Here is a 115,343-nt window from a genome sequence, read left to right on the forward strand (position 1 = left end):
ACATCCCCATTTTGCCCATCTGGTAATCGCGCATGGCCTGCATCACTTCGGTTTGGGTGTTCATCACAAAAGGCCCGTGCATTGCCAGGGGTTCATTCAGCGGCTGCCCGGAAAGGAACAGGAGGCGTGTGTTTTGACGGGCAGTTAGCGTACAGGTGTCGCCGTCTCGCTTTAAAAGTGCCAGGTGCAATCCTTCTATCAAACCATAACCTTCTAGCATGATTTCACCGTCAAGCAGGTAGAGCATGGCGTTGTGGTCGGCAGGTATAGGAATGGAGCATTGCCCTCCGGTTTGCAGCGTGAGTCGGAGCGCCATAACAGGGCTTGGGGTTTGTACTGGTCCGCGGGTATGCTTGTATGCACCTGCCACCACGGCAATCTGCACACGCTCATCATCTTCCGTGCCGGTGGGAGTTTCATGGGCCTGCAGGGGAAAATAGGCCGGCTGATCCATTTTGTTCGCCTTCAGTGTGTTTATCCAAAGCTGCACGATCTCCTGTACACCTCCCTTTTCCTGCATTTCGCGGGGTGGGCGCTCGCTGTGTACAATCCCCCTGCCGGCCTGCATCCACTGCGTACCGCCTGCCCAAACCACACTGTCGTTGCCGCGGGAGTCGCGGTGATGCACGCCGCCCTGGTACACAAACGTGACCGGCGAAAGGCCGCGGTGCGGGTGCGGATCGACGCCTGACTTGTAAGGGTAGTCTGACTGCGGGATGCTGGTGTTAAGGTGGTGGAGCAGCAGAAAAGGATCGTGCTGCTCTACCTGACTGGTGGGCAGTGGCTGCCGGAGCGGCAGTCCACCCATGTCTGTTTCTTCAGCATAAAGGAGTTGTGCGACACTGCGGTTTTGTGGCATGGGCGGTAGGGCTTTAATTTATCCGAAGATACGAAAATACCGCAGCCAGGTAAAGCATCAACCAGTAACCCGGCAAACCTTAGCCGCCAGCCTGTACCTATACACTTAAACTGTAGCGTCGGAGAAATCAGGAGATAAGGCCGCGTTGCAAGGCGTATTTGACAAGTGCTGCCGTGTTGCGCGCTTTGGTTTTGTCGAGCAGGTTCTGGCGGTGTGTTTCAACTGTACGTTTGCTGGTGAACAGTCTGTCGGCAATTTCGGCGTTCGTGTAGCCCTCCCCGATCAGGGACAGTACCTCCAGTTCACGCTTCGAAAGCTCGCGGTGCTCTTCCCCGTTTCCGCTTGGCGAAGGCATTTCGGATGGGAACTGCTTCACCTTGCGCAGTAGCTCCAGTGTCACATCCGGACTGATGTAGCGACAGCCCTGTGCGATGAGTTGCAGGGCGCAATGCAGTTCGTCTTTGCCTGCATTTTTGAGGATATAACCCGAAGCACCCAGCTCCATCATGCGGCTCACATATTTTTCGTGACTCAGCATCGAAAGGACCACCACTTTGAGTTCGGGATAATGCTTGAAGATATGAGCGGCCGTATCAAAACCATCCATCCCAGGCATGCTGATGTCCATTAGTACAATATCTGCTTCCACTTGCGGCAGTAATTCGAGCAATTCGCTACCGCTTGCGGCCTCACCTACCACACGCACAGCGCTGTGGTCCTGCAGCAGAGCTTTCAGGCCATCACGCACTATTTTATGATCATCAGTGATTATTAAGTTTATCATTTTTTAAGTTTGTGTCAAAGGTTGTAAAGAACCTTTAAGTCCGACAACTTCAAATTTTAGGGCTGAAGCACAAAGCCAGATATGATGAAAAGAAGAAAACAGGCTAAAAGTGGCAGAGAACTGTCCCTCTCAGCGCCATAATTTGACAATTTTCATCATAAATAACTGAATGTACAATCGCACCTGTCGTACATTTAACTTAAATTTGATGCATTGGTAAAAATTCAGTATTTACTACAGAGTAGTGTACGTATTTACTACGGTGTTATCTGGAAATAAATAACAGGCAGGTACAGGCAAGTACGTATACCGCCAAATTTGAGGTGTTTCTTATATTTTGAAATACCTAATACCTTAAGGCAGGACAGCCTGAATTGCATTTTTGCGTATGATAGGCAATAGCATAAACCGATCAACTCCTGGCAACGAACAGCCTGCCCGAAAACCGGAGAAATCGGCCTAAAGACTGAAAAACATACATGAAAACTTTTAGCGCTACGACAGATACGATTGGCAAAGGAGCATTGCTTCGATTTAAAGGAGAACTTGACGCCAGTTCATCTGTGTACGCCGATAATGCACTGGAGGAAGCAATCAATGCCGCGTCGGGCTTTGTGCTGATTGACTGCAGTGAACTGACTTACATTTCCTCAGCCGGATTAGGCGTGCTGCTGGCTGCCTTCCAGGCCTGCAAACTAAAAGAGATGGAAATGGTGATGGTGAATATGCCGCCCAAGATCCGGAACGTGTTCGAGATCCTCGGCCTCGACCGCCTGATCAAATCGGCTGACACAGTGGAGAGCGCCAGACAGATGATTGCCAAATAAAAAAGAGGGACCGCATAAAACGGTCCCTCTCTCTTTTTGCTAGCGTTGGTTTATCTGCCCCACTCGTTGCCATAGTCCTGGTCTTGCTGGCCCCGGTGCATCTGCTCCCGCCGCGAGTAATCATAATCAGAGCTGCTGTAACCGCTGTCAAAGTCACGATGCTGCGAGCCGCCTGCCCTGTACCCCGCGCTGCCGGTATTGCTGTAGGGGCCACCGCTCCAGGGCCCTGCCCCACTGCCGAAGTAACCGCCTCCCATTGAGCCGGAACCGCCCCTGCCGTAGTCGGAACCGCGCGGAAAGCCCATGGAACTGCGCCCATAACCCGAAGAATCGCCGTAGCCGGAGGAGCTGCCGTAGTCTGGCTGGGAGCTGCCGTAGCCTGAGCGCTCCGATGCGCCATACTCGCTTTTGCTGGAGCCTGCCCCGTACAATGAGCCACTGCGGCCATAGCTACTGCCCTGCGAAGCGTTACCGTAGTCCTGTGATCCGCCATAGCCCTCCTGCGACTGCCCCCTCTGCTGCGAGAAATTACCATAATCAGACATACGGCCACTGTAACCGCCGGCGCTTCCACCTTGTCCGGACTGGCTCATACCGGTGTAGTTGCTTCCCTCCGAACGTTGTGGACTGTACCTGCCCAGCTGCGATTGTCCGTAACGGCTACCCTGGCTGCCCGAATTATCCGGACTATAAGAAGAGGTGCGGTATCCACCGCGGTCGTGCTCCCCTGAATAAGGGTAATGCCCGCTTCCCCTCTGGCTGTATTCGTCCTCTCCTCCGGTCATTCGCTCCCAGGTATTGCTGATCTTCTCGCCGATGCGGCCAAAGAATCCGCCTTCCTCCTGGTGCGAGCGGTCACGGTCATGAGAGCGATAGTCTCCCCTTCTGTAGTTATCCTGATAATCTCTTGCCATTTCTGTATGGTTAATATATTATATAACTTATTAAATACACGCTTAGACAAAACACGCACTAGTTAAACGATTTACACGAGGCGGGGTTCTCGATTTGGCTATCCTGGAAGTGCTATCAACTGAAAACTCGTACTTATACGGATAAAAGCCGGTAATAACCTCAGGTGACGCCGGCCTGCATGTTCAAACTACTCATTTTTAGGCGCTTTCCACTTTATTTGCAAAGCCCCAGCCCTCCCAAATTTTGCCTTATCCGTAATTATCTTAGGCACAGCCCCTGTGCCTCACACCTGTCGGGCACAGGTTTGTACACGAAGCTAGAAAGCAAATGAAAATACTTGAACTGAGGATCATGCGTGGACCGAATTACTGGTCTATCAAGCATCCTAAAATAATTGTCCTGAAGATAGACCTTGAAAACCTGCAGGATGTCCTCACCAATGAAGTGCCCCAATTTCCGGAGCGCCTCGAAAAACTGTTCCCGGGTATGTACGAGCACCGCTCCTCCAAAGGCACACCAGGCGGGTTTTTCAGGCTTGTGCGTGAGGGTACCACCTTCAGCAAAGTAGTGCAGCACATTGCGCTCGAGCTACAGACGCTGGCCGGTATGGACAGCGGCTACGGGAGGCGCTATGCCGGCCCCACCGCCGGTGTGGACTACGTCGTGTTCTCATACCAGCAGGAGCGCGCCGGTGAGTATGCCGCCCACGCTGCCATTCGTATTGCCGAGCAGATGGCCAGAGGCAAAAAGCCCAGCATTGTGCAGGATATCGCCAGGCTGCACCAGATCCGGGAGGACGAGTATTTCGGGCCGAGCACGGAGGCCATTGTGTCGGAGGCGGTGAGCAGAGGCATACCCTATATCAACAACCACAGGAGCGGACTTATCCAGTTGGGCTACGGCATTCATCAGAAACACATACAGGCTGCCATGACCAGCCGAACCTCTTTTTTTGCGGTGGAGAATGCCGGCAACAAAAACGCCACCAAGCTCATCCTCGACGAAGCAGGTATACCAGTGCCGCGTGGTAGCATTGTCACCGACGCCGACGAACTGGACGAGGCAATTGCTGAGTTGGACTACCCCGTGGTGGTGAAACCGCTGGACGGCAACCAGGGAAAGGGTGCCACAGTCAACATCCATACCTGGAAAGATGCGCAGCGGGCCATGGTCGAGGCCCAGCGCTACTCTAAAAAGGTAATGGTGGAGCAGTTTATTACAGGCGATGATTACCGCCTGCTTGTCATCAACGGCAAGTTTACCGCCGCCGCCAAACGCACCCCGGCCATGGTCACCGGTAACGGCATTTCCACCATACAGCAACTCGTGAAAGAGGTGAACAAGGACCCCAGAAGAGGTATAGGACACGAAAAGGCGCTCACACACATCAAAATAGACAAGCATACCCGCAGCATACTCAAAGACAAGGGCCTGACACTTCAGTCGGTGTTGCCTGCGGGCGAGGTGCTCTTCCTGAAAAGCACGGCTAACCTGAGCACCGGCGGCACGGCCACTGATGTGACCGACCTGGTGGATCCGTACAATGTGCTGATGGCCGAGCGCATTGCCGGCATCATCGGGCTCGACGTATGTGGCATTGATGTGATGACGACCGACATTGCCATCCCGCTGCCCGAAACACGCGGCGCTGTGATAGAGGTCAACGCGGCTCCGGGCCTGCGCATGCACATCTCCCCTACCGAAGGCTTGCCGCGCAACGTGGCCGAACCGATCATCAATATGCTGTTCCCGCACGGTACCCCTACCCGTATACCGATCGTGGCTATTACGGGCACTAACGGCAAAACCACCACTTCGCGGCTGGTGGCGCACATGCTCAAGTTCAAAGGGTACCAGGTAGGCTTTACCACCACCGACGGTATTTACATACAGGACAAGAAGATCATCAAAGGCGATACCACCGGGGCCTACAGCAGCGAGTTCGTGCTCAAGGACCCCACCGTAAACTATGCCGTGCTGGAATGCGCCAGGGGCGGCATGTTGCGCTCAGGGCTGGCTTTCCGGCAGTGCGACATCGGCATTGTCACCAACGTATCGGCTGACCACCTGGGGCTGGGCGACATCAACACCGTAGAGGAAATGGCCGAAGTGAAAGCCGTGATTCCGCGAACCGTGTGCCAGAACGGGTATGCCGTGCTTAACGCTGACGACGATCTGGTATACGAAATGGCAACCGGGCTAAACTGCAAGGTGGCTTTCTTCAGTCTCGACGAAAACAACCCGCGCATCCTGCAGCACATCCACAAAGGGGGGCTGGCGGCCGTGCACGAAAACGGGTACATCTCTATCTTTAAGAACACCTACAAGATCAGGGTTGACCGCGTGGCCGACATTCCGCTTACCTTCGGGGGGCGTGCCCGCTTTAACATACAGAATGTACTGGCGGCTACCCTGGCAGGCTATATCAATCACTTCGAGATCGCGGAGATCCGGACTGCGCTGCGAACCTTTATCCCTTCCGCTGAGACCACGCCGGGCCGCATGAACCTGTTTAAGCTTCCGCGCTACGAAGTGCTCATCGACTATGCCCACAACATTGCCAGCATGGAGGCCATCGCCGACTTTATCGACAACGTGCATGCCACCTACAAGATCGGTATTGTGGCAGGTATAGGCGACCGCCTGGAAGCGGACACGATCGAGATCGGGCGCATCGCAGCCGAAACTTTTGACGAGATCATCATCCGGCAGGACAAGGACCTGCGTGGCAAAGCTGGGGAAGAAATAAACAGTCTGCTCAAACAGGGCATCATGTCGGTGAAGCCGAACCTCAAGGTAACGGAGATAAATCAGGAAAGCAGCGCCCTGGCCCACGCCATGGAGTATGCGCCGGAGGGCTCCTTTATTGCCCTGTTTTCGGAAGATATTCCGGAGTCCGTTAAAATGGTCGAGAGTTTCCGCATTATCGAACACCGGCGCATCTCCTCACTTGAACAGGATTCATTCTAATACCTATACACCTTCTGCAGCGGCCGCTTATACCTGGCAGGCTGCTGCAGAAACGGTAATCTTCTCTTGAAACTCAAGGGAAGATCGCCTGGCTTATCTTAACCCGAATAACTGTAAACAAACTACTATGAAGAAATTTGCGATTGCGATTCACGGAGGGGCAGAAACAACCAAGCCCAGCGAACTTGACAACAAAAAAGAAGAAGCCTACAAAGACGGCCTGGCAGATGCTTTGAAGGCCGGGTATGATGTGCTGGAGAAAGGCGGCAGCGCACTCGATGCGGTGGAGGCGGCCGTTAACAGCATGGAGCGCAACCCGCTGTTCAATGCCGGCCGCGGCGCCAGCCTGACAGAGCGCGGTGAAAATGAATTCGATGCTGCCATTATGGACGGCAATACCCTGCGGGTAGGCGCTGTGGGAGCTGTGCGCTATGTGCAGCACCCCATTAGTCTGGCAAAGGTTATTCTGCAAAAGTGCGACTACTGCCTGCTGGTGGGAACAGGCGCCGAAGAATTTGCCCTGGCCAACAACCTGTCTCTGAAAGGTCCGGAATACTTTGTGACACCTGAGAAAAAAGAGGCCTGGCTCGACAAGCAGCAGAACAAAGTGGAGAAGAAACGGATGCCCGGCTCCATGACCGACACGGTGGGCGCCGTGGCCCTGGACATAAACGGTAACCTGGCAGCTGCTACCTCCACTGGTGGCCTCACAGACCAACTGAAGGGCCGCGTCGGGGATACGCCCATTATAGGTGGCGGCACCTTTGCCAACAACGAGGTATGCGCCGTGAGCTGCACCGGCGAGGGTGAGGTGATCATGCGCGGAGCACTGGCCCACGAGGTATACGCCATGATGAAATACGCCGGACACTCACTGCAGGCAGCCACCGAAAAGGCCATTCAGTTACATGCCGATAAGTTACAGGGGGACCGGGGCATTCTGTCGATGGATAGCAGTGGAAAAGTAGCCTTTGGCTTTAATACGGGCTTTATGAAGCGCGGCTATTGGGCTGCCGACGAAGAACCCTTTGTAGCCCTGTGGGAATCTGAAAAACTAAAGAAACCGGTGAAGCAAAAGGAAATGGAAAAATAACGTGCAACGAAGCACTGGCTATACCTGCGAGGCATTGGCTGTATACCTTAGTGTATGGCCAATGCCTTTTAGTTACGTAACAGCTATAGTAGGTCTTAGGTAGGTATAGCTGTTTAAGTCCGCTTTAAAATCTTTAAATTTATTTAGCCCCACAGCTTGACTTTACGTAAACCCGTATTAACTTTGAAACTCAAAGTACTTTACTATGAATCAGCAGCAAGACCAGTTAGAAGCCCTGCACGAGATCCGTAACATCATGGATCGCTCTTCCCGCTTTATTTCCCTGAGCGGCTTGTCCGGCGTATTTGCGGGCTTGTCGGCGCTGGTGGGGGCTGCGGTGGTAAAGTGGTATTTCAGTCAGCAAAACATCAATTACTACAGCGATCAGGCCCGCAACTTTAGCCAGGAAGATGTTTTGTTCTTGCTGGCCGTGGCGCTTGGGGTGCTGGCGCTGGCCTTTGGTACGGCCACTTACTTTACGGCCCGCAATGCCCGCAAAAAGAACCAGCGTACCTGGGACAACCAGTCGAAGCGACTGCTGACGAACCTGGCTATACCTTTGGCGACGGGCGGTGTGTTCTGCGCTATCCTGCTCTACCACGGCATTCTATACCTGGTGGCACCCGCCATGCTGGTTTTTTACGGCCTGGCCCTGCTCAACGGCAGCAAATATACCTTGGGCGATATCCGTTACCTGGGCATCATCGAGATTGTGATCGGGCTGGTGGCCTGCGTGTTTGTGGGTTATGGCCTGATGCTGTGGACCTTGGGGTTTGGGGTGCTGCATATTGTGTATGGCGCGCTGGTGTACTTTAAATACGAACGCTAGCAAACCGGTGAAAGAGTATCTTGAAAATATAAACAAGGCCTTCGAGAGCAAGGCGCGGCTGGGCATTATGTCGGTGCTGCTGGTGGACGACCGGGTGGATTTTAACACGCTGAAAGAAACCCTGCAACTGACGGACGGCAACCTGGCCAGTCACCTGCGGGCGCTGGAAGAGGCCAAATACCTGCAGGTGGAGAAGCAGTTTGTAGGCCGCAAACCCAACACCACCTACCAGGCAACAGAGGCAGGCCGCGAGGCTTTCAAGAGCCACCTGGATGCCCTGGAGCAGCTGATTTTAAACAACAGGCAAAGTGATTAATTTTTTTTGGCTTTACACTTTGAACTTCAAAGTACTTTAAACACGAAAACAGGTATACACACAAACCCAAGATTGACATGGTACAGCAAAACGACTTTCAAAATCAAAATGTGCTAACCGCCGCGGCAGGCCGTCGCACACTCACAGGCGCTGCCTTCGCACTGGCCCTGATGGCCCTCTTTCTGGCTGGGGTGCAAAATCCTGATCCGGCCTGGGGCAAACTTTGGGTGTTAAGGCCACTCATCGTTGTGACCATGGCCGGTGCGCTGGGTGGCTTTATCAACTACATGCTGCTTCATTATCACCGCAGACTCGGCATTCACAAGGGCATCGCGGTGGTACTCAGTGCACTGATCTACCTGGTGGGGCTGTGGCTGGGTTCTGTGCTGGGTTTGGCCGGTACGCTGTGGGACTAAGCGATAAATGCTATAAAGATCATTTTCAAAAATAACCAAACAGGTATAGCCACATGAAAGAGCAGATACTAGCGCAACTGGACAACCCCAGGCAGTTAGAGAAACTGTACCGGTCCGACAAGGCCAGCTTTAAACAGGCCTTCAGCAGCCTATACCCGCAGCTGAGCGGCGAGCCTTTGGCTTCGTTCTGGCAAGCGAGGCTCCACTATGAAACAGAGGAGGTTTTCTGGCGCTTCAACCGGGAGTTTGGGTTTGTGGTGATCCTCGCGCTGGTGGCAGGTGTACTGGTGAAGCTGCCGGCCATCTTCCCGATCAGCGAGGACTTCTACTACCCGCGCAACCTCGGTTTCTTTGTGCTCCCGCCCCTGATGGTCTACTTCGCCTGGCGAAACAAGCTGCCGGCAAACCGGGTTGCTCTTATCGCTGCCATCACGGCCGTTTGCGCGCTATACATCAACTTGCTGCCCAACAGCCAAAGCGACACCCTGGTACTGGCCTGCATCCACCTGCCTTTGTTGCTGTGGGTGCTGCTCGGGGTGTCGTATTCCGGCAAGGACCTGCACCTGTCGCAAAAGCGCCTCAGCTTCCTGCGCTTCAACGGCGACCTGGCCGTAATGTCGGCGATGCTGGTAATAGCGGGCGGCATGATGACAGGTATAACGATCGGCCTTTTTGCGCTGATCGGGCTTCGGATCGAGGCGTTTTATTTTGAGTACATCGTCGCCTTTGGCTTGCCGGCTGTGCCCATCGTGGCCGCCTACCTCACGCAAAACAACCCGCAGCTGGTCGACAAAGTGTCACCGGTTATAGCCCGCATCTTCAGTCCGTTGGTGCTCGTCATGCTGGTGATTTACCTGGGAGCCATCATCTACTCCGGCAAGGACCCCTACAACGACCGCGAGTTTCTGCTGCTCTTCAACGTGCTCCTGATCGGGGTGATGGCGCTGATCTTTTTCTCGGTAGCGGAGAGCTCCGGCAAGTCAAGTGAACGCTCAGCAGTATGGGTGCTGCTTCTGCTTTCGCTCGTAACAGTAATCGTGAACGGCATTGCGCTGTCTGCCATTTCGTTCCGGATTTCGGAGTGGGGCCTTACGCCGAACCGGGTGGCGGTGATGGGAGGCAACGTGCTCATACTGGTGCACCTGCTCATCGTGACGGTTATGCTGTGGAAGGCAGCTACCCGTAAGGCCGCCATCACCGAAGTCGGGCGCGCTATCGTGCTCTACATTCCGGTATACTTTGCCTGGACCATCGTAGTCGTGTTTCTCTTTCCACTGCTATTCGGCTTCAACTAATCGCTTACACAATATCAAAATACACGGCATGGAAAAATCATTGCAAATCGGGAATGTAGTCAGTTGGCTCGCGGGTTTTCTCTTTCTGGCGATCGGGTTCATCAATACGTTTTGGGGAAACGATGGCGGCTACGGCCTGTTGGTGATCATACTGGCGCATGTGTACTTCCCTCCTATGGCGACTGTTCTACAAGAGGCAACAGGCTACACCATTCCACTGCCAGTCCGGATCATACTGGCGCTCTTCATCCTGTGGTCGGCGCTGGGTGTGGCCGAATTGGATGACAAGATCGAGCTGATGCTACTGGATTTTTAACATCTGAATACTTTCAAAATCAATTCATCATAAACAAAAACAGATATGGTAACGCAAAACAAAAGACTTATCGGCATTGTGCTCGCAGTGGCTTTCCTGCTGCTTATTCCGCTTATCGCCATGCAGTTCACCAGCGAAGTAGACTGGGGACTGTTTGATTTCGTGATCATGGGCATTCTGCTGCTCGGCACTGGGCTCGCGGCAGAGTTCGTGCTCCGCAAAGTGAAGAACACCGAGTCCAGACTGGTTGTCATAGGCCTCATTTTGCTGGTCTTCTTCCTGATCTGGGCAGAGCTGGCAGTGGGCATTTTCGGAACTCCTTTTGCAGGCAGTTAAGCAGCAGCACTATGAAAGCTTATACCTTAACCTATCCCCTGCTCGGCTGGTTTTTCGGACTGGTGGTGGCAGCTGTGGGCGTCCTGAACCTGGTGCTGGTACACCCTGTGCCTGGTATAGCCTACCTCTTGCTCTCGCTCGTGTACCTCCCGCCGGCCAACGCCTACCTGAAGCGGCATCTGAACATCTCTATACCTGTGGTGGTTAAAATTATACTGGCCATCGTGTTGTTTATGTTCACACTAGGCGTGAGCGACCTGGGCGATATGCTGGACAAAGCGCTAATTTAATCTCATCCGGCACGGCATAAACGGGGCGGTTTGCGGCGAAAGCTGTGAGCCGCCCCGTTTTATAACAGAATTTGCTATGGAAGCTTAACACATGGCCGTATCTTTACGGGAGAAAATTGATCGATCAAAAGCAATTTTAAATGGACAGAATAACAACCGATATATGCATTGTGGGCGCAGGTCCTGTGGGACTGTTCGCAGTGTTTGAGGCAGGTTTGCTGAAAATGCGCTGCCACGTAGTAGATGCCCTGCCGGTGGTGGGTGGCCAGCTGGCCGAGATCTACCCTAAAAAACCAATCTACGACATACCTGGCTTCCCGTCGATTCTGGCTGGTGAGCTGGTGGATAACCTGATGAAGCAGATCGAGCCTTTCCACCCGACCTTTACCCTGGGTGAGCGCGTGGAAGAACTCGACAGGCAGGAGGACGGCTCGTTCATTGTACGCACTTCCGAAGGCACTGAGATTGCCTGTAAGGTGGTGGCCATTGCCGGTGGACTGGGTTCTTTTGAGCCGCGCAAACCGGCCATCGAAAGCCTCGAAAACTTTGAAGGCAAAGGCGTGACCTACATGGTGCGCGACCCGGAGCTGTTCCGCAGCAAGAAAGTGGTGCTGGCCGGCGGCGGCGACTCTGCCCTGGACTGGGCCATTTACCTGGCCGGTGTAGCCGAAGAGCTTACCCTTGTGCACCGCGGCTCTACCTTTAGGGGAGCGCCCGAGTCGGCGGAGAAAGTGCTGACCATGGCCGAGGAAGGACAGATCAAACTGCTGCTGAAGTCGAACGTGACCGATGTGCATGGCAACGGTAAGATAGACTCCGTGACTGTGCTCATCGACAACAAGGATGAGTACAAGATCGAGACCGATTACTTCATCCCACTGTTCGGTCTGGTGCCAAAGCTGGGCCCGCTCGAGAACTGGGGACTGGAACTGGAGAAGGGCGCCATCGTGGTGAACACCTTCGACTACTCCACCAACATTCCGGGCGTATACGCCATCGGCGACATTAACACTTATCCGGGCAAGCTGAAGCTGATCCTGTGTGGCTTCCACGAGTCGGCTTTGATGGCTCAGAGTGCTTACAACATCATTTACCCGGACAAGAAGTTTGTGTTGAAGTACACCACCGTAAACGGTATACAGGAGCTGAGCTAATGGAGGAGCTGATCAACATACATGTGGAGCTGCCAGATGGTAGCCGCGTGACGCTGGAGGCACCGACCGACATGGGCCTTTCGGTGATGGAAGTGATGAAGGCGAATGAGCTGGACGTGCCGGCGATCTGTGGTGGTATGGCCATCTGCGCCACCTGCCACGTGGAGGTGCTCGAAAGCGGCGAACTGCCAGAGCCCGGCGACGACGAAGCCTACATGCTCGAAACGCTGCCTCACGCCACGGCCACCAGCCGCCTTTCGTGCCAGCTGCGCGTCAACCCCGAGCTCGACGGACTGGTAGTGCGCCTGATGCCGGAAGCATAAGTCGCTATACTTTATACCTGAAAAACCGGAAAGCCATACCTGCACAGGGTATGGCTTTTTGTTTGGCTATACCTGAGCGTTTGTAGTTTAATGCCTTATATTGAGAACCTCTTCCTGTTTAACTATTCTCTCTATACCATACGCACTTACCACGCCCTGCTACTGCGCCTGCAAAGGGGCGGCACAGGCAAAATGGACCGCTCCAGATGCTTCTCGGGCCCAGAAACAGCAAGACAACCGAGACCTGTACGCATGTGACTACCCACGCGCCAGACAAAATCATGAGCCCGCTTGACAATCTGTAGAAAAGAACTATATTAGTGTAGCGCTATGGAAGTGATGGAAATAAAAGGCCCTCAAATTAAAAAACCATGTAGAAAAGAGCCAAACAGTACTCCGCACATAGTGCAGATAGCAGGAGTAGGCACTCCTGCTAGCAAATAGTTAGCTAGCACTCTCAAAAAATGAAATATATTTTACCTGCAGTAATATTCTTGCTTCTAAGTTGTACTGAGCAGAAATTTTCAGATTCAAAAACCACTGAATCCTATACAACTGCACTTTCTGAGGCAGACAAAGCCTACAATAGTGACAACTTCAAGCTTGCTATTGAAAAATACACTACTGTTTTAGAAATTGATTCACTCAATGCTGAAGCTTTCTACAAAAGGGCTTTTTCAAGTGCGAAATTAGATGATTTTGAAAGTGCAGCAAGAGATTATCATAGAGCAGCAGAGCTTGGCTATAGAATTGCCGACTGTTATCATAACTTGGGGCTAACTTACATGATTGCATTTCAGGATTATGAAAAAGCTCACTACTATCTAAAAAAGGGGTATGAACTGAATCCGACTACAAACAATAGAGAACTTATGGAATTGGCAGAAGAAGAGCTTTTAAAGGCTCAAAAAAAGAGTGATAGCTAACCTAACCTATAGTGCATGAACGCACCATAGCAAAACCGTTAACCTATAACCAATCAACCACCTCAACCAATCACTCGGAACCGATATGCATCCTATCCTTCGCAACACCCTGGCTGTGCTGGCAGGCATTATTGTTGGCAGCATAGTCAATATGGCGCTGATCTCGGTCAGTGGCTCTGTTATTCCACCTCCGAGCGGGGCCGACGTGACCACTACCGAAGGGCTTCAGGCAAGCATGCATTTGTTTGAGCCGAAGCATTTTATTTTTCCATTTCTGGCCCATGCGCTGGGTACTTTAACGGGCGCCTTTTTGGCAGCTACCTTGGCCGCTGCGCACAAGTTTAAATTTGCGATGGCGATTGGTGTCTTTTTCCTGGCCGGGGGTATAGCGAGTGTATTCATGCTTCCCTCTCCTGCCTGGTTCACCATACTGGACCTGACTTTTGCCTACCTGCCCATGGCCTTTGCCGGCTACGCCATTTCCAGGCGCACCATTATGGCCTGAGCCCATGGGCAGGCTGTGGCCTTTGACAGCTATACCTGGCCGGGGCTTCAGAAATTTCGTAAGTTGCACCTATGAATCAAAGATCACCGGAGATCCGGACCATAAACGTTATCCGCTACATTACCCCTTTGCGCGAAGGCGGGTCCCTGCCCGCCATTGTCGAGGCGGACGACGAGTTTCTGTACGTCCTCAAGTTCAGGGGCGCGGGGCAGGGCATTAAAGTGCTGATTGCCGAACTGATCGTGGGTGAAATCGCCCGAACACTGGGCTTTCGGATTCCGGAGATTGTGTTTATGCACCTCGACGAAGCCTTTGGCCGCACCGAGCCCGACGAGGAGATACAGGACCTGCTGCGCGCCAGCGAAGGACTCAACCTGGGCTCGCACTACCTGTCCGGCGCCATCACCTTCGACCCGGTGGTGACCACCATCGACGCCGATCTGGCTTCGCGCATCGTGTGGCTCGATGCCCTGGTGACCAACGTAGACCGCACCGCCCGCAACACCAACATGCTTATGTGGAAGAAGGAGCTCTGGCTCATCGACCATGGCGCTTCCCTTTTCTTCCACCACTCCTGGGACAACTGGGAAGAGCAGGCCAACCGCCCGTTTGCCATGATCAAAGACCACGTGCTGTTGCCGCAGGCCAGCGAGTTGGAAACGGCAGACAAAGCGGGCCGTGAAGCGCTCACCCCTGCCCGCATTCAGGAAATCCTGGCCCTTATACCTGACGAGTGGCTAACTGGTGTGGAGTCGCCGTTTGCCACAGCCGCGGAGCACCGGCAGGCCTATGCCCGCTTCTTCGAGATCAGGTTAGCCCATTCAGATATTTTTGTGAAAGCCGCCCAAGATGCAAGAAAGACACTTATTTGAGTACGCCGTGATTCGGGTGGTGCCGCGGGTGGAGCGCGAAGAGTTTTTGAATGTAGGCGTTATCCTGCTCTGCAGTTCCCGTGGCTTTTTGCAGATGCGCTATACCTTGAACGAGGCCCGGCTACAGGCTGCGTTCGGGGAGTTGGACATAGAAGAGCTGCGGGCACGCCTGCTGGCTATTGAGAAGGTATGCGACGGCCGCCGCGAAGGCGGGCCGATTGGTCAGTTGGGCACGGCCTCCCGTTTCCGGTGGCTCACAGCCAACCGCAGCACCATTGTGCAGACCTCTGCCGTGCACCCGGGCCTCTGCCTCGACCCCGCCCAAACCCTGGAAAAGTTGCACCGCGACCTGGTGCTGTAGCCTGTGTCGTGCAACTCAATCTGACTGGCTTTTTGTTATATTCGCATCACCCAGACTTTCCTCTATGAACATCTCCCGCATCATCACCATTGTTCTGACCATTGGCGCAATCGTATTCCTGGTTCTGATGCTCTCAGACCCCTACTTTTTCGCGAGCACCAAAAAGATGCGCAAGAATGCAGAGGCGAAGCTGGAGGAAGGCATCATGGGAAATCCGAACGCGTTTAAAGAGGCAAGCTATTTCTTCGATGCCCTGATTGAGCAGGGGCACGGCGACCGCCAAACGCACGACCTGCTGTACTGGAGCTACCGCTACGACAAGAACTATGCGCAGGCCGAAGCAGCCCTGAGCGAGGCCCTGGCGCTATACCCGGATGACCTGAACTTTCGATACCACCGCGCCGAAATGCGGCTGGAGCTGGGCAAGTACGAGGCGGCGCTGGAAGATTACAACGCGGTTATACCTGCCGCCAGGAGCGAAAGCTTTTACTACGATGCCCTCTACGGACGCGGCGCAGCCAGGTATATGCTAGGCCAGAAGGCAGAAGCAGAGGCCGATCGCGTAAAAGCCCAGGAACTGACACAAGATACCTTACAGACCTATACCGTGTATTTCGAAGAGTAGGCTATACCTGAGGCGTTGCCGTGCAAATGTCCTGCCTGGTGCACGCAAAACCCGCTAAGGTTCTTTTCTTTCCAGCGCTGGTTTTCCCCTTCTCAGATACTTTTTGATACAATGCAGCGCGCCTGATTTTTCGGCAAATGGATTGAAATCCTCCAGCTGAACGACCCTGAAACCGAGCTCTTCCCATACCTGCTTGTTGGCTTCGTCGGTTTTGCGAAGGTATTCCCAATTGCCGTGGCCGTAGGTGGGTAGCCAAACAGTTTTATCGGTTTCGCTTTTAATCTCCACTACCGCGTTGTTGGAGGTGGCGTAGTACCATTTGCGCTTTTTCTCTTACGGATCATCGACATAGGTAACAGGCAGGGGGTTCCGGACTACCTCAAAGCCTTGCCGCTCCAGTAGGGCCGCCACATCATCAAACACATCGGGTATACCGTAATTTCCCAGCTCCTCTCCCAGCACTTCAGCCGCCAGGCGTGTGTCGCCCACCAGCACCGTGTATTTGCCCGATTTGCCACGCCCGGCCAGGGTCAGGAACATATCGATGTGAAAGAGCGGTTGCACGGTGCCCTCTATGTTTTTGTTGTGCAGGGTCTCGGTCCAGGTTTCGCCATTGAGCTCAAACTTCTGGTCTTCCTCCTGCGGCACGTACAGCAGACTACCCACCTGAAAGAAGGTACGCTCGTGGTCGAGGTAGCGCCTGTACAGCTGCGCCAGTTGCTCGGTGGCCAGGGTGCCCTTTTCTGGAAAGAGCACACCGCCCAGGTCGAGCATGGAATCCACGATGTAGTCGGCGCCCATCAAAAAGAAATCGTCGCCGACAAGCAGGTTGCCGCCCTCAAAATAGATCGGGGCTTTTACGCGGTTAATACCCAGCGATTTGCTCAGGAAATAGCCCGTGTAATCGTCGGCAGCCCGGCGATGTGAGTGCGGCTGCAACAGGCAATAGCTACCGTTTGCCTTGTCGTGCACCACTTCGTAGTCATCTTCGGCCCATACCAGTATTTTGATGGCCTCCGGCACTTCGTGAAAGTGGCATCGCTGCAGCAAATCATGCTCTCTCAGCCAGTTTTCCAATTGTGGTCGGGTCTTGCCGTCGTCGGGTACCAGCAAGTGGAGCTCCGTATAGGCGGGCAGTTTCCGGAACATGTCGCTGTATACCTTCCAGAGGGGGTTGTCGCGGTGCCTGAGCACATAGGCCGGCACAGTAAAGACCATCGCCTCCAGCGCGCCGTCAGCGCTCGACACCAGGCTGGGCCGCTCTGGTAACGGGCTGTACTGCTGCAGCAAGGTCATGGCAATGGCGCGGCGCCGCATCCCTGACTCCGGCAGGTCCTGCCGCGATTCGCTGGCAAGTTCTTCGATGTGGCGGTAGTGTCTGGTGCGGATGGGACGTGTGGAGCGGTGTACAGGATTAGTCATGTGGGGTGTGTTGGTTGCTTCTAGAGGTTTTCAAGCCCTGTCGCCCGGCCCAAAGCCAGAGCAGTATCAGGGCCAATTCTCCTACGGCATCCAGCAAATAGACGTTCCGGATTATATCATTCAGGCTGTAGTACACATCAATAAAACCAAGGCCGGCCGCTCCGCCTATACCTAGCCACTTGATCTCGGCTGTTACGTTTTTCCTGATCCCGGCCGTTAGCAACACCAGGCCGATCACCAGGATCAGGATACTGACGGTGCGCACCAGCCAGAGGTCTTCCTTCGGCCCCGTCACCCACAGAAAGCTGGGCATATGCAGCAGTGGCCAGATGCCAGTGGCTGCCCAGTAAGTTCCCTGCAGTATAGCCACCAGTGCAAGTCGGTTTTGCATGCTCTGTTTTTATTGTTTGTATGGCCTCGTTTTCCTGTGTTTTTAAAACTGCAAGTGTCGCATCCCCTCCCGCTATATGTGGAGCATCTCGTAGAAGGGGATGTCAAATGTTTCTGTGTCTGCCGCCAGATGCACCTTCAGGTCGCAGACGGTAAAGGGCTGTCCTGTTTTGATCTCGTGGATGGTCGATTTAGAGATGCCTGTGCCGTCCACTACCGTCACCAGACCGCTTCCCACCACCTCCACACGGTTTCCATCTGTCACCAGTATGGCCGTGTCTTCCTCAATGCCGATGCCGATGCAGCCCGGATTGGTGGCAATGGCCTGGGCCATGCGTACGATGCGCCCGCGGGCAATGAAGTGCGTGTCGATGGCGACGTTCTTTAAAAACTCAAGTCCGGTGGTGATGCGCACATCGCCTTTGAGCATGCCGCCCTGGGTTTCCCCTTCGTAGATCATCGGCGTGGACAGTGCTGTGGCCCCGGCGCTGGTGCCGGCTATGATGATATCGTCGTAGGTATAGCGCTGCTTCATCAGTTGCAGGAGTGGTGTGCCGCCCAGTATAGCGGTCAGGCGCAGCTGGTCTCCTCCTGTGAAGATGATGCCAGCGGCCCGCTCCACCAGTTTGAGATTCTCCGCATCAAAGGCATCTGTTCTTACTTTGATGTTGAGCACTTCGATGTTTTTCTGTTCCAGCTGGCGAAACAGCTTCACGTAGTCCTTCGCTGCTTCCTCTGGCTCTGTGGAGGCCGTGGGAACCACCAGTATAAGCGGGTTGGAGCCTTTGAGCTCATCCACGAAGCGCTGCAGAATCTGCTCTGCGATAAAGTCAATGTTGTTCTCCTGCGTTTCCGTCTCTTTATCAGTGCTTTTGCTCTCCTTCCCGCCTATTGCCAAAAGCTTTCCTTTGGGCACAGGCAGCGCCTTCCCATGAGCGCGTTTTTTCATCTCGAGCTTTTCTAGCACCAGGTCCTTCTGCTCCTGCATTGCCGTCTGCTCCGTCACCGGATTGCCATGATCACTTTCTTTTTTCTTTGCCATAAGTCACGTCAGGATTAGTTTACAGAATCACTTTTAATATTATTTATGGCCGCTTGTAGCTCACTACCCTTGCCGCAAGCGAGTCAGTCTGCCTTATGTTTTCTCTAAAGATCACCCAGCCCTCCCGCTTCGACTCTTTCGGGGAGAAAGCAATACTCAGTTCGGCCTGCTCTACCTCTTCTCCGTCCCGTTGAAGGGTGAGTTCCACCTGCACCTCTTCCGCGGTTTCGCCGCCTTTGTTTTCCACCACTACCCGGTAGCGCTGCGGGGCATGGGGAGCGGGGTCGTGAAAGTACTCTACTGTAAGGTCGGGGGTTGACGGTTTGCTGGTATAGGCCATGTAACCCAGATAGGCCAGTATGGCCAGCACCAGCACCAGGCTAATGGCAAACACCGTCCACTCCAGGGCATTTTTATCGTCGTCATCGCCGGCCCTATCCGAGCGCTGCGCCTTCTTTACTTCGTGTTGTTCTTCCATTCAATTGGTTACTTAATCAGGAGCCTGCCGGCCGAGGCACCCAGGCTTGCCAACACACCCAGCACAATGCACTGGGCAAAAGCTATCTCAAAATCGACACCCTCAAAGCGACCGAAAAACCAGAGCAGAAAGGCCGAGGCCGCCAGCGCCGTAAGGTAACTCAGGCAGGTGTCGAGTGTAATGGCGAAAGCCAGGTTTTTTTTTTGGTGATGCCCTGTGCCTTTGAAATCGCTGAAGTACACGACCACCACACTCATAGCCAGCGAGAGCACGGCCATCAGCAGGATGTGCAGGGGCTCGGCCCCAACGGCCAGCACAATGACCTCTTCGGTAGGGGCTACGTTGCCACCCACGATGACGCTGCCGCAAAGCGCCAGCACCACCAGACTTACCTTGCTCCTCAGCCCGGTGCGCCAGCCGGCTTCCTTTGCTTCCGTCTTCACCTCGTCCTCCTCTTCCGGCTCATCCTCCGGGCTGCCAAGCTGTGCCGTCCCCACAGAAACACCAATCGAAACGGCCATTGCCTCTACGATCACTTTTCCCATGATCTCTTCTATCGACATGCCCCCGAACTCGATGCGGTTGAGCACGAACAGCACCGCAAAGGCCAGCACGATGCCAAGGCCCATTTCCTCTACCGAATCGATGAAGACACTGCGCCACGAGGCTCCGGGCCGCATACCTGCGTAGCGGTTGTACCCCAGCAGAAGCAGGTACGTAACGAGCACCATGAGCAGCAACTGCACCGGCGACGCCGTAAAGCCAGCCCACCATACCTCCATGGTATAGAGCAACGGGAAGCTGAACAACAGGCCTCCGGCTATACCCCGGGCATACTCTTGCAGCGATTTCCGGACAGGTCTTATCTTCTTGTCGTTTGCCATACCTGCTGCACGTTAACGAGGGAACCGAAATGCCAGACCAGTCGTGACGAAGCGGCGCGGGGCTGCTTTGTTAAGCCGCCTCCCAGCCGCCAGATCGAACTGCAGATTGGGCAACAGCAGGAATAAAAGTCCCAGGTCGGCCTGGTGCTCGGCGGGCTCGCCCCTTCCCTTATCTCCAAACACCTCCAGGTATAGCGACAGTCTATCTATGAATTGCCGGGTAATGTTGGCACCGTACGAAAACTCGGGGTTGCCACCTGTCCAGCCGTAGCCCAGGTTGTAAGTCAGGTCCAGCTTCTCGGAAATAGCATTGCTGAAACCAAGGCTAAACTGGGGCTCCGCATTATCCGGTTTGAAAACATCGCTCCCCAGGGGCAGGGCCAGCATCGCACTCAAAGCAGCCTCCGGTCGCCAGCCGCTTTCCTTCCATAGCTTCACTTTGGTACCAACACTCAATGGCCCCCACCCTTTGATCCTGCGCGACGTGCCGTTCTCAATGACCGAGTCCTTGATAGCACCCTGCAGGCGCAGCTCCACACCCTCTAGCAGGCCGATGCGCAGCAGGGCCGTAGGGTATGCATGTGTTCGGATCGCATCGTTCAGCTTCTGGTAGTTGTAACCGGCCTCTAACTGCACAAATCCACGCGACACAATACCAGGCCCCTGCGACCGGTCGGGTCTGTCGGCATTGATATCTTCCCGTTCCTGTTGCGCATGTGCTGGTAGCATCGCAGCGCTGACCAAAAAACTGAGCAGCAACAGCACGCGCGTTTTATTTCCTATCATGACCTTGTGTGTGCATCTGTTGCGCTGTATACGCTTATGTATCCAACAGGTAGGGTGCAAGCCACACAAATACCGATTTGCACGTAGCAGGGTCGTATTTTTCCACCCGTTACCGGCAAATGCCGCAAAGCCGCAAAATACATTCAGGAAGACCAGCAGAACAGGGAAGCTGCTTACAAAGACTGCTCTCTTAAGAGCGGAAGAAAAAGGGAGTTCATCGAGGGAGAGAAAAAAAGGGAGCCGGTTCCAACCGCCTGCATTATAAAATAACAGATACCGACTCCCTCTGTAAACATGTACAAACCACTAAACGCACCCCAGATAGCGGCAAGTACATGGTCATTCAAAACAGCACTCTGTTTGGCAGTCTACCTGCTAAGGGCAGGCGCACCTGGTTCAACCAACCTAAAACCAAAGCACTTCGCAGCCTGAATGCTGTTATGTGTTCTTATACGGCGAAGGCCGCTGCAGGTAAGCCCAGAAGCCCCTAATCCGTTCTTAATCAAGTATTTTCAGTATATAAACTGCTCCCCTACGTGTTTCTACGCAGCCAAAAAAGGCCGGACGTTTTTAGCGCCCGGCCTTTCATTTTATACCTATGCGTGTGCTTTACCAACCACTGGCCAGCACATCGGCAATATGCATGGTCTTGATCGGTTTTTTGTTTTTCTGGATATAACCGTTCAGGTGCATCAGGCAGCTACTGTCGGTGGAAATGATGTAGTTGGCGCCAGTGGCCAGTGCATTTTCTACTTTCTGCTCGGCCATGGCTACCGAAATAGCTTCGAACTTAACGGCAAAGGTACCGCCAAAGCCGCAGCAGGTTTCGGTGTCTTCCATCTCAACCAGCTCGAGGCCATGAACGCCCTGCAGCAGTGCGCGCGGTCCTTCTTTGATGTGGCATTCGCGGAGGGCGCTGCAGGAGTCGTGGTAGGTGGCTTTCCCGTCGAGGCGGGCACCGGGCACCTGCGATACCTTGAGCACATCCGTCAGGAACTCGGTCAGCTCAAACACTTTCTTCTGCATGGCGCGGTACTTCACCAACTTCGAGGACTTCACAAAAATATCCTGGTAGGCATTGCGCACCATGCCCACGCAACTCGCCGAGGGTGCTACAATGTAGTGCGAGGTCTCGTTTGAGAAATCGTCCAGAAACTTATTGGCAACTTCGCGTGCCTCGTCGAAAAAGCCGGCATTGAAGGCAGGCTGCCCGCAGCAGGTCTGATTGGGGTTATAGTTCACTTCGCAGCCTAAGCCCTCGAGTACCTTCACCATACTCAAGCCTGTTTCGGGATGCAGCTGATCTACGAAGCAGGGAATGAAAATATCTACAATGGTTCTTCTTGCCATAATCAGGAGAAAACAGAGCCTGAAGCCGCCAGCGCGGCAGCAAAGGCCTCTTTGTCAAGCCCCAAATTTAAGGCATTATTTTCGAAGTAGCTGACCAAATTTTCGGTGGCCATATTGCCCACGAGTTCGTCTTTGGCCATGGGGCAGCCCCCGTACCCGCGCATGGCCCCATCAAACCGACGGCAACCGGCCTGGTAGGCGGCCTCTACTTTTTCGTGCCAGGTGGTGGGGGTGGTATGCAGGTGCGCTCCAAACTCGATGTGTGGGAAAGCAGGTATAAGCTCCTTGAACAGGTAGCTGATGTTCTCCGGGTTGGATACGCCAATGGTATCGGATAGCGAGATGATCCTGACGCCCAGTTTATCCAGCTCCTCCACAAACCGGATCACGGTAGCCGCATCCCAGGGGTCGTTATAAGGGTTTCCGAAGCCCATGCTGATGTAGGTCACGAGGGATTTACCCTGGCGCTGGCAAATGTCCTGTATCTGGGCCAGTTGGTCCATGGCCTCGGCGATGCTCTTGTTGGTGTTACGCTGCTGAAACGTTTCGGACACCGAAAGCGGAAAGCCCAGGTAATCGATGGCCGCATGGGTGGCCGCTTCCTCTGCCCCGCGCACATTGGCTATGATGGCCAGCAGTTTGGAGCGGGTACTGCCCAGTTCGAGCCCGGCCAGCACCTCGGTGGTGTCGGCCAGCTGCGGAATAGCTTTGGGCGATACGAAGCTCCCAAAGTCGATCGTGTCGAAGCCCACCTGTAGCAGCTTATTGATATAGTCGATCTTGGTCTGTGTAGGTATAAAATCGTGCAGGCCCTGCATGGCATCGCGCGGGCACTCGATCAGTTTAATGGTATCGTCTGTCATAGAAAAGCGATTTTGGTCGTTTTGTCAAAGATACAAATAAGCGCCTGCTTGGGTTGGTGTGTAGGTGATAATTTGCATACGCCAGGTATAGCAACGCAAGGCTGGGCTTATCCAGGGCATCTAAAGAAGGATAACGGTATAATAATTTTTATATATGCCGCCAATCTCCTATATTTTGCTTGCGAAATACAGAGGTTACTTACCAAGAGCAGGATGACCCACATCAGGAAGAGCACAGTACTCATAACAGGAGGAGTTTCGGGAATAGGCAAGTTGATGGGCAGCAAATGCCTGCATCGAGGCGCCACCCGTTTGCTGGTGTGGGACATAAACCCGGATGGCCTGCAACAGATGCGCCTGGAGTTGAGCGAGGCAGGCCATGAAGTGCATACCTGGCAGCTGAACATTGGCGATGCGGCACAGGTGCAACAGGCTGCAGACGCTGTAAAAGACTGTTTTGGCGCGCCTGATATATTGATCAACAATGCGGGCATTGTAGTGGGCAAGCCTTTCGTGGAGCACAGCATAACCGAGATAGAGCGTACCCTGCAGGTAAATGTGCTGGGCGCCATGCTGGTGACACAGGCTTTTTTGCCGGCCATGGTGGCCCGTGGCAAGGGCCATATCGTAAACATCGCCTCGGCGGCAGGCCTGCTTCCCAATCCGCGTATGAGCGTGTATGCGGCCAGCAAATGGGCGTTGCTCGGCTGGTCAGAAAGTCTGCGGCTGGAGTTGGAGCAGACCGGCCCGCAGTTGAAAGTGACCACCGTTACCCCAAGTTACATTGATACCGGCATGTTTGCCGGCGTGAAGGCGCCGTTCCTAACACCCATCCTGCAACCCGATACCATTGCCGAAGCCATTCTGCAGGCTGTGGAGCAGAACAAGATCCTGTTGCGCAAGCCTTTTATTGTCAACCTTCTCCCCTTGCTGCGAGGCCTTCTTCCTACCCGCGTGTTCGACGTGGTGGCAGGCCAGTGGTTTGGGGTCTATACCTCCATGAATGCCTTTACCGGGCGGCCGGCTGCCGACACAAAGCCGACACACGCAACCTAACCCTTTACCCGCTATGAACGCAACAAACACCTTTGTAAACAGGGTCAGCCCCGCCAAGGAAGCAGACCCGCAGGCCGTGCTGGACCTGCTCGAGCAGCAACGCTCCTTTTTTGCCGGAGGCCATACCCTGGATATCGCTTTCCGCAAAGCACAACTCCAGCGCCTGCTGGAAGCTATACGCAGTCACGAGCAGGAGCTGATCGATGCTATGTATGCTGACTTCCGGAAACCGGCCTTTGAAACTTACACCACCGAAATTGGCTTTGTCGAGAAGGAGCTGCAGCTCGCCCTGAAGCACATGGAACGGTGGGCCAAACCACAGCCCGTCAGCGAGACGCTACTCAACTTCCCGGCCCGCAGCTATATTTATTCACAGCCTTATGGCGTAGCACTTATCATCGGCCCCTGGAACTACCCACTGCAATTGGTGCTTAACCCCCTGATCGGCGCGCTGGCGGCAGGCAATTGCACCATCATCAAGCCCTCTGAGCTCACGCCTGCTACTTCGGCAGTCATCGCAAGGCTTATTGCCGTAACGTTTGACCCGCGCCTGGTCGCTGTAGTGCAAGGTGGTGTGTCAACCACGCAACACCTGCTAGCCCAGCGGTTCGACTTTATTTTCTTCACAGGAAGCACTCAGGTGGGGCGCGTGGTAATGAAAGCAGCCGCAGAGCACCTGACGCCGGTTACGCTGGAGCTCGGCGGCAAAAGCCCTGTGATTGTGGCCGAAGACGCTGACCTTGGGCTGGCAGCGCGGCGCATCGCCTGGGGTAAGTTCATGAATGCCGGCCAGACCTGCGTAGCCCCCGACTACCTATTGGTGCAAGAACAGGTAAAGGACGAACTGATCGAGCGGCTGCGCATCGCCATCCACGAGTTTTACGGCGACTCACCACGGCACAGCCCGGACTTTGCCCGCATCATCAACGACCGGCATTACCAGCGCCTGAGCAATTACCTGCAGGACGGCAAAGTGCGGATAGGCGGGCAGCACGACGCCGAAAGCCGTTTCATCGCCCCCACCGTGCTGGACCAGGTAACCTGGCAGCACCCCGTCATGCAGGAGGAGATTTTCGGCCCGATTCTGCCTGTGCTCACCTATTCCCAGCTGGATGAGGCCATCCGGCAGGTAAATGCCCGAGAGAAGCCACTTGCCCTGTACTTCTTCTCATCGGACAAGTGGCAGCAGCAACAGGTGCTGGAGCAGGCCCACTTCGGGGGAGGCTGCATCAATGATACCATATCCCATCTCATCAACCCTAACCTTCCTTTTGGAGGCGTGGGCGAAAGCGGCGTGGGGAGCTACCACGGGCAGGCAAGTTTTGAGCTGTTCTCTAACCAGAAAAGTGTCGTGCACCGCGGCACCTGGATCGACCTTCCGCTTCGCTATCCGCCTTACGGCAACCGGCTTGCTTTTATCAGAAAGATATTCAAGTGGCTGTAAGCTAAGGTATAGGTATACCAGCGGAAGGTATGTAGCCGAGCCCTAGTACTTCACGTATGCAAATAAATGAGGGCGGATGCCGTATAGCAGCTGTACACCCTCTTATACCTGATAAAACTATGGAAAACCTGATTGAATACCTGGACGAATCGCTGGTACCCCTGGAGGAAAAGGTGAAGGAGTACCTGCACGTGGAGCGCGACATCCGGCTGCTGGAGGTAGAACTGCTGTCGCTGCAGAGCATGAAACCTGACTTTGACCCGGAGCAGAACCTGGAGCAGCACCTCACCAACCAGCAACCCCAGAACACCCTGAACGACAAAGAACAGAAGCTGAAGGAACTGCTCGAAAAATATGGTAGCCTGCAGCAGGAAGTGATCCGCATGCTGCCCGAGCAAAACAAATTTGTGGAACTGAATCTGGGGTATGGGCCAAGTATGGTGGGCTATTTTACGGTAGACCCTGAGACCCGCACACCGCTCGAAGAACCAGTGCTTCGCGTGGTACACTAAATTTGTTACCTTTGGCCGACAGCCAAAGGCTACTGTCACCATATACTTCCTTCATGGGCTTACTTTTCTTTTACCTGATCATTTCGCTTCTATTCTCCTTTCTGTGTTCGCTGCTCGAGGCAGCTTTGCTCAGTATAACGCCCTCGCATGTAGGCATCACTGCACAAGAAAACCCTACACTGGGCAAGCATTTACAGGAATTTAAGGATAACATAGACCGCCCCTTAGCGGCCATTCTGACGGTGAACACGTTTGCACACACCATCGGCGCGGCTGGCGTGGGAGCGCAGGCGCAGATCATCTGGGGGGAGGAATACCTTTCGCTTGTTTCGGCCATACTCACCATCATTATCCTCATTCTTTCCGAGATCATACCTAAAACCCTGGGCGCCAACTATTGGAGGCAGTTAACGCCGTTTACGGTAGCAACGCTGCGCATCATGATCTATTCACCATTGTATCCGCTCATCATCCTGTCCCAGTTCATCACCAAGCGCCTGAAGCGCGAAAAAGACAAGAGTGTGCTGAGCCGGGCCGACTTTACGGCCATGGCCGAAATAGGTATAAAAGAAGGTATTTTTAAGCGGGGTGAGTCTCAGATATTGCGCAACGTGCTGCGTTTCAACCAGATTCTGGTGCGCCACGTTATGACGCCCCGCACCGTGGTCTATGGGGCGCAGGAAGATATGTCAATCGTCGATTTTTTCAAACAGGCCAAGACGCTCCGCTTTTCCCGCATACCGCTATACCAGAATAACCTGGACGACATCAACGGCTATGTGCTCAAAGACGAGGTGCTGGCCAAACTGATCGATAACCAGGGCAACCAGCCACTGAAAAGCATCAAACGCGACATTGAAGTTGTGACGGAGTACATGCCTATACCTGAGCTGTTCAGCCGACTGTTGAAAGACCAGAACCACATTGCGCTGGTGGTGGATGAATATGGTGGCACCGCCGGTATTGTCACCATGGAGGACATCATCGAAACGCTGCTGGGAATGGAGATCATGGACGAGATGGACAACGTGGAGGACATGCAAAAGTGGGCCCGTGAGAACTGGGCGAAAAGAGCCAAAAGCATCGGACTCAAGACAGAGTAGACAGCCTGTTACAGAATATCTACAACCAACTGAAACTAGAAACACCCCGCCGTGTGATGGACGGCGGGGTGTTTCGTTATACCTGCAACTTTGTCTTAATGAAACTGCTCTTCTTCGGTAGAGCCTACCAGGGCGGCTGTAGAGGCGGTGCCTGACGTAACCGTGTTTTGAATGGCGTCGAAGTAGGCAGTGCCCACAAAAGACTGGTGTTTCACTGCTTTGAATCCGTCTTTCACCAAGCCAAACTCCCGCTCCTGCAGTTCAGAGTAGCCTGCCATGCCACGGGCCTTGTAGGCCTTGGCCAGCTCGAACATGCTGGTATTGAGCGCATGGAAACCGGCCAGTGTGATAAACTGGAATTTGTAGCCCATCGCCGCAAGCTCTTCCCGGAACGTCTCCATTTCCTCTACGCTCAGTTTGGCAGCCCAGTTGAAGGACGGAGAGCAGTTATAAGCCAGCAGTTTGCCCGGATACTCGGCATGAATTGCCTCCGCAAAGCGGCGTGCCTGTGCAAGGTCCGGCGTAGAGGTTTCCATCCAGATCAGGTCGGCATAGGGGGCATAGGCCAGGCCGCGGGCTATACCTTGCTCAATGCCGCAGTTCACACGGTAGAAGCCCTCACTCGTGCGCTCGCCAGGTATGATGAACTCGTGGTCGCGTGGATCAATGTCGCTGGTGATCAGGTTGGCAGCGTCGGCATCGGTGCGGGCCACTAGCAAAGTCGGTACGCCCATGACATCGGCAGCCAGTCGCGCCGCCACCAATTTGTTGATGGCCTCCTGTGTCGGCACCAGCACCTTGCCACCCAGGTGGCCACACTTCTTGGCGCTCGATAATTGATCCTCGAAGTGCACCCCAGCGGCACCCGCCTCGATCATCATTTTCATCAGTTCAAAGGCATTCAGATTGCCCCCGAAACCAGCCTCCGCATCGGCTACAATCGGCACCATCCAATCAATTTCGCCCTCACCCGTCACGCTCTGTATCTGGTCGGCACGCAGCAGGGCGTTGTTGATTTTCTTGATGACATTTGGAACACTGTCAGCTGGGTATAAGCTCTGGTCGGGGTACATGTGCCCGGCCAGGTTGGCATCGGCCGCCACCTGCCAGCCGCTCAGGTAGATGGCGTTGAGACCTGCCTGCACTTCCTGCACAGCCTGGTTGCCCGTCATGGCGCCCAGTCCGGCCACATACGCTTCGGTGTGCAGCTTGTGCCACAGCTTCTCTGCCCCATTACGGGCCAAAGTGTACTCGATCTTTACGGAGCCCTGCAGTTTTACAACTTCGTCGGCAGTGTACGGTCTTCTTATACCTGCCCAGCGTGGGTTCACCAACCAGTCCTGCTGGATCACCTGAATTCTTTCGGTCTTGTTCATATGAGTTTAGAAGTTAGAGAGTTTAAAAGTTTAGGAGTTAGAATTAAAAAGTTTGGAAGTTGAGAAGTGAGAATTAGAGAGTGTGGAAGTTTCAGTTGTGAGTGATTATAGAATTGAGAGGAGGATCAGTTTTCATGAATCTTCTCCTGTTATTTCCTAAACTCTTACATCTTCAACTCCTAAACTCTCAAACTCCCCAACTCTCAAACTTTAATCGATGTACTTGTATGCCGGGAGGGTCAGAAAATCGACGAAACAGGTGGAGAGCACGAGTTCCGAGAAGAGCTGGGAGGCGCGTTCGAAGTGGCAGTTCTTGAACATGGCCAGGCCGACCTCCTCTTTGATGTGCTCCGTCTCTTCTTTGATGAGCTGCAGCACCCGCGCTTCAGTAATGGGCTCATCCTCGGCGGTGTGGGTGCCCGCGTGGTGCAGCCACTGCCATACCTGCGCCCGCGAGATCTCGGCGGTGGCGGCATCTTCCATCAGGTTGTGGATGGCAGCCGCGCCGGTGCCACAGAGCCAGTTGCCGATGTAGAGGATGCCCACGTTGATGTTGAGTCGCAGTCCGGCCTCTGTGATCTTTCCCTCTTCGATGTTGAAGTTGAGGAGGTCATCAGCGGTAACGCTCACCTCTGCGCGCAGCACCTCTTTTTGGTGCGGTTTATCGCCGAGCACTTTGTCGAAAGCCTCTCGTGCCACTGGAATCAGGTCCGGATGCGCCACCCAGGTGCCATCGAAACCGTTTCGGGCCTCGAAGTCCTTGTCGGCTTGCACTTTCTCGAAAGCGGTCTTGTTCACAGCCGGGTCGTGGCGGTTCGGGATAAAGGCCGCCATACCGCCCATGGCATGGGCTCCGCGCTTGTGGCAGGTCTGCACCAGCAAGTCGGTGTAGGCTTTCATAAAGGGCACCTGCATGGTGATGGCCGTGCGGTCCGGGAAGATGACATCCGGCTGGTTGCGGAACTTCTTGATGGCGCTGAAAATGTAGTCCCAGCGACCGGCGTTCAAGCCCACCATGTGCTCACGCAGCTCGTACAGGATCTCGTCCATCTCGAAAGCGGCCAGTATCGTCTCGATCAGCACGGTCGCTTTGATCGTGCCCACAGGCAGGTCCAACGCCTCCTGCGCCGCCACAAACACATCGTTCCACAGCCGGGCCTCCAGGTGACTCTCCAGTTTGGGCAGGTAGAAGTAAGGGCCCGTGCCACGGGCGATGAGCTCCTTGGCATTATGAAAGAAGAACAGCCCGAAGTCAAACAAAGCCGCAGAGATGGGTTTGTCCCCGATGACCAAGTGCTTTTCGGTCAGGTGCCAGCCTCTGGGGCGCACTTTCAGCAAAGCCACTTCGTCTTTCAGCTGGTATACCTTGCCGTTCTGGTAGGTGATGGTGCGGCGCACGGCATCGTAGAGGTTGAGCTGCCCCTGCACCACGTTTTCCCAGGTGGGTGAGTTGGCGTCCTCAAAGTCAGCCATAAACACATCGGCACCGGAGTTGAGCGCGTTGATCACCATCTTGCGGTCCACCGGCCCTGTTATCTCGACGCGACGCAGTTGCAGGTCGGCAGGTATAGCACCCACTTTCCAGTCTCCCTCCCGAACCACTCTGGTCTCCTGCAGAAAATCGGGACGCTCACCGGCATCAATACGCTGTTGCCGCTCCGCTCTTGCTCTCAGGAGTTCTTCTCTACGGCTGTCGAAATGCTCATGCAGCATAACCAAAAACTCAAGGGCTTCAGGCGTTAAAACTTGCTCTACACCTTTAACAGGTACTCCTTTTACTTGGGCTGTGCTTTCTACTAACATATATATAAACTTAAGGTGATGGATTGTCATTTTACCATCTATACGCGAACATTTTAATTTTGGCGAATTTTCGCTAAATAAATTTTTTACGTTTTTAGGAAAAAATTGCAGAATCGCGTTTATTTAGCATATAGACCAAAAAAAAAATTTTCCATGCGGCTACAGGAAGATGTTATCCGGCTTATACTCGGGCTGAAAATCAAACAGTTAAGAACAGAAAAGAACATCTCACTGACGGACCTGGCCACGAGTACAGGCATATCGGTGTCGTACCTCAATGAGATAGAGAAGGGAAAGAAACACCCCAAGCCGAGCAAGATTGCCGTGATTGCCGACGAACTGGGCGTGACCTACGATTACCTGGTGTCGCTGCAGCTGAGCAAGCGCCTGCAACCGGTGGGCGAACTTTTGCAATCCAACATTTTATCGGAGTTACCGCTCGAGCATTTTGGCCTAGATGTGAGCCGCTTGCTGGATTTGTTTGCCACGGCCCCGGCCAAACTGAGTGCCTTTGTGAACACTTTGCTGGAAATCTCCCGTGCATTCGATTTGCGTGTAGAACAATTCTACTTCTCTGCCCTGCGCTCCTATCAGGAACTGCATGATAATTACTTCGAGGACCTGGAACTTGAAGTGGAGCGTTTCATGGAGGTACAAGGCATAAGCGCTGAGACCACCCCTACTTTTGAGCAACTGGCAGGTATACTACAAGAATCATTTAACATAAAAATTGAAACGGAGACAATACAAAGCCATGCTGAGCTGATCTCGCTTCGGTCTGTTTTTATTCCGGGTGCGACACCGTCCCTGTCGCTCAACCCCAACCTGACAGCGCAACAGCGTGCCTTTGCAGTGGCCCGGGAGCTTGGTTTTCAGGTGTTGCAATTGCAGCCACGTCCCTATACCTCTACTTGGGTGCGGGTGGGGTCTTTTGAGGAAGTGCTTAACAACTTCAAAGCCTCTTACTTTGCCGGCGCCCTCCTACTCAACCGTGACCGTTTGGTGCAGGACCTGCAGACATTCTTTGCGCAGCCTACCTGGCAGCCGGCCATGCTGGTGCAACTAATGGAGGGCTACCGCACCTCTCCGGAAACACTCCTGCATCGGCTCACCTCGCTTTTACCCCGCTTCTTCAGCATCAAACAGTTGTTTTTCCTGCGCTTCCATCACGACGCGGCCCTCAACAGCTTTTCCCTGACCAAAGAACTGCACCTCTCCGGCCTGCACAACCCGCACGCCTCGTTCCTGAACGAGCACTACTGCCGCCGCTGGATCTCGCTCACGCTGTTTGAGGAAATGGAAGAGCACAAACGGGCCGGCAACCTGGAACAGCCGCTGGTAGGTATACAACGCTCCTCCTACATCAATTCTACGAACGAGTACCTGGTACTGGCCCTGGCCCAGCCAACCGAGAGTCTGACCGGCACCATCAGCATCGGCATGCTGCTCAACGAGAACCTGCGCAGAAAGGTCCGCTTTCTGGACGACCCTGCCATTGTGCACCGCTACGTCAACGAAACCTGCGAACGCTGCCCTGCCCTGGATTGCCTCGAGCGTGCGGCGGCGCCCGTAGTGCTGGAAAAACAGCTGTGGCAGGAGAAGGTGATGCAGACGCTGGAAGGGTTGAAAGGGTAAAATCCCTTAACACCTTACAAAATTCCCCTAAAACCCCTATCTTCGGGATTAGATTCTTCACCCGCTCCATGGCCCAGTTCTATTTCCGGCAAACCACCGTCACCCAGGGGTTCAACGCTCCGCTTTCGCTCTTCGAACTGCACCAGCAGATACGGGAAGAGCTGGAAATGGCGTTTCCGGAGAGCTACTGGGTGGTGGCCGAGATCTCTCAGGTAACACCCGATCGCCGTAAAGGGCATTGTTACCTCAACCTGATCGATAAAGGCGATGACCCGCGCGGGGCGATACAGGCGCAGGCCCGGGCTACGATCTGGAGTAGCCGCTTTCAGATGCTGGGGCGCTATTTTGAGGAGAAGACAGGACAGCCGCTCAAGGCCGGCCTTAAGATCCTGTTTCAGGCGCAAGTGCGTTTTCACGAACTCTATGGCCTGAGCCTCGACATTGTCAACATCGACGCCAATTACACCATCGGCGACCTGGCCCGGCAGCGACAGGAAACCCTGAAGCGCTTGGAGGCAGAAGGCTTGCTCACGGCTAACAAAGAGCTGGAAATGCCACTGGTACCGCAGCGACTGGCGATTGTATCGTCGGCCTCGGCGGCGGGCTATCAGGATTTCATTCACCAGCTCGAACACAACAGCTACGGCTATACCTTCGATACGCGTCTTTTTCCGGCCACCGTGCAGGGCAATGAAGCACCAGCCTCCATTGTGAAGGCCATGGATCTGATTGCCAGGTATAGCCACTTGTTCGACGCCATTGTGATCATTCGTGGGGGCGGTTCGCAGACGGATCTGGGTTGCTTCGACGATTATAAAGTAGCCGCTGCCATTGGCAACGCTCCCCTGCCTGTAATAACAGGTATAGGGCACGAGCGCGATGAAAGCATTTCCGATCTGGTAGCGCATACCCGCCAAAAAACCCCAACCGCCGTGGCGAATTACCTGTTGGAGAAAGCGCTTGCTTTTGAATCGGAGGTGGAAGGGCTTTTTGACAGCATCTACATGTTTGCCGCACAGCAACTGCGCCTGTCCGCCGATAAACTGGAGCGCCAGAGCCTGAAGATTTCGAACCTGACCAATGCTTACCTGCAGGAAAACCGGGAACAGCTGGAGCATTTCTCGAAGAGCCTGCTGCTCAGACCGAAAAACTTCCTTCACAACCTGAAACTGCTCCTCAGCGACAAAGAACAGCTCATCCGGGCCAACACAAAAGACCTGCTGCACCTGCGCGGGAAGGAACTAAGCGAACTGAGCGTATGTGTGGAAGGTATGGGCCAGCGTTGGCTGCACATGAAAGAGCAGGACCTGAACAAACTGGTGCACTGCATCGAGACAGAGGCCAAGGACAAGCACAAGCGGAGCCAACTGAGTTTTGTGAAGTGCAGCGACCGCCTGCAGTACAGCGCCCAGAAAAAACTGAGCACCGACAGCCACAAGCTCGAACTCCTGGAGATGCGCATTCAGGCCAATGACCCGGAAAAGCTGTTGCTGCGCGGCTATACCTTGACCCTGCTCAACGGCAGGATCATCAAGCATATGGGACAGGTGAAAGAGGGAGATGTGATCGAAACGCGCCTGCAGGATGGCAGGGTACACAGTTTAGTTGTAAACAAAGACGAAAATGAATAACAAAGACATAAGCAAAATGACGTACCGCGAAGCCACCCAAGAGCTGGAGGAAATTCTGCGGGCTATTGAAAGCGACTCCGTGGATGTGGACGAACTTACCCAGAAAGTGCAGCGCTCATCGTTGCTCATCAAATTCTGCAAGGACAAGCTGCGCCATGCCGAGAACGCCATTAACCAGGTATTTAACGAAGAAAACTGCGAAGATCCTGCTTCGAAGGCGGAGAAAGGCAGTAGCGGCAATGGCACCTTGTTCCAATAGGCAGAAGTGATCATCGCATGAAAAAATTCGCTCTTATCCTGATCGTCCTGCTAATAGGCCTGATCGTGTACAATGCGACTAACATTGACTTTTCGGATTCACTGGCTTCTGTGCCTAACCAGCATGTATACATGCGACTGGTGACCAATGTGCTGGTGCTTATTTCATTGATATACAGTTATCGCAGGTATAGCAGGAAGGTGGACAATCAGTCACAGGAATAGGTATAGCTTATCTTTCTATCACACACAAAAAGCCCCGAACTGTCTTTTGCAGTCGGGGCTTTTGCGTTTCACTATAACCTCTCTAAAGTAATTCTTTCGGTAGTTTTTTCTGCTTTAAACCGATCAGGCGGGAAAGTAATTTACGGGCCTCTTCACAGCTGTCGAGGTGGTACTTGGCCACAGAGTGCGAGTTTCCGATCTTGACGGTATAGGCCTCGCGCGGCATGGCTTTGAAAATGTCTTCGTCGCCCCAATCGTCGCCGATAGCCAGCACAAAGTCGTGCGGGTACATGTTGAGCCAGTAACCGGTTGCCTTGCCCTTGCTCACTTCCTGCGCCTTGATCTCGACAGCCATTTGTCCGTCGAGCACCTGCAAATTGCTGTTGGTGGCCAGGAAGTTGAGGTGACTCACGAGCTCACGGGCACGCAGCTCGCCCAAACCGGTTTCTACGCGGCGGTAGTGCCAAACCAGCGAGTACTCTTTCTCTTCAATAAACGAGCCAGGCGTGCGGTCCACGTACAGGTCCAGGATCAGGCGGATGTCGCTTTTCCAGTCGTCGATGAGGCTGGTCATGGTCTGCCAACCGGTGCCGCGCTGCTTTATCCAGACGCCATGCTCGGCAATCAGGTCGATGTTCAGGTGGCCCAGCCAGCGCTGCATGTTGTCCTTCTCGCGGCTGCTGATCACCACCACCCGGTTCTTTGGATTGCTGCTCAGCATCTGCAAAAGCTCCAGCAGGTCCTCGTCGGGCGCGGCCATGAGCGGACGGTTGTGGTAGTCGACCAGGGCGCCGTCGTACTCCAGGAAGAACAGACGTGAACTAGCTTCTTCGTAAGAGTTGCTGAGTTCCTGGTAGGTCGCTTCATCGAGGTAGGTAGTGGCCATGGACAGCTGCTTGATCTTCACATAAGAAAGCCGGTCCATGAACATGCTCACCCAGTGGTGGATGTTATACCTGCGCAGCGACTCCTGCATGTGCTGCATGTGCTGCTTCTGAATATCTTCGGGCATGGTGAGGGCCGTGTGCAGGGTCTCCACCATCTGGTTGATGTCGTTCGGGTTGATCAGCAGCGCCTCCGAGAGCTCTTTGGAAGCCCCCGCCATTTCGCTCAGGATCAGTACACCGGTCTGGTCGAGCTTGCTGGCCACATACTCCTTGCACACCAGGTTCATGCCGTCGCGCATCGGGGTTACGAGTGCTACATCCGCCATGCGGTAAAAGGCAGACAGGGTTTCGAGCGGGTATGAGCGGTAGAAGTACTGGATCGGGTTCCAGTTCATGTGGCTGTACTTGCCATTGATGCGGCCCACCAGTTCGTCCACCTCGTTTTTGAGCTCTTTGTACTTCTCCACCGCATCGCGCGAAGGCACCACCAGCATCACCAGGGTCACTTTTTCATGAAACTCGGGGTAGCGCTCCAAAAACAGCTCAAAGGCCTGCAGGCGCTGCGGTATACCTTTGGAATAATCCAGGCGGTCGATGGAGAGCACGATCTTCTTGGAGTGCAGGTTGTTTCGGAAAATCTTCTCCCGCTTTTTCACATCCTCGCTGTCCGCTGTCTGCTCATATTTCTCGTAGTCGATCCCCATCGGGAAAGAGTCGACAAGCAGGGAGCGGTTGCCGGTGTTGATCCAGCCGTGTGTGCTGCCGTGGCCCACCAGGCGGTTGACCGAACTGAGGAAGTGGCGCATGTCGTCGTAGGTATGGAAACCGATCAGGTCGGATCCCAGCATCCCTTCCAGCAGCTCTTTGCGCCAGGGCAGCAGGCGGAACACTTCATAAGATGGAAACGGAATGTGCTGGAAGAAGCCGATAGTGCTCTCGGGTAATTTCTCGCGCAGCATAGAAGGCAACAGCAAAAGCTGGTAATCGTGCACCCAGATCGTGTCGTCGGGCTCGGCCACTTTCACCAACTCGTCGCAGTACTTCTGGTTCACCTCCACGTAGGTTTCCCAAAGTTGCTGCTCATAAATGGCGTACTGACTGAAGTAGTGAAAAGTAGGCCACAGGGTTTCGTTGCTGAAGCCTTCGTAAAATTCTTTAATTTCCTTTTCGGTGAGAAAGACCGGGTGCATGTTCTGACCGTTCAGGTTCTCGACGATCTGCTGTTGCTGCGCTTCCTCCTCTACCACCATGCCGGGCCAGCCAATCCAAAGGTTGTTCTTTTTCTTGTAGATAGAGCCCAAACCCGTCGCGAGGCCGCCCTCGCTCGGTTTAAAATCAAGCCGGCCCTCATGTTCCTGTAGCTTGACAGGGAGCCGGTTTGAAACAATAATCAATTTCGCCATGTGATTATACCTAATGTCAGGCTGCTGCAGCTGCTTGCCCAGGGTGTGGGTCCACAACGTTCAGTGTCCGGATTCAAAAAAATTCTCTGCCTATTTTTATGGCATAGGCAGTCTTTATAGCATACGGATATACTTGTGCGCACGTTTTAGCTATATAGTAAAAAATATATGAAATAAAATCCGGGGACTGACTGTAAGGTATTTATCCCACAGCGCTTCAGGCGCCTGATACCTGTCTGGTCAGTGTATACCTGGGTTTGGGTTACCAAATCCGCAAAAAACTTACTATCTTTAGACAAGAGCTTCATCCCGAAAGATTGGCGTCAGGTTCGGGATGCTCCAGATCAGGAAACCATTTCCGATCGTTCGCAGTAACAGCTTACACATTAGCCAAAGAACAAACCACTCCATGGATTACTTCAAAGGAATTGACCCTGCTATTGTCAGTTGGGTCATTATACCTGCTCTTATTTTTCTTGCCCGTATTATGGACGTTACACTGGGCACGCTCCGCATTGTTTTTATCTCGAAAGGCGACAAGATCATTGCTCCGCTGCTGGGTTTTGTGGAGGTGCTCGTCTGGCTCGTGGCCATCACGCAGGTGATGCAGAACCTGAGTAACATCGCGTCTTACTTTGCCTGGGCGGCGGGCTTTGCAACCGGCAACTTCTTGGGTCTGCGCATCGAACAAAAACTGGCGCTGGGCCAGGTGGTGGTGCGCGTCATCACCGTCGACTCAGGCGACGAGCTCATCAGCCGCCTGACCAATCGCGGCTACCGCCTCACGGCTCTGGACGCTAAAGGCTCTCGGGGCAAAGTGAACCTGCTTTTCATGATCTTAAAGCGTAAAAAACTACAAGAGGTCATCCAGATCATCCGCGACTACAACCCAAACGCCTTTTATTCCATCGAAGACGTGCGCTCTGTGTCCGAGACTGACATGCCAGAAGAAGAGAGCAATCGCCGACTCAACATCTGGAAACACTTCCCGCTGCGGAAGGGAAAATAGGGCTTTAATGAGGGTATAGACTAACGGGAAAAGGGCTTTTGTATTTGCTTTCTGCCTGCAGAGAAGACGGATAGACAGCGGATTTTGGTCTTTAGGAATAAGTGCAGATACTACAGTATACCTGTGCATAAATAACATCCCCCTGCCCCCTTCTTTGTCGAGGGCCTCTACCCCCAAGGGGGACTTTTCTACTACTACACTTCGAAAGGTATAAGCACTGTAGCACATGAACACTGGCAGGTATAGCAAGGCTAACTTGCCCCTTGCGCTATGCAACAAACAGCCTTAGCCAGGTGCACCTAAATGATTACCCACTGTTTGAGCGTTCAGCGAGTGGGGGTAGGGGCCCTCGATTTGGGGAATCTTGACTTTTTTGCCTACTTTGGGGGTAGGGGCCCTCGATTTGTGTCAAGACAAAAAGTAGGGCCCGCCCGGCCAGGGCAAGCTATAAAACAAAACAGTTTAAGGTATAGAAAAGCAGCTACGCCAGGTATAGGTATAGGTATAGGTATAGCTATGCTACCAGCTACACCTGGGCCAGCGTCTCTACGATACCAGACACGAACGAGGACGCTCGCCCCAATACCGCTATACCTCCTAAGCATAAAAGATGAGTGTCTGCCTAAACCAGACAGACACTCATCTTTAAAACTTACTTTAAAAGTAACTCTAGGGCTGGTACTTAAAATACACCACCGCCATAGGCGGCAACCGCAACACAAGCGAATAAGCATGCCCATGGAAAGAATCAGGTACAGCCTGCAGCACCCCATGGTTGTGGAAATTACTACCTCCAAAGTGACTGTCGTCGCTGTTGAACACCTCTACCCAGTTACCTCCGGTAGGTACCCCCAAGCGATAATGCTCGTGCACACCCGGCGTGAAGTTGCAGACCACCAATAGCTGGTCCTCTGCCCTGTTGCCTTTGCGCAGGAAACTGATCACGCTGTTGTGCGCATCGTTAAAGTCGATCCATTCGAAGCCCTGTGGGTCGAAACCTTTGTCATAGAGAGCCGGCTCGTTGCGGTAGAGGCGGTTGAGCGAACGGACCAGTTCCTGCACGCCTGCATGGTAGCCGTAAGCCAGCAGGTGCCAATCCAGGCTGCTGTCGTGGTTCCACTCTGTGCTTTGGGCCATTTCGCCGCCCATGAACAAAAGCTTGGCACCCGGGTGGGCATACATATAGGCATAGAGTGCCCGCAGGTTGGCAAAAGCCTGCCATTCGTCTCCCGGCATCTTCCGGATAAGAGAACCTTTGCCGTGTACCACCTCATCATGCGAGAGCGGTAGCATGAAACGTTCACTAAAGGCGTAGATGATGCTGAAGGTAATGTCTCCCTGGTGATGCCTGCGGTAAATCGGATCCTTCGAAAAATAGGTGAGCGTGTCGTGCATCCAGCCCATCATCCATTTCATGTCGAAGCCGAGCCCTCCGTCTGCTACTTTGCCCGTCACCTGCGGCCAGGCTGTAGATTCCTCTGCAATGGTCAGGGTGTCGGGGAACTGCGTGTGCACAGCTTCATTAAAGTCTTTCAGGAAGGAAATCGCCTCCAGGTTTTCGCGGCCACCATACTCATTCGGGATCCACTCGTCGTGCTTGCGGCTGTAGTCCAGGTATAGCATGGAGGCTACGGCATCTACCCGCAAGCCATCCACGTGGTATTTGTCGAGCCAGAAGAGCGCGTTGCTGATCAGGAAAGAGCGTACCTCGTTGCGACCGTAGTTGAAAATGTAGCTGTTCCAGTCGGGGTGGTAGCCTTTGCGCGGGTCGGCGTGCTCGAACAGGTGCGTACCGTCGAAATAAGCCAGCCCGTGCTCGTCGGATGGAAAGTGCGAGGGTACCCAGTCCATGATCACGCCAATGCCCTCGCGGTGCAGGGCGTCTATCAGGCACATGAGGTCCTCCGGCGAACCGTAAAGACTAGCCGCAGCAAAATAGCCTGTGATTTGATAACCCCATGAGCCGCTGAAAGGATGGAACATCACCGGCATGAATTCCACGTGCGTAAAACCGAGATCTTTGACGTAAGCCGGCAGTTCCTCGGCCAGTTCGCGGTAGGTCAGCGGACGGTTGTTGTCTTCGGGTTTGCGGCGCCAGGAACCTACGTGCAGTTCGTAAACAGAGTAAGGCTGTGGCTGGCCATTTTTCGCTTTCCGTTGCTGTAGCCAGCTGTCGTCCTGCCAGGTATGGTGCAGCTCGTGCACCACCGAAGCGGTTTGGGGCGGCTTTTCACGACGCAGGGCAAAGGGGTCGCTCTTCTCCACATGGTACATGTGGTAGCGCGACCGGATATGATATTTGTACAGCATACCGGCCTGCACATCCGGAATAAAACCCTCCCATATTCCGGAGCCATCTGCTCTGGCCTGCAACTGGTGGCTTTCGCGGTTCCAGGAGTTGAAATCACCCATCACCGAAACCTGTTCGGCATTCGGAGCCCATACCGCAAAGTAGGCGCCCTTGGTACCCTGCCGCTCCATCAGGTGTGAGCCAAGTTTTTCGTACAGGTTGAAATGGCGACCTTCGCGGAACAGGTAGATGTCGAACTCGGACAACCGACTGATATCGTAGTAGACAGGACCGGTTTGTTCCTGCTGGGGCTGCTCCATGGCAGGTGCGGGAGTGGTCGAAAATGCTACCTCCTGTGCCTGCTGTTGCGCAACCGACCTGGGCGTTCTCCTCTCCTTCGGCTTGGGTTCACTTTGTCCTGCGGCTGTTTCGGCTGAAGTGAGCTGCGCCGCACGTCCCCGGGTTGGTTTCACCATCACTTCCTGGGCTGCAGCTCCCGGTTCGGATGTGTCCGTTTTGCGCGGCCTGCCCCTTTTAGCGGGCGACGCAGCAGCTCCGGACTGTACTTCTACTGTAGCTATACCTTCGGCCTTTCTGCTTTTTTTACCTCTCCCCTTTTGGTCTGGCACTGCGCCTTCGTTCATGGCTGCGCCGGTTCCGGTTTCCATACCTGTCAGTGGGTTCTGCTGTGTGTTCTCCTGTTCCTTTTTCTTAGCCATTCTGATATTTCCTCATGATGTACTTTATGCCTCTGATCGGGATGAGCACCCAATCCGGACGGTTATTCAGTTCGTAGCCCAACTCGTAAATCGCTTTCTCGAGCAGGAACGTTTCCATCAACACCTGGATGTCCTCTTCGTTGCCTGGTACTATACCGGAGCCCTGCGTTTTGTCCAGGTAGCTGTGCATGAAGAAGCCGCTGGCGTAGTGGTACCATTGCTCGGCCCATTGCTCCAGGTAGGCGCTGTCTTCTTTGCGGAAGCTGTCTTGCTGGAACAGCGCATTGTAGGCCGCGTAATGGAACGAGCGAATCATGCCCGCCACGTCGCGCAGCGGAGAGCGTTTGAGTCGGCGCTCGCTGAACGAACGGGCAGGCTCACCCTCAAAATCGATGATGATGAAGTCGCGGCCCGTGAAGAGCACCTGCCCCAGGTGGTAGTCGCCGTGGGTGCGTATTTTCAGGGTGTCTATCTTTCGGCGGAAAATCATCTTGAAGCGCTCGAGTATCTCCTGGCGCATCTGCAGCACTTCCTCAGCCTCGGCCCGCACGTTGTCCGGCAAGTTGGGCAAGTGCTTTTTCAGACTGTCGAAGTTGCTTCGCACCAATGAGGTGAGCGACGAGTACAGCGAACGCTGGTAGTGCAGCGAGAATGCCTCTGGCGCAAAGTCCTTAGATTCGGCCATATCGGCCAGCGCCAGGTGCATTTCGGCGGTGCGCTGCCCCAGCAGTTCGATGCGCTCCACAGATGCTCCTCCTAACTGTAATTGCATATGCTCCGGCGATTCAGAAAATGGCACTGGTCTGGACAGCGTACCTGTTGTATCGGTCAAAGGCTCGTGGTCTTTGTGGGTCTGTAGTCGCTCGAAGAAGCGCTTAAGCGAGTCCTCCATGTACACCCAGGCATCGCCCTGGTTTGGCACCAGTTCCTGCAGCATGACAAGCACCATCGGTGGTTTGCCATCCTCTTCGTGTTCTATCGAGCCCAGGTATAGCGGCACGTTCGGGAAGTCCCTGTCCGTGAGCGCCTGCACAATCTCAACATCGGGGTTTTTGGTGCGGTCGAGCTTACGGTATACTTTCAGGAAGAACTGGTTGTCGTACAGCACCGACGTATTGCTTTGCTCGGCGCCCAGAATCTTGGACGAAAGCGCATGCCCCACTTCCTTTATTTTGGAAGCGATGGAACGCGTGCCTGTACCTACCAACTCGGCGCCATCCACCTTTATGCTCTTGCGCTTGGCCATCAGGTTGAGCAGCAACTGGCGGTAATCCTCCGAGTACACGGCGTCGTAGAGTACTCCCTCTTTGCCGTCCATGGTCACACGGGCAATCACACTGTTCGGCTGACTGGCTATCAGCTCCTGTTCCTGTTCGCCGCTGGCAAAGGCAACTGGCAACTGGTAGAGTTCGGGCAGTCCCTCGTTGTAGCTCACCTCAATGAACAGCAAGGATGCGGCAAAGCGACCCGCCGTCATGGGCGTGTTACTCACCACCTGCATGCGCTGTATCGTGCGGGCCTTGCCCCCGAACCAGCGGCGGTTCATCACGTACGGCTGCAGCACCTTGTTCTCTAAAGTTTTAAGTGCCCGTGCAGGTATAGCCTGGTTCAGCGGCGGCAACTGCATGGCTGGTTTCTTCATGTCGAGCCCCTCGCGGCCGCTTACTTCCTGCGGCTGCAGCTCGAACCAATAGTAGCCATGCGCCCCCATCGTGAGCACGTAGTTCTCGTCTTTTATCTGCGGGAATTTGTTTTTGCTGAACACCTCCACAGGCACATAGGCACGGAACTCTGGCAGGTCCAGTTCCACCGCCTCGGGGAAGCGCGACAGGTTGGCAATCACCAGGATATTCTCGTCTTGGTACGAGCGCACAAAAGCCAGCACCTTGGCGTTCGACGGGTTCAGGAAACGGATAGAGCCACGGCCAAAGGCCTTGTAGCGCTTGCGCATGTTGATGACGCGGCGCATCCACCAAAGCAGCGAGTTGGCGTTGTGCTGTTGCGTCTCCACGTTCACCGACTCGTACTTGTACTCGGGGTCGATAATCACGGGCAGGTATAGCTTCTGCGGGTTGGCCGTGGAGAAGCCTGCATTGCGGTTGTCGTTCCACTGCATGGGCGTACGCACGCCGTCGCGGTCACCCAGGTAGTAGTTGTCGCCCATGCCAATCTCGTCGCCATAGTACACCACAGGTGTGCCTTTCATCGAGAAAAGCAGCACGTTCATGAGCTCTATTTTGGCGCGGTCGTTGCCCAATAGCGGGGCCAGACGGTGGCGTATACCCAGGTTGATTTTGGCGAGCGGGTCACGCGTGTATACCTTGTACATGTAGTCGCGCTCCTCGTCGGTCACCATCTCGAGCGTGAGTTCGTCGTGGTTGCGCAGGAACATGGCCCACTGGCAAGTCTCCGGTATTGCGGGCGTCTGGTCGAAGATGTCGATAATCGGGAAGCGGTCCTCCATCTTCACCGACATGAACAGGCGCGGCATAATCGGGAAGTGGTAGTTCATGTGGCACTCGTCGCCGTTGCCGAAGTACGAAGCCGAATCCTCGGGCCACATGTTCGCCTCGGCCAACAGGAGCTTGCCCTCGTATTTCTGGTCCACGTGCGCCCGCAGCTTTTTCAGGAAGTCATGCGTTTCGGGCAGGTTCTCGCCATTGGTGCCCTCCCGCTCAAACAAATATGGCACGGCATCCAGACGGAAGCCATCCACGCCCAGGTCGAACCAGTAGTCGAGCGTCTTGAACACTTCTTGCTGCACATCGGGGTTGTCGAAGTTCAGGTCGGGCTGGTGGTGGAAGAAGCGGTGCCAGTAGTATTGGCCCGCCACGGGGTCCCAGGTCCAGTTGCTGGGCTCGTAGTCGGTGAAGATGATGCGCACGTCCTTGTACTTAGACGGGTCGTCGGACCACACGTAGTAGTTGCGGTGCTTCGAGCCCTTTTTGGCGCGACGCGCCCGCTGGAACCAAGGGTGCTGGTCGGAGCTGTGGTTGATAACGAGCTCGGTGATGACCTTGAGCCCGCGACGGTGCGCCTCTTTCACGAACAGCTTGAAATCCTGCATGGTGCCATAGCTCGGGTTGATGCTGTAGTAGTCGGCGATGTCGTAGCCGTCGTCCTTGAGCGGCGACGGGTAGAACGGCAGGAGCCAGATGGCCGTCACGCCCAGCTCTTCGAGGTAGTCGAGCTTTTGCATGAGGCCTTTAAAGTCGCCGATACCATCGCCGTTGCCGTCCATAAAGGCCTTGATGTGCAACTCGTAGATGATGGCGTCTTTGTACCAGTGAATGTTGTCGTCGAGAAGGGTGTTGTCCTCTGCCATATATTTTTTTCTGTTTTATTCGTGTTTGCCGTGGTCTTCAGGTAACCAGGTATCGTCCAGGTTGTCGTGGCCCATGCCTGGGGTGGCCGTTTCGATGCGGAATACGTGCACGGGCATTTCGTGCGGACGAAGCTCCACGTAGTTCCACTCGCTGTTCCAGGTATACTTGTGCTCGGTCATCAGGTCGTGCACCAGGTATTGCTGCGTGCCATCCATCTTGAGCGCATGCAATGGCACCTGCACCCAGCCCGCCTGCGTATTGTGGTAATCCATGTTCACGACCACCAGCATCTTGTTCTGGCGGCTGTCGTCCCACTTGGCGTAGCACAGCAACTGCGGGTTGTCGGTGTCGCCAAAGGCGATGTTCCAGGTGGTTTGCAGCGCGGGGTTCACCTGCCGTATTCTGTTTATCTTAGTGATGACCTCCCGTATTTTGGTAAGCTTGCCCCAGTCCCAGTGGTAGATTTCGTATTTCTCCGAGTCCCAGTACTCCTCCTTGCCCTGCACGGGCGTGTTGATGCCGAACTCGTACACAGGCCCGTACAAGCCGTAGTTCGACGAGAGCGTGGCCGCCATCACCACACGGGCGATGTGCGCGGGTTCGCCGCCTGTCTGCAAGTCGTGCGGCAGAATGTCGGGCGTGTTCGGCCAGAAGTTCGGGCGGTAGAAATCGCGCATCTCGGTCTGGGTGAGTTCGCGCATGTACTCCTTTATCTCAGCGGGGTTGTTTCGCCACGTGAAGTAGGTATAGGACTGCGTGAAGCCAATCTTGCCGAGCCGCTCCATCACCCGCGGACGGGTAAATGCCTCGGCCAGGAAAATCACCTGCGGGTATTGTTGGCGCACTTCCCGAATCATCCACTCCCAGAAGCCGAATGTTTTGGTGTGTGGGTTATCGACCCTGAAAATGTACACGCCCTGTTCTATCCAGTGCACCACAATGCTCTTGAGCTCGCGCCACAGGTTCTGCCAGTCCTCGGTTTCGAAATTGACAGGCAGCACGTCCTGATATTTCTTGGGTGGGTTCTCGGCATACTGCACCGTGCCGTCGGGGCGCCACTTAAACCATTGCGGGTGCTCTTTCACGTACGGGTGGTCGGGCGAGCACTGAATGGCAAAGTCCAGCGCGACCTCGATGCCATGCTCGCGGGCGGCCTGCACAAAATGGCGGAAGTCGTCCAGCGTACCCAATTCGGGAAGTATGGCCTTGTGTCCGCCTGATTCAGCGCCAATGGCCCAGGGCGAACCTGGCTCTCCTGGCTGCGATGTCACGGAGTTATTCTTGCCTTTGCGGAATGCGTGCCCAATCGGGTGAATAGGGGGCAGGTATATCGTGTCGAAGCCCATTTCGGCGATGCGAGGCAGTAGGCGCTCACAGTCCTGGAAAGTGCCGTGGCGACCAGCCTCGTGCGCGGCGGAGCGGGGGAAGAACTCGTACCAGGTGCTGAACAGCGCTTTCTGGCGCTCCACTTCCACGGGCAGAATTTTGTGGTAGGTCGTTACGTTCTTTCGGTCGCAGCAAGCGTGCATCAGTTCCGACACATCATCGCCCGTCGCCAGGGCAACGGCATCGGCCACGGAGCTAGGTCTGTTCAATTGCTCGGCCCATTTGCGCAGGCGCTTTTGCTGGCCAGGCTTGGCAGTGGCGGCTGATGCCTCCATGAGTTGTGCGCCAATCTGCAGTTCCACCGTAACATCCTGGTTCGCCTCGAATTTCTTTTTGAGTCCTTTCTGCCAGGTATAGAAATGGTCCACCCAACCCTGCAGGGTATACTCGAAAGTACCCATGCTGTCGGGTCTGAAGCTTACTTGCCAGCGGTCGTTGCCCAGAAATTGCATGGGCACTTCGCTCCATTTTTTCTTTTTGGCGTGGCGGTAAAGCAACACGGCCTTTACCTCGTCATGACCGTCTCCGAACACATCCGCCGTCACCACGACCTCCTCTCCCACGATGCGTTTGATTGGATACTGCCCACAGTTTACCTGCGGCTTCACGTTCTCGATGACAACCCGTTTGGTTCCTTCCAGTGCTTCCATGTATGCTTTTTTTCCTGATTTGCTTAAAAGTAGCTAATAGGTACTCCTTGCGCGCGCAATAGGTTTCGGGTGGAGATGGGGTGCTATCCTGCAGCCTGTGTTAAGTGGCTCATAGCGCAGCTTTGCAAGCTGAAAAGATTGAATTGGCTAAAAAAGAACAACCTAATCCTGCATAAGGCAGTTAAAAATCAGGCGAAAACAAACACAAAATGAGCATAACACGAGAGATTGGTGCACATTACACCCCCGACAAAGGCACCCTGTTTACCGTATGGGCACCTGCTGCCGCACAAGTGGATGTGGTGTTAAAAGATAACGATAAGATAATACCCCTGCAGCGCGAAGCCTTTGGCTACTGGACCGCCCTGAGCGAAGAGACTGCCCCAGGCACCCGCTATACCTACCGCATCGACGAAGAGATAGAGCGCCCCGACCCCGCCTCCCAGCACCAGCCCGACGGCGTGCACGAGCCCTCTGACGTGGTGAGTCACCACGACTTCAACTGGACCGACAAAAAGTGGAAAGCACTGCCGCTGGAGCAATTCATCATCTACGAACTGCACGTGGGCACTTTCTCCGAAGACGGCACCTTTCAAGGCGTAATCGATAAGCTGCCCGAACTGGTGGACTTAGGTATAACAGCCATTGAGTTGATGCCCGTGGCGCAATTTGCTGGCAGTCGCAACTGGGGTTATGATGGCGTGTATCCCTCGGCGGTGCAGGAAAGCTACGGCGGTCCCGAAGGGCTCAAGAAACTGGTGGACGCCTGCCATGCCACCGGTATAGCTGTGGTGCTCGATGTAGTGTACAACCACCTCGGTCCTGAGGGCAATTACCTCAACGACTTCGGTCCCTACTTCACCAATAAGTATAATACACCGTGGGGCAAGGCGCTCAATTTCGATGACGCCCACAGCGACCATGTGCGCAACTTCTTTATCCAAAACGCGCTCATGTGGTTCCGCGACTACCACATCGACGCCCTGCGCCTCGACGCCGTCCACGCCATTCTCGACACAGGCGCCAAGCACTTTCTGCAGGACCTGCAGGAACAGGTGCACCATCTGGAAAAACAGCTCGGCCATACCTATTTGCTTATCGCGGAGAGCGACCTGAATGACGTGCGCCTCATCAACCCGATGGAGAAAGGCGGCTATGGATTGGCAGCACAGTGGAGCGATGATTTTCACCATGCCGTACACGCCTTGCTCACAGGCGAAAACTCCGGCTACTACAGCGATTTTGGAAAACTGGAGCAACTGCAAAAGGTGCTGCAGCACGGCTTTGTGTACGACGGCCTGTACTCCGAGCACCGCAAGCGCACTTTTGGCAGCGATGCCACCGCCAACCCTGCCCGGCAGTTTGTGGTATGCGCCCAGAACCACGACCAGATAGGCAACCGCATGCTCGGCGAAAGATTGAGCAAACTGGTTTCTTACGATATGCTCAAAGTAGCGGCCGGCCTGGTCTTGCTTTCCCCGTTCACCCCGATGCTTTATATGGGCGAAGAGTATGGCGAGGAGAACCCGTTCCTGTACTTTGTGAGCCACTCTGACAAAGACCTGGTGGAGGCGGTGCGCAAAGGGCGCAAAGAAGAGTTCTCGGCTTTTGCCTGGCAGGGCGAAGCACCCGATCCGCAGTCCGAAGACACGTTCCGCCAATCGAAACTGCAGCGCAGCTACGAGCACAGCGAACCGCACCGCCAACTGCGCGATTTCTATAAGGCGCTCATCAAGCTCCGCAAGTCAGCCCCCGCCCTGGCACGTCCCGACAAAACCCGCCTGCATGTTTCGGCTGATAGTCCTACCCAGGTGTTGCATATGATCCATTCAGGTGAAAGTCCCTACCTGTATATCTTATTTAACATAAGTAATCAACCACAAAAAGCAAAAGTGGTAAAAGAAGTCGGTGCGGATTGGAAATTGGTGCTGAGCTCTGACGAGCACCGATATGGCGGCGCAGGTAAGGCTCTAATGCAGGAAATAAATGCGGGTCAGGAAATAGAGCTACCTGCCGCCTCGGTTACCGTATTTCAAAGCAACATTATATTGTAATAGGGTGCAGCTATAGATTTTAAGTGAGGTGTCAGGGCAGTTGAGCGCTGCCGAAAATTATCCCCTTGAGGACAAGTGAGAACAAGAGTTCGAAACTTGCGACCATAGGTCAATAGGGGTATAAATTAGGGGCTGAAGCCAATTGTTAGCCGATTTGTAATTCCCTTGAATACGCTAACACCCCTCTGAGAGCTACGCTCGCTATCTTCGAACTCGCGTTCTCGATAGCCCTCAAGCCAAGAGTTGCGATAAGCTAGCGCCTCCGATAAAGTTTTATCGGAATCTAGGTATAGCACTTCACCCATAAGTAGCCGAGCACAAGTATACCTAACAGTTCTATTTCAAACAGTCATTTGCCCAAAGTAAACCCATGAACAAATACATCTGCATTCACGGTCACTTTTACCAGCCGCCCCGCGAAAACCCCTGGCTCAACGAGGTAGAGTTGCAGGAGTCGGCGCACCCATTTCATGACTGGAACGAGCGCATTACGGCTGAATGCTACGCACGCAATTCGGCCTCGCGCATCCAAAACGACAAAGGCCAGATCGTGGACATCCTAAACAACTACGCCCGCATGAGCTTCAACTTTGGGCCGACCCTGCTGGAGTGGATGGAGAAAAAGGCGCCGGACATCTATGAGGCAATTCTCGAGGCCGACAAGGAGAGCCAGAAGCGCTTTTCGGGGCACGGAGCTGCCATCGGACAGGTATACAACCACATGATCATGCCTTTGGCCAACGCCCGCGACCAGCACACGCAGGTGATCTGGGGCATTTATGACTTCCGGAAACGATTCGGCCGCGACCCTGAGGGCATGTGGCTGGGCGAAACCGCCGCCAACACCGAAACCCTCGAAGTGCTGGCTGAGCACGGTATCAAATTCACCATTTTATCGCCTTATCAGGCTAAACGCTACCGTAAGATCGATGAGAAAGAATGGCATGATGCCACAGGGGCTAAGATTGACCCGAAACGCCCTTACCGCTGTACTTTGCCTTCAGGCCGTACCATGGCGCTGTTTTTTTATGACGCGCCCGTGTCGCAGGCCATTGCATTTGAAGGTTTGCTGGAGAGCGGCGAGAAATTTGCGCACCGCCTGACCGGTACCTTTGACGAACACAGCAAAGACCCGCAGCTCATGCACATCGCCACCGACGGTGAAACGTATGGGCACCACCACCGCTTCGGCGAGATGGCCCTCTCCTACGCCCTGCACCACATCGAACAGGAGCAGCTGGCTAAAATCACGATCTACGGCGAGTACCTGGAGCTTTACCCGCCCAAGTATGAAGCGGAGATCATCGAAAACACCTCATGGAGTTGCATGCATGGCATAGAGCGCTGGCGCAGCGACTGCGGTTGCCACACCGGCGGGCACGACGATTGGAGCCAGGCCTGGCGGGCCCCTGTACGCGAAGCATTTGACTGGGTGCGCGACCAGTTGGAGCCCCTGTATGAGCAGGAGATGCGGCAGCTGGGCGCTGACCCCTGGCAGACACGCAACAATTACATCCAGGTAATCATGGACCGCAACGAGGAGCATGTGCTCGACTTCATACGAGCCCACACCGACCGCGACCTGAGCAAAGGAGAGCAAATCAAGTTCCTCAAACTGCTTGAGATGCAGTACCACGCCATGCTCATGTACACAAGCTGCGGTTGGTTCTTTGACGAGGTGACAGGCATCGAAACCATGCAGGACATCCTCTACGCCACCCGCGCCCTGCAACTGGCCAAAGACCTGAGCGGCAACGACTATGAAACGACCTTTGTAGATTTCCTGAAGCGGGCCAAGAGCAACAATAAGGAGTATGGCGATGCCTCCAAAGCTTATTACAAAATCGTGCAGCCTACCCAACTGGACCTGCTCCGCGTCGGTGCCCACTATGCGGTTTCGTCTCTCTTCACCGATTCGCCCGAGGAACTGCCACTGTATAGTTACAAGGCCACTTCGGAATATTACGAGATGCTGGAGGCCGGCCGGCAGCGTCTGGCCATTGGCAAGGCGTTCATCCGCTCGACGATCACCTGGGAGGAAGCGGACATTTCATTCGGGGTGCTGCACATAGGCGACCATCAATTGTTTGGGGGCGTGCGCAAATATGTGGGGCCCGACGCCTTCGCTACCTTACACCACGAGCTCAGCACTGCCTTCGACAAGGGCAACATCACGGAGGTGATCATGCTGCTCGACAAGCATTTCGAATCGCACAATTACTCGTTCTGGCACCTGTTCCGCGACGACCAGAAAAAGATCCTCGATCAGGTACTGGAGCAAACCATGCGGGCACTCGAGCACGATTTTCAGCAGGTATACGACAATAACTACCCGCTCATGGCTGCCATCAAAAACGTAGACATGAAACTGCCGCGCCCCCTTCAGATCACGGTAGACTATATTGTGACTGGCCGTTTGCTCGAAGCCCTGATGGCCGAACGAGTGGACGTGGACACGGTACTCAAACTGCTGAAGGAGGTGGAACGCATGGGGGTGAAACTGGACGAAGACGCTGTGAACTATGCCGCGACCATCCATGTGGAAGAGGCGATGCACTACCTCGAGGACAATCCCGACGATACCGACCACATGCTATACCTGACCGAACTGCTGACGGTGATCAACGGCTCCAGTCTGCAGCCGGAGTACTGGCAGTCGCAGAACATTGCCTTCAAACTGCGGCAGGGCACCTACGAGACCTATTGCAATAAACAGGAAGAACATAACGAAAAAGCCGCGGCCTGGTGCAGGCAGTTTAAAAACCTGTATGAGAGCCTCAACCTGAAGCTTTAGCCCGCCGGCGAACTGACCTTTCTCTCTACAGCTAAAAAGAAATCAACATGGTATACATACCTTCCTCTACCTACCGAGTACAGCTCTCGCATCGGTTTACGCTGCGCGACCTGAAAAACATAGTCCCTTACCTCCATAATCTGGGCATCAGCACCGTTTACGCGGCGCCTTTCTTCACGGCCCGGCCTGGCAGCGAGCACGGCTACGACGTAACAGACCCGCACCAGCTCAACCCCGAGGTGGGCACCCTGGAGGAACTGCAGGAAATTGCCGAAGAACTGAAAGCGCACGGTATGGGCTGGCTGCAGGACATCGTGCCGAACCACATGGCTTTTCACCCGAATAATGCCTGGCTGATGGATGTGCTCGAAAAAGGCCAGAAATCGCGCTACTATACCTTCTTCGACGTTAACTTCAGCCACCCGGATTTCAAAGGCCAGCTCATGGTGCCTTTCTTAGGGGAACCGCTGCAGAATGTGCTCAGGCAGGGACAGATCAAGATCACGTTCGATGAACAGGGATTTCGGGTGAATTACTTCGATAACGTTTACCCGGTCAGTATCGACAGCTATACCTGGCTGCTGGAAAAAGTCGCTACTGGAATCACCTCAGACCAGGCCAAATCCCGACTCACAGAGCAGGTGCAAAAACTGGAGGCACTGATGGCGCAGGACAGGCTGGACCCCAACGACTGGCTGCAGGCAAAGAAAGTCCTTTTTGAAGCCGTGCAGGAACAGCCCGACCTGAAACAAGGTATAGCCGATGCACTGCAAGGTATAAACGACGACAGAAGTACCTTGCAGGAGTTGCTGGCGCAGCAGTACTACATCCTGAGCCATTGGCAGGAGACGGAGCACAAGATCAATTACCGTCGCTTCTTCACCGTCAACGACCTGATCTGCACGGCCATGGAGCGGCAGGAGGTATTTGACCATTACCACCAGTTCATTAAGGAGCTGTGCATGCGGCAGTTGGTGCAGGGCCTGCGGGTAGACCACGTCGACGGCCTTTTCGACCCGGACACTTATCTGGAGCGACTGCGGGAGCTGGCAGGTGAGCAGGTATACCTGGTGGTCGAGAAAATTCTGGAAGGCGAGGAAAACATGCCCGACTACTGGCCCATACAGGGCAACAGCGGCTACGATTTCCTGGCCTGGGTGAGCAACCTCTATACCGATGCAGAGGGAGAAAAGAAACTGACGGAGATTTACCGTCGCCTTGTTCCCAACGCTGCCCTCGACTATGAAGAACTGGTTTACGAAAAGAAACTGCTGATACTCGAAAATTACATGCAGGGTGAGTTGCAGAACCTGCTCCGGCTGCTGCGCGATTGTGCGCTTATACCTGCGGATGATAACAACTGGCACCATGCGCTGGCGACCCTGCTCGCCTCTTTTCCGGTATACCGCATTTACGGCCATACCTTCCCGCTTCCTGCCGCCGCCATGGAGGTGGTAGACCAGGCCTTTGCCATCGCCTATGAAAAAGCCCCTGAAGCAAAAGCTGAACTGGAGCATCTGCGCACCCTGTTCGAATCTGATGCACAGGACAGCGAGGAGAAAAAGCGCGAGAAGCTCTACTTTGTGATGCGCAGTCAGCAGTTCACAGGCCCGCTTGCCGCAAAAGGCGTGGAAGACACGACTTTCTATAACTACAACCGCCTGCTGGCGCTCAACGAAGTGGGCAACAGCCCGGATGTGTTCCACCTCGACCGTCGCGATTTTCACGAGCGCATGCAATACCGCATCCAGACCTACCCGCACTCCATTAATGCCACCGCCACCCACGACACCAAACGCGGTGAAGGCTCCCGCATGCGCCTGCAGGTGCTGAGCGAGCTGCCTGAAGAGTGGGAGAAGAACGCCGGAGAGTGGTTGCGACGGGCACAGCAATACAGCCAGGAGAACAGCCCGACGCCGAACGACCTCTACTTCTTGCTGCAGACCTTGCTGGGTGTGATGCCGATCGACGGGAAAGTAGACGACACGCTGGTGGAACGAGTGCAGGAGTACCTGGTGAAAGCATTCCGGGAGGCAAAGGTCAATACCAACTGGTCAGAGCCAAACGAGCGCTACGAATCAGCCACGAAAGACCTGGTAAAAAAACTGCTGCAGGAAGACGAGCAGTTTATGGCCTCTTTCCGACCGTTCTTCCAAAAAGCGGCGCACTTCGGTTGGATCTACTCGCTCTGCCAGACGCTTCTTAAGACGACTTGCCCGGGAGTACCCGACGTATACCAAGGCTGCGAACTCTGGGACTTCAGTCTGGTAGACCCCGACAACCGCCGCCCCGTGGACTATGAACAGCGGCAGCAATTTCTGCAGGAAATAAAAGTAAATGAGCAACCCGCCGAACTACTACAACAACTCCTTTCCTCACCTACCGATGCACGGGTCAAGCTATACCTGCTGCACCAGGTGCTTGGGCTACGCAAAGGCCTAAAAGCGCTCTTCGATAAAGGCAGCTACATTCCATTGCAACTAACAGGAGCGCACAGCAACAATGCCATGGCTTTTGCTCGGCACCACGAACAGGATTGGTGCCTGGTGGTAGTACCGCGTTTGCTCACGAACCTGATCTCTGAAAACGAGCTGCCGCTGGGCGAGCAGGTATGGGGCGATACCGCACTACAGCTGCCCGCCGATGCTCCGAAGGTATGGCAGCACCTGTTTGGCGGCCAGATAGTGGAGGCGAAGCAAACAATACCACTGGCTGACATTTTCAAGACTTTCCCGGTTGCACTTTTAACTTCACCAACACGATGATCATACCTAAACGAAGTAGCGGCATCCTGCTCCACATCACCTCGCTCCCATCGGCCTACGGCATTGGCGACCTGGGACCCGAGGCCTACAAATTTGCCGACCTGCTGGCCGAGGCCGGACAGCGCTACTGGCAAATACTGCCCCTTAACCCTACCGAAATCGGGTCAGGCAATTCGCCCTACAGCAGTCACTCGGCCTTTGCCGGGAACCCCTTGCTTATCAGTCCGGAGAGACTGGTGGACGACGGCTTGCTGGACAGGAAAGACCTGCGGGCGGGCGGTGGTTTCAACAAAACAAAGGTAGACTTCCCGAAAGTGGCGGCCTATAAGGTGAAGCTGCTGCATCAGGCCTACGACAATTTTAAAGACGGGCAGGCCGGCAAGCTCAAAGGGGAGTTTATCCGCTTTCAGGAAGCGCACAAAGCCTGGCTGCCAGACTTTACCTGGTTTGTGGCTTTTAAGCATTACTACGACCGGAAGCCCTGGACTGAGTGGCCTGAAAAATTAAAGAACCGACAGGGGCACGCCATGGAGGCCCTCACCGCTGAGTTGGCCGGCGAAATTGAACGGGAGGCTTTTTTCCAGTTTCTGTTCTACCGCCAATGGGAGGCCCTCAAAGCTTACTGCACATCCAGGGAGATCACGTTTATTGGCGATATGCCCTTTTACGTGAGCCACGACAGCGCCGACGTATGGGCACACCCGCACATTTTCAAACTCGACCGAGCCGGCATGCCAACGGCCGTGTCAGGGGTGCCCCCCGATTATTTCAGCGAGTCAGGTCAGCTTTGGGGCACGCCGGTATTCGACTGGAAGGCCCTGCAGGAACAGGGCTTTGACTGGTGGCTGCAGCGCATTGCCCACAACCTGGAGCTGTTCGGCTTGCTGCGACTCGACCACTTCCGGGCTTTCTCGGCATACTGGGAAGTGCCTGCCGATGAGAAAACCGCCATCAACGGCAAGTGGGTGAAAACACCGGGAGCCCCGCTCCTGGACCTGGTGCGCAAGCGCTTCCCGGCCATGCCCATCATTGCCGAGGACCTGGGTGAGATCGACCAGCCGGTGCGCGACCTGATGGCAGCTTTTGACCTGCCCGGGATGCGTGTGCTGCTTTTTGCCTTTGGCGAGGATCTGCCCCAAAGCCTGTATGCGCCGCACCACCATGTGCTGAATTCGATTGTGTATACCGGCACGCACGACAACAGCACCGTGCGGGCCTGGTACGAGCACGATGCCAGCCGGGATGACAAGAAGCGCCTTTCAGACTACAGCGGGCAGCAGCTCTCGAAAGAAAATGCACACCAGGTGATGGGAAGACTGGCCTATATGTCGGTGGCGCAACTGGTGGTATTGCCCCTGCAGGATGTGCTGGGCCTGGGCAAGGAGGCGATCATGAACAAACCCTCCACCGCCAATGGCAACTGGCTATGGCGCCTGCAGCCTGGTCTTTTCACAAAGGTCATCGCTAAAAAGCTCCGCCAGCAAGTGGAGTTGTACGGAAGGTAGCGCCTCTCTCCGACTCACCAACTAGGTATAGCGCTATTTCAAAACCTAAAAAGAGAATCTGCAGCGACAAAGCTCCTGGGATTCTCTTTTTTTATTCGCTTTAAAATCTTACATTGATTCAGCTTTCAGGTATAGCCTGAAAGATTTTCTCACCTAATCTACAGCACTATGCCATTAGCTTCCACAGCATTACCCCTGGGCACTGTAGCACCCAACTTTGCCCTGCTCGACACGGTCTCCGACAAGCTTGTTTCGCTACAGGACGTCGTTTCCACCAAAGCCACCGTGATCATGTTCCTCTGCAACCATTGCCCCTATGTGCAGCACATACTGGACGAACTGGTGCAGGTAGCCAGGGAGTATCAGCAAAGAGGAGTACATTTTGTGGGCATCAGTGCCAACGACGTCACGCATTCCCCGCAGGACGGACCGCAACAGATGCGTGAGCTGGCCAGGGAGAAAGGTTTTCCCTTTCCATACCTCTACGACCAGACCCAACAGGTAGCGCGTACTTACCAGGCCGTTTGCACACCGGAGTTCTATGTGTTTGACCGTAACATGCGCTTGGCCTACCATGGGCAGTTTGACGATGCCCGGCCTAAAAACGAAACGCCCGTAACAGGCCGAGACCTGCGACAGGCGCTGGATACCTTGCTGGCGGGCGGCCAGGTGAATGCTGACCAGAAGCCAGGTATAGGCTGCGGCATTAAATGGAAAACGCAGCAGGAGGCAGTGGATTAGGCTGCGTGCTGGCCATGTAACCCGCCAGGGCATTGGCCTGGTCCAGGTAGTGGGAAGTGTACTGGGCATCTCCCGAATGAATGTAGAGGGCTGTCTTTCCCATGATAGCATCGATGATGCTCTCGTGCTCGCCCAGCGGCACAGCCGGACAACCCAGGCTGCGGCCCAGTCTTCCGTACTTGTTCATGAAGTCCTCGGTGGCATACTCGGCTCCGTGCATCACCACGGCACGGTCGCGGGCATTGGTGTTATACCCTTCGTCCAGGCCGTCGAGCCGCAGCGACTTTCCGTGCTTGCCGTGGTAGATGTCATCGGTTACATAAAAGCCCACACTGCTCATAAACGACTTGTGCTCGTTTGAAAATTCCTGCGCCTGCACTTCGCCGGAGTTGCGCCCATGCGCGACATAAGTGTTGTACAGCACCTCCCGGTTTTCCAGGTCGAGTACCCAGAGCCGCTTTTCGTTCGAAGGTTTCGTAAAATCCACCACTGTCAGGATACCCTTGTCGGAGAGGCGGCCTTCGTTGTACATGCCGTAATAACCCATCAGCGCACTGTTGAACACATCGTAGCTCAGGTCTGCCGCACTCAGGTTCATCTGCGTATAGAGGTCAAACGATACCTGCTCAAAGCGCATAACAGAGAGGGCCGTCACACGCGGTTTCACTTTCTCGACAGAGACATACTTGCCCGCGCCAATGGAGGCCGAGGGAGATAGTATCAGTGGTGCAAAGAGAGGCAGCAGGCGTTTGCCCATTTTCTTTTTGCGGTTGCGCCACCGTTGTTTTATGCTTTTCTTTCTGACGTTCGTTCTCACAATCCAATCCTGTTGGTACATCTGGTTTTACGCGTCTGGCCAGGCTCTGTTTAAATTCGCTCCAAGGTCCAATCGTACTTTTAAATCATTCTATATCAGACGAAAGGAATCAAAGCGGGTATCATATTTGTATAGAAAGGAGTACGTACCCCAAAACCGGAAACGATAACAAGCATGAACCCGAAGCCGATCCGCTATTCTTCTTTCTTATACCTCTTACTTTTTGCTCTTATCCTCACAGGCTGCGGAAGCCGGGAAACCCTGCGGGGTGTGTTCAAGAAAGAGACGCCTTATGAAGCCTACGCTACTTCCCTGAAAACCGCTAAACTCGACGAAACCGCCATCGGACAGGATTGGCTTGCCGCCGGGCAGTTGGCCTTGCAGCGCCCCATACCTGTGACGCTCCCTTTCAAGGAAACCGGTTATTTTCCGGCGGACAATCCGCGGGCGCTGGGATACAGGCTAGAGGCCAAACGAGGGGAGCAACTGGTGGTGAGCCTGGAGATGAAGGCCCGCCAGACCATACAAGTGTTTATTGATTTGTTTGAAGCCGGCACCGATCCGGCAACTCCTAAACGCGTAGCCTCTGCCGACACAGCCGCCACAACACTGACTTATGTAGTGGACGAAGACATGGCCCACCTGCTGCGCATACAGCCCGAGCTTTTGCGGGGCGGCACTTATACCATTACCATAGAGGCACAACCCACGCTGGCATTTCCTATACCTGGCAAATCGAGCCGGCACATTGCCAGCATCTGGGGCGACCCGCGCGATGCCGGTGCCCGCAGCCACGAAGGCATTGACATCTTCGCCCCTCGCGGCACACCTGTGGTTGCGTCGGCAGACGGCGTGGTATCGCGGGTTAGCGAGACGCCGCGCGGCGGAAAAGTGATTTGGCTTTCGGATCTGAACCGCGGCCATAACCTGTACTATGCCCACCTGGACCAGCAATTAGTGACGGCCGGGCAACGCGTTAGCCTGGGCGATACACTGGGGCTGGTAGGCAATACCGGAAACGCCAAAGGGACGGGACCACACCTGCATTTCGGCATTTACCGCTACGGCCGCGGCGCCACCAACCCCTACCCTTACGTGCATCAATCCGCAGCACCTATACCTGCCATAAAAGTCGATGCCTCGCACATTGGTAACTGGGTGCGGGTCTCGTCGAAAATGGCCAACGTTCGCATGGCGCCTTCGGCTAAAGCAGCGCTGTATACCTCGCTCCCCAAAAACACACCACTGCAGGTAACGGGCGCCGCCAACAACTGGTACCGCGTGCGCCTGGCCGATCAAACTGAGGCTTACATCATCAGCTCGCTTGTGGAAGGTATAGCCAAACCCATCGCGGTAAAGAAATTGACTCTGGGGCGCCCGTTGCTGGACGAGGCGCACCCGGAGGCTGGCCAAATAGACAGCCTACGGGCAGGCGCTGCTATACTTGTAGTGGCCGTTAACGGTAATTTTGAGCTGGTGCGACAGCCAGACGGCAGGCTCGGCTGGGTGCAAAGTGCTGATTAAAATTCTGTTCCCCGCTGCCATATTTTGGTGATTCGGGAGTTTTCTGCGTACAGCTTTTATACTTATATTTGAGTTGGGAAAGCATGTTGAACGCACTTAAACAGATTCTATTTGAAGTTAGCTGCTATTGATATCGGTTCGAACGCTGTGAGATGCCAGATTTCCAGTGTCCTGAACCAGAATGGGAATGTCATTTTTAAGCGAGTAGAATACATCCGCTACGCCATCCGGTTTGGCGAGGATGTGTTCAGCAACGGTTTTATCAGCGAGCAAAAAATTCAAAAATTCATCAAGCTTCTCCACGCCTTTCAACTCTTGCTCGATGTACACGATGTGGACCACTACATGGTATGCGCTACTTCGGCCATGCGTACCTCCGAAAATGCGCCCGAAATTCTAGACCGTGTGCAGCAGGCGATCGGCATGGGTATACAGGTGATTGACGGAGTAGCGGAGGCGGATCTGATCAACAAAGTCATCGTCAATTTCCTGGATGAGCGCAACTACCTGCACATCGATGTAGGCGGCGGCAGCACCGAGTTCAACATTTATGTGAACCGCGAAAAGATGGCTTCGCAGTCTTTTGAGCAGGGCTCCATCCGCCACATGCACGGCGTGGACTCGCAGGAGCTTTGGAACAGCATGCGCGCCTGGATCGAGGACAATGCCCGCAAGTACCACCTCACCCGCGCCATCGGTACAGGCGGTAACATCAACAAGATTTTTGACCTCTCAGGCAAGGCACTCGGCAAGGCGATCTTCCGCAAGCAGATCGAGGAGATCACGCAGCGTATCGCGTCTCTGACCATGGAGCAACGCATCACCGAACTCCTCCTCAACCCCGACCGTGCCGATGTTATTCTCCCCGCCGCTGAGATCTACCTTTCAGCTATGAAATGGGCGAAACTGGAGAGTATGCTCGTGCCGGCTGTTGGTTTGAAGGATGGGATGATTCATGCGCTTTATGAGCAGCACCATCAGGAGCGTTTTGTGATTAGTCAGATTAGTCGGTAGTTTTCGCCTTGCCGGTGGGGCTGAATTTTAGGTATAGCTTAATAGCGTACGACTGCTGGTCATTCATGGCGCGAGTGTTTGGTATGGTGGGGCCTCTGACCCAGGTATAGGCATACCTGGTGTGGCTGCGGTTGTCTACACCTTAAGCTGATTTATTCTATAGCTTCGCCTGCGCGGCGAGCACTCACTTTTTGTCTTGACACAAAAAGTAAGCAAAAAAGTCAAGACGCTCCAAACTCGCTGAACGCTCAAACAGTGGAGCGCCGAAAAGTGCCCCGTGCGCCGCTTTCTGCTTTGTAGCCCAAGTGCAAGGTAGCCTTGCTATACCTGCCAGTGGTCTATGACAGTAACTACAGCGCTTATACCTGTAACGTAGTAGGTATAGATTCCCCGCCTTGGACAATCGAGAACGTGAGTTCGAAGATTGCGAGCGTAGCTCTGAGGGCTAGGGGTGGTTGGACCCGATATAGCTAAACAGTAAACACGAAGCTTATACCTCTAAATTGGCAATGCCGGGAAATTCCCCTCTGGGGGTAGGGGCCCTCGATAAAGGGAGGGGCAGGGGTGGATATAATCGTGCAAGAGAATCCTGTTAATCCTTAAATCCTGTAAATCCTGATCCAGACAAACAAAACCCCCCTCCTGTTTTTAGGAGGGGGCTAGGGGGAGGTTACACCAGTTCTACCTCCTGTGCGGCATCCTCGAACACCTTTTTGTAGAATAGCTTATGCACGTCAATAACATCTTCCGTTGCGGCTGGTTTTTTGCGGGCGTAGGTGCCGTCTTCGCGCATGATGTAGGAGTTCTGGTTGTCGAGCAGGTTGTAGTAGAGGATGTTGATGGCTTCTTTCTTTAACTCCTCGTTCACGATCAGGAACAGCGCCTCGATGCGGCGGTCGAAGCTGCGCACCATGATGTCGGCGCTGCCGCCGTATACCTTGGAGTCGCCGTTGTTGTGGAAGTAGAAGATGCGGCTGTGCTCCAGGTACTCGCCCACAATCGACTTCACCGTTATATTCTCACTCAAATCCTCGCGCCCAGGGCGCAAACAGCAGATGCCCCGCACGATCAGCTTGATCGGCACGCCAGCCTTGGAGGCTTTGTAAAACTCATCGATTACCTCCTTGTCTTCCAGTGAGTTGATCTTGATCACGATCCCACTCTTCAGGCCCTTTTTGGCATTGCGCGCCTCATTCCGGATCAGCTCGATCAGCTGCTGGCGCATGGCTTTAGGTGAGGTAAGCAGGTACTTGTACTCGTTCGGCCGCGAGTGACCGGTAATAACATTGAAAAACTCTGATACGTCGTGCGCATATACCTCGTTGGTGGTGAGCAGGCTCACGTCGGTGTAGAGGCGGGCGGTCTGCTCGTTGTAGTTGCCACTGCCGATGTGCACGTAGCGGGTCACCTTCTCCCCTTCCTTGCGGATGATCATGAGCATTTTGGTGTGCGTCTTGTACTTGCTGATGCCGTAGATCACAAAGCAACCGGCTTTCTCCAGGCGCTCGCCTTCGCGCAGGTTGCGCTCTTCGTCGAAGCGGGCCTTTACCTCGAACAGTACCGACACGTGCTTGCCGTTTTCAGCCGCTTTCAGCAACGCAGCCGTCACCCGCGACTGGTCAGCCAGGCGGTAAATCGTCTGCTTGATGCCCAACACGTAAGGGTCTTCGGCGGCACGCTCCAGCAGTTGCACCACGGGCTCCATGTTGTTGTAAGGGTGGTGCAGCAGCACGTCGTGCTCCTTCAGGTACTCAAACATGTCAACCGACTCGGCTGGCAGACTGAGCGGTGTTACGGGGGCGGGCTGCTTAAAGCCTTTGTCCTTGAACTGCCGGTGGTTGATGATCTGCCACAGACCGCGCAAATCGATCATGCTCGTGATGGTGAACACGTTGGCATTGTCGATGGTCCAGCGCTCCTTCAGGATCTTCATCATGAACTGAGACGGATTGCGCTCGATTTCCAGGCGCACCACACGGCCTTTCTTGCGCGTCTTCAGTTTCGATTTGATCTCCTGCACAAAGTCCGCTTCAATGTCATCCGATTCCTCCAGCGTGAAGTCGCCATTGCGGGTGATTCGGAACAGGTTCACCGACACGATCTCCACGTTGCGGAAAAGCTTTTTGATCTTCCAGCGAATGATCTCCTCGATGGGCACGAACACGATCTTGTCTTTGCGGTTGATCTCGTAAAAGCGGGCCAGGTTCTGCGGTATCTGCACAAAAGTCACGCGGTCCTGCGCTTTCTGCTCCTCGGTGGTGCGGGTTACCACACCAAAAGTCAGCAGCTGGTTCATAAGCAGCGGGAAGCCATGGTAATTGTCGAACACCATGGGCGTGAGCAGCGGGTAGATCGTGTTTTTGAAGTAGCTGTCCACCTTTTTCTGCTCCACCTCGGTCAAATCGCCCACTTTCAGGATATCGAACCCGCTCTTATCGAACAGCTCAGCCAGTTCGTTGTTGAACGTGAGGTACTGGTCGTTGACGAAGCGGTGGGCGTAGTCGAGCAGCTTTTTACGGAAAGGCAGCTCGCGCAGTCCAGAATAGTCCAGTCGCTCCTTGCCGTAGTCGATGTAATTGTACAAGCTGCCTACACGGATCATGAAAAACTCGTCGAGGTTGGAAGCCGTGATGGCCATGAACTTGAGCCGGTCGAAAATGGTGCGGCTGGTATCGCGGGCCTGGTCGAGCACACGATAATTGAAGCGCAGCCAGCTCAGGTCGCGGCTGATGTATTTACTGCGTTTTATCTGGTCAGAAACCTTATTGATCAGCATGTTTTCAGATGTTAAAAAACCCCGTGTCGGTTTGCCAAACCAGCACTTCCGGACAGAGGCAGGTATACGGACATTGCCTTAAGAACGCCCAACTGCTAATATAATTTTTGTATATGAATTTGTCATGCCTTTTGCCGAAAGCTTGCACAAATGTTTTACAAAAGCACTTTTTAAACCTAAAAAAACCGCTATACCTGTCGCGTAACCAAGATAACAAAACCAATCGGGGTGCACAGGGTATAAAAGTAAGCCAAGCACAGAAACCGTACAGGCGCATGCTATACCTGCAAAAGGTGGTTATATGCGTGCCCCCTCCTCCTGACAAACTGGATTTGAATCGAAGTGCATGTTGCTGATGTTGCATGATAAGTAACGAAGATGAAGCCTTGTGGGAAAAGCTTACATAATAGCCTTTTAGTATCCTTAGCTCTGGTCCTGACCTGTTTATGGCAGCCTGTAGTAGCCGGGGCTTTCTGGCAAAGCGACTCCTCCAGATCCGCCATCAACATCGGTCTGACCGGGCATACGGGCTTCATCATCCCCCACTCGCGCGACATCCGGGATGTTTCCGGCTCCAACCCATGGGGTATAGAGGCAGACGTGAGCCTGCACTTTAGTAACGAACGTGCCTGGCAGTACCTGCAAGGTTACCCGAGGCTAGGCGCTGCACTGGCCTACTACAACTTCGACAACCCGGATGTGCTGGGCAGCGCCTATACCCTGCTGCTTTATGTGGAGCCTTTCCTTTCGGCGCACCGCCGCTTCAGTCTCTCTTTCCGCTTCGGTGCCGGGCTGTCTTACATGGATAACATTTATCACCCGGAAACAAACCCGGACAACCTTTTCTACAGCACGCGCATCAGTTTCCCGCTCGAGATCAACCTGCTGGGCAATTACCGGTTGAGCGAGCGCTGGATGCTGCGGGCAGGGGGCACCTACAAGCACATTTCGAATGGAGGTTTGCGACAGCCAAACAAAGGAATTAATTTTCCGTCTGCTACACTGGGCCTTAACTATACCCTGCGGCCAGCCGATTTTCCGGAAAGGCAGCTGGCTGCCAGCATGCTGGAGCAACAAGAGCGCTCCCTTCTGGTGGCTGCTTTCGGCACTGGCAAAGACACCCGCGATGCTGCCTCGCGCAAGCTGCCGCTACTGGGCATAGTCGCTTATGTGAGCCAGCCCATCGGCCGCATCAGTGCGCTGACCGGTGGCGCAGAATGGATTGCGGACTACTCCTTGCGGAAGCAACTGCAGGACAAGGAAGATGGCCGTGATTTTCAGCGGGGTGCTTTGCTGGTGGGGCACGAGCTGCGCATCGGGCGCTTCCGGTTCAATCAGCAGTTGGGGGTGTACGTATACGCTCCTTACAAAGCCCGCGACCCCGTGTACCAGCGCTGGGGACTGGAGTACCACACCCAAAGGAATATGTTTTATGGCATCAACCTAAAGGCCCACCGCCATGTCGCTGATTTTCTGGATGCCCGTGTCGGGGTTAGATTTTAATATCATGAAACATCTCACATTAGCTCTTTGCCTGTTCCTTTGCACCGCCTGTGCAGGTATAGCCCTGTCTGAGCAGTCAGATCAACTGGTCACAAAAACCAGCCGCTACGGTATGGAAGAAACACTGACCAGACTGCGAACAGCCCTGCAAGGTATGGGCATCAACCTGGTAGCGGAAGTGGACCATGCCAAAGCTGCCACAGGCAATGGGCTGACGCTCCGCCCTACCCATGTGCTTATTTTTGGCAACCCACTGGTGGGCACCCGCCTGATGCAGGCCGACCAGCGGACTGGTCTGGACCTACCCTTAAAGTTACTGGTATGGGAAAATGAAAATGGCCAGGTATACCTGAGCTACCGTACGCCCCATGCGCTGCAACAGGACTACAAACTGCAGAATGAGAAAGCTGTACTGGATAAAATGGACAAGGTGTTTGAGAAACTAAGTACCGCTGTTCAAGAGTAGCTACCGATTTTCAAGCTCCTGAAAACAACCGCTTAGCCTTTATCGGGACAAGGCAAGCGAGCAGACCACAGGCTAAAAATTAGCTCTCACACCCATTGTAAGTGCCTATATTTTAAATTATTATTGCGGATTAAGGGACACCTAACAGCTTCCTGATCCTACTATGCCAAACTATCGTCCACTCGCTTTTGGGGGAGGCTTTCTGCTCCTGTTCGCCATCTACCATTTTCCGGAGTTTTTTGATTCCTTCTGGCTAATGGCTTTGTTTAAGATCGGGTTTCTGGTGGTTGCTTTTGTGTTGGCCAGAGCCCAGGGAAGGCGTGGGCTGGGAGGCTACGGTTTGGGACTGACATCTAACTGGCTGGGGCAACTAACGGTAGGACTAGTCCTCGGACTGGCATTTTTTGTGCTGTCATTTTATCTCACGGTTTTACTGGGCTACGAAAGCATTACGGCTAACGCCACTATTGGGGCTTTTGCCAAACAACTGCCCATGCTCCTACTCATGACTGCGGTTCCTTCTGTAGCGGAGGACATCTTAACACGGGGTTATCTCTACGCCCATCTGCAGCACATAAAACCTGTTTATTGGGTGCTGCTTTCAGCCCTGGTCTATGTTTTGAACCATATCTGGCGCTTGGATGATGGCGCTGCGGTCTTGTCCTATCTAGCGTTGCTGGGCCTGGTGCTTGCCTATGCGGTCATCATCACCAAGTCACTCTGGCTTGCCTTTGGCATACACTGGGGGGCTAACATTGCCTACGAATCAACCAAAACACTTTTCAGCACTGCTTCGACTTCAAGTGATGCCAGCACGTGGATATTGGCAGGCTGCTGGGGTGTAGTGTTGTTACTGTTGATCTTATGGCGGTCCTACAGAAAGCCCCGTGCACTCAGGTATAGCACTAGCGTCTGATGTTTATTTCAGCAAACACAAAGGTGTTAGAATAGTAGCAACTGCCTTATTCCAGAAGCAGCCGTTGCTGTTCTCACATTTCGTTCGTCTATCATCTGCTGGTAACGTGCTCGTGCAGCCGAAGCCCGTAGCGTAGCAAGGGTTAAAGCTGCACCTTGTTGGGCTGTCGTTGTTTTTAGTTATATACAGCGAAATGGTAGAAGTCTTCTTCAATATTCTCAAACAGGTCAAATCGGGTCGAGTCTTTTGGAATCTTTCGACTGCTGTAGAGAATACCTTCTTCGCCATACATGGCTGATACTTTCCATCTATAAGAGATTCCTTCTTTACGTATGCCTACATCACTTATTCCAGCGTCCTTCATTCCTTTAATAACAGCCATAGCTTTTACACTATCAATTTTAATACTATGAGCATTTAGAAGGCTGTCTAGAGAAGTATAAGGTGTTCGGTCTCCTTCTTCGTAGTAGCTATTGTAGAAGCCTAGCTCTGGTGAATATCCAAAAGTCTGTTTAGCTAAATTGATTACTGTTCCATTTATAACAATATAGTTCTTGTCAGGCAAGACTGCGATATTTTCTATGTTATCGAGAGAGACGACTGATTGATGTAAGCTTCTGAATTCACTACTCTTCAGCAACACACTGCTGTCAACCGCTTTTTCATTGGAGCCAAACATAAAATGAGCAACTACAACCAGCCCAATAAAAAGAACTACCAAAGCGAAGGCTGTTATTCCAATTAGCTTAAATATGATTTTAAAAAACTTCATTACTTATCTATGTAGCCCAACTATCTGCTAGCAGGAGCACTAACTCCCACTATCTGCATTATGTCAGGAATGCTAGCGCTTCACCAGAAGCACACTCCTAACACAGCGCTTATCCATTCAATATACAAATTCTCCTATACCTTTCATAGGCACTTAAAAAAAGCGGCTGCTTCTTTTCAGAAACAGCCGCCATCAGGTATAGCTAAATCAATTCAAATTTACACGTCTACGCGGGCATATTTGGCATTGCGCTCAATGAAATCGCGGCGAGGACCTACCTCGTCGCCCATCAGCATCGAGAACAGGTGGTCGGCCTCAGCGGCTGACTCAATTGTCACCTGCTTCAGGCTGCGGGTTTCAGGGTCCATGGTGGTACTCCAGAGCTGCTCCGGGTTCATCTCACCAAGACCTTTGTAGCGCTGCACGCCTACGCTCTCGTCTTTGCCCTTGCCCAACTCGGCAATGGCGTCAATGCGGTCCTGCTCACTCCAGCAGTAACGTTCTTCTTTGCCCTTCTTCACCAGGTAAAGCGGCGGCAAGGCTATGTAGATATAACCTTTCTCGATCAGCTCGCGCATGTAGCGGAAGAAGAAGGTCAGGATCAGCGTCCGGATGTGCGATCCGTCCACGTCGGCGTCCGTCATGATGATGATGCGGTGGTAACGCAACCTCTCCATGTTCAGGGCCTTCTCACCATCGGCTGTACCGAAGCTCACGCCCAGCGCCGTGATCATGTTCTTGATCTCATCGCTTTCGTAAATGCGGTGCTCCTGCGCTTTCTCCACGTTCAGGATCTTACCGCGAAGCGGCAGGATGGCCTGGAACATACGGTTACGGCCCTGCTTGGCAGACCCGCCGGCTGAGTCACCCTCTACCAGGTATATCTCGCAGTTTTCCGGGTTGTTGTCAGAGCAGTCGGCCAGTTTACCCGGCAGGCTGGTACTGGAGAGTACGTTCTTGCGCTGCACCATTTCGCGGGCCTTGCGGGCGGCGTTACGGGCCTGAGCTGCCAGTATCACCTTCTGCACAATGGTACGCGCCTCTTTCGGGTTTTCCTCCAGGTAGGTGCTCAGCATCTCGCCAACGGCCACATCCACAGCGCCCGACACATCGGAGTTACCAAGTTTGGTTTTGGTCTGCCCCTCAAACTGCGGCTCGGCCACTTTTACGGATATAACCGCAGTCAGGCCTTCGCGGAAGTCGTCACCGGCAATCTCGATCTTCACCTTGTCCAGCATACCCGACTTGTCGGCGTAGGCTTTGAGGGTACGGGTAAGGGCGCGGCGGAAACCGGCTACGTGCGTACCACCCTCAATGGTGTTGATGTTGTTCACGTAAGAGAAGATGTTCTCGGTATAGGACGTGTTGTACTGCAGGGCAATCTCCACAGGTATACCGTTCTTTTCGCTCTCCACATGGATCGGTTCCGGAATCAGGTTCTCACGCGTCTCGTCCAGGTAGGCCACAAACTCTTTCAGACCACCCTCCGAGAAGAAGGTGTTGGAAAGCGGCTGTCCGTCTTCGCCTGTCTCGCGCAAATCCGTCAGGTTGATGCGGATGCCTTTGTTCAGGAAAGAAAGCTCGCGCAGGCGACTGGCGATGGTGTCGTACTTATACTCTGTGGTGGTAAAGATCGAAGCATCTGGCTGGAACGTTACCTCAGTGCCTGTTCTGTCTGTAGTGCCGATCTCGCGCACCGGATAGGCAGGTATACCGATGTTGTAGTGCTGCTCAAACACCTTTCCGTTGCGGTGCACGGTTACGTGCAGGTCCGTCGACAGGGCGTTCACGCAGGATACACCCACCCCGTGCAGACCACCGGAAACTTTGTAAGTGTCTTTGTCGAACTTACCGCCGGCGTGCAACACGGTCATTACTACTTCCAGCGCCGAGCGGCCCTCTTTCTGGTGAAAGTCAGTAGGTATGCCGCGGCCATTGTCCGACACGGTAATAGAGTTGTTGGGGTTGATGGTCACATTGATCGTGTCGCAATGACCGGCCAGGGCCTCGTCAATGGAGTTGTCCACTACCTCCCACACCAGGTGGTGCAGGCCTTTGATGCCAATGTCGCCGATGTACATGGCAGGACGCTTGCGCACGGCCTCGAGCCCTTCCAGTACCTGAATACTATCTGCTGAATAATTATTGTGCAATTGTTTTTCTTCTACTTCACTCATGTGTGTATCTGGGTAGATTGAATAGGTAAAATTACCAATTTATTTCGTTTTATCTATGCTTTGGCGCCGAGTTATTATGCGGGCGACCGGCTGCTGCTTTGCAGACCGAACCCGGCTTGCCGCCACACTTTATTTAAAACAAAACCACAAGCTCTTTAGTGCCTGTTTATCAGACTTATATGCCTAAAAATACAAAAAGACCGCCCTGTAATAAGGCGGTCTCCCTGCTTTTTCGAATGCAAAGTATATCGGCAAAATGAGGCAACCTGTAAACAGGTATAAGCGCGCGCTCTTTTTGCCTAATGGAGTGACTACTGAAGCCGCTCCGTTTTTTTCATAGCTCAGTCAGGCATTGCATCGTGTACAAAACGAGTTTACTGTATTCGAATTGTTAAGGTTGCTGAAAATTTCTGTCGCTGTATGGGCGTCTTATGTTAAATTTCGGCCATGAAAACGATCCTTCTTCTCCTTATTTCCAACATCTTCATGACCTTCGCCTGGTATGGGCACCTCAAGTTTAAAGAAACAGTGCTCTGGAAGGTCATACTGGTCAGCTGGTTCATTGCCTTCTTCGAGTATCTGTTTCAGGTGCCGGCCAACCGGATCGGCCACGGGCAGTTCACCGCCTTTCAGCTCAAAACCATTCAGGAGGTGATCACGCTTGTGGTGTTCGTGGCTTTCTCGGTGCTATACCTGAAAGAAGAAGTGAAATGGAATTACATCGTCGGCTTCGTCTTCATCCTGCTCGCCGTGTTCTTCGTGTTTAAGAAGTGGTGATTTTTGATTGTTGGATTGTTAAATTGTTGATGGCTGAAATGTTGGAAGGTTCACGGGCGAAGGGCGGCCCTTCTAACTTTGGCTGCAGCCAGAATTAATGCCCACCTTTGGCACTATACCTGTATCTTTGCAGTTGACAGCTGCCTGTTTCAGAAACAGCAGTTGTATTGTCTAACCCAAACTTATACCCGACAGATGAAAAAGTGGCTGCTATACCTGAGCCTGCCTTTCTCCCTGATCGCATGCCAGGGGGGTGCCTCTGAAGCGGAAGACCCGCAGCAGGCACTGCAGACTGCGGTAATGGACCTGCACGACGAAGCCATGGCCGATATGGGCAAGATCTACCGCCTGCGCCGCAACCTGACCAGCCTCCGCGACAGCCTGCAGGCACACTCCTCCGACACCACCACCATCAGCCTGCTCACGCGCCGTATACATGAGCTAAACCAGGCCGATGAAGCCATGATGGACTGGATGCGCCACTACAAAGCGCCCGACTCGCTGGCCCACGAGCAGGCCATGCTATACCTGAACGAAGAGCACCGGAAAATGGAGCGCGTCAAATCCCTGATGGACAGCACCATTGCCAACGCAAAAGAAACCTACGCGACTTATGAAAAGAAATAAACGAGGCACCTTTCTCCCGGCCCTGCTGCTCGGCCTCGCGGCACTCAGCTGGCAAGCCTGCTCGCAGGAGCAGTCCACTGGCACGGGCACACTACCCTACCTGGGTGAGCGCCAGTTGGTGCAGCGCGAAGTCGATGGCCAGCAGGTAACCGACACGGTCTACCACCGCATCCCAGACTTCGCCTTTATCGACCAGGACAGCCAGGTAGTCACCAGCCTCACGGTGCAGGACAAGGTATACGTCACCGACTTTTTCTTTACCACCTGTCCTACCATCTGCCCCAAAATGAAGAGCCAGATGATCCGTATTTACGAAGCTTTTGCAGATGACCCGCGCGTGATGCTCCTCTCCCACACCATCGACCCGAAACACGACACCGTGGCCGTGCTGCGCGACTACGCCGACCGCCTGCAGGTGGACAGCAACAAGTGGCGCTTTGTAACCGGCGAAAAGGACAGCATTTACAGCATTGCGATGCAGTACATGGTGTCGGCGATGGAGGATGAGGAAGAGCCCGGCGGCTTTGTGCATAGCGGCGCCTTTGTGCTCGTAGACCAGAACCGCCACGTGCGCGGCATTTACGACGGTACCGACCCTGCCCAGGTCGACCGGCTGATCCGTGACATACCTGCCCTGTTGCCTAAAAAGAAAAAGAAGGATGCTGATAAAAACTAAGTTTCTGCTCTACTCGGCCGGTGCAGCCGCCTTGCTTACCCTCACGCAGTGCTTTTATACCGATAAGCAGAACGAAGGGGAGCAGCTTTATACCCAGTACTGCGCCAACTGCCACATGGACGACGGCAGCGGTCTCCGCAACCTGATCCCACCCCTGGCCGGCGCCGATTACCTGGAGAACCACCGCGATGACCTGGCCTGCATCATCCGGCACGGGCAGACAGGCAATATTGTGGTGAACGGCAAGAATTACAACCAGGGTATGCCGGGTTTCGAGCATCTCAATGCTGGTCAGATCACCAACATCCTCAACTACGTGCAAACTAACTTCGGCAACAACAACCCTCGGTTCTCTATACAGGAGGTAGAAAAGCAGTTGTTTAAATGCCGCCATCTGTTGGAGCAATAAAACCGATTAAAAAGAAAAGGCGCTGTAATTATGCTACAGCGCCTTTTTTTATACCTGTGAGGTAAGACTGGTCTATCTTCCAAAATCGTCCTGCACGCGCACAATATCATCTTCATTTGACGGGTTAGCGGCGTCGGTGTGTTGCCAGATTTCGGCCAGCACGCCCCAGCCGTCGAGGCCCACCAGGCGGTGGCGTTCGCCCTGGCGCAGCGTGATGAGGTCGCCGGGGTTAAGCACTTTCAATTCGCCTTCTTCGTCAGTGTCGCTGGTCACGACGCCCACAGTGCCTTTCACTACTTTCCAGATCTCGGCGCGGCGGTGGTGGTATTGCCAGCTCAGTCGCTTCTTCGGTGCCACGAGCAATATCTTCGGGCTCAGCTTTCCGGATATCTTTAACTGATCAACCGGTATGCTGTCGAAGTAAGCGTTGGCAAAGTCTTGGGCCTGTGCTTCGTCGATCACAAAAAATCCGCCCCAGGGACGGCTTTGGTCCTGGTTGCTGATGTTGAAACGCTGCTGCTTGAGTTGCTGCTCTACTTCTGCGAAAAGGGCTGCTTTATCAGTTGTGTCGGTAGTCATGTTCTGTTAGGGCTTTAAGGGTGATGGCGGACTGTTTGCAGGTATAGGCTAACGAAAAAGGGATATTGACTGTTTGGGCGGAACGCAAATTTAGTATAATTCTGTAAAACTCAAACGGACGCCGGCAGGTCGCATGCCTGTACCTGAGCGCCCGGTTTTGTGCACAGCTAAGCTGCTTTGCCTGCCAAAACATTTTGGAAGAAGCGCTCAAAATTCTTGTTCAGGGCGCCCCATTTAAACTCGTGGTTGGGTGTGCGGTAGCTATACCCTGCAAAAGTGTTTTTGGTCACCACCGGAAACTCACTGATCCGCTTTCCGCTGATCCAGCCGTAAAAGCCAATCTGCTTCTGCGCATAGTCCACCCAACCCACGATCACAAAGTCTTTGGAAGCCGGTTTTTGCTCCTGCGGGTAACCATAGGTCCAGTTGTCGTTCGGCGACCTGTCAGTTGATTTTTTTGCGACCTTCACGTCTATTTTGCTGCCACCTATCAAAAAATCAAAGGCATCTGAGTTCCTGTTCTCGAAGCCCGCACGATCCACCTCGTAGGTATAGCCGAGGGACTTGAGCCAGTGCTCGAAGGCGTATTCGCCCATACAGCCCAGCACGGCCTTCTCCAGGCGCTCCTTTTCTGTTAATCCAAATCTAGAGTACAGGCCATTGCGCACCATATCGGCCGCACACTCCCGGGCCAGCGTCAGGTTTGCATCAAAGTCGAAGTTTTGTACCAGCATGGCAGTTCATCAGATTGATCTAAAGTCAATACCGATATCCTGCAAGGTTAGTTGTAAATGGCTTTTATCAATTTCGTTGAACTGAAACAGCGCATCGGGACAAATGAAGGCCTTGGGTTTCAGCTCGATCGCTTTTTTAAGGACCGCTTCAGTAATCGTGTCCAGGGTATAAAGCATTTTTTCTGGCAGCACTTCGTAGAGCACCGCTTCCTCTACGGGAACTTCGTTTACAACTGCGCTCAGCGGTATACCTGTCCGCAGCAATAGCTCCCAGAGCCTGTACAGCCGCAGGGCCCGGTCGTTTACCGGCTTGGAGAAAAGTGCCAGTTGTTTTGCCTTGTCGATTCTTCCACTTTCCCCCTGCCCTACCTGAAAACTGGAGGGAGCGAGTTTGAAATACCTGAACCCGGTATCTTTGCCTTTAGCGCCTTCCGGTGCGGTCAGTTTTTCATGCAGCAGGAGCAATCGTTTCCGGGTAATTTCGGGGATGGTCCGGAAACCCTGCTGGAAGGCCCTGGTGGTTGGGGCGATCTGCTCGTCGAGCTGCACACAAATATACCTGCGGTTGCCGCCGTCCTGCTGGTTCATTTCGAGCACGGCCTGGGCAGTGGCACCTGAGCCGGCAAAAAAATCCAGGAATATGCCGTCCGGGTCATCCGAGAAGCCCAGCAGGTATTTGATCAGACCGGGTGGTTTCGGGAAGTCAAAGACCTTGGCGCCGAACAGGGCCTCGAGCTGGGCGCTGGCATTTTCGTTGGTACCCACGCCTACCTTGGCATTGATCAGGTTGGGCGGCACTTCCTTGTCGTACACCAGCTTCTCGTACGATGGACTGAGCTTGCTAGTAGGGATGCTGATGCGGGTGCCTCTGCTGATCTCGTCGTCGAGCTTCGGCTGCGACCACTTGAATTTGGCCCTCAGCACAACGGGCTTTATGAACAGACCACCCTTTACCTCCGTGTCTTCCAGCAAGTCAATGGCATACCTATCGGTGCCGTAACTTCCTTTCGGCAGTACGCCGTCCTCCAGGCGGGTCGTTACCACATCAGCCGGAAATACCAAAGTGCCGGGTTTGTTTGTCTGGTTCAGCAATCCATTGGAGCTGGTGCTGTTTTTTTGGATGCCCTTAAACTTCTCGCTGTTTTTATTCTTTTGGTAGCAGAGCACGTACTCCACCACCTTTTTGCTTTTTCTGGATAAGTTGGCCGGGGTTTCGGACTTAGCCCAGCAGAAGTAGTCGATAAAGTTCTCTTCGCCGAACACTTCGTCCATGAGCAGTTTGAGGTTGGCCAGTTCGTTATCGTCGATACTCACGAAAATGATGCCGTCTTCGCGGAGCAGAGGGCGGGCCAGAAGCAGTCTGGTGAACATCATGCTGAGCCAATTGGAATGGCCGCTCTGCCTGCGCTCCGCCTGCGAACGGCCGGACTTGGTAGCAAAATTGTCGGCGTAGATAAAGCTGTCGGAGCCCGTGTTGTAGGGTGGGTCAATGTAAATACCCTTTACCTTGCCCCCATAGGCTTTTTGCAGTACTTTCAGCACCTGCAGGTTATCCCCTTCCACGAACACATGCTGCGTTTGCGACCAGTTAACAGAAGCCTCCCGGTCAGGTCTAAGCGTATGGGTTGCAGGTGTCTGGGCTTGTTTGTAGGCATCAGCCTTTCCGGCCCAGGTCAGTTGGTATAGCTCGGGCGCTGCGTATACCTGATCTCCCAGCAGTTTCTGCAACTGCGCCACGTTCAGCTTGCCTTCGGTGAAAGCAGCCGGCACGATCTCTTTTAACCTGGCCAGCAGGTCGTCAGGTATAGGTAAGGACTCGCCCTTCATGGTCAAATCTACTATTAAACTGTATTTTAAAGGATGGCCAGGTATAGCACAGGCAGTTTGCACCGACATGCCACACAGCACCTTGCGCTCTTTAAAGGCCTGCACTGTATGGTATCGTGCCCTGAATCAACAGGTATGCCTTGCTCCTAGGTTTTCTATCTGGTGCAGAAAACAGGTTGCTGTGCCCCGGCAAAAGTTGAAGATAGTGAATAAAGCAGAAACGGCAGGAAGGAAATTTCTGCTTCAGATGAATTCTTAAAAAGCAAGCTCCTGGCTAAGAAATGTGCTATAAAAGAAGAACGAGGAGTTTAGTCTTCGATCGCCTCAATCCCCTGCTCCTTTAACCTGGCCAGATGGTCTTTCATGGCCTGCAGCTGCTCCGGGGCATGGCCCTGCCAGTCTGTGAGCTCTCCGAGCACCCGGAGTGGGTGTTTTGTCCGGTAGGACTTTGTCGGGTTGCCCGGAAATTTCTTATCGGTCAGGTTAGGGTCATCTTCAATCGGCCCGGTCGGCTCCACCATGTAAATTCTGCCTCTTCCTTCACCCACAGCCAGTTCGGCACCCCAGGTGGCAGCATCGAGGGTAGCGGTCAGGTACACATAGGAGGCTTTTTTGCGCATACCGTAGTTGGAGTTGTAGCCAGGCGCAATCAGGTCGCCCTGGCGGAGGTCGGCTTTCGTGCCGTGGTAGTAAGTCTGCGCTGAATACTCGGAGCTGCCTGGCACTTCCTGGGTATTGCTGTTTTCTGATTTCATGGCCTTTGACTTCTGTATAATCAGTTATTTTTTCTTGCTATGACTGATACGTGATTGAGTGGGTACTGATCGAGCTCCAGGTGCCTGCACTGGCAGTTGCTCCCGCGCAATGTGCTCAGGTTTTCATCTATACCGATGGAGCTATACCCGAACTTTTCGCCGAGCCAAGTGTCTACATGGGCACCTTCTGCATCCCCAAACGTGTACACCAGAATGCCATTCGGGTTCAGGAACCGACAAAGCTTCTGAACAACCGGCTTTTGGCTTGGCAGTGGCAAGTGAAAAACACTGTCCCATGCGACGATCAGATCAAATCTGTCGGTTGTTTCCCATTCGCTTATATCGGCCTGTATAAACTCCACCGCCGGATGATTTTCCTGTGCCAGGGCCAGCATTCCACCCGATACATCGATGCCAGTCACTTCAAATCCGTTTCCCAGAAGCCTGTTGATGATACGCCCGCCACTGCCGCAGCCCACATCCAAAGCAGTTCGCTTGTTGGTGCAGTAGCTGATGGCCCGGTCAATCATGACAATACCGTAACTGGATTCGATCATGTCGGCATTCCAGCGGGCAGCGATTTTGTCGTAGCTTTTGGCGAGTTTGGATGGGTGCAAGGAGATGGTGTTTTTATGGGATCAACGTCTGTTTAATACAGCAGACGACCTTCGATGAGCGTGCGGGAAAATAGCTATCTGCTTTGTTGATGGTTGAATGCTGTGAGGGTGCCTGCTTTATTCTGTTGCTGGCAACAGGTTATTTTATCTTTTCTTCTTTATTAGCAAGAGTCTGTAAATTCTTGTTCAGCTGCTTTTGAGTCCAAACTTTAGGTATCATAAAAACAATAACATCATACCCACCAGATTTAGCTTTTTGATTCTTGTCAAGCTTACGGTATGAAATTAACGGCTTTTCATTTTTTGCAAGATAGGGCAAGATGTAGACTCCAAAAAAGTCCTTCTTTGTCTGTATATCCGTCACTGAATGCCCTGCGAAAAAGCCAACTTTTTTATTCGTAAAACTAAAAGCTCCTCTATCCTTATGGAACAGGGAATCTAACAAGGCGGATTCCTGCAGATTCAAAACCGGATTGTTATCAACACCAGGCATATCCTGGCTGTAAGCCTGCGCAGTCAAAAAGATAGAAAACAATGCTGTTAGTAGAATTTTCATGTTTTTACTTGTTGCGGACTGGTATAGCTAATGGGTGAGGCCTAGTCGAGCATAAAGGCTAAAACTTTATACAAGGTATTTCCTTTATTATTGATAGAAGTTTAGCTTTTTCATTATTCGTTCGTCCGACCTTGCTACTTTAACTACAATGACTCTTCCCGTCGTGCAGTTACAAGCGTAACAGAGTTGTTGTTTGTTCTGATTAAATTCAAACTCAATATTCTTAACGTTCACGTTCTGATTCTCTAAATAACTTTTTATTTCCACTTTCCTCTCCTCCTCCGTATCCTCGCTGTTCTGTTTCCATGGATCAGCGCATCCGGTTTCATCCCAATAGAAAATCGTTGCTTCATCGTCCTTTTTACAAGAGGAAAGCGCAGCAAACAGAGTCAGAATAATAATAATCAGTTGATTTTTTATGGCCATATATCTTTTGCTACGTGCTGGGCTATGAGGTGGAGTAGTTGTCTCAGAAGCGTTGTTGTCTTTTCTTATTTATTCAGTTCCAAACACTTTTCCATTTAAGGTGTGAGTGCAACAATCACAGAATGGAGCCAGGTCTTTCGCTTTCAGCTCAGGATTTGATAGTTGCAATTTCCCACCATCAATGAACATTCCTGAAACATAGGTGGATTCTCCGACTCTGACAAAATCCTTTCTATCCTCTTCATTCAGAGCGACTACCCAGTATATAGGTTCCGGTTTATCTAATCGAGATTTTGCTTCGCTTAGGACGTCCTCCCAATCATTCCCAACTTTTGATAATAGAAATCTGAAAAGAGGGGTATAGTCAAGTCCTCTTTCTTTTTTACCGTGCATAGAACCTTTGGTTTGCTCAAGTGTTTCCCGCTTTTTGTTTCTGGAATTTTTGAAATCACCGCCAAAATTATGACGAACACCTCTTGCTCTTGTATTTATCTTTCTAAATAAGGGTGTTTTATCTCTATTCATTTCGTTTTTCTAAATGAAATACAACGGACTGGTGCAGACGATGTGCGAAGCATAAAGTATACACGTGGTTGTGGGAAGTTATATTCCCCAATTTACCATTCTTTCATACTCGAAGTATTCATTCTGGCAGTTATATTTAAAGAGGATTTGTGTTCCACCCCCAAGAGCCAGATTTAAGTTTCCATTTCTTTTTCTCACCCCACTATAGGGTATGAGGCTAACCACTATTCTTCCATTTTCAACTTTAATTGGGAATAATTTTGTGTGGGTTAGGCTATTGTTATTTGTCTTGTATACCTGCTTTATGTTTTTGCTTGTCAGGACTACTATCTCGTATCCATTTACCTTATTTGGTATGCTGTCTACAAAGTCAGGTATTTCTAAGTATATGGTGTTGATTACATGGTTTCTGTTACCAGCAAACAACGAATCCAAATGAAGAGTGTACTTATTCAGCGCTTCTAAATAGATGTCTTTGCTATCATTAGTTTGGGCAAATGAAGCAAAGGAAACCAAAGCCAAAAGGTATAAGAGGAAAATCTTTTTCATACTTCTAATTACCCACAACTACCTCAAAAGCGTGAACATACGTTTATCTGCACTATGTGCGAAGCTAAAAGTCATGCTATTTAGCAATTTTACAGACTCCTCTATACCGTATGGCAGCATTCTGATTGTTTTATATTTATCTCAGCCAAGATACCATTTTCCCCCAGAAATCCAGTTGGATAGCTTCTAAAATTCCTGCTTTGGTCGTCTTAATAGCGATTTGCCAACCCCGTCAGGTATAGCCCATTTATAACAAGAAAATCAGGTATAAGTGATAGCGGAAATTACTATATTGTCAGGTTGAAACAGATATGCTTATACCTGTGTATTGGCCAGAAATAGGCCAATTACCAGTGCATCGCGTTAGCACACAATCATCATACAATCGCTTTCCCTTACCGCTACTATGAATAAAACAAAAGCTCACCCCGAACAGCTTCGACTTCTCCTCCAACTCAGTGTCTGGCTGTGCATCCTTTGCGTGATCAGCTGCCGCAGCAAAAGCGATGAACTGCGGCTGCAAAACAAAAACTTCGACCAGGAAATAGCCCGGGAGCAGAACCTGGTCTTCACTTTTGACAAGGATCTGGTGGGCGATTCGCTGCTGAACCAGTGGGACACCATTCCATACCTGTATATCTCCCCGAAGGTAGCCGGCAAGTATAAGTGGACAGCACCGAACGAACTGGTTTTCTCGCCGGACAAGCCCTTTGCCCCTACGACCAATTACAAGGCCGAACTCACCGAGAACCTGCTCCTGCACGCGCAGACAAAATATAAAATACCCGCCGGGCAGGGTGTTACCTTCCATACCCCCTACCTCCAGCTGCAACAGGTCAAAAGCTATTGGGTGGCCAACGAGAACTCGCCGAACCAACTGGAGGCAAGCCTTCAACTGGACTTTAATTACCCCGTGCTTTTCCAGGAGCTGCGGGAGCATTTGCGGGTATACGCCGGCAGCAAAGAACTGCCTGTAGAACTGGCCAGTGGCAACCGCGACAACATCACCATCCGGGTGAAGAACGTGGAGGGACAATCAGACAAGGAAATTCCGTTGCGCCTAAGCATAGCAAAAGGACTGAGCGTGTCAGGCAGCACCTCTCAAACGGACCACACCATAGAGCGGGATATTTTATTGCCAAGCCGCCAGCACATGATGGTGTCGGAAGTGGTGACGGCCCTGGAAGAAGGCCAGGAGCGCATTTACATCCTCACCACTCAACCGGTTACCAACAGCAACATCAGCAACCTGATCGAAGTGAGTCCGCGGCGGGAATATACGGTGGAGCGCCTGCAAAACGGGCTGGTGCTGAAAGGTAACTTCAACCAGAACAGCACCTATACCCTCACCCTCTCCGGCGACCTGATGGGCATGGCCGGAAAACCGATGGGCCAGCCCTACCGCCACAGCGTCACCTTTGCCGACACCGAGCCGGGCATCAGCTTCGCCAACGCCAGAAGCATTTACCTGAGCAGCCAGGGTGCCCGCAACATCGCCCTCAACCTGAACAAGGTGCCGCGCATCAAGGTGAGCATCAGCAAGGTATACGAAAACAACATTCTGCACTACCTGCGCGAGGGCAAGATGTACGACGGCTACTACGACGAGGAAACGGAGGAATACTACTCCAGCTCCTACTACGATGTGAACGAGAACAACGGCAACACGCTTTTCGAGCGCGAGTACAACACTGAAAATCTGCGCAAGCAGGGTAGCTCCTATCTTCTCAACCTCAACCTGCACGACCTCGACTTCGACAGCCAGTTCAAAGGCCTGTATGTGATCACGGTGGCCAGTACCGACAAGAACTGGCTGAAGGATTCCAAGATCGTGTCTGTTTCGGACATCGGCCTGATCGCCAAACAGGGCAAAGACGAAGTGGTGGTGTTTGCCAACTCCATTCGCGAAGCGGCTACCCTGGAAGGCGTGGAAGTCCGCTTCATCAGCACGAATAACCAGGTGGTGCACAAGGCCACGACAGATAAAGACGGCGTGGCCCGGTTCAGCAACACGGGCACGGCAGCACCGGACTTTAAGATCGGCATGATCACGGCCCGCAAAGGCGACGACTTCAATTACATGCCCTACAGCCAGACGCAGGTAAACACTTCCCGCTTCGAGGTAGGTGGCAAACGCCTGACCGAACTCAACTACGATGCCTTTATCTACGGCGACCGCGACCTCTACCGCCCCGGTGACACCATCCATGTGAACACCGTGGTGCGCACGCCCGACTGGAAAACGGTGGCCGGACTCCCCATCAAAGTGAAACTGCTCTTGCCCAACGGCAAAGAGTACCGCAGCACCAAAGGCAAGCTCAACAGCCAGGGCGCCAGCGAAACCAGCTTCATCCTGAACGGGGCAGCCGTGACAGGCACCTATACCCTGGAGGTATACTCGGGCAACGATGTGCTGCTGAACTCGAAAAAGATCGGTGTGGAAGAGTTTATGCCTGACCGACTGAAGGTGACGGCTACGCTGAACAAAGGCACTTACAATGCCGGCGAAAAACTGATCCTGAACCTGACGGCCCAAAACCTGTTCGGTCCACCAGCTGCAGGTCGCAACTACGAAACACAGCTCAGCCTGAAAAAGAAAACCTTTGAAGCCAGGCGCTACCCCGACTATACCTTCGACATCCGTACCTCCGGCTCGATCAATATCCAGACCAGCACCCGCCAGGGGCAGACGGATGCGCAGGGCAAAGCGCAGGAAACCTTTGAGCTGGAGAATTTCAGGGATATTGGTCTGTTGGACGGCTCGCTTTATACCTCGGTATTCGATGAAACCGGCCGCCCGGTCAACCGCCTGAGCAAGTTCGACGTGAGCACGCAGCAGGCCTTCTTCGGCATCCGGAACTTCGACGATTATGTGAGCACCCGCAGCGCACTCAACATACCGCTGCTTGCCCTCGACCGCACGGGTTCTCCGGTTACCGCCACTGCCAGGGTGCAGCTGGTGCGCTATACCTACGAGTCAGTCATGGCACGCTACAGCGACGAGTACAGCTACAGATCGCAGCGCAGAGAGCAGGTTCTTATCAACCAGGACATGCAGATTCCGGCTACGGGAGCCGTTTTCAACTTCACGCCTGTCACCTCCGGTCAGTATGAAATACGTGTGATGCGCCCGGGAGCCTACAATTATGTGGCGCAGGAGTTTTACGCTTACGGCTGGGGCGACACCGAGAGCACCTCCTTTGCCGTGAACACTGAAGGCGAAGTAGACATCTCGCTGGACAAGGAAAAGTACGAAGTAGGCGACAAGGCCAAAGTACTGTTCAAGTCTCCGTTTGCAGGCAAGATACTGGTGACGGTGGAGCAGAACAAAGTGCTGAGCTACTACTACCTCAAAACCGACAGGAAAGCCGCTTCGCTCACGCTGCCGATCAAGGACGAGCACCTGCCAACAGCTTACATCACCGCCATTGCGCTGCGCCAGGTAAAAGACAGCCAGATGCCGCTGACCATTGCCCGTGGCTTTAAACCGCTAAGCGTAACCAAAAAGAGCACGCAGCTGGATGTAGCCATACAGGCACCGGAAATTTCCCGCTCCAGCAGGGTGCAGCAGGTGAAGGTAAAAACGGCTCCAAACGCAGAGGTGACGCTGGCCGTGGTGGATGAAGGCATCCTGCAGATCAAGGATTACCAGACACCCGACCCGCATGGCTTCTTCTACCAGAAGCGGGCGTTGGAGGTGACAGGCTACGACCTGTACCCTTTCCTGTTCCCGGAACTGGGCAGTCGCTCCAGCACAGGCGGCGACGGTTATGATCTGTCCAAACGCATCAATCCACTTACCAACAAACGGGTGAAGCTTGTATCGCTGTGGAGCGGACAGTTAAAGACAAACAGCAACGGTGAGGCAACAGTGAATGTGCGCATACCTGAGTTTTCGGGAGCGGTGCGCATCATGGCCGTGGCCTATAAAGACAATGCCTTTGGCTCTTCTGAAAAGATGATGCGGGTGTCGGATCCGGTGGTGATCAGCACAGCGCTTCCACGATTTGTGAGTCCAAGAGATACTATCCTGGTGCCGGTAACGCTCAGCAACACGACCGCCAACAAAGCCACAGCCGCCAGTACTATCTCGGTAACAGGCCCTTTGCGCGTGGTAGGCGAAACCAGAAAAACCGCAGGTATAAATCCGAACACAGAAGCGCAGGTAACTTACAAATTAGTGGCTACGCCAGCCATCGGGCAGGCAACGGTGAAGGTGACGGTCAATGCGCTGAACGAGTCTTTTGTCAGCAACACCGACATCACCGTCCGCCCCATTGCGCCGCTAACCAAAGTAACAGAGGCCGGCAGTGTAAAGGACGGCGCCACGGCCGACATCAAACTAGCCAACGACTTTATACCTTCCTCCGTGTCGACGAAGCTGGTGGTAAGCCGCTCGCCACTGGCACAGTTCACCGACGATATTACCTTCCTGCTGCGCTACCCGCACGGCTGCCTTGAGCAGACAACCTCTACCGCTTTCCCGCTCCTATACTATACCGACCTGGCCCGTTCGCTGCAACAGGACAACAGGAGCCGCAGCTTTAACCCGAACTACCTGGTGCAGGAGGCCATCACCAAAATTGAGCTGATGCAGCAGTACGACGGCGGCTTTACCTACTGGCCCGGCGGCACCTACACCGACTGGTGGAGCAGCACCTACGCCACGCACTTTTTGCTGGAGGCAAAGAAGGCGGGCTTCCCGGTAACGCAGGAAGTTCTGGACAAAGCCGTGCGCTACCTGCAGCAAAAGGTAAAAGGCAAGGCCATGGAAGAATACCGCTACTACGATGCCAGCCGCAAGGTGAAGAGCAAGTACATCGCCGCCCGCGAAACCACTTACTCGCTCTATGTGCTCAGCATCGCCGGCACGGTGGATTGGTCGACCATGAACTACTACAAGGCCAAACCGGAATTGCTGTCGCTGGATGCCCGTTACCTGCTGGCCAGCACCTACGCCCTGAACGGCAGCCGCGAGAGCTTTAACCAGATCCTGCCCCGCTCCTTCGCCGGCGAAACATCGGTGCGGGCGCTCAGCGGCAGTTTCAACTCCCCGATCCGCGACATGGCCATCTCGCTGAACAGTTTGATAGAAGCTGATCAGGATAATCCGCAGATCGGCACGCTGGCACGGCACCTGTCAGATGAACTGCGCTCGAAGCGCTGGTACAATACCCAGGAGCGTGCTTTTGCCCTGATGGCCTTGGGTAAACTCTCGAGCAGGAACCATGGCAACCAGACGGCGCAGGTATACCAGAACGGCAAGCAGATCGGCACCTTCTCCGGCAAAGACCTGACGCTGACCAACAACATTGGCAGCGGCCCGATCAGCATACGGGCCAAAGGTAACGGCACTGTATACTATTTCTGGGAACTGGAAGGCATCAGCCAGAGCGGCGATGTGCAGCGCGAAGACAATTACCTGAAAGTGCGCAAAACCTTTTTCGACCGCAACGGCCGGGAGATCACCAACAACACCTTCCGCCAGAATGACCTGGTGGTAGTGCGGGTGGAGCTGCAGTCGCTGGACGGCCGCAGTATGCCCAACATCGCCATCACCGACATGCTGCCCGCCGGTTTCGAAATAGAAAACCCGCGCCTGATGACCGCCCGTGAGTTCGGCTGGCTAGAAGCTCAGAAACCAGCTACGCCGGATCATATCGACATCCGCGACGACAGGATCAACCTCTACGCCACCGCCAAGCCAGAGCCTCAGTACTTTTTCTACCAAGTGAGAGCCGTGTCGAAGGGTACTTTCCAGTTAGGGCCTATTGGAGCTGATGCCATGTATAATGCAGAGTACAATAGTTATTCGGGAGGTGGAGTTGTGAAAGTGAGGTAATGGAGTTTAGAAGTTGAGGAGTTTGAGAGTTTAAGAGTTGTTTCGCATACACCACTGGAACGCGTCGAAAGACATACTCGCACTCCAGCAACGAAGCAACAACTTTTGCCAGGTGCACCTAAACGACACTCCACTGTTTGAGCGTTCAGCGAGTTTGGAGGGTCTTGACTTTTTTGCTTACTTTTTGTGTCAAGACAAAAAGTAAGGCCCGCCCGGCCAGGGCAAGCGATGAAACAATTCAGGTTGCAAGAAAGCAGACAGTAATAATTAATATGCAAAAGCAACAACCAACCTATACCCTACCCCAGCGGCTGCTAACCTACAGCAGGCCCTTGCTCAGGTATGGCTTATACCTTGTGTTGCTGCTTTGCTTTGCCTTCACCATCCTCAACCACCTCTACCCGCTTAAAGTAAACATCTCCTACTCCCCCGTCATCACCGCTTCTGATGGCAGCGTCATCAATGCATTTTTGAGTCGCGACGACAAGTGGCGGATGCAGCTGGAGCCGGGCGAGATTAACCCGGTCCTGAAAAAGGCGGTGCTGCTGAAGGAGGACAAATACTTTTACTACCACCCCGGCATTAATCCCTTTGCGATAACGCGTGCCTTAGCCAACAACCTTTTCCAAAATAAGAAAACTTCCGGTGCCTCTACCATCACCATGCAGGTGGCCCGACTGCTATACCCCCAGCAGCGCACCTATGCGAACAAGCTTTACGAGATGTTCCGGGCGCTGCAGTTGGAGTGGTATTACAGCAAAGACGAAATCCTGCAGCTATACCTGAACCTGGTGCCTTTTGGCGGCAACATCGAAGGCGTGAAGGCGGCTTCTGTTTTATACTTCCATCAGTCACCAAAGCAGCTGAGCCTGGCGCAGGCGGTCACACTGACGGTGATTCCGAACAAGCCTTCCACGCTGCGGATTGGGGAGCAGAACGAGCGAATCATTGAGTTTCGAAACAAATGGCTGCGCTACTATCAGGCGCAACAGGCTTTTCCAGCCGCCGAGATTGAAGATGCCTTGCTGGAGCCGCTGGAGGCACGTCGGCAGGAGGCGCCCAAGGTAGCGCCGCACTTCGCCTACCGCATGTACCGAAGGTATAAGAACCAGCCCATCATCAAAACCACGCTTAACCGGCAGGTGCAGGAAAAGGTGGAGCAACTGGCCTATAACTACATGCAGCGACTACGTTACCAGAACATCCACAACGCAGCCGTGCTGGTGATCAACAACCAAACCCGGGCTGTGGAAGCCTACCTGGGCTCCGCGGATTTCAACGATTTTGCGCACCACGGACAGGTAGACGGTATTCGGGCGGTTCGTTCGCCGGGCAGCACCTTAAAGCCTTTCCTGTATGCCACCGCTTTTGACAAAGGCCTGCTCACGCCGAAGGCGGTGATTACGGATGTACCCGTGGATTATGCTGGCTACCGACCGCAAAACTACTTTGGCAACTACAATGGCAATGTCACCATCGCGCATGCCCTGGCTACTTCGCTCAACGTGCCCGCCGTGAAGGTGCTCGACCAACTGGGGGTACATACCTTTGTGCAGAAGTTGAAGCAGGCAGAGTTTTCGGAGATGAAGCGCAAGGGCAACCAGCTTGGTCTTTCTCTGATCTTGGGAGGCTGTGATGTGAAACTGGAAGAGCTGACTTTGCTCTACGCCACCTTTGCCAACCAGGGAATGTATAGCCCGGCACGCTGGCTACAGGAAGACACGACACAGCAGGAAACGCAGCTGCTGTCGCCGGGATCGGCTTTTATGGTAAACCAGATCCTGACGCAGCTCACGCGCCCCGACCTGCCGCACAATGCGCACAACAGCCCGAACCTGCCCAAGATCGCCTGGAAAACCGGCACCTCTTATGGCCGCAAAGATGCCTGGAGCATTGGCTACAACAAAAAGTACACGGTAGGCGTGTGGGTAGGCAATTTCTCAGGTGAGGGCGTACCCGAACTCAACGGCACCGACTCGGCCACTCCCCTGCTCTTCGACATCTTCAACAGCATCGACTATAACTCCTCCGACGGGTGGTTTCAGCAACCTAAGGGCATTGGTTTAAGAGCGGTGTGCGCTGAAAGCGGCAGTCCTGCTAACAACTTCTGCCAGAACCAGGTGCTGGATACCTTTATACCCGGCATCTCGGCCACCCAAAAGTGCAGCCATTTGAAACGCATTGCTGTTTCTGCGGACAAGAGGTATAGCTACTGCACCAGTTGCCAGCCAGCTATGGGGTTTGTGCAGCAGCTCTACCCCAACTATGCCCCGGAGCTACTCACATTCTATGATGCTGAACGGATTCCATACAAGCAGATTCCGGCGCACAACCCCAGCTGCAGTCGCATTTTTAAGGAGCATGCCCCGGTGATCACCTCGCCCGCTGCCGGCATGGAGTATTTGCTCGAGCAGGAAGAACGCCAGCAACTGATGCTCCACAGCAACCCCCACAACGAAGTGAAGCAGGTATACTGGTACATCAACGACCAATTCCTACGCGCCACCCCCGCCAACGAGAAGGTGTTTTTCGAGCCGCAAAAGGCCGGTAGGTATAAGATCTCCTGCACCGATGACCAGGGACAGAACACCGATAGTTATATCACGGTGAGGTTTCTGTAAATATCAGGCTAGTAAACGCCGCTTTTATACCTGCTGAAACTGTGACCTGAGTCTTCTAATCAAGCATTTCGGCTACATTTCACCTGCTCTTCAGTTAATCTATACCTAAGGGGCTGCTGTTTTATACTTTTTCCTGAGGTATTTGCCGCTACACTTGCCTCGTTCTAGAAAGTAAAAAAGATTGCGCCTTTAGAGGCATTCCGGTACTTTTGAAGTAAACCCGGCAGCCTATGAAAAAGGAAACCCTTAATCGTTTTGATCGCATCGTGGCCATCCTGATCCACCTGCAGTCGGGGCGGATAGTGAAGGCTCAGGAGATGGCAGACCGCTTCGAGGTGAGCCTGCGTACCATTTACCGGGATGTGCGTTCCCTGGAAGCAGCCGGTGTGCCGATTACCGGGGAGGCCGGCCTAGGTTATGCGCTTGTGGAGGGGTACCGCCTGCCGCCTGTACTGTTCACGCCGGAGGAGGCGGCCAGCTTCGTTGCCGCCGAAAAGCTGATGCAGCAGTTCACCGACAAAGCACTTGGCGCCCATTACGAGTCGGCTCTGTACAAAATAAAGTCTGTACTCAAGAGCCACACCAAAGAGCGGCTGGCCACTTTGGAGGCGCAGATCTGGGTAGATGCCTCGCAGGAACTCTTCAGCGAACAGGCCCCCGATGCATTGCATGTGGTGATCAGTAGCATTGCTGAGCAAAAGCAGGTCAGTCTGCAGTACCAGGCGCCCTATGCCGACGAACGAACAGACCGCACCATTGAACCGGTGGGGCTCTTCCATGAAAACAACTACTGGTATATACTGGCCTATTGCCTCTTACGAAACGACTACCGCCAGTTCCGAACAGATCGCATGACGCGCATCAGGCTTACGCAGCAGCCCTTTACCAGAAAGCACGGTTCCCTGGCCGACCACCGGAAAACAGAAAAACCCCTGAACGCCACACAAGTTACCATACGGGTGGACAAGGAGGTAGCCAAGTACCTCCGCACCGGGCGGCAGTACTACGGCTTTGTCTCCGAAAAAATAATGGGCGATAAAGTAGAGATGACCTTCCGAACCAGTGACCTGCATGAGGGACTATCACGATGGTACCTGATGTTTGCTGACTGTGCCGAGATTGTGGAGCCTGAAAGTTTCCGGCAGCGGGTGAGCCAGATGCTCGAACAGGCGAAGGAAAACTTACAGCTGCAGGGCAGCCTTCAGTCCTCCAGCTCCTCACAGGTATAGCCCGCTTCGCTCAGCCTACCGATAATGCTGGCAGGGTGAATCGAGACGGCTTCGACCCGGAGGATATTGTCGCAATCCTCCAGGTCAAAGTTCCAGCGCTCTCTGCTTCCCATCAGGCTATCCAGCAAAGGCTTTACCATGCGGGCCTCACAGTCTGAGGAAACAGATGTTTTAAAAACCAGCACCGTCTTCATTTCTCTCAACTTACCGATCCCAGAATTGTGGCGGCTCTATGCCCAATGTGCGCAGGTACACATAGCCCTGCCCCCGGTGATGGATCTCGTTGTCGATAAAGTAGAGAATAGTGGACCAGACCGTTCCCTCGTACTGCCCAAAGGCCAGGATGCGCTCCCGGAATCGCTCCTCCGGGATCTGCGCCCAATAGCGGTTCAGTTCTTCGGTGGACTCGTCCCACAGGGCCAGCATGCCGGCTTTGGTTTTAGCCTGCTCCAAATGCTCGTTCAGTTCTTCGGCCGGCTCTCCGGCAATCTGCTTGGTGCCAGGTGCCGCAATTGCCAGTAGTTCCTGCACCATCTCGCCAAACGGTCGCATGCCGCCCAGGCTGTAGGTATAGAGCTGTTCTTCCGGAAATGCCTCGATCACGCGGCGGGTCAGGTCTCGGTGGCCCTGCCAGTGCGCCAGCAGCTCGGCTGGTGTAATAACAATAGGAGATGTGGTTGCTTTTACTGTCGTGTTCATGCTTTTCGCTTTAGGTGAAACAAATCTTTCCCTCAAAGCTAGAGCCCCGGTATGACAACGGTTTGTCAGCAGTCTGCGGTTTTTTCTTAAATTGTTGAAGGGGGCCCTCCGGCTTTTACTCTGCTAATCGGTTGGCAACTGTAGGCAGCTTGATATCCGGTTAGCATCATTTGGGATTTAGTATGGACAATGGAGTCCACTGAAAGCCGCCTCTCCGCATTTAAACCATCCAGCTGTGCAGGATCAATTCAAAAAGGGACCTGCTGTACGCGTGTCCATTCTTGGAGCGACGTTTAAAGCCCATACCTACATTTACACAAACAAACTCAGAAAATCGGGTTGGTCGTTCAGGTATTCAAAATTAAAGCCTTCCACATTCATCCGGCTCTTAATGGCCTCTACATCATGTGGCTCCTTTACTTCTATCCCTATAAAAACAGGCCCTTTTTCCTTGTTGTTTTTCTTCATGTACTGGAAGTGGATAATGTCGTCCTCCGGATGCAGCACCCGATTCACAAATGTTCTCAGAGCACCGGGCCGCTGGTTGAACGTGACCATGAAGTAGTGCTTCAGACCCTGGTGGCGCATGGCCCGCTCTTTTATTTCTTCCATGCGTGTGATGTCGTTGTTACTGCCACTAATGACACAAACCACATTTTTACCCACCAGCTGGTCGGCAAATGATTTCAGGGCCGATATGCTCAGCGTTCCGGCCGGTTCCAGCACCACTCCCTCCTCGTTGTACATCTTCAGGATGTCCTCACATACCTGTCCCTCGGGCACCAGCACTATTTCATCCAGCAATTCCCGACAGATGGCTAAAGTCAGTTCCCCCGGGCATTTGACGGCGGCACCATCCACAAAACTGTCGATGGTGTCGAGCGTCAGGCGCTGGCCTTGCCGGATGGAATTGTACATGGAGGGAGCGCCCTGCGGCTGCACGCCTATTAGCCTGGTCTGCGGACTTAGCTGCCTGAACACACTGCACACGCCGGAGGCCAGCCCGCCGCCACCGACAGGCATAAACAGGTAATCGATGTGAAATGACGCATCCCTCAGGATTTCCATCCCCACCGTGGCCTGACCCTCTACAATCGCCAGGTCATCGAAAGGCGGGATAAAAGTGCCACCCCGGCTGTCGCAAAAATCCTTAGCGGCCTGAAATGCATCGTCATAGGTGGCGCCGGTCAGGATAATCTCGACCAACTCTTTTCCAAAGAGCCGCACCTTATTCACTTTTTGCGCCGGCGTGATGGCAGGCATAAAAATGTAGCCCTTGATGCCCAGCAGCTGACAGGCATAGGCCACGCCCTGGGCATGGTTCCCGGCACTGGCGCACACGATTTCCCCCGCACGGCGGGCAGGTACCAGGGAGGCCATCATGTTGTAAGCCCCCCGAATCTTATAGGAGCGCACTACCTGCAGGTCTTCCCGCTTCAGGTATACATTCGCCCCGTAGGTTTGCGACAGCCATAAGTTTTGTAACAGGGGCGTGTTGGTCACCACGCCCCTGAGTCTTTGTGAAGCCTGTTCCACCTTTTGCAGCGAGACAAGGCAATCTGTGTCTGTTAGAGTCATTTCCACGTCCTGTTTACTTACTCTGGGAGCGTAACTCTCTTACCCTTGCCCCTGTCTGCCATAACTCTGATTCTCGCAATTCCTGCAGTTCCGCCTCCAGCTCAGTGCGGTAGCCTGGCGCAGAACCTCTTTGGATGGTGCGTTGCGCCTCGGTACCGGATGCCACGCTGTCGTAGAGCTCGTGGAGCACCGGGAGGGTCGCTTCTTTGAACCTGCCTTTCCAGTCGAGTGCGCCACGCTGAGCCGTCACGGAGCAGTTCGAGAACATCCAGTCCATGCCATTCTCGCCCACCAGGGGCACCAGGCTTTGCGTGAGTTCTTCTACCGTTTCGTTAAATGCCTCGGAGGGCGAGTGACCACGCTGACGCAGCACCTGGTACTGTGCCTCGATGATGCCGGCCAGCGCCCCCATCAGCACGCCCCGCTCACCGGTCAGGTCGCTGTAAACCTCTTTCCGGAAGTCTGTTTCGAACAGGTAGCCCGAACCGATGCCGATACCCATGGCTACGGCCTTTTCATAGGCTTTGCCCGTTGCATCCTGGTACACGGCAAAAGAAGAATTGAGGCCTCCTCCCTGCAGGTATAGCCGACGCAGGCTGGTGCCGCTTCCCTTGGGGGCCGCCAATATAACGTCTACATCAGCAGGCGGCACGATGTTGGTATGCTCGTGAAATGTAATGCCAAAGCCGTGTGAAAAGTACAAGGTCTTGCCGGCTGTGAGCCTTTCCCGCAGGGTTGGCCATACGGCGATCTGACCGGCGTCTGAAAGCAGGTTGGCGATGATGGTGCCCCGTTCTGCCGCCTCCTCGATGCTGAAGAGCGTTTCGCCTTCCACCCAGCCATCTGCCAGGGCCTTTTGCCAAGAGGCAGAATCCTTTCGCTGCCCTACAATTACGTTAAAGCCATTGTCGCGCAAGTTGAGCGCCTGACCGGGCCCCTGTACGCCATACCCTATTACTGCAATCAGTTCATGCTGGAGCACTTCACGTGCTTTTGCAAGTGGAAATTCCTCCCGTGTTACAACGGTTTCGTCTACTCCTCCGAAATTGATAGTTGCCATAAAATGTGTTCGTTTGTAAGTTGATTTTGCGATTATGAATTATAAGCTGGCTGTTACAGCCGGTTTCGATTTGGCGATTGAGCGGGAAATGGCCGCGGCATGTGGTTCTAGAGACGGCTGTTTCCCCTCCTCTTGTCGCTGTACAGTAGCATACCTTACACCGATGATCTTTTGCAGTTCCTTTGTGATCTGCTCTGCCCAATGCGGGGTAGTGTTCGCCTCAATGCGAAAACTGTAATGCGAACTGTCGTCCGGTCTGGACGCTGTCAGACGTTCGAAAGCAATATTACGCCGCGTATAAAGCATCAGGACTCTATTCAGGATGCTCTTATCCCCGGCTGCACTGATGGTGAATACAAATGATTCTTGCATGGTTTTCTTCTGTTCAAATGATTGGATGGCGAAAGCATTACAGATGCTCCCGCATAACTTTTCCTGGCACAAGGCCCGCCCGGGTAGCGGCTACTCCAGTCTTACTTCAGATACACAGGCTCCTGTCGGGATCATCGGAAAAACATTGTCCTCCCTGCCGACCACCACTTCCAGCACCTCTGGCTGCTGGCTGCTCAACACGGCCCGCATGGTTTCGGCGAGTGCTGAGCGCTGCACTACCTTTCGGGCGCTGATGCCATACCCCTGCGTTATCTTTACAAAGTCCGGGTTCTCCATTTCCACAGAGGAGTAGCGTTTCTCAAAAAAGAGCTGCTGCCACTGCCGTACCATGCCCAAGAAGTTGTTGTTCAGGATGATGACCTTCACGGCAATCCCGGTCTGCATGATAGTGCCCAGTTCCTGGATGTTCATCTGGAATCCTCCGTCGCCGATCACGGCAACTACCTGCGCCAGCGGCCGCCCGGCCTTGGCGCCAATGGCTGCAGGCAAGGCAAAGCCCATGGTGCCAAGGCCCCCCGAGGTGATATTGCTGTTCAGGCTGCGGAAGTTAAAGTAGCGGGAGGCCACCATCTGGTGCTGCCCCACGTCCGTTACCAGCACACTGTCCTCCTCTGCAAGCTCGTTCACCAGGCGCAGCACCTCTCCCATCGTAATCTCCCGATCATCTGCAGGGAATAGGTCATGCCGGACCACTTTCTCAAATTCCTGATCCATGCAATCTCTGAACTCCTGCAACCACTCCGGATGCTCGTTTTTAAATACGAGTCTGGTCAGCGCCGCCAGTGCCTCGCGGGCGTCTGCCACCAGGGCCACATCGGCCTTGATGATTTTATTGATTTCGGCCGGGTCGAGGTCGATGTGAATGATGCTTGCCTGTCTGGCATAAGTGTCCACTCGGCCGGTCACCCGGTCATCAAAGCGCATCCCCACGGCAATGATCAGGTCTGCTTCGTTGGTCTTGAGGTTTGGTGCGTAGTTGCCGTGCATCCCCAGTAAACCTACATTCAGAGGATGCTCAGTGGGTATAGCCGAGAGACCCAGCAAGGTGGTTGCCACCGGAATATCGGCTTTTGTCGCCAGGTCCAGCAATTCCTGATGGGCCCCAGCCAGGTGTATACCCTGCCCTGCCAGGATGAGCGGCTTGCGGGAGCTGTTGATAAGCGCTGCAGCGCAGGCAACCGCCTGCTGGTCGAGCGGGGGCTTGGGAGCATAGTAGGCCACTTGCTTACAGGGCGCATACCTGAAAGGAGTTTTGGCGAACTGAGCATCTTTCGTGATGTCGATTAGAACTGGTCCGGGCCGACCACTCTGGGCCAGGTAAAATGCCTTGCTGATTGCGGCCGGAATATCGGACGCCTGGGTTACCTGTAAGTTCCACTTGGTGACAGCACTGGTAATGCTGATGACATCGGCCTCCTGAAACGCGTCTGTGCCCAGCAGGCTGGAGGCAACCTGCCCTGTTATACATACCACTGGCGTGGAGTCTGCCTTGGCATCCGCCAGTCCTGTGATAAGATTGGTGGCTCCGGGGCCAGAGGTGGCCAGGCACACTCCCACTTTCCCGCTTACCCGGGCATACCCCTGAGCGGCATGAATGGCGCCCTGCTCATGGCGCACCAAAATGTGGTTGAGCTGGTCGGCGTAATCATACAGTGCGTCGTATACTGGCATAATGGCCCCTCCCGGGTAGCCGAAGATCGTCTCCACATTTTCGGCCAGAAGGGAAAGGATCACCGCCTCCGCCCCTGTCACAGTTATTTCCATTTCAGGCGCTTTGGGGGCTGGGTTTTCTTTCGTTAACATGTGCTTCTTCTAAATCAGTTATACATCCTCTGCTGGCATCGCTCACTGTTCTTATATACTTCAGCAGCACGCCTTTTTCTACTTTTGGGGCTGGCTGTTGCCACTTATCGCGGCGCAAGTCCAGCACGGCTTCTTCCACATGCAAGTGTATTGTGTTCTTGTTGGCGTTCAGCGAGATCCAGTCTCCATCTTCTACCAGTGCCAGTGTGCCGCCGTCGTAAGCCTCCGGACAGACGTGTCCTATCACAAAGCCGTGCGTGCCCCCGGAGAATCGTCCATCGGTAATCAGGGCCACTTTGTCTCCCAGACCGGCCCCCATGATGGCAGAGGTGGGTTTCAGCATCTCCGGCATGCCGGGCCCGCCTTTGGGTCCGACATAGCGGATGACGACGACCTGTCCGGCCACGATCTTGCCAGTGGCTATACCTTGATTAAGTTCTTCTTCTGAGTTGAACACGATCGCCGGCCCCTCGAAAGTCAGGCCCTCCTTACCTGATATTTTGGCCACTGCCCCTTTTGGTGCCAGATTGCCGTACAGTGTCTGGATATGCCCATCTGCCTTGATGGGGTTGCTCAGCGGCCGAAGCAAGTCCTGCTCCTCCCCCAGCGGCTTGACGCCCGCCAGGTTCTCCGCCACGGTTTTCCCCGTCACCGTCAGCAGGTCGCCCGTGATCAAACCTTCGTTCAGTAGGGTTTTCATCACGGCCGGCACGCCTCCCAGGGTCGAGAGGTCCTCCATCAAGTATTTTCCACTTGGTTTCAAATCGGCAAGCACCGGCACCCGGTTGCTCACCGCCTGAAAATCCCGGAGTGAGAGGGGGACACCCGCTGCATGGGCAATGGCGATCAGATGCAGCACGGCATTGGTCGAGCCTCCCAGCACCGTGATCAGCACCAGCGCATTCTCAAAGGCCTCCCGCACCAAAATGTCCTGCGGTTTCAGGTCCATTTCCAGCAGGCGCAGCAGGTACTCCCCAGTACCTAGGCACTCCTCTTTTTTGGATTGGCTGACAGCAGGCGACGACGACGAAAAGGGAACTGACATACCCAGGGCTTCCGCAGCGGAGGCCATGGTATTGGCCGTATACATACCGCCACAGGCGCCAGGCCCCGGGCAGGCGTTCCGGATGATGCCCCTGTAGTCTTCTTCCGAGAGCTGTCCGTTCAATTTCTTGCCGTAGGCCTCAAAACAGGAAACGATGTTGAGCTTTTCCCCTTTGAACTCGCCCCCTTTTATCGTGCCGCCATATACCATCAGGGCAGGGCGGTTCAGGCGGGCCATGGCCATGAGCGAGCCGGGCATGTTTTTATCGCAGCCTACCACGCACGCCAGCGCATCGTAGTTGTGTGCACCTGTTATGGTTTCGATAGAGTCCGCTATAATTTCCCGTGACACCAGGGAGTAGTTCATGCCCTGTGTGCCGTTGGTGATGCCATCGCTCACGCCGATAGTGTTAAACCGGAGCCCTACCATACCTTGCTTGTTCACGCCCCGCTTTACCTCGTCGGCCAGGTCGTTGAGATGCATGTTGCAGGTATTGCCATCAAAACCCGTCGAGCAGATGCCTACAAAAGGCTTGCGCAGGTCTTCGGCTGAGAGGCCCGCTCCCATGAGCATGGCTTGTGACGCAGGCAGACTGTCGTCCTGGGTATAGATGCGGCTGTATTTGTTCAGTGCCATTATATTCGCGTATTTTTTTATCAGTATACCTACCATTGGCTGCAGCTCTGAAAGCTTTAAGCCTAAGCAGTTGTTCTTCTCTTAATTTCTGGGTAAAACCTCCTCCCGGAATTCAATCTCTGTTACTTTGCCAGCTGCAATTTCAGCTTATTACCATCGCTACAGAAAACAACACTTGTATCTCTTTACTATTTCCAAGCTCTCCAAAAGCCAATTTAAACACCTATTAACCAATGAATTACATAGATTTAAATACATTTTCTAAGGACAGCATAACAATTGGTTCTTGTTGTTTACACAGGTGGAAGCAGGGTTCACATATTGCTGCAGCTGCTAAGTCGAGAGCAGGTGTGGGGCGGCCTTGCCGGTAACCAGCGCGGTATATTGCTGAGCCAGCTGTGCTCCGATGGTGTCTGCATAGGGTTTCCTGAACACGTGCTCCCCGATGGAGGACACGCCCACCACTTCAGCGGCTGTACCTGTCAGGAAAGCACCTTCTGCCTCTAGTAATTCTTCAGGTCTGAAAAATTGCTCGTGCACCCTGACACCCGCTTCCCGGGCAAGTTCTATCACAGTCGCTCGGGTAATACCTTGGAGAATGCTGCCTGCAGGAGCGGTATAGAGTTCTCCGTTTTTCTCGAAGAAGAAGTTTGAGCCCGGCCCCTCCGCTACAAAGCCATGCATGTCGAGCAGGAGCGCCTCGTCGTAGCCTTTCATTTTGGCATCGGAACTGGCAACAATAGAATTGGCATAATGCCCGGATATTTTGGCCTCAATGGGTACAGCTTTAGGGTTAGGCCGTTCGTAGGGGGAAATCATCAGGCGCAGGCACTGGTCTCCAAGATATTTGCCCCACTCCCAGGCTGCTATGAACAGGTTGCTCGTCGCAGGAGCCTTTATCCCCATGTTGGGTTCGCCGGCATACACCAACGGACGAATGTAGGCATCCGAAAGGCGGTTCAGCTCGAGCAACTCGTAGGTGAGCGCCGTCAGCTCCTCCACCGTGTAGGCGAGCGGCAAACCAACTGCCTGGCAGGAATAGTGCAGGCGTTCGTAATGCTCCTTTGCCTTGAAAATGCGTATGCCTGCCGTTGTGCTGTAAGAACGAAGGCCTTCAAAAGCCGCATAGCCATAGTGCAGCGACTGGGCATATACACTGCAACTGGCCTGCTCGGGTTTTACAAAATGGCCATCCAGGAAAACAAGTGTGTTGTCGTTGAAATACATTGTAGCTAATTATTAATGGTTATGATTGATTAGGTAAAACAAAAAAGCCTTTCTGACCGGGTAGTCAGAAAGGCTTTCTATTGGCAACAGAACTCCGTTTCTTCAACCCGGTGGCTGAGGAATAAGAATAATGATGACAATAATGATAGCAGCTATTGCGTGCATAATCTGTGATTTTCTATAGTGGTATAAACAAAAACAGCCGTCTCTTGCGGGAGACGGCTGCCAAAGTATAACTTATAATATCAATTCAGTTTCAGCAAACCATCTCCCTGCCTCGTGTAATTACCACGAGGTTAATAATGCTAATAATGATGGCTGCGATTTGATTTTTCATACGGTGTTGGCAAAAGTAGCGCATTTTTGACAGTAGACAAACTTGTCAACAGATTTTTTTAAAAAATCTGCTTTGCTATGACTTGTTCTTTAATGTGTTACCTAATATTCGAAGCTGCCAACAGACAGATTACCAGCATAGTACTTTCATAAGCCGGATACGCCTGGCATCTGTCTTCACAGCCTCGGGTACAGCTATTTTAGTTAGATGATCGTGCTCAGGCCTACTTCAATGTTCCCTTTTTGGGGCACGCTCTCCACGTCCTCCAGCACACAGTAGGCGATGAAACTACCTACTTGCTCTGTAGTGAACGGAGAGACCGTGTTCAGTTCAGGCGTTAGTACCTCGTTTCGCAAAGCATTTTGCACGGCTTCTTTCACAGCGTCAGCTTCTTCTTGCAGGCCAAAGTGCTCCAGCAGCATCGCGCCAGACAGGATGGCTGCGATCGGGTTGGCTATACCTTTGCCTTTTGCCTGCGGATAAGAGCCATGGATCGGCTCAAACAGCGACACGATATTCCCTACCGAAGCGGAAGGCAACAAACCCAGCGAACCGGCAATGACAGAGGCTTCGTCTGAAAGGATATCCCCGAACATGTTCTCAGTCAGCATTACGTCGAACTGACGGGGATTTAGAATCAGCTGCATGGCGGCATTGTCCACAAACAGGTAATCTACTGCAACTGAAGGGTATTTTGCTGCTATCCCCTGCACCACCTCTCGCCACAACCGTGACGTTTCCAGTACGTTGGCCTTATCCACCAGCGTCAGTTTGTTGCGTCTGTTCCCCGCAGCCTGAAAGGCAAGGTGAGCAATGCGGGTGATCTCCTCCTGGTTATAAGTACAGTGGTCGTACGCCTCTTCGGCAGTTCGGCCTTTTTCACCGAAATAAATACCCCCCGTCAGCTCCCTGAGAATGAGCATATCGGCTCCGGCAATACGTTCATTCTTTAGTGGTGAGTGGTCCAGCAGCACATCATAGGCTGTCACCGGGCGTATGTTGGCATACAGCCCCAGCGACTTGCGCAGCTGCAACAGGCCCTGCTCCGGCCGCACCTTGGCCGCAGGATCGTTGTCATACTTCGGATCGCCAATGGCGCCCAGCAGCACCGCATCGGCATAGTAGCAGGCCTCCAGCGTTTCTTGCGGAAGCGGACTGCCTGTTGCATCTATGGCGCAGGCGCCCATCAGGTGCTTCTCAAAGTTGAACCGGTGGCCAAACCTTTCTGCTACTGCCTCCAACACCTTAATGGCTTCCTCACAGACCTCAGGTCCGATGCCGTCGCCGGGCAGTACCACAATCTTCTTAGTTAATATATCCATGCTCTTGTGCTTTCGTATGCTGTTATCGCCTCTTTCTGGCTCACTAAAAAATCAATGTCATCATAGCCCTTAATCAGGCACTCTTTCTTGTAAGGATCTATCGCAAAAGGGATGCGCTCCCCGCTTGCCGGCAGGTATAGTTCCTGCTCCGGGAGGTTGATCACAAACTCGGTCTGCGGGTCTGCCTCCACCAGCGCGAACAGGCGCTGCAGTACTTCATCCGTCACCTGCAAGGGCAGTAAGCCATTGTTGAGGGCATTCCCCCGGAAGATGTCGGCGAAATAGCTGGAGATGACTACCCGAAACCCGGCATCATAAATGGCCCAGGCGGCGTGCTCGCGGCTCGATCCGCAGCCAAAATTTTTGCCGGCCAGAAGTACCTGCCCTTTATAGCGGCTATTGTTCAGCACAAAATCTCGTTTCGGCTCTCCGCTACTGCTGTAGCGCCAGTCCCTGAAAAGGTTCTCTCCAAAGCCTTCCCTGGAAGTGGCCTTCAGAAAGCGGGCAGGTATAATCTGGTCGGTGTCAATATTTTCTATCGGTAGGGGAACAGCGCCCGTCCGGATGATTTCAAACTTTTCCATTAGTTCAGGTATTGAGTTATGTCCACGATCTTTCCCTCCACCGCCGTTATGGCCGCTACCAGCGGACTGGCCAGCAGTGTGCGGGAGCCCGGCCCCTGTCGTCCCTCAAAATTCCGGTTAGAAGTTGATACACAGTAAGCACCAGCCGGTATCTTGTCTTCGTTCATGGCCAGGCAGGCGCTGCAGCCCGGCTCACGAAGCTCAAATCCAGCTTCGGCAAGTAGTTTGTCCAGTCCTTCCTCGCGGGCCTGCAATTCCACCTGCTTCGAGCCCGGCACAATGATCGCCTCCACATGACTGGCTTTCTGCTTTCCTTTTACATAGGCCGCTACCTGGCGCAGGTCCTCGATACGAGAGTTAGTGCAGCTCCCGATGAACACAAAGTTGACCTCCTTGCCGAGCAGAGACTCGCCCGGCGCAAAGCCCATGTATTGCAGGGACTTTTCGAAGCTGACTGCTTCATTGGCTGGCACGCTGGCAGGTATAGTGGAATTGATGGCAATTCCCATACCTGGGTTGGTGCCGTAGGTGATCATGGGGGCCATGTCAGCCGCATCGAAGTGAAACTCAGCATCAAATTCTGCCCCTTCCTCTGTATAAAGGGTGCGCCAGTAAGCCAGGGCCTGTTCCCAGAGCTTACCCTGCGGGGCATGCGGCCGGCCCTTCAGGTAGGTATAGGTGGTCTCGTCGGGAGCAATCATGCCGCCGCGGGCGCCCATCTCGATACTCATGTTGCACACCGTCATGCGCCCCTCCATACTCAGCGAGCGGATAGCACTGCCAGCATACTCTACAAAATACCCTGTTGCACCCCCAGTGCCCAGTTTGGCGATCACGTACAGGATCAGATCTTTGGCGGTCACGCCCTTGCGCAGTTCACCCTCCACGGAGATCCGCATCTTACGAGGACGGCTGAGCAGCAGGCACTGCGTGGCCATCACCTGCGCCACCTGGCTGGTGCCTATACCGAAAGCAATTGCCCCGAAAGCGCCATGGGTGGAGGTATGGCTATCGCCGCATACGATGGTCATTCCGGGCTGCGTGATGCCCAACTCCGGACCGATCACGTGCACGATGCCCTGGTTCGGGTGGCCCAGGCCAAAAAGCTCCACCCCATACTTTTCACAATTGGAAGTCAGCTTATCTACCTGAAACCGTGACAGCTGATCCTGAATCGGCAGATGCTGGTTACGGGTAGGAACATTGTGGTCAGCGGTGGCCACGATCTGCGCCGGGTTGTGCAAGGACAACTGGCGTGCCTCCAACTCATCAAACGCCTGCGGACTGGTTACTTCGTGTATCAGGTGCCTGTCGATGTAAAATACACCCAGGCCACCTGGTATAGAACGCACTACATGGGCGTCCCAGATCTTGTCAAATAATGTCTTACCCATCCTAGTTTTCCACTAACAGATTTTCCTTTTCTACCAACACGTGCAGATCCTTGTCATGCACTTCTTTCGCCCGGTCTGCCACCTGCAGAAAAGAGGCATAGGCTCTATCCAACGTGTTTTTATCAAAGTTGTAGCCGATCTTCTGCAGGCGGAAGGCCAGGGCAGCGCGGCCTGATCGGGCTGTCAGCACGATGGAAGAGTCCAGCACGCCGACATCACGCGGATCAATGATCTCATAGGTCTCGCGGTGCTTGATCACGCCATCCTGGTGAATGCCACTGGAATGCGAGAAAGCATTGGCTCCAACGATGGCCTTATTGGGCTGCACCGGCATGCGCATCATATGCGATACCATGGCCGACGTTTCGGAGAGCAGTTTGCTGTTGATGTTGGTCTGCAGATTGAGGTAAGGGTGCTGCCGCATGATCATCACCACTTCTTCCAGCGCGGTGTTGCCGGCACGTTCTCCCACCCCGTTGATGGTACACTCGATCTGCCGTGCGCCGTTAATGGCCCCCGCAATGGAGTTGGCTGTAGCCAGGCCCAGGTCGTTGTGGCAGTGCGTCGAGAGTGTCACCTTCTCTATACCTTTCACATGCTCCACCAGGTATTTGATCTTGGCACCGTACTCTTCCGGAAGGCAGTAGCCAGTCGTATCAGGTATGTTGAGCACGGTGGCACCTGCTTTAATGGCTGCTTCGCATACCCTGGCCAGAAACACGTTATCGGTTCTGCCGGCATCTTCGGCATAAAACTCCACATCCTCTACAAATCTCTTGGCCATACGCACGGCTTCAACCGCACGCTCCAGTACGTTGTCCTGCGTACTGCGCAATTTGTGCGTAATATGAGATTCAGAGGTGCCTATACCTGTATGAATGCGCGGGCGCCGGGCTGGCTTTAGGGCCTCCGCAGCCGTCAGGATGTCCTGCTCCACTGCCCTGGACAAGCCGCAGACCGTGACATCTTTCGTCTGGGCAGCAATTGCCTTCACCGCCGCAAAATCTCCCGGACTCGAAACCGGGAAACCGGCCTCGATCACATCCACCCCCAGGAGTTCTAACTGCTTTGCAATCACGAGTTTTTCATCCATGTTCAGCTTACAGCCGGGCACCTGCTCGCCATCCCGCAGCGTGGTGTCAAAGATTTGTATTTTCTGGACCGACATAATTAATTTGATTTCTGTATTGCTGAAAATTCTCTACTTTGGAGGGCAATTAAGGTCAAAACCGGCACCTCCAAAAACGATTTCCAGATAAGGCTACTATTTCCAAGACTGGACTTTCTTGCTCCAATCGCTTGATAACCACCAGCTTAACTTACCCAAAAATACAATGGCTACCGAAACGACAGATCCAGTTTTTCAATTGGTAAAATCACTGACCAAATCTGAGAAGAGGCATTTCCGTCTTTTTGCCAAGCGGCAGGGAGCTACCGAGGGTTTAAAGTTTCTGCAACTGTTCGATGCGCTGGACAGCCTGCCCACCTACGAAGAAGAGAAAGTGCTGACACTGGCACCGGCTCTCAAGAAAACGCAGCTCGCCAACATGAAAGCGAATCTGTACAAAAACGTGCTGTCCAGCCTGCGCCTGTACCACGCCGGCCAGAACATGGACATCCAACTGCGCGAGCAGCTGGACTATGCCCGTGTGCTCTACAACAGGGGCCTGTATCAGCAGAGTTTGAAAATGCTGGAGAAAGTAAAAATGCAGGCGCAGCAGGCAGAGATGCACCACATTGCACTCGAGGCGCTTGACTTTGAGAAGATGATTGAGTCGCAGTACATTACCCGGAGTCTGGCGGGGAGGGCAGACGCCCTGTCGGAGGAGACTATGCGCACTGCAGACCACATATCACAGTTACATCAGCTTTCCAACCTGGGACTTCGCCTATATGGGCTCTACATAAAAGTAGGCCACGCCCGCAACGATGAGGATTACGAGCGAATCACAACTTATTTTAAAACCCAGCTGCCCAAAATCCAGCTAAGAAATGCCGGTTTTTTCGAAAGACTTCATTTTTACCAGGCACATGTATGGTACTATTACATTGTACAGGATTTCAGAGCAGCCTACCGATACGCGCAAAAGTGGGTGGATCTGTTCCAGGACAATCCCGCCATGCAGGAAAAACAAACGCTGCTCTACATCAAGGGTCTTCACAACCTGCTGGCCGCCCTGTTCAACTTGCAATACCATAGTAAATTCAAAGAAATACTGCAGCAACTCGAGGACTTTTCTGCCGACGAAAACAGGCGCATCAGCCCCAACACCGAAATGCTCCTGTTCCTTTACATCGAGACAAACCGTATCAACCTACACTTTATGGAAGGCCGGTTTACGGAGGGGCTGGAGCTGGTACCCGATATTCTGGAAAAGTTAGAGTATTTTAAGGCGCAACTCGACCCGCATCGCAAGCTGATCTTTTACTTCAAGATCGCCAGCCTTTACTTTGGCAGCGGGGATAACCATAAGGCAATTGAGTACCTCAACAAGATCATTCGTTTTAAGGACCTCAGCCTGCGGGAAGACCTGCAATGCTTTGCCCGTATTCTGAACCTGATCGCCCACTACGAGGCTGGGGAAGACGAGGCACTGGAATACCAGATCAAGTCGGTCTACCATTTTCTGGGCAAAATGAACGACCAACAGCAGATGCAGGTGGAGATCTTTCGATTCCTGCGCAAAGTGGGTGACATTGCGCCGCATGAACTTAAAGATGCCTTTGTATCGCTCAAATATAAGCTGGAAGGTATAGCGGCCAATCCCTTTGAACGAAGACCCTTCCTCTACCTGGATATCATCTCCTGGCTTGAAAGTAAGATAGAGAACATACCGGTGCAGGAGGTGATGCAGCGTAAATTTAAGTCCATGCGGTAAGCCCGAGGCAGTTGTGCTAAAAGTCTTTCAGACGTACTCGTACCACCTTGCCGGCGCTTACCGGAACCCGCAGTTGCCTGCCCTGGTAAGTCAGCACGCATTCACCGGTTTTGTCGGCTTGTATACTAGCCTGGAGCAGTCTGCCCGCAGCCCATCTTATACCTACAGTATAGCCGCCTCGTGCCCTCAAGCCTTTCACCTCGCCCGACTGCCACACTGCAGGGAGCGCGGGCAGCAACTCTAGTGAACCAGCATGCGACTGCATCAGCATCTCGGCCACGCCGGCGGTAGCCCCCATGTTTCCGTCCAGCTGAAAGGGCGGGTGAGCGTCCAGCAGGTTGGCATAGGACCCCGAACCGCCGCTAAAGGATTCAGCATTGGAAGCGCCTCCTGCCGGCTTGAGGATCATGCGGTATAACTTATGCGCCCGGTCGCCGTCCCGCAAGCGTGCCCAGAAGTTGATCTTCCAGGCCAGTGACCAACCTGTTCCTTCGTCGCCTCTGGCTTCCAGACTCACCCTGGCGGCTTCGGCGAGCTGGGGTGTTTCCTGCGGAGAGATTTGCCTGCCCGGGTGCAAGGCAAACAGGTGCGACACGTGGCGATGCTTGTTGTTCGGGTCGTCCACATCCTCCTTCCACTCCTGCAATTGGCCCCAGCTGCCAATTTGCGGTGCCAAAATCCTGTCCCTAACCTGTTGGGCCTGCGCGACGAAATCCTGATCATCCCCCAAAATGGAGGCAGCCTGAATGCAATTGTTGAGCACATCCCAGGCCAGCTGGTGGTCCATGGAGGCACCTCCCGAGATACCGCCGTGTTCAGGCGAATATGAAGGTGACGAAACCAGAAAGCCACTGCTGTCCGGCGTGAGGTAGTCCATCCAGAACAGGGCGGCCTCTTTCATCACCGGGTAGGCTTGCCGTTTCAGGTAAGCCACATCCTGGGTATAGGCATAATGCTCCCACAGGTGCTGCGCCAGCCAGGCGGCCCCTCCCGGAAAGAAACCCCAAGGTAGCTCCCATCCCGGCGCAGTATAGCCGTAGGCATTATTCATGGTGTTCACCACCCAGCCGCGGGCGTTGAAAAAATCTTTAGCGCTCTGGTGGCCGGGTGCTACCAGAGCGGCCGTATAATCCAGCAGGGGAACATGGCACTCTGATAGGTTTGTCACCTCAGCGGGCCAGTAGAGCATCTGCAGGTTGATGTTGGTATGGTAATCGGCAGCCCAAGGCGGGTTCACACTGTTGTTCCACTTGCCCTGCAGGTGCATCGGCATAGTACCTGGCCGGGAAGCAGCGATCATCAGGTAACGGCCGTATTGGAAGTAGAGTCTCTCCAGGCCCCGGTCTTCCGCCCCCTGGTAATAATTCTGTTGGCGTACATCTGTCGGCAGGCTGTTGTGCTGCACCCCTTCCAGTGTAAGCGCTACCCGGTTGAACAGACGGGTATGGTCCCGGGTATGCTCTTTCAGGAGGCTTTGCAGACTTGTCTTTTTCAGGGCATCCAGCCGTTGTGCCACAAGGGCTTTGTAGTCGTTGCCTTTGTAATGAGGGTATTGCAGCAGGTAGTCTGTGGCAGCCGTGTGGATGACCTGCACCGATCTGGCAGAACTGATCTCGACTACTCCATCGGTATATCTTACCTTGCCGTCTGTAACGATACGGTAAGCTGTTTCAAACTCCTGCAAGTTGTCGGCTACATGCCCTCTGAAGGAATAAACGTCGTCCTGGAATTGTTCCACTACTTTGGGGTGAGGTGTTTTGTAGGCGATCGTGTAGCTTTCGGGCTTGGTGGAGGTGAAGGCATACACCATGACTCCCCTAGGGTAATTGCCAAAATATAGGCGGCTGTATTTATTTTTCCCGATCTGATACTGCACGCTGCCGGTACCCGTGCTTAGGTCGAGCTCGCGGCGATAGCCTTGCACTTGCACGTCTCCGTGGCCTGGTTTCACATACAGCTCACCCATGGTCTGATTCGCGCCATAGTCACCCCACTCGGTGGTCTTCGCCAATCTGGTCGGGGCTGCGCCGGTCAGGTACCGCTGCGCCAGTTGGTTGGCTTCCTTCAGTTTTCCCTCACCGATCAGCCTCCTGATCTCCGGCAGGTGTTTCCAGGCATCAGGCTTGTTTCCATAGTTGTAGTCCGGGTTGGCGTGCGGGCCTCCTGCCCACAGTGTCCCTTCCGAAAACTGCAGCTGCTCCTCCCCCACTCCTCCGAAAAACATCACGCCCATGTAGCCGTTACCGATCGGCAGCGCCTCACGCATCCAGTCGGTGGCGGGCTTGTCATACCACAGTCTTAAGGACTTGTCCTGCGCCTTAGCCGGCAAGGCCAGCACAGCCAGGTATAGGATGAACAAAAAGAACTTAGAGCGTACTGAGAGGCGGTATATCATGTAACAAGCGGTTTTAAAGCAATGTGTCCGGGCAGGTGCTATGCTTACTTTATCCGGAAAAGAGGATGCTCGGCTGGCACGCGCAACTGGTCCATGAGTTCCTCCAGCTCTTTTACTTTTTGTGGATTGGCGACACTCAGGTTATGTTGCTCCCCTATATCCGATTGGAGGTTGTACAGCTCGGTGCGTTCGGGTTTGCCGTTATGGTAGAAGCGGATGGCTTTCCAGTCGCCTTGCCGCACAGCTTGTTTAAAGCCCCCCTCCCCGAACTCCCAGTACAGGGCTGGGTGTTGCTGCTGCTTGCCCCTGCCCAGCAGGTCTGCCACGATGGAGACCCCATCGGTACCCGCGGGGGCGGCAGTGTCCCCTGCCAGTTGCGTGAACGTGGGGAGCAAGTCCCAGAAAGCCCCAATATGCTCACTCGTTGTACCAGGCTGCACTTTCCCTTGCCAATAGGCGATGAAAGGCACCCGAATGCCTCCTTCATAAAGGTCGCGTTTCACGCCCCGCAAAGGTCCACTGCTTCGGTGCGCCTCCAGGGCATCTGCCAGCGATCGCCCACCCTCAATGTGGGTGCCGTTGTCACTGGTGAAGATAACCAGGGTATTACGGGCCAGGCCCTCCTCCTCCAGTTTCTTCAGTATCCGCCCCACATAATCGTCCAACGTCGTCACCATGGCCGCATATGCCGCCTTCGGGTAGGGCTGTGGTCCGTACCATTGCCCTTCGGGCTGCGGGGTCTCGGGGGCAAACACGCTTTCGCCGTCTGCGGTCAGGTAGCGCTGCAGGTATGTGTCCTGCACATTAAGCTCGGCGTGGGGCAAGGTATAGGACACGTACAGAAAAAACGGGTTCTGCTTCTGTGTCTGTATAAAGACGAGGGCCTCCTGGGTGATCGTCTCGTTCACGTAAGTGCCCTGGGGCACTGGTGTTTTGGTGCTTCTGCCATTGGCCAAACGCCACAGCGAGTCGGCCTGTTGTTTGTGGCCCTCCAAGTGGTGCAGGTGCCCGGTAAAGAAATCCCAACCCTGTTTCTCCGGCACGCCTGTGGTACCCTCCAGCCCCAGTCCCCATTTGCCAAACAGGGCGGTCGTGTAGCCGCTTTGCTGCATGCATTTTGCCAGCGACACATCCGTCTCACGCAAAGGTACCTCGCCGTTGCCACGGATGTAGGTATGGCCCGTGTGCTGCCCCGTCATCAGTGCGGCCCTGGAGGGCGCGCAAACGGTAGAGCCGGCATAGAACTGTGTGTAGCGTTTGCCCTTCTCTGCCATTTTATCCAGGTTCGGGGTCTGGATTCTGGTTTGTCCGTAGGGGCCGGTATCGCCATAGCCCAGGTCATCGGCCAGAATGAAGATGATATTTGGCTTTGTCGTTTCGAAACCTATCTCCGCTTCTGGCGCGGCTGTGCGGCAGGAGAATTGAATCATAAGGAAAAGCAACAACAGGCGGGCAGGGCGCAGCTTCATACGGATGGTGGCTTGTGTAACTCCGGGGTTAATAGCTTTCAAAGTAGCTAATATTTCTCCAAGCGCGAAATCAACGGTTACGCAAACGATTGTGTAGCTTTTGTGTGCCGATTTGTGCACGCTTCTTTCTAATTTAAGAAAACAATTACCGTATGGGCTTGGCTGCCCGGATGCTTGCAGCTCAGGCGCCCCAGCAGTCCATCCGAATTTTTAGCTCTCAGTCCTTTATCATCATGCGTCAACTCTATGCGTTTGTATTTGCCCTCTTTCTTTTCACGTCTCTTCACGCCCAGCAGCTGCCTTCCGAGCTTCTCACGCCCCAGGTGGTGGAGCTCAACCGCATGCCGATGCGGGCAGTCTCGTTTGCCTTCGAAAACCGGGCGCTGGCCGAGCAAAAGGAAAAGGAGAAGTCTCAGTTCTTTCTCTCGCTGAACGGTACCTGGAAATTCAACTGGGTGCAGGACCCCAGAAAGCGCCCGACCGAGTTCTACAAAACCGATTTCAACGACGCCAGTTGGGACAACTTTAAAGTGCCCGCCAACTGGGAACTGAACGGCTACGGCCTCCCCATCTACGTGAACCAGCCAACGGAATTCGCGGGCCACGCCAAGCGGGGCGGCAAGCTGAACCCACCCCTCGACATACCCGAGGACAACAATCCCGTGGGCTCATACCGCAAAAAATTCACCCTGCCCGAGAGTTGGGACGGTCGCCAGGTGTTCATTCACCTGGGTGCCGTGAAGTCGGCCTTCTTTATCTGGGTGAACGGCGAGAAAGTGGGCTACAGCGAGGACAGCAAACTGGCGGCTGAGTTCGACATCACACCCTACGTGAAGAAAGGCGAGAACCTGGTGGCTCTGCAGGTATACCGCTGGAGCGATGCCAGCTACCTGGAGTCGCAGGACATGTGGCGGATTTCAGGTATAGAGCGCGATGTATACCTGTACGCCACCCCAAAACTCGATATCCACGACTTCAAAGTGACCGCCATCCTGGACGACAGCTACACCAACGGCGTGTTCGACTTGACAGCCGAAGTCAATAACTACAAGATAGACCAGAAGACACTGCACAGCAAAGCCGATACGTTCGCCATCGAGATCGAGCTGGTGGACGCCGCCGGCAAAACAATATTCACAGACAAAACCCAGGGTGCGCAGCAGGTACTGGGCAATTACAAAAGGGAGGTGAAGTTCCGGCAGACTGTACCGAACGTGAGCGCCTGGTCTGCTGAAACACCCTACCTCTATACCTTGTACATCACCCTGAAGGACAAAGATGACCGGGTGCTGGAAGTGGTGCCGCAACGCGTGGGTTTCCGCTCGGTGGAGATCAAAGACAGGAACTTTCTGGTGAACGGCAAGCGGGTGTTCCTCAAGGGGGTGAACCGCCACGAGCACCATGCCACCAGGGGCCACGTGCTGAGCAAGGCAGACATGCGCAAGGACATGGAGATGATGAAGAAGCTGAACGTGAATGCCGTGCGCAACTCCCACTACCCACCCGACCCCTATTGGCTGGAGCTTTGCGACCAATATGGCCTGTATGTTATAGAGGAAGCCAACATCGAATCGCACGCCATCGGCTACGACCTGCAGTATACTCTGGGCAACAACAAGGCCTGGCGCAATGCCCACTTTGAGCGTGTGGCCCGCATGTACGAGCGCAGCAAGAACTTTACGTCGGTGGTTACCTGGTCGATGGGCAACGAGGCGGGCAACGGCGTCAATTTCTACGAGATCTACGACTGGCTCAAGGCAAAGGACTTCCGCCCGGTGCAGTACGAGCGCGCCGAGTGGGACTACAACACCGACATACTGGTGCCACAGTACCCAAGCCCGAACTGGCTGGCCCGCTTTGCCAAGAGTAACCCCGACCGTCCGCTGATCATGAGTGAATACGCACACATTATGGGCAACAGCCTGGGCAATTTCCAGGAGTACTGGGACGTGATCGAGACGCAACCGTACCTGCAGGGCGGCTTTATATGGGAATGGATCGACCAGGCCATCGACACGGTGAGAAACGGCAAGCGCATTATGGCCTACGGCGGCGACTTCCCGCTGGAGGGCCCCGTGAACCACAACATCAGCGACAACAACTTCAGCATCAAAGGGGTAGTGACGGCCCATCGCAACCTCACGCCCATGGCCATTGAGGTGAAAAAGGTCTACCAGCACATCAAGACAAGGTATAACAACGGCTCTCTGGAGGTGCGCAATGGCTACTTTTTCCGAAACCTGGCCAACTACCAACTGAGCTGGGAGGTGCTGGAGAATGGCAAGGTCATCGAGAAAGGGACCGTAAAAGACCTGCACGTGCTGCCGCAACAAAGCATTCCGGTAGCCCTGTCGTTGAAGAAAGAACAGAAACAAGGCCGGGAGTACTTCCTGAATGTGCGCTATACCTTGAAGGCGGCTGAACCGTTCCTGCCGAAGGGCTATGAAATCGCTACAGAGCAGTTTGCCCTAAGCCCTGTATTACAGCCTGCCACAGTGGCTGCCGGTGGCAAAGGAACCCTGAAAGTGAGCGACAATGGCGACAACCTGGTACTGACCGGCAGGGACTTTACCGTGAGCTTTGACAAGAAGAACGGCATCCTGAGCAGCTATACCTTGAATGGTGAAACGCTACTGCAGCAAGGGCCTAAACCAAGCTTCTGGCGTGCCCCTACCGACAACGACATCGGCGCTGGCTACAACAAATCAAAGCGCATGTGGCGCGAGGCCTACGACTCCGGCAAGCTGTCCAAGGCACAGCATAGCCCAACGACCAATGGCTACGAGGTGCGGTTTGAAAAGGAAGTCGTGGATGGCGATGCAGCCACAGCACAAGTGTTCACGGTATACAACGACGGTACGCTGAAGGTAGAGACGAGCATCAAGCCCCTGAAAGGTGATCACAAAGTACTGTTGCGTGTGGGTAACAACCTACAACTCAACAAGTCTCTGGACAACATTGCGTATTATGGCCGCGGCCCATGGGAGAACTACTGGGACCGCAAGACGGCCTCTTTTGTAGGCCTATACAAACAAAATCTGGACGACCAATACTTCCCCTACGCCCGCCCACAGGAGAGTGGCAACAAGAGCGATGTGCGCTGGGTACAGCTTACCAACAAAAAAGGCAAAGGACTGCGGTTTGAGTTTGCCGACAGCCTGCTCAATTTTGCCGCCCTGCCCTATTCCCTCGACGACCTGGACCCCGAGCAGGACAAAAAGCAGTACCACTCGGGAGAGCTAGAGAAGCGTGACCGCATTTACATGCATGTAGACCTGCAGCAGACCGGCATGCAGGGCATGGACAGTTGGGGAAGTCAGCCGTTGGAGCAGTACCGTATACCTTACAAGGAGCACCAGTACAGCTATTGGATCAAACCGCTACGATAAGGAGCCAGTACGGTACCAGTTCTATAACAAAGGGAAGGTATACTGCATACCTTCCCTTTGTTGTCTATAAAGGTTGAGGAATACATTGGTGTCGGCAAGTCTATTGCGTGTACGATCACTCAAAGTTTTGAATTGTACGGTCAACTTTCGTAATTTACTCTTATGAAATTCATCCGCCTTACCCCTGCACTCGCCATTACCGCACTACTCTCCTGCAACTCAGAACCCGCACAATTGCGCCAGGCTGGGGCATCGTCCGCAGACACGGCTGCCCCATGCTGCCACTCCTCCATGCCATCTCGCTTCCAAGCGGCCAGCCCCCGGGAGGAAGCACCCACCGCGCAGAGAACAGCGACGGAGCAAACTGAAGGCATGGTGCTGGTAAAGGGCGGAACGTTCCGGATGGGGGCCGACAATGACCAGGCCCGCCCGGATGAGTACCCGAAGCACCAGGTAAAAGTGAGCGATTTCTGGATGGATGAAACCGAAGTGACGAACGCGGCATTCGCCCGCTTTGTGGCAGCCACGGGCTATGTCACCACCGCCGAACAGAAACCCGACTGGCAGGAGATACAACAGCAGCTACCGCCCGGCACGCCCAAGCCCGACGAAAGCCTCCTGGTGCCCGCTTCCCTGGTTTTCAGGGCGCCTGCAGGACAAACCGACCTGCGCAACTTCGCCAGTTGGTGGACATGGCAGGAAGGCGCCAACTGGAAACAACCGCAGGGCCCGGGCAGCAGCATAGAGGGCAAGGAGAATCATCCTGTGGTGCACATCTCCTGGCACGATGCGCAGGCCTATGCCAGGTGGGCAGGCAAACGCCTCCCGACAGAGGCCGAATGGGAATGGGCTGCCCGGGGCGGAAAGCAGGACTATATTTACCCCTGGGGGAATGAAGGCATTGAATCAGGTAGAACAAGGGCCAATACCTGGAACGGGCGTTTCCCGACAGAAAACACAGCGCAGGATGGTTATGACCGCACGGCGCCTGTCCGGTCGTACGCCCCAAACGGGTATGGCCTCTACGATATGGCAGGCAATGTATGGGAGTGGTGCGCCGACAAGTACCACAGCCAGCAGTACCGCACAAGCGGCGGCACTTCAGTAAACCCGACCGGCCCAAACCGGAGCTTTGACCCGGATGAACCTTATGCCACCTCCAAAAGAGTGATGCGTGGCGGGTCTTTCCTCTGCCACGACAGTTATTGCTCCGGATTCAGGGTGGCCGCCCGCATGAAGAGCACCGAGGACAGCAGCTTGGAGCATCTGGGCTTCAGATGTGTGCGGGACAAGGACTGAGTTTATTTATTGCACTGAAACAAAAAAGCCTCTGGAATACCAGAGGCCTTTCTCCTACTTTGCAAAAGCTCACTTTGCAAATAAAATTGTCCCTTTATTTTATATAAAAGTATAAAATGTTATCGAACACGCAAAATAATATTTACTTTTTTCTACTATTGTCTCAATACTTTCTTTAAGGGTTCTGCACGAGTTTGGGGTTCAGGATAATCTCCTCTTCGGGTATAAAGAAGACTACCCGCGGATGTGTGTAAGGGATCTCCTGCGTTGTCTGCCCGGACAGCAGGTGCGTGCCTGGATAATTGCGGTACATTGTCCGCTTATTGCGAAATACATCATACTTTCGGTGCGCCTCCCACGCCAGTTCCAGCCGTCGCTCGTCCAGCACTATATCCAGCACGCTGGCATAGCCCATCATGTTAGAGGCCGAGAACAGCGCATCACCCGTCAAGCCGGCCCGTTGCCTGATCAGGTTCACATCTGCCAGCGCAGCTTCCGTGTTACCTAGCTTGGCATGGGCCTCTGCCCGGTTTAGATACATTTCTGCCAGACGCAGGTATACAGGAGAACTCAGCGTCACGACGCCTTCCTGGTAAGAGTACTTGGTTATAAAATATTTTGCATACCCGTTTCTGGAAGCCAGCAGCGGTTTACCATCGGAGCCGGTCTGTATGGAGCCGTCCGCATTTTTCAGGTATACCGGTACAATGAATTCCCTGCGCCGGTCCTCCGGAAACCTGTCTATCAGGTTGCGATAGCTGGCAGAGGCATACATTTCTCCGTATCCCATGCCGTCGCTCAGGTACATGGAACCAAGGGAGCCCCAGCCCCTGTCGTCCTGTATGGTGTGCTTAATGGCAAAAATCGTTTCCTTATTGCCCTCGTTGGCCAAGGAGAAATACTTGGGCAAGTCGGCCGTGCCGAGCAGGTTGTAGCGACCGGAATTGATGACCTTATCAGCATATTCGATCGCCTGTTCATTTTGCTCCATATACAGGTATACCCTGGACAGCAGCGCATAAGCGACCTCTTTCGAGGCAAAGCTGCTATTTTTGCTGCTGCCCATCAGTGCTGCTGCCTTTTCCAAATCCTTTAAAACGAACTCGTACACCTGCTTAACTGTGCTGCGGGCGGGCAGATCGTTGATATCTGTATTGTCCCGGATCATTATGCCCAAAGATGCCCCCTGGTCCTGCGCATATGGCCGGCCAAAAATATTGACCAGGTCAAAGTGCACCATTGCCCGCAGGAAGTAGTTCTCCCCCAGTATCTGGTCCAATTCAGCTGACTGACCCTCTTTCAGATTCTCTATCACCACATTGGTCCCATATATTGCCTGATAGGCCTTCCTGAAAAAGTTGGTTGTAATGGACATCGAGGTCAGGTGCTGGTAATTGTAGGCATAGAACAGCGGGTCTGTGGTGGTTCCGCTGAGCGCTACATTATCACCAGCATACTCTGTGAGCATGTGAAAATTGCGCACATAGTAGCTGTCTTTCAAGTAGGAATAGTTACCGATGGTAGCCGCTTTCAGGCCCTCAGGGGTACTGGTGGTCTGGTCAATGGTCATCCCATCATAAGGCTTCACTTCCAGGTCTTCGGAGCAACCGCTGAGCATGCCCGCACTCACCAGAGCCGGGATTATATATTTTCTGAGTGTCAGTTTCATGGCAAAAGCTTTAAAGGTTAAGGACTAAAAATCGATATTTACACCGAGCATCAGCTTCTTGCTGATGGGGTATCTGGTGACAGAGGAACCCGTACTCAGGTCCACTTCCGGATCCATTCCGGAGAAGTTAGTCCAGGTCCACAGGTTGTCCCCACTGACATATACACGCACATTCTCGGCTCGTAGCTTGCCAGCCAGGGCGACTGGCAGGTCATAGGAAAGGTTGATGTTACGCAGGCGGAGGTAGCTGCCGTCTTCCAGGTAGCGCGACGAGGTTTTGTTGGAGGCAAGATTGCCATTCAGCACAGCTTTGGGGTGCGTGGCGATATCACCTTCTTTCTCCCAGCGGCTCCAGCCATCCTGCAGTACCATGCTGTTATAGGTCGGATAGGCTCCATCGGCATCGAAAAGCTCGCGGTTGTAGTTGTAGACCTTGTTGCCGTACACGAAGTTGAAAAATGCTGAGAGAGTAAAGTTTTTGTAGGCGAAGGTATTGCGGAAACCACCTGAGAATTTAGGAACGGATGTACCTGTATAAACGCGTGTGGCATTGTTGTAAGAGGTTGTGACCGTATCCTTTACAAAATTGCCTTCGGCATCATACCTCCGCAGCCGCCAGAGCGGCGCCCCGGTAGCCGGGTCCACGCCTTGCCAGTCGCGCATGTACCAGGACCCGATCGGCTCACCGACCTCAATGCGCTGGTTGCCCCGCTCTATCGGCTGCCCACCGTACAGTTCCAGGACCTCGTTGCGGTTAACAGACAGGTTAAAGTCTGTCTCCCACACGAAGGCTCCCTTCAGGTTCTGGGTGCTCAGCTCGATGTCTACCCCCTTGTTTCTGACAGATCCGATGTTTTGCGTCTGCCAGTAGAATCCCGTGGCGGACGAGAGCGGCACATCCTGCAGAATGGCTTTGTTGGTTCTGTTGTAGAAATCTACAGAGAGGCGCATGCGTTCCAGCAGGCCCACCTCCAGTCCGATGTCAAAGGTATGGGCTTTCTCCCAGGTCAGGTTCGGATTCACGAGACGTCGTGGGAAGCCCCCCGGCTGGTTGGCATACTGCACGTTGAACTGGTACAGGTCCAGGGCAGCAAAGTCCCCGATATTGGCATTACCCGTCACCCCGTAGCTGCTTCTCACCTTCAGGAGGTTAACCGTAGTGGCATAGTCCTGGAAAAAATCCTCGTTGGAAATGGACCAGGCGGCACCGATGGAGTAGAAATCTCCAAAACGTTTGTCCTGCCCAAAGCGAGAGGATCCGTCTCTTCTGTAAGATACTGTTGTAAAGTAACGGCTATCGTAGTCATAGTCCACATTCACAAAACCGGACATAAACTTACTTTCGGACTTGCTGCCCCCCATGGCAACTGGTTTGGCAATGGCGTCCAATACTTCCAGACCAGGGAAAATGCCCTGTCCCGTCGCACTCATTCCATCATAGTAATTGGATTGGTATTCTGCTCCCAGAATCCCGCGCACGTTATGCAGCCCAAACTGGTGGTTAGTGGTCAGCAGGTTAGAAGTCAAGAAGCTGTTATTGTAGCTGTAGGAATTGCTCAAAGAGCCGTTAACTGACCTTCCACCCGGCGTTCTGGAGTCGTTGTTGGACTCAGCGCGTACGTTCCCCACACTATACCTGTTGGTAGTGGCGAAAGAGAGCCAGTCGGTTACCCTGTACTCAAGCTTCAGGTCCCCGTCCAATGTCTGTCCCCTTCGCTTGTTGTAGTTGTATTGGCCTGTAAAAAGGAAATTACTTCTGTCGCGGCCGTACCAGTCGCTGCTGCCGGCGTCGACATAGCGTATGGAGCCATCCTCGTTATAGGGGTTGTCCCAAGGCAGGTTGATAAAAGACTGGTAGATCGCGCCGGAGGGATCATAGTCTCTGTTTGAAAACTGCGTATTCACCCGGGCCGTCAAGGTCAGGTTCGTGTTGATGTCGTGTGTGATATTGGCCCTGAAGTTGGTTTGTTCATAAGCCGTATTCACCACCGTGCCCTCTTCCTGAAAGTAGTTGCCACTCAGGTAGAAACGGGTCTTTTCAGAACCTCCTGATACGGAAAGCTGGTGATTATGCGTAAGCCCCGTCCGGAATGCCTCGTCCAGCCAATCCGTATTACCGGGTTGACTCGGCAATACGCCCTTTACATAATCCGCGTATGTCAGCGGAAAATTTCGGGAAGCCAGGTAGGCGTTAATCTCCGATTCTGAGGGGTTGGGCGTTGTTTTGCTCAGGGTGGCAATGTGGTTGCTGCGCTTACCGGTGTAGTCGTTCTGGTACATCTGACTGGTGTAGTCAAAAAGCTGCTGCCCATCCATCACCTCAAAGTTACCTGTCGTGCGGCGGCTTATCCCGGAGCTTCCATTATAAGAAACCCGTGTCTTGCCAGCTTTTCCGCGTTTGGTAGTAATCACAATCACACCATTGGCCGCCCGGGAGCCATAGAGACCAGTAGCAGCGGCATCTTTCAGTACTGTAATGGTTTCAATGTCTGTTGGGTTTGCCGTACCGCCAATCACACCGTCTACCACGTAGAGCGGCTCCGCTCCGGCCGAAATGGAGCCAGTGCCGCGGATGCGCACGGAGGGCGCTTCACCGGGTTGCCCACTGGCACTTGATACCACAACGCCGGAGGCTTTGCCCTGCAGCAGGGTAGCAGTGTTGTTACTGGTGACATCCCGTAACCTCTCCCCGCTCACCACGGAAACAGAGCTCACCAGTTCAGATTGGGAACGGCTGGAATAGCCCACCACTACAACTTCATCTAAACTTTGGGCATCTGTTGCCATCTTGACCCGGATGGTCGTTTGACTCCCAACCGGTACTTCCTGTACCTGGTATCCTATATAAGAGAAGACCAGCACATCTGTTGGAGCTGCCGCGATGGTGAAGTTTCCAGCTGCATCCGTGGCGGTACCCGTCGTAGTGTTCTTCACAACAACAGTCAATCCGATCAAAGGTTGATTGCGTTCATCTACTACACTGCCACTTATCTGCTGCTTCTGCTGTGCAAGCACCGGACCGGAGGCAAAGGTAAACCAAACCAAACTTGCCAGTAGTGGCAACGATTGGAGGGACTTTTGGCCCCTTTTCTTAAGATGATGAAGCATTCTGCTGAGAATAGCTCCACCTTTACTGTAGTTTTCAAGCATACGTTATTAGGTTAAGTGGTTAGAGGATCAGGTTGGACTCAAGAAGCGTGTTCGATAACGCTTGCCTTAATTTAGAAATAAAAATAGATCTTATGCTATTTTCATGACTAGTATCACAGCGCAAACGTTTGTTAAAGTCCGCTCAGGCATGAAACCGATACCTGGCTCAACCAGTGGATAGGCGAACATACATATAGGTTATTGTTAAAGGATCGGGCTCAGAAGTATGGCATATCCGGCAGCAGAAACAAGACAGCCTCCTGATATTCAACAGGCTAGCATGGCTGCTGAACACTAGGAGACTATATGGGGCTTTAAGATGACTCAGCTCAATACGAGTCAGCAGAAGGAAGGCCTTTTACAGGTACTATAAACAAAAATAGCCTCAGCAAATGCAGAGGCTATTTTTCCCTAATTAACAAATCAATCTAGTAATTTATGATAAGAGACTAAAACAAATATACAAAATGTTAACGAACACACAACAATTTTGATATTTTTA

Annotated in this window: 93 protein-coding genes (1 of these 93 only partly in view); 46 read left to right on the forward strand and 47 right to left on the reverse strand. The window is 53.7% G+C overall.

Annotation, left to right across the window (positions count from 1 at the left end):
* Together BD749_RS12950 and BD749_RS12955 are read right to left on the reverse strand one after the other, a co-directional pair.
* Nucleotides 1-859: the 5' portion of a pirin family protein gene (locus tag BD749_RS12950; RefSeq protein ID WP_101444912.1), read on the reverse strand. Its footprint begins 11 nt before the window's first position; 859 of the gene's 870 nt are visible here — the first part of the coding sequence; its start codon is at nt 857-859; its stop codon lies beyond the left edge, outside the window.
* A 127-nt stretch (nt 860-986) separates the two neighbouring features.
* Entirely contained in the window at nt 987-1,643 is a 657-nt protein-coding gene (locus BD749_RS12955; RefSeq protein WP_101444914.1) for a response regulator, read from the reverse strand.
* Between the two features lie 479 nt (nt 1,644-2,122).
* Here BD749_RS12955 and BD749_RS12960 point away from each other — a divergent pair, with 479 nt between their 5' ends.
* Nucleotides 2,123-2,470: an STAS domain-containing protein gene (locus tag BD749_RS12960; protein WP_101444917.1), complete on the forward strand. Its 348-nt coding sequence runs from the start codon at nt 2,123-2,125 to the stop codon at nt 2,468-2,470.
* Between the two features lie 50 nt (nt 2,471-2,520).
* On the opposite strand, the gene BD749_RS12965 is transcribed toward BD749_RS12960, so the two are convergent.
* A complete protein-coding gene (locus BD749_RS12965) occupies nt 2,521-3,384 on the reverse strand; it encodes a hypothetical protein (protein ID WP_101444919.1) in 864 nt (287 codons plus the stop codon).
* A 328-nt stretch (nt 3,385-3,712) separates the two neighbouring features.
* Between BD749_RS12965 and cphA the strand changes: the two genes are divergently transcribed.
* The 16 genes from cphA (at nt 3,713) to BD749_RS13050 (ending at nt 16,012) form a co-directional block, all read left to right on the forward strand.
* Nucleotides 3,713-6,355, forward strand: a complete 2,643-nt coding sequence (cphA, locus tag BD749_RS12970; RefSeq protein WP_101444922.1) for a cyanophycin synthetase — start codon at nt 3,713-3,715, stop codon at nt 6,353-6,355.
* Nucleotides 6,356-6,482: 127 nt separating this feature from the next.
* Complete coding sequence (locus tag BD749_RS12975; RefSeq protein ID WP_101444924.1) at nt 6,483-7,448, forward strand: isoaspartyl peptidase/L-asparaginase family protein; 966 nt, start codon at nt 6,483-6,485, stop codon at nt 7,446-7,448.
* A 205-nt stretch (nt 7,449-7,653) separates the two neighbouring features.
* Nucleotides 7,654-8,277 carry a hypothetical protein gene (locus BD749_RS12980; protein ID WP_101444926.1) on the forward strand — a complete coding sequence of 208 codons (624 nt, stop codon included), beginning with the start codon at nt 7,654-7,656 and terminating at the stop codon, nt 8,275-8,277.
* Between the two features lie 7 nt (nt 8,278-8,284).
* A complete protein-coding gene (locus BD749_RS12985; RefSeq protein WP_076665597.1) occupies nt 8,285-8,593 on the forward strand; it encodes a winged helix-turn-helix domain-containing protein in 309 nt (102 codons plus the stop codon).
* A gap of 77 nt (nt 8,594-8,670) precedes the next feature.
* Complete coding sequence (locus BD749_RS12990; RefSeq protein WP_101444929.1) at nt 8,671-9,009, forward strand: potassium transporter KefB; 339 nt, start codon at nt 8,671-8,673, stop codon at nt 9,007-9,009.
* 53 nt (nt 9,010-9,062) lie between these two features.
* Nucleotides 9,063-10,304, forward strand: a complete 1,242-nt coding sequence (locus BD749_RS12995) for a DUF4153 domain-containing protein (protein WP_101444930.1) — start codon at nt 9,063-9,065, stop codon at nt 10,302-10,304.
* 28 nt (nt 10,305-10,332) lie between these two features.
* The gene (locus tag BD749_RS13000; protein WP_101444931.1) at nt 10,333-10,620 is read left to right on the forward strand and encodes a hypothetical protein; all 288 of its coding nucleotides are present in this window, start codon (nt 10,333-10,335) and stop codon (nt 10,618-10,620) included.
* A gap of 45 nt (nt 10,621-10,665) precedes the next feature.
* Nucleotides 10,666-10,956, forward strand: coding sequence for a hypothetical protein (locus tag BD749_RS13005; protein WP_101444932.1), 291 nt, complete (start codon nt 10,666-10,668; stop codon nt 10,954-10,956).
* 11 nt (nt 10,957-10,967) lie between these two features.
* A complete protein-coding gene (locus tag BD749_RS13010) occupies nt 10,968-11,246 on the forward strand; it encodes a hypothetical protein (protein ID WP_101444934.1) in 279 nt (92 codons plus the stop codon).
* Nucleotides 11,247-11,386: 140 nt separating this feature from the next.
* Nucleotides 11,387-12,400, forward strand: coding sequence for an NAD(P)/FAD-dependent oxidoreductase (locus BD749_RS13015; RefSeq protein ID WP_101444937.1), 1,014 nt, complete (start codon nt 11,387-11,389; stop codon nt 12,398-12,400).
* Entirely contained in the window at nt 12,400-12,723 is a 324-nt protein-coding gene (locus BD749_RS13020; protein WP_101444939.1) for a 2Fe-2S iron-sulfur cluster-binding protein, read from the forward strand. Before BD749_RS13015 ends, BD749_RS13020 begins: the two co-directional genes overlap by 1 nt.
* Before the next feature lie 464 nt (nt 12,724-13,187).
* The gene (locus tag BD749_RS13030; RefSeq protein WP_143741266.1) at nt 13,188-13,649 is read left to right on the forward strand and encodes a tetratricopeptide repeat protein; all 462 of its coding nucleotides are present in this window, start codon (nt 13,188-13,190) and stop codon (nt 13,647-13,649) included.
* Between the two features lie 85 nt (nt 13,650-13,734).
* On the forward strand, nt 13,735-14,154 hold the full coding sequence (locus BD749_RS13035) for a hypothetical protein (protein WP_101444945.1): 420 nt from the start codon (nt 13,735-13,737) through the stop codon (nt 14,152-14,154).
* Nucleotides 14,155-14,225: 71 nt separating this feature from the next.
* A complete protein-coding gene (locus BD749_RS13040; RefSeq protein ID WP_101444948.1) occupies nt 14,226-15,026 on the forward strand; it encodes a HipA family kinase in 801 nt (266 codons plus the stop codon).
* The gene (locus BD749_RS13045) at nt 15,004-15,387 is read left to right on the forward strand and encodes a DUF3037 domain-containing protein (protein WP_101444951.1); all 384 of its coding nucleotides are present in this window, start codon (nt 15,004-15,006) and stop codon (nt 15,385-15,387) included. The genes BD749_RS13040 and BD749_RS13045 overlap by 23 nt, the downstream gene beginning before the upstream one ends.
* Before the next feature lie 64 nt (nt 15,388-15,451).
* Complete coding sequence (locus BD749_RS13050) at nt 15,452-16,012, forward strand: tetratricopeptide repeat protein (RefSeq protein ID WP_101444954.1); 561 nt, start codon at nt 15,452-15,454, stop codon at nt 16,010-16,012.
* A gap of 54 nt (nt 16,013-16,066) precedes the next feature.
* On the opposite strand, the gene BD749_RS13055 is transcribed toward BD749_RS13050, so the two are convergent.
* The 9 genes from BD749_RS13055 to BD749_RS13095 form a co-directional block, all read right to left on the reverse strand.
* On the reverse strand, nt 16,067-16,300 hold the full coding sequence (locus BD749_RS13055) for a hypothetical protein (protein WP_101444956.1): 234 nt from the start codon (nt 16,298-16,300) through the stop codon (nt 16,067-16,069).
* Nucleotides 16,301-16,345: 45 nt separating this feature from the next.
* On the reverse strand, nt 16,346-17,434 hold the full coding sequence (locus tag BD749_RS13060) for a hypothetical protein (protein ID WP_101444959.1): 1,089 nt from the start codon (nt 17,432-17,434) through the stop codon (nt 16,346-16,348).
* Nucleotides 17,427-17,825: a hypothetical protein gene (locus tag BD749_RS13065; protein WP_101444961.1), complete on the reverse strand. Its 399-nt coding sequence runs from the start codon at nt 17,823-17,825 to the stop codon at nt 17,427-17,429. Before BD749_RS13065 ends, BD749_RS13060 begins: the two co-directional genes overlap by 8 nt.
* Before the next feature lie 72 nt (nt 17,826-17,897).
* Nucleotides 17,898-18,866: a cyanophycinase gene (locus tag BD749_RS13070; RefSeq protein WP_245869182.1), complete on the reverse strand. Its 969-nt coding sequence runs from the start codon at nt 18,864-18,866 to the stop codon at nt 17,898-17,900.
* Between the two features lie 43 nt (nt 18,867-18,909).
* On the reverse strand, nt 18,910-19,344 hold the full coding sequence (locus BD749_RS13075; protein WP_101444963.1) for a hypothetical protein: 435 nt from the start codon (nt 19,342-19,344) through the stop codon (nt 18,910-18,912).
* 8 nt (nt 19,345-19,352) lie between these two features.
* A complete protein-coding gene (locus BD749_RS13080; RefSeq protein WP_101444965.1) occupies nt 19,353-20,228 on the reverse strand; it encodes a TIGR02587 family membrane protein in 876 nt (291 codons plus the stop codon).
* Between the two features lie 12 nt (nt 20,229-20,240).
* Nucleotides 20,241-21,014 (reverse strand): transporter, encoded by a 774-nt coding sequence (locus BD749_RS13085; protein ID WP_245869185.1) that lies wholly within the window; start codon nt 21,012-21,014, stop codon nt 20,241-20,243.
* A 609-nt stretch (nt 21,015-21,623) separates the two neighbouring features.
* A complete protein-coding gene (locus BD749_RS13090; RefSeq protein WP_101444967.1) occupies nt 21,624-22,364 on the reverse strand; it encodes a (Fe-S)-binding protein in 741 nt (246 codons plus the stop codon).
* 2 nt (nt 22,365-22,366) lie between these two features.
* A complete protein-coding gene (locus BD749_RS13095) occupies nt 22,367-23,227 on the reverse strand; it encodes a hydroxymethylglutaryl-CoA lyase (RefSeq protein WP_101444973.1) in 861 nt (286 codons plus the stop codon).
* A 213-nt stretch (nt 23,228-23,440) separates the two neighbouring features.
* On the opposite strand from BD749_RS13095, the gene BD749_RS13100 reads away from it, so the two are divergent.
* From BD749_RS13100 to BD749_RS13115, 4 genes are all read left to right on the forward strand, one after another.
* On the forward strand, nt 23,441-24,283 hold the full coding sequence (locus BD749_RS13100) for an SDR family oxidoreductase (protein WP_101444976.1): 843 nt from the start codon (nt 23,441-23,443) through the stop codon (nt 24,281-24,283).
* Nucleotides 24,284-24,296: 13 nt separating this feature from the next.
* Nucleotides 24,297-25,727: an aldehyde dehydrogenase gene (locus BD749_RS13105; protein WP_101444978.1), complete on the forward strand. Its 1,431-nt coding sequence runs from the start codon at nt 24,297-24,299 to the stop codon at nt 25,725-25,727.
* 119 nt (nt 25,728-25,846) lie between these two features.
* Complete coding sequence (locus tag BD749_RS13110) at nt 25,847-26,239, forward strand: hypothetical protein (protein WP_101444980.1); 393 nt, start codon at nt 25,847-25,849, stop codon at nt 26,237-26,239.
* A gap of 53 nt (nt 26,240-26,292) precedes the next feature.
* A complete protein-coding gene (locus BD749_RS13115; protein WP_101444983.1) occupies nt 26,293-27,342 on the forward strand; it encodes a CNNM domain-containing protein in 1,050 nt (349 codons plus the stop codon).
* A 95-nt stretch (nt 27,343-27,437) separates the two neighbouring features.
* Here BD749_RS13115 and aceA read toward each other — a convergent pair whose 3' ends face one another.
* Nucleotides 27,438-28,718 carry an isocitrate lyase gene (gene aceA, locus BD749_RS13120; protein ID WP_101444986.1) on the reverse strand — a complete coding sequence of 427 codons (1,281 nt, stop codon included), beginning with the start codon at nt 28,716-28,718 and terminating at the stop codon, nt 27,438-27,440.
* A 210-nt stretch (nt 28,719-28,928) separates the two neighbouring features.
* Nucleotides 28,929-30,521, reverse strand: a complete 1,593-nt coding sequence (aceB, locus tag BD749_RS13125) for a malate synthase A (RefSeq protein WP_101446594.1) — start codon at nt 30,519-30,521, stop codon at nt 28,929-28,931.
* A 153-nt stretch (nt 30,522-30,674) separates the two neighbouring features.
* Here aceB and BD749_RS13130 point away from each other — a divergent pair, with 153 nt between their 5' ends.
* The 4 genes from BD749_RS13130 to BD749_RS13145 all read left to right on the forward strand — a co-directional run bounded on the left by BD749_RS13130 (nt 30,675) and on the right by BD749_RS13145 (nt 34,270).
* On the forward strand, nt 30,675-32,156 hold the full coding sequence (locus BD749_RS13130) for a helix-turn-helix domain-containing protein (protein WP_101444988.1): 1,482 nt from the start codon (nt 30,675-30,677) through the stop codon (nt 32,154-32,156).
* A 68-nt stretch (nt 32,157-32,224) separates the two neighbouring features.
* Nucleotides 32,225-33,787, forward strand: a complete 1,563-nt coding sequence (gene xseA / locus BD749_RS13135) for an exodeoxyribonuclease VII large subunit (RefSeq protein ID WP_101444991.1) — start codon at nt 32,225-32,227, stop codon at nt 33,785-33,787.
* A complete protein-coding gene (gene xseB, locus BD749_RS13140; protein ID WP_101444993.1) occupies nt 33,780-34,046 on the forward strand; it encodes an exodeoxyribonuclease VII small subunit in 267 nt (88 codons plus the stop codon). The genes xseA and xseB overlap by 8 nt, the downstream gene beginning before the upstream one ends.
* Nucleotides 34,047-34,063: 17 nt before the next feature.
* On the forward strand, nt 34,064-34,270 hold the full coding sequence (locus BD749_RS13145) for a hypothetical protein (RefSeq protein ID WP_101444995.1): 207 nt from the start codon (nt 34,064-34,066) through the stop codon (nt 34,268-34,270).
* An 82-nt stretch (nt 34,271-34,352) separates the two neighbouring features.
* Here the strand turns inward: BD749_RS13145 and BD749_RS13150 are convergent, their stop codons facing one another.
* Complete coding sequence (locus tag BD749_RS13150; RefSeq protein WP_101446596.1) at nt 34,353-36,560, reverse strand: bifunctional alpha,alpha-trehalose-phosphate synthase (UDP-forming)/trehalose-phosphatase; 2,208 nt, start codon at nt 36,558-36,560, stop codon at nt 34,353-34,355.
* Nucleotides 36,561-36,969: 409 nt separating this feature from the next.
* Here BD749_RS13150 and BD749_RS13155 point away from each other — a divergent pair, with 409 nt between their 5' ends.
* Nucleotides 36,970-37,569: a DUF2179 domain-containing protein gene (locus BD749_RS13155; RefSeq protein WP_101444997.1), complete on the forward strand. Its 600-nt coding sequence runs from the start codon at nt 36,970-36,972 to the stop codon at nt 37,567-37,569.
* Nucleotides 37,570-38,238: 669 nt separating this feature from the next.
* On the opposite strand, the gene glgB is transcribed toward BD749_RS13155, so the two are convergent.
* The 3 genes from glgB to BD749_RS13170 are packed head-to-tail and all read right to left on the reverse strand — an operon-like array spanning nt 38,239 to nt 45,940.
* Nucleotides 38,239-40,578 (reverse strand): 1,4-alpha-glucan branching protein GlgB, encoded by a 2,340-nt coding sequence (glgB, locus tag BD749_RS13160; protein ID WP_101445000.1) that lies wholly within the window; start codon nt 40,576-40,578, stop codon nt 38,239-38,241.
* Entirely contained in the window at nt 40,571-43,903 is a 3,333-nt protein-coding gene (gene treS, locus BD749_RS13165) for a maltose alpha-D-glucosyltransferase (RefSeq protein WP_101445002.1), read from the reverse strand. Before treS ends, glgB begins: the two co-directional genes overlap by 8 nt.
* Nucleotides 43,904-43,918: 15 nt before the next feature.
* Nucleotides 43,919-45,940: an alpha-1,4-glucan--maltose-1-phosphate maltosyltransferase gene (locus tag BD749_RS13170; protein WP_101445005.1), complete on the reverse strand. Its 2,022-nt coding sequence runs from the start codon at nt 45,938-45,940 to the stop codon at nt 43,919-43,921.
* Nucleotides 45,941-46,149: 209 nt separating this feature from the next.
* Here BD749_RS13170 and treZ point away from each other — a divergent pair, with 209 nt between their 5' ends.
* The 5 genes from treZ to BD749_RS13195 all read left to right on the forward strand — a co-directional run bounded on the left by treZ (nt 46,150) and on the right by BD749_RS13195 (nt 55,799).
* Nucleotides 46,150-47,994, forward strand: coding sequence for a malto-oligosyltrehalose trehalohydrolase (gene treZ / locus BD749_RS13175; protein ID WP_101445007.1), 1,845 nt, complete (start codon nt 46,150-46,152; stop codon nt 47,992-47,994).
* Between the two features lie 370 nt (nt 47,995-48,364).
* Nucleotides 48,365-50,788, forward strand: coding sequence for a DUF3536 domain-containing protein (locus tag BD749_RS13180; protein ID WP_101445009.1), 2,424 nt, complete (start codon nt 48,365-48,367; stop codon nt 50,786-50,788).
* A gap of 47 nt (nt 50,789-50,835) precedes the next feature.
* A complete protein-coding gene (treY, locus tag BD749_RS13185; RefSeq protein ID WP_101445011.1) occupies nt 50,836-53,553 on the forward strand; it encodes a malto-oligosyltrehalose synthase in 2,718 nt (905 codons plus the stop codon).
* Nucleotides 53,550-55,058: a 4-alpha-glucanotransferase gene (gene malQ / locus BD749_RS13190; RefSeq protein WP_101445014.1), complete on the forward strand. Its 1,509-nt coding sequence runs from the start codon at nt 53,550-53,552 to the stop codon at nt 55,056-55,058. Before treY ends, malQ begins: the two co-directional genes overlap by 4 nt.
* Nucleotides 55,059-55,226: 168 nt before the next feature.
* On the forward strand, nt 55,227-55,799 hold the full coding sequence (locus BD749_RS13195) for a thioredoxin family protein (RefSeq protein ID WP_101445016.1): 573 nt from the start codon (nt 55,227-55,229) through the stop codon (nt 55,797-55,799).
* Here the strand turns inward: BD749_RS13195 and BD749_RS13200 are convergent.
* Nucleotides 55,765-56,637, reverse strand: a complete 873-nt coding sequence (locus tag BD749_RS13200) for a murein L,D-transpeptidase catalytic domain family protein (RefSeq protein WP_245869188.1) — start codon at nt 56,635-56,637, stop codon at nt 55,765-55,767. The two genes, BD749_RS13195 and BD749_RS13200, sit on opposite strands and share 35 nt — an antisense overlap.
* Before the next feature lie 153 nt (nt 56,638-56,790).
* On the opposite strand from BD749_RS13200, the gene BD749_RS13205 reads away from it, so the two are divergent.
* Complete coding sequence (locus BD749_RS13205; RefSeq protein ID WP_245869191.1) at nt 56,791-58,140, forward strand: peptidoglycan DD-metalloendopeptidase family protein; 1,350 nt, start codon at nt 56,791-56,793, stop codon at nt 58,138-58,140.
* Between the two features lie 111 nt (nt 58,141-58,251).
* Entirely contained in the window at nt 58,252-59,154 is a 903-nt protein-coding gene (locus BD749_RS13210) for a Ppx/GppA phosphatase family protein (protein ID WP_101445018.1), read from the forward strand.
* Between the two features lie 670 nt (nt 59,155-59,824).
* On the opposite strand, the gene ppk1 is transcribed toward BD749_RS13210, so the two are convergent.
* Nucleotides 59,825-61,930, reverse strand: a complete 2,106-nt coding sequence (gene ppk1 / locus BD749_RS13215; RefSeq protein WP_101445020.1) for a polyphosphate kinase 1 — start codon at nt 61,928-61,930, stop codon at nt 59,825-59,827.
* Between the two features lie 378 nt (nt 61,931-62,308).
* Between ppk1 and BD749_RS13220 the strand changes: the two genes are divergently transcribed.
* The 3 genes from BD749_RS13220 (at nt 62,309) to BD749_RS13230 (ending at nt 64,815) form a co-directional block, all read left to right on the forward strand.
* The gene (locus tag BD749_RS13220; RefSeq protein ID WP_101445022.1) at nt 62,309-63,433 is read left to right on the forward strand and encodes an acyloxyacyl hydrolase; all 1,125 of its coding nucleotides are present in this window, start codon (nt 62,309-62,311) and stop codon (nt 63,431-63,433) included.
* 4 nt (nt 63,434-63,437) lie between these two features.
* Nucleotides 63,438-63,899, forward strand: coding sequence for a DUF302 domain-containing protein (locus BD749_RS13225; RefSeq protein ID WP_101445024.1), 462 nt, complete (start codon nt 63,438-63,440; stop codon nt 63,897-63,899).
* Nucleotides 63,900-64,062: 163 nt separating this feature from the next.
* Complete coding sequence (locus BD749_RS13230; protein WP_101445026.1) at nt 64,063-64,815, forward strand: CPBP family intramembrane glutamic endopeptidase; 753 nt, start codon at nt 64,063-64,065, stop codon at nt 64,813-64,815.
* Nucleotides 64,816-64,990: 175 nt separating this feature from the next.
* Here the strand turns inward: BD749_RS13230 and BD749_RS13235 are convergent, their stop codons facing one another.
* Both BD749_RS13235 and gyrB read right to left on the reverse strand, forming a co-directional pair.
* Nucleotides 64,991-65,587 (reverse strand): hypothetical protein, encoded by a 597-nt coding sequence (locus tag BD749_RS13235; protein ID WP_101445028.1) that lies wholly within the window; start codon nt 65,585-65,587, stop codon nt 64,991-64,993.
* 218 nt (nt 65,588-65,805) lie between these two features.
* Nucleotides 65,806-67,764 (reverse strand): DNA topoisomerase (ATP-hydrolyzing) subunit B, encoded by a 1,959-nt coding sequence (gene gyrB / locus BD749_RS13240; RefSeq protein WP_101445031.1) that lies wholly within the window; start codon nt 67,762-67,764, stop codon nt 65,806-65,808.
* 447 nt (nt 67,765-68,211) lie between these two features.
* On the opposite strand from gyrB, the gene BD749_RS13245 reads away from it, so the two are divergent.
* The 4 genes from BD749_RS13245 to BD749_RS13260 all read left to right on the forward strand — a co-directional run bounded on the left by BD749_RS13245 (nt 68,212) and on the right by BD749_RS13260 (nt 70,253).
* A complete protein-coding gene (locus BD749_RS13245) occupies nt 68,212-68,541 on the forward strand; it encodes a DMT family protein (RefSeq protein ID WP_101445033.1) in 330 nt (109 codons plus the stop codon).
* Between the two features lie 195 nt (nt 68,542-68,736).
* A complete protein-coding gene (locus tag BD749_RS13250; RefSeq protein WP_101445036.1) occupies nt 68,737-69,168 on the forward strand; it encodes a hypothetical protein in 432 nt (143 codons plus the stop codon).
* Complete coding sequence (locus tag BD749_RS13255; RefSeq protein ID WP_101445038.1) at nt 69,155-69,844, forward strand: SCO family protein; 690 nt, start codon at nt 69,155-69,157, stop codon at nt 69,842-69,844. The genes BD749_RS13250 and BD749_RS13255 overlap by 14 nt, the downstream gene beginning before the upstream one ends.
* Nucleotides 69,828-70,253: a c-type cytochrome gene (locus BD749_RS13260; protein WP_101445041.1), complete on the forward strand. Its 426-nt coding sequence runs from the start codon at nt 69,828-69,830 to the stop codon at nt 70,251-70,253. Before BD749_RS13255 ends, BD749_RS13260 begins: the two co-directional genes overlap by 17 nt.
* A gap of 72 nt (nt 70,254-70,325) precedes the next feature.
* Here BD749_RS13260 and BD749_RS13265 read toward each other — a convergent pair whose 3' ends face one another.
* From BD749_RS13265 to BD749_RS13305, 9 genes are all read right to left on the reverse strand, one after another.
* Entirely contained in the window at nt 70,326-70,832 is a 507-nt protein-coding gene (locus BD749_RS13265) for a cupin domain-containing protein (RefSeq protein WP_101445044.1), read from the reverse strand.
* 167 nt (nt 70,833-70,999) lie between these two features.
* Nucleotides 71,000-71,566, reverse strand: coding sequence for a hypothetical protein (locus BD749_RS13270; RefSeq protein ID WP_101445047.1), 567 nt, complete (start codon nt 71,564-71,566; stop codon nt 71,000-71,002).
* A gap of 9 nt (nt 71,567-71,575) precedes the next feature.
* The gene (locus BD749_RS13275; RefSeq protein WP_101445050.1) at nt 71,576-73,498 is read right to left on the reverse strand and encodes a site-specific DNA-methyltransferase; all 1,923 of its coding nucleotides are present in this window, start codon (nt 73,496-73,498) and stop codon (nt 71,576-71,578) included.
* Nucleotides 73,499-73,701: 203 nt separating this feature from the next.
* Complete coding sequence (gene arr, locus BD749_RS13280) at nt 73,702-74,118, reverse strand: NAD(+)--rifampin ADP-ribosyltransferase (RefSeq protein ID WP_394341670.1); 417 nt, start codon at nt 74,116-74,118, stop codon at nt 73,702-73,704.
* A gap of 50 nt (nt 74,119-74,168) precedes the next feature.
* Nucleotides 74,169-74,765, reverse strand: coding sequence for a class I SAM-dependent methyltransferase (locus BD749_RS13285; RefSeq protein ID WP_101445056.1), 597 nt, complete (start codon nt 74,763-74,765; stop codon nt 74,169-74,171).
* A 139-nt stretch (nt 74,766-74,904) separates the two neighbouring features.
* Entirely contained in the window at nt 74,905-75,321 is a 417-nt protein-coding gene (locus BD749_RS13290; protein ID WP_101445059.1) for a hypothetical protein, read from the reverse strand.
* 87 nt (nt 75,322-75,408) lie between these two features.
* Complete coding sequence (locus BD749_RS13295; protein WP_101445062.1) at nt 75,409-75,747, reverse strand: hypothetical protein; 339 nt, start codon at nt 75,745-75,747, stop codon at nt 75,409-75,411.
* 69 nt (nt 75,748-75,816) lie between these two features.
* On the reverse strand, nt 75,817-76,272 hold the full coding sequence (locus BD749_RS13300) for a hypothetical protein (protein WP_101445065.1): 456 nt from the start codon (nt 76,270-76,272) through the stop codon (nt 75,817-75,819).
* 78 nt (nt 76,273-76,350) lie between these two features.
* A complete protein-coding gene (locus BD749_RS13305; protein ID WP_101445067.1) occupies nt 76,351-76,821 on the reverse strand; it encodes a hypothetical protein in 471 nt (156 codons plus the stop codon).
* A 406-nt stretch (nt 76,822-77,227) separates the two neighbouring features.
* Here BD749_RS13305 and BD749_RS13310 point away from each other — a divergent pair, with 406 nt between their 5' ends.
* The 3 genes from BD749_RS13310 to BD749_RS13320 all read left to right on the forward strand — a co-directional run bounded on the left by BD749_RS13310 (nt 77,228) and on the right by BD749_RS13320 (nt 86,513).
* A complete protein-coding gene (locus BD749_RS13310; protein ID WP_101445070.1) occupies nt 77,228-82,663 on the forward strand; it encodes an alpha-2-macroglobulin family protein in 5,436 nt (1,811 codons plus the stop codon).
* 272 nt (nt 82,664-82,935) lie between these two features.
* Nucleotides 82,936-85,284: a penicillin-binding protein 1C gene (gene pbpC / locus BD749_RS13315; protein WP_101445073.1), complete on the forward strand. Its 2,349-nt coding sequence runs from the start codon at nt 82,936-82,938 to the stop codon at nt 85,282-85,284.
* A gap of 230 nt (nt 85,285-85,514) precedes the next feature.
* On the forward strand, nt 85,515-86,513 hold the full coding sequence (locus BD749_RS13320) for a helix-turn-helix transcriptional regulator (RefSeq protein ID WP_101445076.1): 999 nt from the start codon (nt 85,515-85,517) through the stop codon (nt 86,511-86,513).
* On the opposite strand, the gene BD749_RS13325 is transcribed toward BD749_RS13320, so the two are convergent.
* The 12 genes from BD749_RS13325 to BD749_RS13380 all read right to left on the reverse strand — a co-directional run bounded on the left by BD749_RS13325 (nt 86,486) and on the right by BD749_RS13380 (nt 99,759).
* A complete protein-coding gene (locus BD749_RS13325) occupies nt 86,486-86,716 on the reverse strand; it encodes a hypothetical protein (protein ID WP_218972551.1) in 231 nt (76 codons plus the stop codon). The genes BD749_RS13320 and BD749_RS13325 overlap by 28 nt on opposite strands.
* 1 nt (nt 86,717) lies before the next feature.
* Nucleotides 86,718-87,212, reverse strand: coding sequence for a DinB family protein (locus tag BD749_RS13330; RefSeq protein WP_101445079.1), 495 nt, complete (start codon nt 87,210-87,212; stop codon nt 86,718-86,720).
* Nucleotides 87,213-87,524: 312 nt separating this feature from the next.
* The gene (ilvA, locus tag BD749_RS13335) at nt 87,525-88,790 is read right to left on the reverse strand and encodes a threonine ammonia-lyase IlvA (protein ID WP_101445082.1); all 1,266 of its coding nucleotides are present in this window, start codon (nt 88,788-88,790) and stop codon (nt 87,525-87,527) included.
* A 13-nt stretch (nt 88,791-88,803) separates the two neighbouring features.
* Nucleotides 88,804-89,850, reverse strand: a complete 1,047-nt coding sequence (gene ilvC / locus BD749_RS13340; protein WP_101445085.1) for a ketol-acid reductoisomerase — start codon at nt 89,848-89,850, stop codon at nt 88,804-88,806.
* Between the two features lie 39 nt (nt 89,851-89,889).
* Complete coding sequence (locus BD749_RS13345) at nt 89,890-90,222, reverse strand: ACT domain-containing protein (protein WP_101445088.1); 333 nt, start codon at nt 90,220-90,222, stop codon at nt 89,890-89,892.
* Between the two features lie 90 nt (nt 90,223-90,312).
* A complete protein-coding gene (gene ilvB / locus BD749_RS13350) occupies nt 90,313-92,046 on the reverse strand; it encodes a biosynthetic-type acetolactate synthase large subunit (RefSeq protein WP_245869193.1) in 1,734 nt (577 codons plus the stop codon).
* Nucleotides 92,009-93,727, reverse strand: coding sequence for a dihydroxy-acid dehydratase (gene ilvD, locus BD749_RS13355; protein WP_180336409.1), 1,719 nt, complete (start codon nt 93,725-93,727; stop codon nt 92,009-92,011). Before ilvD ends, ilvB begins: the two co-directional genes overlap by 38 nt.
* 333 nt (nt 93,728-94,060) lie before the next feature.
* Nucleotides 94,061-94,954 carry a branched-chain amino acid transaminase gene (locus BD749_RS13360; protein ID WP_101445093.1) on the reverse strand — a complete coding sequence of 298 codons (894 nt, stop codon included), beginning with the start codon at nt 94,952-94,954 and terminating at the stop codon, nt 94,061-94,063.
* Between the two features lie 540 nt (nt 94,955-95,494).
* Nucleotides 95,495-96,613, reverse strand: a complete 1,119-nt coding sequence (leuB, locus tag BD749_RS13365) for a 3-isopropylmalate dehydrogenase (protein WP_101445096.1) — start codon at nt 96,611-96,613, stop codon at nt 95,495-95,497.
* Nucleotides 96,601-97,197 carry a 3-isopropylmalate dehydratase small subunit gene (gene leuD, locus BD749_RS13370; RefSeq protein ID WP_101445098.1) on the reverse strand — a complete coding sequence of 199 codons (597 nt, stop codon included), beginning with the start codon at nt 97,195-97,197 and terminating at the stop codon, nt 96,601-96,603. The genes leuB and leuD overlap by 13 nt, the downstream gene beginning before the upstream one ends.
* A complete protein-coding gene (gene leuC / locus BD749_RS13375) occupies nt 97,197-98,591 on the reverse strand; it encodes a 3-isopropylmalate dehydratase large subunit (protein WP_101445101.1) in 1,395 nt (464 codons plus the stop codon). The genes leuD and leuC overlap by 1 nt, the downstream gene beginning before the upstream one ends.
* A gap of 1 nt (nt 98,592) precedes the next feature.
* Nucleotides 98,593-99,759 (reverse strand): 2-isopropylmalate synthase, encoded by a 1,167-nt coding sequence (locus BD749_RS13380; protein ID WP_101445103.1) that lies wholly within the window; start codon nt 99,757-99,759, stop codon nt 98,593-98,595.
* A gap of 166 nt (nt 99,760-99,925) precedes the next feature.
* Here BD749_RS13380 and BD749_RS13385 point away from each other — a divergent pair, with 166 nt between their 5' ends.
* Entirely contained in the window at nt 99,926-101,470 is a 1,545-nt protein-coding gene (locus BD749_RS13385) for a hypothetical protein (RefSeq protein WP_101445106.1), read from the forward strand.
* A gap of 16 nt (nt 101,471-101,486) precedes the next feature.
* Here the strand turns inward: BD749_RS13385 and BD749_RS13390 are convergent, their stop codons facing one another.
* Both BD749_RS13390 and BD749_RS13395 read right to left on the reverse strand, forming a co-directional pair.
* Complete coding sequence (locus BD749_RS13390) at nt 101,487-103,865, reverse strand: glycoside hydrolase family 95 protein (RefSeq protein ID WP_101445108.1); 2,379 nt, start codon at nt 103,863-103,865, stop codon at nt 101,487-101,489.
* A 44-nt stretch (nt 103,866-103,909) separates the two neighbouring features.
* Nucleotides 103,910-105,376, reverse strand: a complete 1,467-nt coding sequence (locus tag BD749_RS13395) for an arylsulfatase (protein ID WP_245869196.1) — start codon at nt 105,374-105,376, stop codon at nt 103,910-103,912.
* Between the two features lie 191 nt (nt 105,377-105,567).
* On the opposite strand from BD749_RS13395, the gene BD749_RS13400 reads away from it, so the two are divergent.
* Together BD749_RS13400 and BD749_RS13405 are read left to right on the forward strand one after the other, a co-directional pair.
* The gene (locus BD749_RS13400) at nt 105,568-108,723 is read left to right on the forward strand and encodes a glycoside hydrolase family 2 TIM barrel-domain containing protein (protein ID WP_101446606.1); all 3,156 of its coding nucleotides are present in this window, start codon (nt 105,568-105,570) and stop codon (nt 108,721-108,723) included.
* A gap of 162 nt (nt 108,724-108,885) precedes the next feature.
* The gene (locus tag BD749_RS13405) at nt 108,886-110,022 is read left to right on the forward strand and encodes a formylglycine-generating enzyme family protein (RefSeq protein WP_101445112.1); all 1,137 of its coding nucleotides are present in this window, start codon (nt 108,886-108,888) and stop codon (nt 110,020-110,022) included.
* A 175-nt stretch (nt 110,023-110,197) separates the two neighbouring features.
* Here the strand turns inward: BD749_RS13405 and BD749_RS13410 are convergent, their stop codons facing one another.
* Entirely contained in the window at nt 110,198-111,691 is a 1,494-nt protein-coding gene (locus BD749_RS13410; protein WP_101445115.1) for a RagB/SusD family nutrient uptake outer membrane protein, read from the reverse strand.
* Between the two features lie 24 nt (nt 111,692-111,715).
* A complete protein-coding gene (locus BD749_RS13415; RefSeq protein ID WP_180336410.1) occupies nt 111,716-114,754 on the reverse strand; it encodes a SusC/RagA family TonB-linked outer membrane protein in 3,039 nt (1,012 codons plus the stop codon).
* Nucleotides 114,755-115,343: the final 589 nt, after the last annotated feature.

Source organism: Pontibacter ramchanderi (genome assembly GCF_002846395.1).
Classification (GTDB): domain Bacteria; phylum Bacteroidota; class Bacteroidia; order Cytophagales; family Hymenobacteraceae; genus Pontibacter; species Pontibacter ramchanderi.

Coding starts and splice junctions, on each gene's coding strand:
- BD749_RS12955 (WP_101444914.1), bottom strand. CDS start 1,643: ATGATAAACTTAATAATCACTGATGATCATAAAATAGTGCGTGATGGC.
- BD749_RS12960 (WP_101444917.1), top strand. CDS start 2,123: ATGAAAACTTTTAGCGCTACGACAGATACGATTGGCAAAGGAGCATTG.
- BD749_RS12965 (WP_101444919.1), bottom strand. CDS start 3,384: ATGGCAAGAGATTATCAGGATAACTACAGAAGGGGAGACTATCGCTCT.
- cphA (WP_101444922.1), top strand. CDS start 3,713: ATGAAAATACTTGAACTGAGGATCATGCGTGGACCGAATTACTGGTCT.
- BD749_RS12975 (WP_101444924.1), top strand. CDS start 6,483: ATGAAGAAATTTGCGATTGCGATTCACGGAGGGGCAGAAACAACCAAG.
- BD749_RS12980 (WP_101444926.1), top strand. CDS start 7,654: ATGAATCAGCAGCAAGACCAGTTAGAAGCCCTGCACGAGATCCGTAAC.
- BD749_RS12990 (WP_101444929.1), top strand. CDS start 8,671: ATGGTACAGCAAAACGACTTTCAAAATCAAAATGTGCTAACCGCCGCG.
- BD749_RS12995 (WP_101444930.1), top strand. CDS start 9,063: ATGAAAGAGCAGATACTAGCGCAACTGGACAACCCCAGGCAGTTAGAG.
- BD749_RS13000 (WP_101444931.1), top strand. CDS start 10,333: ATGGAAAAATCATTGCAAATCGGGAATGTAGTCAGTTGGCTCGCGGGT.
- BD749_RS13005 (WP_101444932.1), top strand. CDS start 10,666: ATGGTAACGCAAAACAAAAGACTTATCGGCATTGTGCTCGCAGTGGCT.
- BD749_RS13010 (WP_101444934.1), top strand. CDS start 10,968: ATGAAAGCTTATACCTTAACCTATCCCCTGCTCGGCTGGTTTTTCGGA.
- BD749_RS13015 (WP_101444937.1), top strand. CDS start 11,387: ATGGACAGAATAACAACCGATATATGCATTGTGGGCGCAGGTCCTGTG.
- BD749_RS13020 (WP_101444939.1), top strand. CDS start 12,400: ATGGAGGAGCTGATCAACATACATGTGGAGCTGCCAGATGGTAGCCGC.
- BD749_RS13030 (WP_143741266.1), top strand. CDS start 13,188: ATGAAATATATTTTACCTGCAGTAATATTCTTGCTTCTAAGTTGTACT.
- BD749_RS13035 (WP_101444945.1), top strand. CDS start 13,735: ATGCATCCTATCCTTCGCAACACCCTGGCTGTGCTGGCAGGCATTATT.
- BD749_RS13040 (WP_101444948.1), top strand. CDS start 14,226: ATGAATCAAAGATCACCGGAGATCCGGACCATAAACGTTATCCGCTAC.
- BD749_RS13045 (WP_101444951.1), top strand. CDS start 15,004: ATGCAAGAAAGACACTTATTTGAGTACGCCGTGATTCGGGTGGTGCCG.
- BD749_RS13050 (WP_101444954.1), top strand. CDS start 15,452: ATGAACATCTCCCGCATCATCACCATTGTTCTGACCATTGGCGCAATC.
- BD749_RS13060 (WP_101444959.1), bottom strand. CDS start 17,434: ATGACTAATCCTGTACACCGCTCCACACGTCCCATCCGCACCAGACAC.
- BD749_RS13065 (WP_101444961.1), bottom strand. CDS start 17,825: ATGCAAAACCGACTTGCACTGGTGGCTATACTGCAGGGAACTTACTGG.
- BD749_RS13070 (WP_245869182.1), bottom strand. CDS start 18,866: ATGGCAAAGAAAAAAGAAAGTGATCATGGCAATCCGGTGACGGAGCAG.
- BD749_RS13075 (WP_101444963.1), bottom strand. CDS start 19,344: ATGGAAGAACAACACGAAGTAAAGAAGGCGCAGCGCTCGGATAGGGCC.
- BD749_RS13080 (WP_101444965.1), bottom strand. CDS start 20,228: ATGGCAAACGACAAGAAGATAAGACCTGTCCGGAAATCGCTGCAAGAG.
- BD749_RS13085 (WP_245869185.1), bottom strand. CDS start 21,014: ATGATAGGAAATAAAACGCGCGTGCTGTTGCTGCTCAGTTTTTTGGTC.
- BD749_RS13090 (WP_101444967.1), bottom strand. CDS start 22,364: ATGGCAAGAAGAACCATTGTAGATATTTTCATTCCCTGCTTCGTAGAT.
- BD749_RS13095 (WP_101444973.1), bottom strand. CDS start 23,227: ATGACAGACGATACCATTAAACTGATCGAGTGCCCGCGCGATGCCATG.
- BD749_RS13100 (WP_101444976.1), top strand. CDS start 23,441: ATGACCCACATCAGGAAGAGCACAGTACTCATAACAGGAGGAGTTTCG.
- BD749_RS13105 (WP_101444978.1), top strand. CDS start 24,297: ATGAACGCAACAAACACCTTTGTAAACAGGGTCAGCCCCGCCAAGGAA.
- BD749_RS13110 (WP_101444980.1), top strand. CDS start 25,847: ATGGAAAACCTGATTGAATACCTGGACGAATCGCTGGTACCCCTGGAG.
- BD749_RS13115 (WP_101444983.1), top strand. CDS start 26,293: ATGGGCTTACTTTTCTTTTACCTGATCATTTCGCTTCTATTCTCCTTT.
- aceA (WP_101444986.1), bottom strand. CDS start 28,718: ATGAACAAGACCGAAAGAATTCAGGTGATCCAGCAGGACTGGTTGGTG.
- aceB (WP_101446594.1), bottom strand. CDS start 30,521: ATGTTAGTAGAAAGCACAGCCCAAGTAAAAGGAGTACCTGTTAAAGGT.
- BD749_RS13130 (WP_101444988.1), top strand. CDS start 30,675: ATGCGGCTACAGGAAGATGTTATCCGGCTTATACTCGGGCTGAAAATC.
- xseA (WP_101444991.1), top strand. CDS start 32,225: ATGGCCCAGTTCTATTTCCGGCAAACCACCGTCACCCAGGGGTTCAAC.
- xseB (WP_101444993.1), top strand. CDS start 33,780: ATGAATAACAAAGACATAAGCAAAATGACGTACCGCGAAGCCACCCAA.
- BD749_RS13145 (WP_101444995.1), top strand. CDS start 34,064: ATGAAAAAATTCGCTCTTATCCTGATCGTCCTGCTAATAGGCCTGATC.
- BD749_RS13150 (WP_101446596.1), bottom strand. CDS start 36,560: ATGGCGAAATTGATTATTGTTTCAAACCGGCTCCCTGTCAAGCTACAG.
- BD749_RS13155 (WP_101444997.1), top strand. CDS start 36,970: ATGGATTACTTCAAAGGAATTGACCCTGCTATTGTCAGTTGGGTCATT.
- glgB (WP_101445000.1), bottom strand. CDS start 40,578: ATGGCTAAGAAAAAGGAACAGGAGAACACACAGCAGAACCCACTGACA.
- treS (WP_101445002.1), bottom strand. CDS start 43,903: ATGGCAGAGGACAACACCCTTCTCGACGACAACATTCACTGGTACAAA.
- BD749_RS13170 (WP_101445005.1), bottom strand. CDS start 45,940: ATGGAAGCACTGGAAGGAACCAAACGGGTTGTCATCGAGAACGTGAAG.
- treZ (WP_101445007.1), top strand. CDS start 46,150: ATGAGCATAACACGAGAGATTGGTGCACATTACACCCCCGACAAAGGC.
- BD749_RS13180 (WP_101445009.1), top strand. CDS start 48,365: ATGAACAAATACATCTGCATTCACGGTCACTTTTACCAGCCGCCCCGC.
- treY (WP_101445011.1), top strand. CDS start 50,836: ATGGTATACATACCTTCCTCTACCTACCGAGTACAGCTCTCGCATCGG.
- malQ (WP_101445014.1), top strand. CDS start 53,550: ATGATCATACCTAAACGAAGTAGCGGCATCCTGCTCCACATCACCTCG.
- BD749_RS13195 (WP_101445016.1), top strand. CDS start 55,227: ATGCCATTAGCTTCCACAGCATTACCCCTGGGCACTGTAGCACCCAAC.
- BD749_RS13200 (WP_245869188.1), bottom strand. CDS start 56,637: ATGTACCAACAGGATTGGATTGTGAGAACGAACGTCAGAAAGAAAAGC.
- BD749_RS13205 (WP_245869191.1), top strand. CDS start 56,791: ATGAACCCGAAGCCGATCCGCTATTCTTCTTTCTTATACCTCTTACTT.
- ppk1 (WP_101445020.1), bottom strand. CDS start 61,930: ATGCTGATCAATAAGGTTTCTGACCAGATAAAACGCAGTAAATACATC.
- BD749_RS13220 (WP_101445022.1), top strand. CDS start 62,309: ATGAAGCCTTGTGGGAAAAGCTTACATAATAGCCTTTTAGTATCCTTA.
- BD749_RS13225 (WP_101445024.1), top strand. CDS start 63,438: ATGAAACATCTCACATTAGCTCTTTGCCTGTTCCTTTGCACCGCCTGT.
- BD749_RS13230 (WP_101445026.1), top strand. CDS start 64,063: ATGCCAAACTATCGTCCACTCGCTTTTGGGGGAGGCTTTCTGCTCCTG.
- BD749_RS13235 (WP_101445028.1), bottom strand. CDS start 65,587: ATGAAGTTTTTTAAAATCATATTTAAGCTAATTGGAATAACAGCCTTC.
- gyrB (WP_101445031.1), bottom strand. CDS start 67,764: ATGAGTGAAGTAGAAGAAAAACAATTGCACAATAATTATTCAGCAGAT.
- BD749_RS13245 (WP_101445033.1), top strand. CDS start 68,212: ATGAAAACGATCCTTCTTCTCCTTATTTCCAACATCTTCATGACCTTC.
- BD749_RS13250 (WP_101445036.1), top strand. CDS start 68,737: ATGAAAAAGTGGCTGCTATACCTGAGCCTGCCTTTCTCCCTGATCGCA.
- BD749_RS13255 (WP_101445038.1), top strand. CDS start 69,155: ATGAAAAGAAATAAACGAGGCACCTTTCTCCCGGCCCTGCTGCTCGGC.
- BD749_RS13260 (WP_101445041.1), top strand. CDS start 69,828: ATGCTGATAAAAACTAAGTTTCTGCTCTACTCGGCCGGTGCAGCCGCC.
- BD749_RS13265 (WP_101445044.1), bottom strand. CDS start 70,832: ATGACTACCGACACAACTGATAAAGCAGCCCTTTTCGCAGAAGTAGAG.
- BD749_RS13270 (WP_101445047.1), bottom strand. CDS start 71,566: ATGCTGGTACAAAACTTCGACTTTGATGCAAACCTGACGCTGGCCCGG.
- BD749_RS13290 (WP_101445059.1), bottom strand. CDS start 75,321: ATGAAAATTCTACTAACAGCATTGTTTTCTATCTTTTTGACTGCGCAG.
- BD749_RS13295 (WP_101445062.1), bottom strand. CDS start 75,747: ATGGCCATAAAAAATCAACTGATTATTATTATTCTGACTCTGTTTGCT.
- BD749_RS13300 (WP_101445065.1), bottom strand. CDS start 76,272: ATGAATAGAGATAAAACACCCTTATTTAGAAAGATAAATACAAGAGCA.
- BD749_RS13305 (WP_101445067.1), bottom strand. CDS start 76,821: ATGAAAAAGATTTTCCTCTTATACCTTTTGGCTTTGGTTTCCTTTGCT.
- BD749_RS13310 (WP_101445070.1), top strand. CDS start 77,228: ATGAATAAAACAAAAGCTCACCCCGAACAGCTTCGACTTCTCCTCCAA.
- pbpC (WP_101445073.1), top strand. CDS start 82,936: ATGCAAAAGCAACAACCAACCTATACCCTACCCCAGCGGCTGCTAACC.
- BD749_RS13320 (WP_101445076.1), top strand. CDS start 85,515: ATGAAAAAGGAAACCCTTAATCGTTTTGATCGCATCGTGGCCATCCTG.
- BD749_RS13330 (WP_101445079.1), bottom strand. CDS start 87,212: ATGAACACGACAGTAAAAGCAACCACATCTCCTATTGTTATTACACCA.
- ilvA (WP_101445082.1), bottom strand. CDS start 88,790: ATGACTCTAACAGACACAGATTGCCTTGTCTCGCTGCAAAAGGTGGAA.
- ilvC (WP_101445085.1), bottom strand. CDS start 89,850: ATGGCAACTATCAATTTCGGAGGAGTAGACGAAACCGTTGTAACACGG.
- BD749_RS13345 (WP_101445088.1), bottom strand. CDS start 90,222: ATGCAAGAATCATTTGTATTCACCATCAGTGCAGCCGGGGATAAGAGC.
- ilvB (WP_245869193.1), bottom strand. CDS start 92,046: ATGTTAACGAAAGAAAACCCAGCCCCCAAAGCGCCTGAAATGGAAATA.
- ilvD (WP_180336409.1), bottom strand. CDS start 93,727: ATGGCACTGAACAAATACAGCCGCATCTATACCCAGGACGACAGTCTG.
- BD749_RS13360 (WP_101445093.1), bottom strand. CDS start 94,954: ATGTATTTCAACGACAACACACTTGTTTTCCTGGATGGCCATTTTGTA.
- leuB (WP_101445096.1), bottom strand. CDS start 96,613: ATGGATATATTAACTAAGAAGATTGTGGTACTGCCCGGCGACGGCATC.
- leuD (WP_101445098.1), bottom strand. CDS start 97,197: ATGGAAAAGTTTGAAATCATCCGGACGGGCGCTGTTCCCCTACCGATA.
- leuC (WP_101445101.1), bottom strand. CDS start 98,591: ATGGGTAAGACATTATTTGACAAGATCTGGGACGCCCATGTAGTGCGT.
- BD749_RS13380 (WP_101445103.1), bottom strand. CDS start 99,759: ATGTCGGTCCAGAAAATACAAATCTTTGACACCACGCTGCGGGATGGC.
- BD749_RS13385 (WP_101445106.1), top strand. CDS start 99,926: ATGGCTACCGAAACGACAGATCCAGTTTTTCAATTGGTAAAATCACTG.
- BD749_RS13390 (WP_101445108.1), bottom strand. CDS start 103,865: ATGATATACCGCCTCTCAGTACGCTCTAAGTTCTTTTTGTTCATCCTA.
- BD749_RS13400 (WP_101446606.1), top strand. CDS start 105,568: ATGCGTCAACTCTATGCGTTTGTATTTGCCCTCTTTCTTTTCACGTCT.
- BD749_RS13405 (WP_101445112.1), top strand. CDS start 108,886: ATGAAATTCATCCGCCTTACCCCTGCACTCGCCATTACCGCACTACTC.
- BD749_RS13410 (WP_101445115.1), bottom strand. CDS start 111,691: ATGAAACTGACACTCAGAAAATATATAATCCCGGCTCTGGTGAGTGCG.